Annotated in this window: 89 protein-coding genes, 4 tRNA genes and 1 CRISPR repeat array (2 of these 94 cut by a window edge); of the genes, 40 read left to right on the top strand and 53 right to left on the bottom strand. The window is 44.5% G+C overall.

Annotated features, from left to right (window positions below; translation table 11 throughout):
- The 5 genes from MSP8886_RS11490 to MSP8886_RS11470 form a co-directional block, all read left to right on the top strand.
- Positions 1 to 1,546 carry the 3' portion of an IucA/IucC family protein gene (locus tag MSP8886_RS11490; RefSeq protein ID WP_067016520.1) on the top strand. Its footprint begins 305 nt before the window's first position, so 1,546 of the gene's 1,851 nt are visible here — the last part of the coding sequence; its start codon lies beyond the left edge, outside the window; it ends in the stop codon at positions 1,544 to 1,546.
- Positions 1,540 to 2,319 carry an HpcH/HpaI aldolase family protein gene (locus MSP8886_RS11485; protein ID WP_067016518.1) on the top strand — a complete coding sequence of 260 codons (780 nt, stop codon included), beginning with the start codon at positions 1,540 to 1,542 and terminating at the stop codon, positions 2,317 to 2,319. The genes MSP8886_RS11490 and MSP8886_RS11485 overlap by 7 nt, the downstream gene beginning before the upstream one ends.
- Complete coding sequence (locus MSP8886_RS11480; RefSeq protein ID WP_067016516.1) at positions 2,316 to 4,187, top strand: IucA/IucC family protein; 1,872 nt, start codon at positions 2,316 to 2,318, stop codon at positions 4,185 to 4,187. The genes MSP8886_RS11485 and MSP8886_RS11480 overlap by 4 nt, the downstream gene beginning before the upstream one ends.
- A 70-nt stretch (positions 4,188 to 4,257) precedes the next feature.
- The gene (locus MSP8886_RS11475) at positions 4,258 to 4,860 is read left to right on the top strand and encodes an RraA family protein (RefSeq protein WP_175365301.1); all 603 of its coding nucleotides are present in this window, start codon (positions 4,258 to 4,260) and stop codon (positions 4,858 to 4,860) included.
- A gap of 90 nt (positions 4,861 to 4,950) precedes the next feature.
- The gene (locus MSP8886_RS11470; RefSeq protein ID WP_067016512.1) at positions 4,951 to 7,071 is read left to right on the top strand and encodes a TonB-dependent receptor; all 2,121 of its coding nucleotides are present in this window, start codon (positions 4,951 to 4,953) and stop codon (positions 7,069 to 7,071) included.
- Between the two features lie 120 nt (positions 7,072 to 7,191).
- Here MSP8886_RS11470 and MSP8886_RS11465 read toward each other — a convergent pair whose 3' ends face one another.
- From MSP8886_RS11465 to MSP8886_RS11440, 6 genes are all read right to left on the bottom strand, one after another.
- Complete coding sequence (locus tag MSP8886_RS11465; protein WP_067016509.1) at positions 7,192 to 7,971, bottom strand: IucA/IucC family C-terminal-domain containing protein; 780 nt, start codon at positions 7,969 to 7,971, stop codon at positions 7,192 to 7,194.
- Positions 7,964 to 8,809 (bottom strand): ABC transporter ATP-binding protein, encoded by an 846-nt coding sequence (locus MSP8886_RS11460; RefSeq protein WP_067016507.1) that lies wholly within the window; start codon positions 8,807 to 8,809, stop codon positions 7,964 to 7,966. Before MSP8886_RS11460 ends, MSP8886_RS11465 begins: the two co-directional genes overlap by 8 nt.
- 43 nt (positions 8,810 to 8,852) lie before the next feature.
- The gene (locus MSP8886_RS11455; protein WP_067016505.1) at positions 8,853 to 9,884 is read right to left on the bottom strand and encodes a FecCD family ABC transporter permease; all 1,032 of its coding nucleotides are present in this window, start codon (positions 9,882 to 9,884) and stop codon (positions 8,853 to 8,855) included.
- Complete coding sequence (locus MSP8886_RS11450) at positions 9,877 to 10,890, bottom strand: FecCD family ABC transporter permease (protein ID WP_067016503.1); 1,014 nt, start codon at positions 10,888 to 10,890, stop codon at positions 9,877 to 9,879. The genes MSP8886_RS11455 and MSP8886_RS11450 overlap by 8 nt, the downstream gene beginning before the upstream one ends.
- A gap of 8 nt (positions 10,891 to 10,898) precedes the next feature.
- Positions 10,899 to 11,828 (bottom strand): ABC transporter substrate-binding protein, encoded by a 930-nt coding sequence (locus MSP8886_RS11445; protein ID WP_067016501.1) that lies wholly within the window; start codon positions 11,826 to 11,828, stop codon positions 10,899 to 10,901.
- A gap of 212 nt (positions 11,829 to 12,040) precedes the next feature.
- Entirely contained in the window at positions 12,041 to 12,454 is a 414-nt protein-coding gene (locus MSP8886_RS11440; RefSeq protein WP_067016499.1) for an HPF/RaiA family ribosome-associated protein, read from the bottom strand.
- 125 nt (positions 12,455 to 12,579) lie between these two features.
- Here MSP8886_RS11440 and nhaR point away from each other — a divergent pair, with 125 nt between their 5' ends.
- The 16 genes from nhaR to MSP8886_RS11360 all read left to right on the top strand — a co-directional run bounded on the left by nhaR (position 12,580) and on the right by MSP8886_RS11360 (position 35,754).
- A complete protein-coding gene (nhaR, locus tag MSP8886_RS11435; RefSeq protein ID WP_067016497.1) occupies positions 12,580 to 13,470 on the top strand; it encodes a transcriptional activator NhaR in 891 nt (296 codons plus the stop codon).
- Between the two features lie 142 nt (positions 13,471 to 13,612).
- Entirely contained in the window at positions 13,613 to 14,200 is a 588-nt protein-coding gene (locus MSP8886_RS11430; RefSeq protein ID WP_067016496.1) for a Pvc16 family protein, read from the top strand.
- Entirely contained in the window at positions 14,197 to 15,003 is an 807-nt protein-coding gene (locus MSP8886_RS11425) for a hypothetical protein (RefSeq protein WP_139063133.1), read from the top strand. The genes MSP8886_RS11430 and MSP8886_RS11425 overlap by 4 nt, the downstream gene beginning before the upstream one ends.
- Positions 15,004 to 15,349: 346 nt before the next feature.
- Entirely contained in the window at positions 15,350 to 16,903 is a 1,554-nt protein-coding gene (locus tag MSP8886_RS11420) for a phage tail sheath family protein (RefSeq protein WP_067016492.1), read from the top strand.
- 60 nt (positions 16,904 to 16,963) lie between these two features.
- Positions 16,964 to 17,434 (top strand): phage tail protein, encoded by a 471-nt coding sequence (locus MSP8886_RS11415; RefSeq protein WP_067016490.1) that lies wholly within the window; start codon positions 16,964 to 16,966, stop codon positions 17,432 to 17,434.
- Between the two features lie 86 nt (positions 17,435 to 17,520).
- Positions 17,521 to 17,964, top strand: coding sequence for a phage tail protein (locus tag MSP8886_RS11410; RefSeq protein WP_067016488.1), 444 nt, complete (start codon positions 17,521 to 17,523; stop codon positions 17,962 to 17,964).
- A gap of 29 nt (positions 17,965 to 17,993) precedes the next feature.
- Positions 17,994 to 18,185 (top strand): hypothetical protein, encoded by a 192-nt coding sequence (locus MSP8886_RS11405; RefSeq protein ID WP_067016486.1) that lies wholly within the window; start codon positions 17,994 to 17,996, stop codon positions 18,183 to 18,185.
- A gap of 3 nt (positions 18,186 to 18,188) precedes the next feature.
- Positions 18,189 to 18,854 (top strand): CIS tube protein, encoded by a 666-nt coding sequence (locus MSP8886_RS11400; RefSeq protein ID WP_067016484.1) that lies wholly within the window; start codon positions 18,189 to 18,191, stop codon positions 18,852 to 18,854.
- Positions 18,855 to 18,867: 13 nt separating this feature from the next.
- Positions 18,868 to 20,661 (top strand): type VI secretion system tip protein VgrG, encoded by a 1,794-nt coding sequence (vgrG, locus tag MSP8886_RS11395; protein ID WP_067016482.1) that lies wholly within the window; start codon positions 18,868 to 18,870, stop codon positions 20,659 to 20,661.
- Between the two features lie 13 nt (positions 20,662 to 20,674).
- Positions 20,675 to 20,974, top strand: coding sequence for a PAAR domain-containing protein (locus MSP8886_RS11390; protein ID WP_067016480.1), 300 nt, complete (start codon positions 20,675 to 20,677; stop codon positions 20,972 to 20,974).
- 68 nt (positions 20,975 to 21,042) lie between these two features.
- Positions 21,043 to 21,489 carry a GPW/gp25 family protein gene (locus tag MSP8886_RS11385; RefSeq protein WP_067016478.1) on the top strand — a complete coding sequence of 149 codons (447 nt, stop codon included), beginning with the start codon at positions 21,043 to 21,045 and terminating at the stop codon, positions 21,487 to 21,489.
- Positions 21,490 to 21,492: 3 nt separating this feature from the next.
- The gene (locus MSP8886_RS11380; protein ID WP_067016476.1) at positions 21,493 to 25,512 is read left to right on the top strand and encodes a baseplate J/gp47 family protein; all 4,020 of its coding nucleotides are present in this window, start codon (positions 21,493 to 21,495) and stop codon (positions 25,510 to 25,512) included.
- A 2-nt stretch (positions 25,513 to 25,514) separates the two neighbouring features.
- Positions 25,515 to 26,342: a hypothetical protein gene (locus tag MSP8886_RS11375; protein ID WP_067016474.1), complete on the top strand. Its 828-nt coding sequence runs from the start codon at positions 25,515 to 25,517 to the stop codon at positions 26,340 to 26,342.
- Complete coding sequence (locus MSP8886_RS11370) at positions 26,339 to 28,720, top strand: hypothetical protein (RefSeq protein WP_067016472.1); 2,382 nt, start codon at positions 26,339 to 26,341, stop codon at positions 28,718 to 28,720. Before MSP8886_RS11375 ends, MSP8886_RS11370 begins: the two co-directional genes overlap by 4 nt.
- Positions 28,717 to 33,174: a contractile injection system tape measure protein gene (locus MSP8886_RS11365; protein ID WP_067016470.1), complete on the top strand. Its 4,458-nt coding sequence runs from the start codon at positions 28,717 to 28,719 to the stop codon at positions 33,172 to 33,174. The genes MSP8886_RS11370 and MSP8886_RS11365 overlap by 4 nt, the downstream gene beginning before the upstream one ends.
- Before the next feature lie 12 nt (positions 33,175 to 33,186).
- On the top strand, positions 33,187 to 35,754 hold the full coding sequence (locus MSP8886_RS11360; RefSeq protein ID WP_067016468.1) for a hypothetical protein: 2,568 nt from the start codon (positions 33,187 to 33,189) through the stop codon (positions 35,752 to 35,754).
- A gap of 378 nt (positions 35,755 to 36,132) precedes the next feature.
- Here MSP8886_RS11360 and MSP8886_RS11355 read toward each other — a convergent pair whose 3' ends face one another.
- The 14 genes from MSP8886_RS11355 to MSP8886_RS11295 form a co-directional block, all read right to left on the bottom strand.
- Positions 36,133 to 36,819, bottom strand: a complete 687-nt coding sequence (locus MSP8886_RS11355) for a transposase (RefSeq protein WP_245659087.1) — start codon at positions 36,817 to 36,819, stop codon at positions 36,133 to 36,135.
- A gap of 263 nt (positions 36,820 to 37,082) precedes the next feature.
- The gene (locus MSP8886_RS11350; RefSeq protein WP_067016466.1) at positions 37,083 to 37,916 is read right to left on the bottom strand and encodes a hypothetical protein; all 834 of its coding nucleotides are present in this window, start codon (positions 37,914 to 37,916) and stop codon (positions 37,083 to 37,085) included.
- Between the two features lie 209 nt (positions 37,917 to 38,125).
- A complete protein-coding gene (locus tag MSP8886_RS21915) occupies positions 38,126 to 38,284 on the bottom strand; it encodes a tyrosine-type recombinase/integrase (protein ID WP_370737026.1) in 159 nt (52 codons plus the stop codon).
- A gap of 38 nt (positions 38,285 to 38,322) precedes the next feature.
- Entirely contained in the window at positions 38,323 to 39,408 is a 1,086-nt protein-coding gene (locus MSP8886_RS11345; protein WP_067016464.1) for a reverse transcriptase/maturase family protein, read from the bottom strand.
- Positions 39,409 to 39,412: 4 nt separating this feature from the next.
- Complete coding sequence (locus MSP8886_RS11340) at positions 39,413 to 39,928, bottom strand: eCIS core domain-containing protein (RefSeq protein WP_245659086.1); 516 nt, start codon at positions 39,926 to 39,928, stop codon at positions 39,413 to 39,415.
- Between the two features lie 53 nt (positions 39,929 to 39,981).
- Entirely contained in the window at positions 39,982 to 41,370 is a 1,389-nt protein-coding gene (locus tag MSP8886_RS11335) for an ATP-binding protein (RefSeq protein ID WP_217491344.1), read from the bottom strand.
- A gap of 77 nt (positions 41,371 to 41,447) precedes the next feature.
- The gene (locus MSP8886_RS11330) at positions 41,448 to 42,617 is read right to left on the bottom strand and encodes a lipase family protein (RefSeq protein ID WP_067016460.1); all 1,170 of its coding nucleotides are present in this window, start codon (positions 42,615 to 42,617) and stop codon (positions 41,448 to 41,450) included.
- A 17-nt stretch (positions 42,618 to 42,634) separates the two neighbouring features.
- Complete coding sequence (locus MSP8886_RS11325) at positions 42,635 to 43,126, bottom strand: DUF6795 domain-containing protein (RefSeq protein WP_067016458.1); 492 nt, start codon at positions 43,124 to 43,126, stop codon at positions 42,635 to 42,637.
- Between the two features lie 132 nt (positions 43,127 to 43,258).
- A complete protein-coding gene (locus tag MSP8886_RS11320) occupies positions 43,259 to 44,425 on the bottom strand; it encodes a hypothetical protein (protein WP_067016456.1) in 1,167 nt (388 codons plus the stop codon).
- A 75-nt stretch (positions 44,426 to 44,500) separates the two neighbouring features.
- Positions 44,501 to 44,911, bottom strand: coding sequence for a GNAT family acetyltransferase (locus MSP8886_RS11315; protein WP_067016454.1), 411 nt, complete (start codon positions 44,909 to 44,911; stop codon positions 44,501 to 44,503).
- Positions 44,912 to 45,022: 111 nt separating this feature from the next.
- Positions 45,023 to 46,396, bottom strand: a complete 1,374-nt coding sequence (locus MSP8886_RS11310) for a short-chain fatty acid transporter (protein WP_067016452.1) — start codon at positions 46,394 to 46,396, stop codon at positions 45,023 to 45,025.
- Positions 46,397 to 46,521: 125 nt separating this feature from the next.
- A complete protein-coding gene (locus MSP8886_RS11305; RefSeq protein WP_067016449.1) occupies positions 46,522 to 47,697 on the bottom strand; it encodes an acetyl-CoA C-acetyltransferase in 1,176 nt (391 codons plus the stop codon).
- Positions 47,698 to 47,744: 47 nt separating this feature from the next.
- Entirely contained in the window at positions 47,745 to 48,413 is a 669-nt protein-coding gene (locus MSP8886_RS11300) for a CoA transferase subunit B (RefSeq protein WP_067016447.1), read from the bottom strand.
- Positions 48,414 to 48,424: 11 nt separating this feature from the next.
- Positions 48,425 to 49,123, bottom strand: a complete 699-nt coding sequence (locus MSP8886_RS11295) for a CoA transferase subunit A (protein ID WP_067016445.1) — start codon at positions 49,121 to 49,123, stop codon at positions 48,425 to 48,427.
- A gap of 118 nt (positions 49,124 to 49,241) precedes the next feature.
- Here MSP8886_RS11295 and MSP8886_RS11290 point away from each other — a divergent pair, with 118 nt between their 5' ends.
- The 3 genes from MSP8886_RS11290 to MSP8886_RS11280 all read left to right on the top strand — a co-directional run bounded on the left by MSP8886_RS11290 (position 49,242) and on the right by MSP8886_RS11280 (position 52,293).
- Positions 49,242 to 50,144, top strand: a complete 903-nt coding sequence (locus MSP8886_RS11290) for a LysR family transcriptional regulator (RefSeq protein ID WP_067016443.1) — start codon at positions 49,242 to 49,244, stop codon at positions 50,142 to 50,144.
- 140 nt (positions 50,145 to 50,284) lie between these two features.
- On the top strand, positions 50,285 to 51,475 hold the full coding sequence (locus tag MSP8886_RS11285) for a hypothetical protein (RefSeq protein ID WP_067016441.1): 1,191 nt from the start codon (positions 50,285 to 50,287) through the stop codon (positions 51,473 to 51,475).
- Positions 51,472 to 52,293 carry a hypothetical protein gene (locus tag MSP8886_RS11280; protein ID WP_067016439.1) on the top strand — a complete coding sequence of 274 codons (822 nt, stop codon included), beginning with the start codon at positions 51,472 to 51,474 and terminating at the stop codon, positions 52,291 to 52,293. The genes MSP8886_RS11285 and MSP8886_RS11280 overlap by 4 nt, the downstream gene beginning before the upstream one ends.
- Here the strand turns inward: MSP8886_RS11280 and MSP8886_RS22345 are convergent.
- Positions 52,235 to 52,438 carry a hypothetical protein gene (locus MSP8886_RS22345; protein WP_175365300.1) on the bottom strand — a complete coding sequence of 68 codons (204 nt, stop codon included), beginning with the start codon at positions 52,436 to 52,438 and terminating at the stop codon, positions 52,235 to 52,237. The genes MSP8886_RS11280 and MSP8886_RS22345 overlap by 59 nt on opposite strands.
- A 9-nt stretch (positions 52,439 to 52,447) precedes the next feature.
- Positions 52,448 to 53,495: a CRISPR direct-repeat array (repeat unit 28 nt; unit sequence TTTCTAAGCCGCCTGTTCGGCGGTGAAG).
- 352 nt (positions 53,496 to 53,847) lie between these two features.
- Between MSP8886_RS22345 and MSP8886_RS11275 the strand changes: the two genes are divergently transcribed.
- The 4 genes from MSP8886_RS11275 to argC all read left to right on the top strand — a co-directional run bounded on the left by MSP8886_RS11275 (position 53,848) and on the right by argC (position 59,602).
- Positions 53,848 to 55,623, top strand: a complete 1,776-nt coding sequence (locus MSP8886_RS11275) for an SLC13 family permease (protein ID WP_067016437.1) — start codon at positions 53,848 to 53,850, stop codon at positions 55,621 to 55,623.
- A gap of 175 nt (positions 55,624 to 55,798) precedes the next feature.
- Positions 55,799 to 56,992: a formaldehyde dehydrogenase, glutathione-independent gene (gene fdhA / locus MSP8886_RS11270; RefSeq protein ID WP_067016435.1), complete on the top strand. Its 1,194-nt coding sequence runs from the start codon at positions 55,799 to 55,801 to the stop codon at positions 56,990 to 56,992.
- A 276-nt stretch (positions 56,993 to 57,268) separates the two neighbouring features.
- Positions 57,269 to 58,531, top strand: a complete 1,263-nt coding sequence (locus tag MSP8886_RS11265) for a hypothetical protein (protein ID WP_067016433.1) — start codon at positions 57,269 to 57,271, stop codon at positions 58,529 to 58,531.
- A gap of 135 nt (positions 58,532 to 58,666) precedes the next feature.
- A complete protein-coding gene (gene argC, locus MSP8886_RS11260; RefSeq protein WP_067016431.1) occupies positions 58,667 to 59,602 on the top strand; it encodes an N-acetyl-gamma-glutamyl-phosphate reductase in 936 nt (311 codons plus the stop codon).
- Positions 59,603 to 59,741: 139 nt separating this feature from the next.
- Here the strand turns inward: argC and MSP8886_RS11255 are convergent, their stop codons facing one another.
- The 6 genes from MSP8886_RS11255 to MSP8886_RS11230 all read right to left on the bottom strand — a co-directional run bounded on the left by MSP8886_RS11255 (position 59,742) and on the right by MSP8886_RS11230 (position 62,381).
- Positions 59,742 to 60,356: a glutathione S-transferase family protein gene (locus MSP8886_RS11255; protein ID WP_067016429.1), complete on the bottom strand. Its 615-nt coding sequence runs from the start codon at positions 60,354 to 60,356 to the stop codon at positions 59,742 to 59,744.
- Between the two features lie 226 nt (positions 60,357 to 60,582).
- On the bottom strand, positions 60,583 to 61,323 hold the full coding sequence (locus tag MSP8886_RS11250; protein WP_245659085.1) for a GNAT family N-acetyltransferase: 741 nt from the start codon (positions 61,321 to 61,323) through the stop codon (positions 60,583 to 60,585).
- A gap of 507 nt (positions 61,324 to 61,830) precedes the next feature.
- Positions 61,831 to 61,907 (bottom strand) — tRNA-Met (locus MSP8886_RS11245).
- An 81-nt stretch (positions 61,908 to 61,988) separates the two neighbouring features.
- Positions 61,989 to 62,065: transfer RNA gene (locus tag MSP8886_RS11240), tRNA-Met, on the bottom strand.
- An 81-nt stretch (positions 62,066 to 62,146) separates the two neighbouring features.
- A tRNA-Met gene (locus MSP8886_RS11235) sits at positions 62,147 to 62,223 on the bottom strand.
- An 81-nt stretch (positions 62,224 to 62,304) separates the two neighbouring features.
- Positions 62,305 to 62,381 (bottom strand) — tRNA-Met (locus tag MSP8886_RS11230).
- A gap of 304 nt (positions 62,382 to 62,685) precedes the next feature.
- Here MSP8886_RS11230 and msrA point away from each other — a divergent pair.
- On the top strand, positions 62,686 to 63,348 hold the full coding sequence (gene msrA / locus MSP8886_RS11225) for a peptide-methionine (S)-S-oxide reductase MsrA (RefSeq protein ID WP_245659084.1): 663 nt from the start codon (positions 62,686 to 62,688) through the stop codon (positions 63,346 to 63,348).
- 115 nt (positions 63,349 to 63,463) lie between these two features.
- On the opposite strand, the gene MSP8886_RS11220 is transcribed toward msrA, so the two are convergent.
- Positions 63,464 to 74,959, bottom strand: coding sequence for a retention module-containing protein (locus MSP8886_RS11220; RefSeq protein WP_067016427.1), 11,496 nt, complete (start codon positions 74,957 to 74,959; stop codon positions 63,464 to 63,466).
- A 190-nt stretch (positions 74,960 to 75,149) separates the two neighbouring features.
- Positions 75,150 to 75,917, bottom strand: a complete 768-nt coding sequence (locus MSP8886_RS11215) for an undecaprenyl-diphosphate phosphatase (protein ID WP_067016425.1) — start codon at positions 75,915 to 75,917, stop codon at positions 75,150 to 75,152.
- 433 nt (positions 75,918 to 76,350) lie between these two features.
- Here MSP8886_RS11215 and MSP8886_RS11210 point away from each other — a divergent pair, with 433 nt between their 5' ends.
- The 6 genes from MSP8886_RS11210 (at position 76,351) to MSP8886_RS11185 (ending at position 82,598) form a co-directional block, all read left to right on the top strand.
- Entirely contained in the window at positions 76,351 to 77,841 is a 1,491-nt protein-coding gene (locus MSP8886_RS11210) for a SulP family inorganic anion transporter (protein WP_067016423.1), read from the top strand.
- A 22-nt stretch (positions 77,842 to 77,863) separates the two neighbouring features.
- The gene (locus MSP8886_RS11205; RefSeq protein WP_067016421.1) at positions 77,864 to 78,712 is read left to right on the top strand and encodes a universal stress protein; all 849 of its coding nucleotides are present in this window, start codon (positions 77,864 to 77,866) and stop codon (positions 78,710 to 78,712) included.
- Between the two features lie 203 nt (positions 78,713 to 78,915).
- A complete protein-coding gene (locus tag MSP8886_RS11200) occupies positions 78,916 to 79,275 on the top strand; it encodes a metalloregulator ArsR/SmtB family transcription factor (RefSeq protein ID WP_067016420.1) in 360 nt (119 codons plus the stop codon).
- 26 nt (positions 79,276 to 79,301) lie between these two features.
- A complete protein-coding gene (locus MSP8886_RS11195; RefSeq protein ID WP_067016418.1) occupies positions 79,302 to 80,318 on the top strand; it encodes an ArsJ-associated glyceraldehyde-3-phosphate dehydrogenase in 1,017 nt (338 codons plus the stop codon).
- A 63-nt stretch (positions 80,319 to 80,381) separates the two neighbouring features.
- Entirely contained in the window at positions 80,382 to 81,593 is a 1,212-nt protein-coding gene (gene arsJ, locus MSP8886_RS11190; RefSeq protein WP_067016416.1) for an organoarsenical effux MFS transporter ArsJ, read from the top strand.
- A 168-nt stretch (positions 81,594 to 81,761) separates the two neighbouring features.
- Positions 81,762 to 82,598: an AraC family transcriptional regulator gene (locus tag MSP8886_RS11185; protein ID WP_067016414.1), complete on the top strand. Its 837-nt coding sequence runs from the start codon at positions 81,762 to 81,764 to the stop codon at positions 82,596 to 82,598.
- Positions 82,599 to 82,619: 21 nt separating this feature from the next.
- Here MSP8886_RS11185 and MSP8886_RS11180 read toward each other — a convergent pair whose 3' ends face one another.
- From MSP8886_RS11180 to MSP8886_RS11150, 7 genes are all read right to left on the bottom strand, one after another.
- Positions 82,620 to 83,693 carry a threonine aldolase family protein gene (locus MSP8886_RS11180; protein WP_067016412.1) on the bottom strand — a complete coding sequence of 358 codons (1,074 nt, stop codon included), beginning with the start codon at positions 83,691 to 83,693 and terminating at the stop codon, positions 82,620 to 82,622.
- Positions 83,694 to 83,950: 257 nt separating this feature from the next.
- Positions 83,951 to 85,474: a glycerol kinase GlpK gene (gene glpK / locus MSP8886_RS11175; protein WP_067016410.1), complete on the bottom strand. Its 1,524-nt coding sequence runs from the start codon at positions 85,472 to 85,474 to the stop codon at positions 83,951 to 83,953.
- Positions 85,475 to 85,498: 24 nt separating this feature from the next.
- The gene (locus MSP8886_RS11170) at positions 85,499 to 86,350 is read right to left on the bottom strand and encodes an MIP/aquaporin family protein (RefSeq protein WP_067016408.1); all 852 of its coding nucleotides are present in this window, start codon (positions 86,348 to 86,350) and stop codon (positions 85,499 to 85,501) included.
- Between the two features lie 370 nt (positions 86,351 to 86,720).
- Positions 86,721 to 88,439: a putative bifunctional diguanylate cyclase/phosphodiesterase gene (locus MSP8886_RS11165; protein ID WP_067016406.1), complete on the bottom strand. Its 1,719-nt coding sequence runs from the start codon at positions 88,437 to 88,439 to the stop codon at positions 86,721 to 86,723.
- Positions 88,440 to 88,449: 10 nt separating this feature from the next.
- Positions 88,450 to 88,875, bottom strand: coding sequence for a response regulator (locus MSP8886_RS11160; RefSeq protein ID WP_067016404.1), 426 nt, complete (start codon positions 88,873 to 88,875; stop codon positions 88,450 to 88,452).
- Complete coding sequence (locus MSP8886_RS11155; RefSeq protein ID WP_067016402.1) at positions 88,868 to 90,361, bottom strand: PAS domain-containing sensor histidine kinase; 1,494 nt, start codon at positions 90,359 to 90,361, stop codon at positions 88,868 to 88,870. Before MSP8886_RS11155 ends, MSP8886_RS11160 begins: the two co-directional genes overlap by 8 nt.
- A gap of 128 nt (positions 90,362 to 90,489) precedes the next feature.
- A complete protein-coding gene (locus MSP8886_RS11150; RefSeq protein ID WP_067016401.1) occupies positions 90,490 to 91,650 on the bottom strand; it encodes a GNAT family N-acetyltransferase/peptidase C39 family protein in 1,161 nt (386 codons plus the stop codon).
- A 306-nt stretch (positions 91,651 to 91,956) separates the two neighbouring features.
- Between MSP8886_RS11150 and MSP8886_RS11145 the strand changes: the two genes are divergently transcribed.
- Positions 91,957 to 93,435 carry a RimK family ATP-grasp domain-containing protein gene (locus tag MSP8886_RS11145; protein WP_067016399.1) on the top strand — a complete coding sequence of 493 codons (1,479 nt, stop codon included), beginning with the start codon at positions 91,957 to 91,959 and terminating at the stop codon, positions 93,433 to 93,435.
- A 68-nt stretch (positions 93,436 to 93,503) separates the two neighbouring features.
- Here MSP8886_RS11145 and MSP8886_RS11140 read toward each other — a convergent pair whose 3' ends face one another.
- The 5 genes from MSP8886_RS11140 to MSP8886_RS11120 all read right to left on the bottom strand — a co-directional run bounded on the left by MSP8886_RS11140 (position 93,504) and on the right by MSP8886_RS11120 (position 99,063).
- Positions 93,504 to 94,724: a glycoside hydrolase family 30 beta sandwich domain-containing protein gene (locus MSP8886_RS11140; protein WP_217491343.1), complete on the bottom strand. Its 1,221-nt coding sequence runs from the start codon at positions 94,722 to 94,724 to the stop codon at positions 93,504 to 93,506.
- Positions 94,725 to 95,178: 454 nt separating this feature from the next.
- Entirely contained in the window at positions 95,179 to 95,898 is a 720-nt protein-coding gene (locus MSP8886_RS11135) for an SIR2 family NAD-dependent protein deacylase (protein WP_245659083.1), read from the bottom strand.
- Positions 95,899 to 96,023: 125 nt separating this feature from the next.
- On the bottom strand, positions 96,024 to 96,326 hold the full coding sequence (locus MSP8886_RS11130; protein ID WP_067016398.1) for an AtuA-related protein: 303 nt from the start codon (positions 96,324 to 96,326) through the stop codon (positions 96,024 to 96,026).
- Between the two features lie 3 nt (positions 96,327 to 96,329).
- Positions 96,330 to 97,667 (bottom strand): acyclic terpene utilization AtuA family protein, encoded by a 1,338-nt coding sequence (locus tag MSP8886_RS11125; RefSeq protein ID WP_067016396.1) that lies wholly within the window; start codon positions 97,665 to 97,667, stop codon positions 96,330 to 96,332.
- Between the two features lie 70 nt (positions 97,668 to 97,737).
- Entirely contained in the window at positions 97,738 to 99,063 is a 1,326-nt protein-coding gene (locus tag MSP8886_RS11120; protein WP_067016394.1) for a CitMHS family transporter, read from the bottom strand.
- 269 nt (positions 99,064 to 99,332) lie between these two features.
- On the opposite strand from MSP8886_RS11120, the gene MSP8886_RS11115 reads away from it, so the two are divergent.
- Positions 99,333 to 100,238, top strand: coding sequence for a LysR family transcriptional regulator (locus MSP8886_RS11115; RefSeq protein WP_067016392.1), 906 nt, complete (start codon positions 99,333 to 99,335; stop codon positions 100,236 to 100,238).
- 174 nt (positions 100,239 to 100,412) lie between these two features.
- On the opposite strand, the gene MSP8886_RS11110 is transcribed toward MSP8886_RS11115, so the two are convergent.
- The 4 genes from MSP8886_RS11110 to gbcB form a co-directional block, all read right to left on the bottom strand.
- Complete coding sequence (locus tag MSP8886_RS11110) at positions 100,413 to 100,754, bottom strand: carboxymuconolactone decarboxylase family protein (RefSeq protein ID WP_067016390.1); 342 nt, start codon at positions 100,752 to 100,754, stop codon at positions 100,413 to 100,415.
- Positions 100,755 to 100,864: 110 nt separating this feature from the next.
- Positions 100,865 to 101,428: a GNAT family N-acetyltransferase gene (locus MSP8886_RS11105; protein ID WP_067016388.1), complete on the bottom strand. Its 564-nt coding sequence runs from the start codon at positions 101,426 to 101,428 to the stop codon at positions 100,865 to 100,867.
- 157 nt (positions 101,429 to 101,585) lie between these two features.
- The gene (gene gbdR / locus MSP8886_RS11100; protein ID WP_067016386.1) at positions 101,586 to 102,713 is read right to left on the bottom strand and encodes a choline metabolism transcriptional regulator GbdR; all 1,128 of its coding nucleotides are present in this window, start codon (positions 102,711 to 102,713) and stop codon (positions 101,586 to 101,588) included.
- Between the two features lie 194 nt (positions 102,714 to 102,907).
- Entirely contained in the window at positions 102,908 to 104,035 is a 1,128-nt protein-coding gene (gbcB, locus tag MSP8886_RS11095) for a glycine betaine monooxygenase reductase subunit (RefSeq protein ID WP_067016384.1), read from the bottom strand.
- 256 nt (positions 104,036 to 104,291) lie between these two features.
- Here gbcB and gbca point away from each other — a divergent pair, with 256 nt between their 5' ends.
- Entirely contained in the window at positions 104,292 to 105,563 is a 1,272-nt protein-coding gene (gene gbca, locus MSP8886_RS11090) for a glycine betaine monooxygenase oxygenase subunit (RefSeq protein ID WP_067016382.1), read from the top strand.
- A gap of 325 nt (positions 105,564 to 105,888) precedes the next feature.
- On the opposite strand, the gene MSP8886_RS11085 is transcribed toward gbca, so the two are convergent.
- The 7 genes from MSP8886_RS11085 to MSP8886_RS11055 form a co-directional block, all read right to left on the bottom strand.
- On the bottom strand, positions 105,889 to 106,119 hold the full coding sequence (locus MSP8886_RS11085; RefSeq protein ID WP_067016380.1) for a hypothetical protein: 231 nt from the start codon (positions 106,117 to 106,119) through the stop codon (positions 105,889 to 105,891).
- A 35-nt stretch (positions 106,120 to 106,154) separates the two neighbouring features.
- Positions 106,155 to 106,925 (bottom strand): electron transfer flavoprotein subunit beta, encoded by a 771-nt coding sequence (gene etfB / locus MSP8886_RS11080; RefSeq protein WP_067016377.1) that lies wholly within the window; start codon positions 106,923 to 106,925, stop codon positions 106,155 to 106,157.
- On the bottom strand, positions 106,915 to 108,162 hold the full coding sequence (etfA, locus tag MSP8886_RS11075) for an electron transfer flavoprotein subunit alpha (protein ID WP_067016376.1): 1,248 nt from the start codon (positions 108,160 to 108,162) through the stop codon (positions 106,915 to 106,917). Before etfA ends, etfB begins: the two co-directional genes overlap by 11 nt.
- The gene (locus MSP8886_RS11070; RefSeq protein WP_067016374.1) at positions 108,162 to 110,099 is read right to left on the bottom strand and encodes a (Fe-S)-binding protein; all 1,938 of its coding nucleotides are present in this window, start codon (positions 110,097 to 110,099) and stop codon (positions 108,162 to 108,164) included. Before MSP8886_RS11070 ends, etfA begins: the two co-directional genes overlap by 1 nt.
- A gap of 86 nt (positions 110,100 to 110,185) precedes the next feature.
- On the bottom strand, positions 110,186 to 112,249 hold the full coding sequence (dgcA, locus tag MSP8886_RS11065; RefSeq protein ID WP_067016372.1) for a dimethylglycine demethylation protein DgcA: 2,064 nt from the start codon (positions 112,247 to 112,249) through the stop codon (positions 110,186 to 110,188).
- A 96-nt stretch (positions 112,250 to 112,345) separates the two neighbouring features.
- Positions 112,346 to 112,891 (bottom strand): DUF5943 domain-containing protein, encoded by a 546-nt coding sequence (locus MSP8886_RS11060; protein ID WP_067016370.1) that lies wholly within the window; start codon positions 112,889 to 112,891, stop codon positions 112,346 to 112,348.
- 71 nt (positions 112,892 to 112,962) lie between these two features.
- Entirely contained in the window at positions 112,963 to 113,940 is a 978-nt protein-coding gene (locus MSP8886_RS11055) for a dipeptidase (protein WP_067016368.1), read from the bottom strand.
- Positions 113,941 to 114,327: 387 nt separating this feature from the next.
- Here MSP8886_RS11055 and MSP8886_RS11050 point away from each other — a divergent pair, with 387 nt between their 5' ends.
- Together MSP8886_RS11050 and MSP8886_RS11045 are read left to right on the top strand one after the other, a co-directional pair.
- Complete coding sequence (locus MSP8886_RS11050) at positions 114,328 to 114,705, top strand: Tse2 family ADP-ribosyltransferase toxin (protein ID WP_067016366.1); 378 nt, start codon at positions 114,328 to 114,330, stop codon at positions 114,703 to 114,705.
- The gene (locus MSP8886_RS11045) at positions 114,702 to 114,944 is read left to right on the top strand and encodes a hypothetical protein (RefSeq protein WP_067016364.1); all 243 of its coding nucleotides are present in this window, start codon (positions 114,702 to 114,704) and stop codon (positions 114,942 to 114,944) included. The genes MSP8886_RS11050 and MSP8886_RS11045 overlap by 4 nt, the downstream gene beginning before the upstream one ends.
- 166 nt (positions 114,945 to 115,110) lie before the next feature.
- Here MSP8886_RS11045 and thrS read toward each other — a convergent pair whose 3' ends face one another.
- A protein-coding gene (thrS, locus tag MSP8886_RS11040) for a threonine--tRNA ligase (protein WP_067016362.1) crosses the window boundary here: on the bottom strand, positions 115,111 to 115,343 show its final stretch. 952 nt of this gene lie beyond the right edge of the window; 233 of the gene's 1,185 nt are visible here — the last part of the coding sequence; its start codon lies beyond the right edge, outside the window; it ends in the stop codon at positions 115,111 to 115,113.

Here is a 115,343-nt window from a genome sequence, read left to right as displayed (position 1 = left end):
ACCTGCATCCTTTTACCAAGTCATTGATGAGCTCCTCTACGATATCCCTAAAAGCGAACATTATGCTCGTTTTATTAACGAACTTGAACAGACCTTCATTAAAGATGTTCAGTCCCGTAGCCAAAATTATCAGCCCCCTAAACCTGCGGTTGAGCTTTCGCCCGAGGCGCTGGAACAGCACTTTATGGACGCCCACAGTTACCATCCATGCTACAAATCTCGGATTGGCTTCTCTTTAACGGATAATGCGCAATTTGGCCCCGAGTTTGGTGCCCCTATTTCTCTTGTTTGGCTGGCTATATCAAAATCATGCAGTACATTTGGCTTCTGCGGGGAACGTTCTGCCGAACATTTTTTGCAAGACGAATTAGGCGAGAAAAACTGGCTTAAATACCAACAGGAACTCAAGAAAAAAGGTAAAAATCCAGACGATTTTTGGCTTATCCCTGTTCACCCTTGGCAATGGGAACAGACTATTTTGTCGTCCTTTGCACAGGAGCTAATGGCCGAGGAGATTATTCCTTTAAGCAGCACCTCAACAGAATACCAAGCTCAACAGTCACTACGAACCCTGCAAAATATGACAGACGTTTCGCGCCCTTACGTAAAACTGTCTCTTAGTATGACGAATACCTCAAGCTCGCGAATTCTCGCCAAACATACGGTATTAAACGGTCCAATTATTACGGATTGGCTACAAACACTGATCCGTACGAATGAGACAGCCAAATCATTAGACTTTGTCATTCTCGGAGAAATGGCAGGAGTGAGCTTTGTGCAAGACCACTTACCTGAAAGCCGCAAACCACAAACCTATGGCGCGCTTGGGGCCATTTGGCGAGAGAGCATACATAGCTACCTTGAAGAAGGAGAAAGCGCTGTGCCCTTTAATGGCTTGAGCCATTTGGACAACCAATATTCAGAACTACCTGACTCCCCTTTTATCGATCCCTGGATTCAACAATATGGACTGGAGTCTTGGACAAAACGTCTCCTAGATATTACCGTCCCGCCGATTATACACATGCTTTATGCGGAAGGTGTGGGAATGGAATCCCACGGTCAAAACATTGTTCTGATCACTAAAAAAGGTTGGCCACAACGCATAGCCTTAAAAGACTTTCACGACGGTGTTCGATACTCGCCAACGCATCTTGCTCGACCAGAGCTGGCCCCAACCTTAGCCGAGGTACCTGAAAGCCATAAAAAACTGAACCGGAATTCTTTTATTGTCACCGATGATGTGGACGCCGTTCGTGATTTTTCATGTGATTGTTTTTTCTTTATCTGCCTATCTGATCTGTCCATCTTCCTTAAACAGAACTATCAATTATCAGAATCCCTGTTTTGGGAACATGTGTCACAAGTTGTGCTGGGCTACCAGCAGCAACACCCTCAACATGCATCACGCTACAAACTGTTTGATCTTTTTGCGCCTTATTATGAGGTAGAAGAACTGACCAAACGCCGATTACTTGGGGATGGAGAACGCCGCTTTAAAAAAGTCCCCAATCCACTACATCGTTTTGGACCTTCCGCATGTTAAGACAAAATCACCTTAAGCAGCAGATCAACTCTGGACAGCCAGTATACGGTCTATTCTGCTCAATCCCCTCACCTGCCATGATCGAGCTGATTGGAGAGGCTAACTATGACTTTGTCATCATCGATACTGAGCATGTGTTAATTAATCCTGAAACCATTGAGAACATGATTCGTACGGCTGAAAGCTATCAGCTCACGCCCTTAGTACGAGTCGCAGATTCTGACCCTAAAACCATGCTTCGGCTTCTTGATGGTGGCGCACAAGGCATTGTCTTACCCATGGTAGAAAACACCGATCAAGTCAAACAAGCCATTCAAGCATGTAAGTACTACCCCGAAGGCATTCGCAGTTTAAATGCGGGTCGACCTGGCGCATTCGGCAAGGCGCCTCTATCGGAATATGTCGCCCAAGCCAACAAGGAAATCATGCTGATTGCCATGATCGAAAGCCAACGTGGCGTAGAAAACATCGAAGACATCGTTGCAGTGCCTCACCTCGATATGATTCTGGAAGGTGCAGCGGACTTATCACAATCATTAGGTATGCCATGGCAGACCTCTCATAGCAATGTGCAAAATGCCCTGAACCACTGTCATCAAGCAGCCTGTCAAGCCAGTGTGCCTTATTGTGCCATCCCAAGAACACCTGATGACCATGGTAGTTGGTTAAGTAAAGGGGTGACGAGCTTTGTTTTAGGTGATGAACGAGGCACGGCATTTCGCGCTCTGCAATCCAAGATTAACTCTGTAAAGAAAGAAAGGAATGAACAATGAATACAAAGACCGCATCTGAGCAAGTCATACAGGATTTAATTGACTGCTTACTAGCCGAGGACTTTTTCGGTGACCTCAACTTAATGAATGTAAATGACTGGAACGTGCAGCAGAGTCCATCTTCCAAGCAAACGCTAAAGCCATACTTCCAAGATGCTCAGAGCAGCATGAGTAAAATCTGGCAGTGGCATTACGACCTTCCAGAACAAAGATCCATAGTGACATTGCTGCAACCAAGTATTACCCAAGCTTGGGAGCGCGTTCCCCATAACCCTGTTTTACTCTGTCAGTATGACCAATGTGTTGAGCTGACACCCAGTGACTTTCTTCGTTATGCATTAGAGGGTGTAAAAGATCGTTATCGTGGTAATGAAAAAGGCTTAGCCCTTTTTCAAGAAGTATTGGACATCAGTGTGCACCAAACACAACTATCGCAAGATCATCGCATTGAAAGTCGCCATTTACTGGAAAAAGACAATGCCGCTTTTTTTCTGGCAATGGAACAATGGGCCTCTCTGAGAGACCGACCCTACCACCCATTAGCTAAGGCTAAACATGGGTTGTCTGATCAAGAATACCGAGCCTATCAAGCGGAATTTAATCAGCCCGTTACACTAAATTGGGTCGCTATTCGAAAAGATTGGCTACAAACCGGTGACGGCATTGTACAGCTTGACCGTCAACAACCTTCACAGTACTTGTTACCTGATAAACAAGCTGAGACATTATTAAGAGAGCTGACTGAACTTGGGTTGCAAGAGAGTCATGTTGCCATCCCAGTGCACCCATGGCAATTTGATCATGTGCTGGAAAAACAACTTGATAAGCAATTCGCTGCTGGCCATTGCCAGCGCCTCACCTTTACTTGTGGTAATTTCTTTGCCTCATCGTCCCTAAGGTCTATGACACCTTGCTTTGATAGTAACGAGCACTTAAAGCTGCCAATGGCTATTTACTCTCTTGGGGCATCTCGTTACCTACCCGCCGTTAAAATGATCAACGGTGGCTACAGTGAAAAACTGTTACAGCAAAGCAAAACACTGGATCCTGTGCTTGAAGAAAAGTTATTCCTTTGTGAAGAAGATAAATGGTGGGCGTTTATGCCACCAGAAGCAACCCTATTTGATGAAGCACCACGGCATTTATCAGCGATGATCCGCACCTATCCTAACTCACTGCTAAAAAACCCAGACACTCGTATCATGCCAATGGCGGCATTGGGCACACCGCTACACGACTCAAAAGATCATTTCTTTGATGAGTGGTTATCCTATCGAAACCTTAGTCAAACAAAAGAATCGGTTCTCATGCTTTTCAAAGAACTGGCCTCCTGTTTCTTTGAGGTGAACCTACGTATGTTCCGAATTGGCATGCTTGGAGAAGCCCATGGACAGAACGCGGTGTTTGTCTGGAACAAAGGACAAGCACACGGCATGCTACTTCGTGACCATGACTCTTTAAGAATCTATGTACCATGGTTGGAAGCTAATGGCATGACGGACCCCAATTATTGTATCAAACCTGGACATGCCAATACTCTCTATCATGATCGACCAGAAGACCTGTTGTTCTGGCTACAAACACTCGCTATTCAAGTCAATATGCGCTCAATTATCGACACCTTGAGCCTTATCTATAACATTGAAAATAAACAGCTTTGGCAGGTCATGGGCGCAGAGATAAAACAGCTTATCAAATACATAAAGTTCTCTGATGAAGTCCGATCTATGTTAATTCATGAGTTATTTGAATGTGACAATTGGCCACAAAAACACCTGTTATCTCCCATGATTGATCGCGCTGGTGGACCTGGCAGCATGCCGTTTGGTAAAGGAACTGTCGTTAACCCATTTAAACAACTCTCTTAATCCCCTTCTATCGCTAAAGTGCGCCCTGATGCTAATCAAGAGGCGCACAATTTTCTTTTGGAACAAGCAGATGAAAGACCTATTTCACAACATTTCTACCTCAACATTAGGCCATTTAACCGATATAGGCTATTTGAGTAACATTCAATCACAAGTACCGAATCAAAAAATGGTAGGCCACATTGTGACCGTAAAAATATATCCTCCTGATGCTAGTATACTCAGGGAAGCACTCATCACCGCACAAGCTGGGGAGGTCCTTGCTATTGAGTGCGCAGTCAACGATCACTATGCCTGCTGGGGAGAGCTAAGGAACCTAGCGGCACAAATAAAAAAGCTAGCTGGCGTTATTATCGCGGGAAACATTACCGATATTAAAGCACTTAGGTCTCAACCCTTTCCCGTCTTTGCCCAAGGTGTAAGCGCTCTCACCACTCGGGCCACATCTGAACCTCAAAACGGGGAAATGAACATCCCTATTACTCTATCGGGCATCACCATCAATCCTGGCGATATTGCCATTGGCGATGACGATGGACTCTTCGTATTTTCTGAAGATTATGCACATAGCATCCACCAAGCAGCACAAGACAAAGAACAACAAGATAAAGCAATAAAAGAGGCCCTTCTAAGCAAATTCCTCTCACAAATTAACGAAATCGAGCCTATATAGTAAGAAATGTAAAAATCAGGTATTGATAATGATTATCAAAAACAATACCATTACTAACATATACATTACTTTACAAATAGAGGCGTTTTTATGTCAATTAGGACAAGCTATAAAGCAGCACTTTTATTGCCCATCAGTTTTAGTCTTTCCTCAATCGCGTTTGCGGATACAAAACAAGAACCAGCATACGTTCTAAATCCACTTGTTATCGAGACAAGCCGCAGTAACACAAAAAAAGAAGATAGCCCTCAAGTGGTGACTATCATCACCCACAAACAAATAGAGCAACAGCTTGCCATAACCTCTGATAGTTCACAGGCATTATCGAACTTATTACCAGCCTACTCGCTTAATACACAAAAATTAAACAACAGTAGTCAGACATTTCGTGGCCGCTCAGTGTTATATATGATTGATGGCGTTCCTCAATCTAACCCAATACGCGAAGGCAGCCGTTCAGCCCATACTATCGACCTTTCTATGGTACAGCGTATCGAAGTCATCCATGGTGCCACAGCCGTACACGGCTTAGGTGCAACCGGCGGCATCATTAACTTCATAACAAAATCTAATGATTCAAACACCCTTAAGCAGCATATTGATGTACAAACAACCATGCCGACAAAAAACATCAATAGCGACACCATGGCTTATAAAATTGGTTATCAAGCAGAAGGAGCAAAAGGCAATTTCGATTACCTCGTCGGTTTAACGAATGAAATCCGAGGCATGTATTTGGATGCCGACGGCAACTATGTTGGCTCGGCTACGGTTCGTGGCGACATCATGGACTCAAAAAGCTACGACGGTTTCATCAAACTGGGTTACTGGCTTAGCGATGAGCAACGACTGGAATTTGAATTCAATAAATACAAGCTTAAAGGAAGGATGGGCTTTACTGGTGTTCCGGGGGACAGAGACAAAGGTATCGCAACGGGGTCTGTAAAAGGAAGACCCAGAGGCCTTGCCCCTTTCAACGATGTTCAAACCACTAGCCTTAACTATACCAATAGCGACCTTGATGGTATGAATTTTAAAGCGCAACTCTTCCATCAAGACTTTAAAGGTCGTTATGGTGCAACGAATTCAAAAAGCTTTCAGGATACAAACATAGCCCCCCAAGGCACGCTTTATGACCAAAGCCAGAATCAATCTGAAAAAATCGGTGCGAAGTTCAGTTTGACAAAATCAGACTTAATGCAAAACAAACTCAGCATCACCACTGGTTTAGATTTATTGCAAGATAAGACAAGCCAAATATTAATACTGACCCATAGAACCTATGTCCCTAAAACCAAATACGTCAACTATGCTCCATTTGTACAGTTTGAATTCAAGCCAATTGAACGATTAGTCCTACAAGCGGGTGCGCGTAATGAGCATGCAAAATTAGATGTCAATACGTTTCATACAGTGGCCGCCAACAACAATGTTACGGTTGACGGAGGCTCACCAAGCTTTAGCAAAACTGTTTATAACGCGGGGGCTGTCTTCAAAATCACCCCTACCGTTAGTATCTTTGCAAACTACTCTCAGGGTTTTGGTATGCCTGATGTAGGACGTGTTCTTCGAGGTATCAAGGTCCCAGGCCAAGACGTTGACTCGCTGATTGATTTATCTCCCATTGTCACCGACAACTACGAAGCAGGCTTTCGTATAAATCGAAACGCTTATGACTTTGAAGCCAGCTACTACGAATCTAACTCAAAACTAGGTAGTCGTATTATTGCTACAAATGGTCTTTACACGGTAAAACGTGAGAAGAAAAAAATCAAAGGGGCAGAAGCATCATTCGGTATTCAGTTAAACAAAGACAATAAACTGCAAGCAAGTTACTCTTATATCCAAGGGAAATCAGACACGAATGGTGATGGAAAAGTGGACACAAAACTCACAGGGGCAGATATTCCACCCAATCGTTTAGTAGCATCATGGAACGCTCAATGGAATGAAAAACTCTCATCAATGCTACAAGTGAATCGTGCTTTCAGCCGCAGTTTTGATAGCACTAAATTTAATTTTAGTGGCTATACCCTAGTGGATGCCTCAATGGGCTATAAATTGCCTGTTGGCCATATGAGTGTTGCAGTAGCTAACTTATTTAACAAAGATTACTTTACTTACTACTCACAAGCAGCTTATGCCAACGACAATTTTTACTTTAAAGGCCGTGGTCGCACCGTTACTGTATCTTATGGCGTAAATTTTTAGCACACATCCTTAGAACCAAACACAAAGCCAAAAGGCACCTTATTACCTGAGTTTAGGTAATAAGGTGCCTTTTTTTCTACCCCCATAAACGACACTGTTTCGCTTTAGCAATGTTCTAACTTACCTATTGCCCTTCTTCAAAGGCAATGGACAGTTACTACAGTACTCGGAAGGATCCGTGGCTTGGTAGTAAAAACAACAGGTTCGTCGGACTCGCACTGGCTTCTCCGACAAGGCTGTTTGCTTTTTATCACGATAAAACACCACTAAGGGATTTTCATTCAACCCAAATAACGCTCTCGTATTTTTATCAAGCAAAAACGCAAAATCCAACTTAGCTTGTACACGCTTCTCCTCTGGGATGGTCATTAAAATACGCTGTTCATAGATGCTAAACACACGCACGGCAATGTTCTCCCAAAGAATGCGCTTAGACACTTTCGTTAATGCGTAAAACTGCTCAACTAATAAGGTTAAATTTTTTGCAAACACCCTAGTTAATAGGGTTTCTCGCCAAGAGTCTCTATCATCAGGTCCACTTGTGACAGACGTATCCTTTAGCGGCATTTTTGATAACCACAGTCTATTTTTTAATGGGTATTCAAATACACAGTTCGTTAATGAGCCATCCAACCCTTTATCAAAACCAGACATAGCGTACAGCACCGGTGCTAGCGTCAGAAAAGCTATGCGCTTCATCACTAGTGACGCCGTCACCCTAAGGTTCGGAGCACCAATCTCAGGCATGATTTTGTGTAAAGTTTCCAAACACAGGGCATCATCTAACAATTTTTGCGAATCGATAGCGAAGGGCTCATCCTCTGTATAAGATTTGAGGCCAAATGCGGCTAACTTCGACCACTCATCTTCCAAAAGCATTTGGTCCGGCGCATTAGACATGCTCTTGCCCCTTAGTATTCACCTTACGACCTTTGCCATAAGGAATACACATCGGCGAACCAAACAATGGGTCTTGGCTTATATGGCATTCCATATCAAAGACAGCTTTCACCATCTCATGATCAAGAATGTCCTCTGGCGCCCCTTGACAAAAAACAGCACCATTTTTAATGGCAATCATTTTATGGGCATAACGCGCCGCGAGGTTTAAATCATGCAATACCATCAAAATGGTCGTTTTATGAACAAGGTTCAACTCAAACAACAAGTCCAAGATTTCAATCTGATGGGTTAAATCCAAATAAGTCGTTGGCTCATCGAGCAACAAAATATCAGTATCTTGCGCTAAGGCCATTGCAATCCATGCCCGTTGCCGTTGACCTCCAGACAGAGCATCAATGGAACGAGACGCAAATTCTGTCATGTTAGTATCGGCCAGCGCCTTGTTAACCAAGCGCTCATCCTCTTCAGCCCAACTTTGTAGCCAATTTTGATGGGGATAACGTCCTTGACGAACTAATTGCTCTACCGTTAACCCTTCTGGCGCAATTGGCCCTTGAGGAAGAATCGCAAGCTTACGAGCTACCTCTTTGCCAGACAGTGTGTGAATATCCGTTCCATTCAGCAAAATCTTCCCTGCCGAGGGCTTTAACAAACGAGCAAAAGACTTCAGCAATGTCGATTTACCACACCCATTCCCACCAACTAACACGGTAATTTGGCTCGGTTCAATGGCCAAATCCAACGATTGGATAATGGTCTTTTGTTCATAACCAAGTGTTAGCTCAAGACTTTGTAATGGGCGACTTTCTAATAAATGACGGTCAGACAAACTCATCGTTAAATCCCAATCTCCACAACCAACTTTTCTCCTAAAACCTTTAGAAGCGCTGTCGATATAGCAAATAAATAAAAAATGGTGCACCAATGGCAGAAACAAATACTCCAGCAGGAATATCCAAAGGCTGGAATAGCAAGCGGCCGCAAAGATCAGCCAACATCACTAAACAGGCGCCAACCAGCGCAGAAACAGGCAGCAAAAGAGCAAAACTACGAGAAACAAATCGACGGGCAATATGTGGTGCAATCATGCCGACAAACCCTACCGCACCGGCATACGCAATGGCAGGTGCAGCCATCATCACACTCAAACAAAGCAACACAAGACGAAGCCGCTGAACAGAGATACCTAAGCCTGTCGCCAATTGATCTCCCAACTCTTGTACATTCACACGACGAGCGTAATACAAGGCTAGAGGCCAAGATACTAATAACCATGGTAGTAGCGCTTTCACTTCTGCCCACCCAGCACCGTATACGCTGCCCGTTAGCCAGATATAAGCCGTAATACTAGTAGACAATGGACTCGCGGCAATCACAAAGGTCGTAACAGCCCCCATGGCCGATGAAATACCAATGCCGACCAATACCAAACGCATCGGCGTCACACCACGATTCCAAGCCAACATATAAATCAACAACGCGGCGACCAAGGCTCCAGCGATCGCAAATACAGGCAACCAAACAAGCCCTAGCACTGTACTAAAGAAAGATAAGAAGCACACCGCTGCCGCTGATGCCCCCCCCGTAATACCAATAATATCAGGAGAGGCAAGCGGGTTACGTATCATAGATTGTAGGACTAGTCCTGACGACGCTAGCGCCGCACCAACCATCGCCGCCATCAACACTCGTGGTAAGCGCAAAGTCTCGATAACAAAATGCGCACTTTTATCTTTCTCCCCTAGGAGTACAGCAATGACTTTAAAAGGAGATATCCAATCGTCCCCTAAACATAACGACAACAAAATAATCGCTAAAAAAATGCCCACCGCAACAAAACACGCCCCGACAGAACGCACAGGCACAGAAAACGAGAAGAACCGGTTACGCACGGAAAAAGAGTTATCCACGCTTACCCCCTTTTCGAGCCAAATAAATAAAGAATGGCACACCTAAAATGGCGGTTGTCACACCAATAGGCACTTCTTCTGGCATGATCACAAAGCGACTGAGTAAGTCAGCACAAAGCAGTAAAACGGCGCCCCACAGAGCACTTAATGGAATCAGCCATTTATGATCGTGGCCAATCATGAATCGTGCCATATGCGGAACAATCAAACCAATAAAGCCAATGTTTCCTCCCAAGGCCACCGAGCCACCAGCCAAGCCGACAATTAACACACTCAACAGAACTTTAATAACAATCGTGTTTTGACCTAGGCCTTTAGCAACATCGTCCCCCGATAATAAAATATTAATGTGTGGCGCCGCCAAAATAGCCAACACAATACCCACTACAAAAAAAGGCACTAGAGGCGTAACCATATCCAAAGATCGACCCGAAACAGACCCCGCTACCCAGAATAAAACGCTGTCTAATCCTTCTTGACCAATAACCAACATACCTTGAGTAAAGGCCATAAAAAGTGCGGAAATCGCCGCGCCAGATAAAACAATCCGTACAGGAGAAAGACCATCGCGCCCCAAACTGCCCAGGCCATAAACAAGACTACCAGCTATCGCCGCCCCCAAAAAAGCTAACCAGAGAAAGGAATGCAACGACGTGACAGAAAAGAAAGTTGAAAACAATACGATAAAGAATATCGCTCCCGCATTGACGCCAAAAATAGAGGGAGACGCCAAAGAGTTGCGAGTTAATGCCTGCATCAATACACCCGAGACAGCCAGAGCAGAACCTACTAAACAAGCAACCATGGCTCGAGATAGGCGCGTTGTTCTGATAATCACGTCATCAATGGATTGGGGATCAAACGCCCAAAAAGCCGACCAAACATGTTTAAGCGGAATAGCGTATTGCCCAAAGGCAATACTCGCCGTAAAGGCGATAAGCAAACAAACCAACGACAGAGCAAGGACACTCCACCGAAACAACATACTGCTAGAAAAAAGGGTCATAAAATAGATCAATCAGTCGACATGGGTAAATGATAAATACGATACAATTGATCCAACATTAGGTTTGCCCCTAGAATCCCTCCAGATAACAACCAATCCACCCGATTAACTTCAAACACTTGCTTGTGTTTAGGTGCATTAAGCAGTTTCCACAGTGGATGTGATCGCCAAGCACGATAGTTTTGTTTAACCACTGGCTCATCAGACTGTAAAATAATAAAAAATACGTCTGCATTCACACTAGGTAGAGCCTCTTTGCTTTTAAGCTTTACCCCCCACCCCGTTTTATTAGGTAACGGAAAATTAAAGCCGATCTCTTTCAACACCCTGCCAGGAAAGCTTTGCTGTAGGTACAAACGCACATAGTCTGCTCGAAAGTTTAATATGGATGCCGTCTGCGGCCACTTCCCCGCATGCTTTTTGATACCACTACGAAAATTCTTGATGCGCTTTTGAAAAGCAGCCCATATCTGCTTCCCCTTGTTCACCTTACCAAGGGCTTTTGCGGTTAACTCCAATGTCGCTTTAAAGTCGTAAACATTGTCAGTCAACACAGTGGGCGCAATTTGAGACAACTCATTATAGATTTTTTCATGTCGAGATTTTGCGCCAATAATTAAATCTGGCTTCAATGCCAAAATGGCTTCTATATTAGGCTGCGTCTCTAGGCCCACATGGGCGACACCTTTTAACGCATGGCGTAAGTAATCATAGGTTGGTTGTTGCGCCCATGAATCCACCACACCGACAGGCGTCACACCTAACGCCACAGCTGAGTCCGTTGCCCCTTGAAACAAAGTCACAACACGTATTGGATGAGCTTTGTCATGGCCCCCTTCTCTCGTCACCTCACTCGCGATCGCGGACTGAATCGACAAAACAAACAACATAAACACTGACAACACAAAAAGGTATGAGCGAAATCGGCCGATTATCATCCTAAACAACATCCTTAAATCTACAACATGTCTCTGTATATTAAATAATAGTATTGCGATTATACACAATAATGATTCTCATTTTTGAGAATTTACATGCGTTTTAGGAGGCCAAGCTCAAAGAGAGAATTAAAAAAAGCGAACCGTTTTATTGGTTCGCCTAATGCGGGTGTTTCACTCACCTATTGCCATCGACAACTAGCTTGACTCAACTATGCATGCCGATAGTAGCCGTACTCATTTTCATATTCTTCGTATACATCACGGGGCATTTTCTTTGGCGCCCTCATCTTGTGAAAGGCCGCTTTCATTCGCGTTGCTTTCGCCTGCAAACGCTCAATACGTCTTGAAACGGTTCGACCAGTTCGAGTGGCAGCGCTGTCTATTGCATAATACATATCGGCTTGCCGCTCGTTTATTACCACTTCTTTTTGGCCATTAATTTTAACCAAGACTTGGCAGTGTTTGTCTTCACCGCCTTTAGGACCGTTAACATCCGTCAACATAACGGTCACTCGTTGAATATTGTCATAACGGGAATTCAATGCAAAATTCAGACGACGTTTTACATAAGCTTTCAAGCTTTTAGTAAGAGATAAACGACGTGCTTGCACTTTGATTTTCATCTTCTTCTCCTTTACCCAAGAATGGATAAGTTATGTTTGAAACTTTAAGTTAGCCGCAAAATTTCCTAAGATATAATCGTATTATTCAGAAAAATAATCAGTTTTTCTCGAACTATTGGTGAAATATGATCAATTTCAAACATTTGCATTATTTTTGGGTGGTCGCTAAGCAAGGTAGCATTGCCAAAGCCAGTGAGAAATTACATATCACTCCACAAACCATCAGTGGGCAAATCCAATTATTGGAAGATCAGATTGGCAAAGCGCTTTTCGCCAAGGTAGGACGTAATCTTAAGCTGACAGATACTGGCCGTATGGTACTCAGTTACGCAGACGAAATTTTTTCTCTGGGTAGCGAACTAGAACAATCCGTGCGCACGGCGTCGACCGATAGAACTCAATTGCTGAGAGTCGGCATTGCCGATTCCATCCCAAAATCCATAGCCTATCGCCTACTCGCCCCAGCCATGACGCTAGAAGACCCAGTCCGACTGATCTGTAAAGAAAACAGTCTAGAAGACTTACTTGGTGCTTTGGCACTACATAAACTGGACCTGATCATCGCCGATGGACAAATCCCCACACAACTGGGCATAAGAGGGTTTAACCACTTTTTAGGGGAATGTGGTACGGCTTTTATGGCCGCGCCAACACTTGCAGATAACTTTAAAACCGCCTTTCCAGAGTGCCTTATTGGTGCACCCTTTCTCATCCCAAGTGATCAATCGTTAATTCAGATACAACTCTTACAATGGCTGGAAAAATACAATATTCACCCCAGAATCACCGGCGAATTTGATGACCGCGCATTAATGAAAACCTTCGGACAAGCAGGTGCAGGGGTATTTATCGTCCCATTAGCCATTGCCGAAGAAGTCGCCGAGCAATTCAAAGTCGAGATTATCGGCAGCACAGAAGAAATTCGTGAACAATTTTATGCCATCTCGACAGATCAACGTCTCTCCAACCCTGCATTTATCGCGATAAATGACGCTGCAAAGGATTGGTTAGAATAATATTGGCTGGTCATTATGGCTATTCATGGTGTAATTTGATAAACCTTCGATAAATATTCTGTTATGTATCGATCATTACCACCATTATCTTCTTGTCAATCGGATTGATAAGATAACAGCAATCGGATGAAAAGAGAGCACGATGCTTGACGACTGTTTAAACTATCTCTGCCACAAAATGAATGAATCAATCAGAACATCCTTTGATCTAACAGAGGATATTGTTGTGGTCTCACCCCCTACGGATACGGACACCCATGGTATGACCAGTATTGAAAATAAAATATTAGTCTTTATCAGTAATTTAGAGAAGGATACTTTTTCTAAACCAGGCCCTCAGATGACAGCCTTTCAAGCTGGTCAACGCTCAGCAATAAGCAACAAGCCGTTGTACCTATCTATCTCTGTCGTCATTGCGGCTCATTTTTCAGGAATGAATTACACAGATGGCCTAAAAATATTGTCTCATCTATTCGCTTTCTGCCATCGAAATCCGGTTTTTAATCGTCAGAATGCACCTGATCTACCAGAAACGCTAGAGCAGTTGGTATTGGAAATGGAAACGATCCCTAGTGGTGAGCTAAGCCACATGTGGAGCATGTTAGGTTCGCGCTATCTCCCGTCTTGCGTGTATAAAGTTCGTGCTGTCATACCTAACAGTGAAACCATCCTAACGCAAGTGGGCCAATTAAGTCTGACTGATACAAACCTATTCAAAAAGGACGCATGATGGCTTCTTATCAACCGTATCTATCAATAACCATCACACATAGCTTTTTTACATCAAACTTAGCGCAGCAAATCCATTTAGTACCGACATCAGCGACTCAAAAGTGGCTTGAAAAAAACCAGATGTTCATCAAAAATACCGCTGGTGGAATAGGTATTTTTTTTCATCAAGATGCGCTAAAAGCAACGCCATCTATTCAAGGCTCGCAGCATTTACAATTCAAACTTTTTAGTGGCGATGCTTATTTCCGAAATTATACCAATATTCCTTTACCACACACTCTCTGCACCGCAGAGTTTGATATTATTGTTAATCATACTGAAAACTTAGAAGCCTCCCCAAAGCAATGGCTATCACCTGAACAACTACTTGATTATCCAAAAAATATCATCTCGCCTTATGACATAAGTCAAAACTTAGTCGGACTCATAAATCTTGAAATTTCTGCAGACCAATACTTCGAAGCAAACAAACATATCACCCTATCTTATGAACACTGCGAAACCTATTGGAAATACTATTTCTTCTCAATAAAATATTCAGACCAACTTCTGATTGATGACCCTAAAAAAACTTATTCATTTGAATTTCAAGAGCTTGAGCAAATGAACGGTCGTAATAATGTCATAACATTCCACTCCAACACACCAATTCCAATGCAGCAACGCCGCAACATTCCCTTTCAATTAAGGGATCAATATCAGCTCATTCTTCGAGCGCTCCCAATTGCGCACCCAAAAAATATCGAAATAATTACCCAAGAAAACACTTACCATCGTCTATGTCATATTTATGTCGCGTAGATCAAACAACAACTTAAAACAATGTCGCACTTTGTATAAAAGTGCAAATAAAAAGGAAATAATATGTACAAGTAGGTTCAAGACGATATTTTCTTGATTTAAAACCTCTTTAGATCTTCTATTAGACAAGCTTAAGCATAATATGATGCTTAAGAGTAATTGTTGAAGCGCTCAAATCTCGTTTTATTACTTTACTTAAAGACTAAAGTTACCTGATTGGTTTATGCATTGAATTCATAGTTAGCATTAGAGTACATTGTTGTTAACAAATTGAATTAGCCCTTCTTCTGCTTTACTTAGGGAAAAGTAATGATACATATCATACTATAAGGATAAGGATTTTATTATGGGTGTCATGAAAACACCGGGTGTGTACATAGTCGAAAACAATGCTTTTCCAAACTCAGTTGTCGAAGTGGCGACCGCAGTACCTGCCTTCATAGGCTATACGGAACAAGCAAGTAATGGTGGAAAATCCCTTCGAAATCAACCATGGCGCATTACTTCTATGTCGGAGTTTCGTCAATATTTTGGTGGCCCCTCTCTGCATACCTTTGAAATAAGTGAGGTCGGCGACGACAAAGAGGCCAGAGAAGTATTCCAACAAGGCGATGTCGCCTATCAAATCAAGCAAGACAATCCCCGCCATTTTTTATATTACAACATGTTGTTCTTTTTCCAGAACGGCGGAGGCCCCTGTTATATTGTATCCGTTGGCAGTTACAAAGATGATATATCAGGAAAAGCGCTGAAAGATGGCATTACACCTTTAATAAAAGAACAAGAACCAACCATGGTAGTTATTCCAGAAGCTGTGCAACTGGCAGAAGATGACTGCATAAACGTCCAACAAGCCGTACTTAGCCATTGCGGTGGGAAAATGAAAAACCGCGTTGCTATCTTGGATGTTTGGGATGGGTTTAAAGATCGCCAAGACCCAGATGGCGACTGTATAGAAAGCTTTCGTTCTAAATTAGGCACGAATTATCTCGACTATTCAGCCGCCTATTATCCTTGGCTCAACACCTCTATTGTACAAGATGATGAGCTCAGCTTTAATAACATTAGCAATCTGGACAAACTTACAGAACTGCTCACCGATGAAGTGAATCTTAGTTTTAAAGATTTAGAGGGTTTAACGGACGAAGAGCTCAATACGGGAGGAAACAAACTCAGAGCAACTAGAAAACAGCAAATGCTAGATGAGATTGCAAAACTCGCTAGTGGTCCTTCTGGTTCAGAGCAAATACAACTCAACAAAATCTTGTCTACCATCAGCCCACTTTACCAAACCATTTTGGCTGATATAAAGTTCCAGCAAAATATTCTACCACCCTCAGCAGCCATGGCGGGAGTCTATACCATGGTTGATAATGCCCGTGGCGTATGGAAAGCCCCAGCAAACGTCAGTCTAAATGCAGTTATCTCTCCAACCGTGAACATTAGTGATGATGAGCAAGAGGATTTGAACGTTACCACACAAGGTAAATCTATCAATGCGATTCGTCCATTTATCGGTGAAGGTACACTGGTATGGGGAGCCCGAACATTGGATGGCAACAGTCTGGATTGGCGCTATGTAAACGTGCGTCGAACCATGATTATGCTGGAAGAATCGATCCGCCTAGCGTCGAAAGCCTATGTATTTGAGCCGAACGTTGCCAACACATGGGTTTCCATGGAAAGCATGATTAGCAGCTTTTTATATGGAATTTGGAAGCGCGGTGGTTTAGCTGGAGCTGCGCCAGCAGACGCCTACAGTGTTAGTGTTGGATTGGGAAAAACCATGACGCCAGATGACATTTTAGAAGGAATTCTACGCATTACCGTACTGGTTGCGATTAGCCGTCCGGCTGAATTTATTGAAATCACCTTCCAGCAACAAATGCAGAAATCGTAAACCACTAACACGAACGCCTAGATCGCTAGGATGGTAAATACATTTAAATAGGAGAATCCCATGGCAGATGATGGATCAGCACAGTCAGAAACCGTATGGCCAATGCCAAAATTCCATTTTGAAGTGAAATGGGAAGGTGGTGCTGGAGCCAAAATGGTTGCTGCATTTCAGGAAATATCTGGGCTTGATACGGAAGCTCAACCCATTGAATACCGTGCGGGTAATAGCAAAGTATTCTCAACCATAAAAATGCCTGGCATTGTGAAAACCAGCAATGTCACCTTGAAAAAAGGCATATTTAAAAGTGACAATAAATTCTATGATTGGTATTCAAAAATCAAAATGAACACCATTGCAAGAACCCCTGTCACGATCAACTTACTAGATGAATCTGGTAGCCCAGTAATGACCTGGAAGTTGACAAATGCATGGCCAACGAAAGTCAGCGGCACGGATCTAAAATCAGATGGAAATGAAGTCGCCGTTGAGACCATTGAATTGGCTCATGAAGGCTTAGCGATCTCAGTCTAATTTACTTCGTAAAACCAGCCATCACACTTATGATGTGATGGCTGGGTCTCACATTCATCATGAATAATAATAGAGAAAAGGTATAAATGTCTGAACAATGGCCCCTCCCTGCATTTCATTTTAGTGTTGTGATTGACAACAACACGAAAGATGCTGCTTTTCAAGAGGTTTCTGGCATTGAATCTCAGGTGGAAACGGAAGAGTACAGAGAAGGAGGAAATAATTTAGTCTATTACCTTCCTAAAACTATCAAACATAGCAATCTATCCCTTAAAAGAGGGATAGCAGATTCTCGATCTACATTAGTTAAATGGTGCCAAAATACTATGGAATCACAATTGGCCAAGCCTATTCAGCCCAAAACCATTTCTGTGCGACTTCTGGATGAGAAAGGATCGCCGTGTCGCGTCTGGGTATTTTATAATGCCTACCCGACAAAATGGCGAGTGGATGGCTTTCAGAGCACTAAAAACGAAGTTGCCATTGAAGAGATTGAGGTTTGTTATAGTCAAATGGAAAGAACCCTGTAACGATTCCCTATAAAAGTAAAATAGTAATTATGCCTATTGAAGTAAAACAAATGACAATTCAGTCAAATATCAATACAAACTCAATTGAAAATTCACAAAAAGAAGAACAAAACAATCCTAATATTAGAAGTCAACAAAAACAATCTCCTCATGATGGGGAGCAATATCAAGCCATGAAGTTGGTATATTCTAGGTTAGGACAGAACAGGCGGGAGCGCTAAAAGATGGTGGACAAACTTAAAATTGAGTCTATATCACCTTCTGGAAAGGTATCAACAACCTTTAATACGACACTTAACCCTAACTCTATCAAACATGATTTAGGGATCGGATACACAAACGACCCATTGCTACATCCTCAAGCACAAGGAGATATAGCACCAAAGGTAGACTTTCAAGGATACCAAAGTGAGAAGCTTGATTTTGATATTATGATTGATGCGACAGGCGTCGTTGAGCAAAAGAAAGCGAAATCCGTACAAGACCAATTGGCGTTACTTAAAAAAGCAACATATGCCTATAATGGCAAACAGCATGAGCCCAACCCCGTCATAATCACTTGGGGAAAGACACTAAGTTTTAGAGGTCGGTTAACCTCAATGGGGATATCCTATGTGCTCTTTGATACCAATGGTGTCCCACTGCGAGCAACGGTAAGTTTAAAGTTTACAAAGTTTCTGACGGAAAAAGAAAAGCAAGCCATAGCAAAAAAATCGTCACCAGATCTCACTCATATTGTTGAATTTAAAATGGGCGATACTCTCCCTCAGCTTTGTCAGGAAATTTATAATGACAGTTCGTACTATATGGATGTTGCTCGAGCGAACCAACTCGTAAGCGTAAGACAAATAGCACCGGGCACCAAACTTTATTTTCCACCTCTGGTCTAATTAAGGAATTTTTATGGCTAACTCCCCTGCGACTAATCTCTCTGGTGTGACCACATTTACCATCAAAGCAAATGGCACCGCGATTAACAGCGAATTGGGTGTTATTGCAATCCATGTATTTTATCAAGTCAATCACATAGCCTCTGCGGAATTAGTATTAAGTGACGGTAATATTTCGACACAAGCCTTTAATGCCAGTGAAAGTGACACCTTTAAACCGGGTACCAAAATCAGTATTAGCGCAGGCTACTCAAGTGAAGAAGCCGTCATCTTTGAAGGTATCATTATCTCCCATGCCATCCGCATTACTAACAGCAACCAATCCACACTTAATATCACTTGTAAAGACCAAGCGATAACCATGACAATGGCTCGCAACAGTCAAAGTTTTTTAAAACAATCAGATAGCGACATAATTAGCACTCTGATTGGCAACTATTCTGGCCTTACTGCTGAAAAAATAGACAGCATTTCAGAGAAACACGCTGAATTGGTCCAATTTAATTGCTCTGACTGGGATTTTTTGCTAACACGAGCAGAAGCCAATGGTCTGGTGGTCAGTAACCAATCCAATAGCCTCTCTGTAACGGCTCCCACCATTGATAAAGCACCTGAACTGGTCGTTACCTATGGGACGGACCTGATTGATTTTTCTGCCGAAATTGATGCCCGCCATCAACTCAGTAAAGTAACTGGCATTGGCTGGGATCCTAGCCAGCAAAAAATACTCAAAGGGCAAGCCGCTGCAACGTCGATTTCCGATCAAGGCAATTTCAGTGACAGTGATCTCGCAAAAGTATTAGATATAAATGACTACCGTTTGCAAACCTCCGGCAGTCTTACGCAAGAGATGTTGGAAAGCTGGGCCAAAGGTCAACGGGTAAAATCCATGCTAGCCAAAGTCCGAGGTTCACTTACCTTTCAAGGTAATGCCAAAGCAAAAATCAATACCCTCATACAACTGGCGGGGGTGGGTGACCGATTCAATGGATCTCACTATATAGGCGGAGTGCATCATCAAATAGAAAACGGACAATGGCTCACCACAGTCGATTTAGGGCTCTCCCCTATGTGGTCCACTGAACACCGTGACCTTGGTGCACCACCAGCCGCTGGTTGGTTACCTCCTGTGGATGGATTGCAAATTGGACTTGTCACCAAACTGGACGAAGACCCGGAATCCCAATTCCGCATTCAAATAGAAATTCCTGCTCTGGGAGATGAAAACAATCTGGTTTGGGCAAGACTGGCCAGTTACTACGCTACCCAAAAAAGCGGTAATTTTTTCATCCCTGAAATAGGTGATGAAGTCATCATTGGTTACGTTAATAATGACCCTAGCCAACCCATTGTGCTAGGCAGTCTATACAGCAGTCAGCATACAACACCTTATGATTTAACCGCAGAGAACAACACCAAAGCAATTGTGACCAAAAACCAACTGAAAGTGGAATTTAATGACGAAGATAAAGTGATAACCATCATCACCCCTGGCAACAACAGCATTACTATCAGTGATAAAGGCAAATCCATTACCCTTTCAGACCAAAATAAAAACACCATTACCATGGATGATAGTGGTATCACCCTCGATAGCCCGAAAGACATCACCCTATCAGCGAAAGGAAAAATTAACTTAAAATCAACCAGCAACACGAGTATTGCTGCACAGGCAGATGTCAAAGTACAAGGACTTAACGTTAACTTAGAGGCGCAAACAGGATTCACAGCCAAAGGTTCCGCCACGGCAGAATTGTCCGCCTCAGGCATGACGACCATCAAAGGTGGTTTAGTTAAAATTAATTAAAGGAGAAGATTATATGACATTTGCAGCAAGACTGACGGACATGCATGTCTGCCCAATGGTCACACCAGGATTACCTCCCATTCCTCACGTGGGTGGGCCAGTGATTGGGCCAGGCGTCCCTACGGTTCTGATTGGTAATCTTCCGGCTGCGGTTGTTGGCGACATGTGTACTTGCGTCGGGCCACCATCCACCATTGTGAAAGGATCAACGACGGTTCTCATTGGTGGAAAACCTGCGGCGAGAATGGGAGACAGTACCGATCACGGAGGCTCCATAGTATTGGGTGACCCCACTGTCATGATTGGCGGATAATACGGCAACCGCTTGTAACCTAATAACGTGCTCTTAAGAAAAGGAATGTTAATGGAAAAGGAATTTAAATGAGCAAACGAAATGCTTTTCTTGGTTCAGGATGGGCTTTCCCGCCCACATTTGCGCCATCAAACCAACGCGCCACCTTAAGTCAGGACGAAGAAGATATTCAACAAAGCTTATCAATACTTCTGTCTACCTCTCCTGGTGAGCGAATCATGCGCCCTGACTATGGCTGTCGACTCAGTCGTTTTGTGTTTGCCGAACTCAACCAAACAACCCTTACCGAAATCGAATATGAAATTCGACAAGCCATTTTATTATTTGAGTCGCGCATAGATTTACAAGAAATCCATATCCAACCCAACTCAGAGAAAGGCCAATTACTCATTAGGATTGAATATTTGATTGTGACAACCAATACACGCAGTAATATGGTCTATCCATTTTATTTACAGGAAGGAACCTTAATCAACCCAAGCTTACTTCCAGCTCGTGATGGACAGGATGCATAGCCCATGACAACGCGGCAGCAACGCAACAACAAGGCACTTTCGCCGCATTTTTTTCAGCTTCAGGAACAAAGCTTTGAACAGCTATTAGTGTGGGCCAAACGATTTGCCCGACTAGTGCCTTATCGCGATCAAAACGATCAAGCAGCGGGGCATTGGGGAGGCATGTTCGAGCAAAGTGAACTGGTTGTTAGTGCGGCCGTACTCAGCATCAATCTGGACCAATACAAACTGCAATTTAAGCAGGCTAAGCAATTAGGCGAGGCGTCAACACAGCAATATCTGCTCCACTTATACCACCAACTCAATCAATGGTATGTGCACTTACCAAGTTCTCCAGATATTGCTTATCAACTAAAGTTCACCTTATTAAATCTTTTTCAGACGCATCTGGCTGCCCCTCTGAAACAACTCTTAGAAAATATCGCCCCTGGAGATCGCCCAGATATTAGCCAGTTCGATCCACTTTGGGGGCTAGATCAGCTCGCTTTGGTTCAGCGTTTATTGCCAAAACCTGTGGATCACTCACAATTCTGCTTTTCAAAAATTCACCTTGTCATCACTCGATTACAAAACACATGCCAAAGCATACTCACCGCCTCTCTAAAACAGGGCGAACACGCACCGCAGTTAGCGCTTTACATTAGCTTCTTAAAACTGTTTGAACGCGCACAACAAAAAATCAATACCTTTACCCATAGACATCTACTCTTTTACTACCAAGATGTTCTGCAACAAGATTATAAAAAAGTACCTGACGATCAAGTGTATCTAAAACTGTCGCAATCGACGACGAGCTCCATACCCGTTGAAATAAACAAAGGAGACGTCTTCAGTCCAGGTAGCAATGCACAGTTTCAACGTATCGACTACCAAGCAACGTATCCAATGGTAGTGACCGATGCAGAAGTGACGCACGCGTTTAATTTGACCTTACACAGGGATCCGCAAGCCTCACCGGAAAGAGAAATGGGATTCGTGTGCGGCATTAATACGCAAAAAATCATGATGACAGCAGATGCAAAAGAGCCAGACTTTCCCAAAACCCAACGTTTTCGAATGTTCGGCACACCCGTTGAAAAAAATGCTTCCCAAGAAAACTCACCAACACAAACCATGGGGCTGGTTATTTCAAACCCTATTTTAGCCATGGCGGAAGGACAGCGAGAACTCACCCTGCACTTTGAACTGCAAGAAATTCGCCAAGGGATGATAGAACAACAGCTTTATCTATTCAGCGAGTTCAAAGACCACCAAGGTCAAGAACCAGATATTCGAGCAGTATTAACCCAATTCTTTGAACACTTACTCGTTATACACCGCCATCTTCTTGACCATGTCGATAACAAGATTTCAGCCAGCCAACTGGTAGCAAAGCTGCAACCCGAGCAAATACAACAATTGACGGCACATTCTCCAGCACAGCAACTTCATGATATATATCGCTTATTTTTCCTAACCTTACTAAAACAAACAGCTCAGTCTAAAGACAACGATCAGCAAGCTGTATTTTTTGGTATTTTTGGCCAGTTAATTTGCCGGTACATTCTAAGTCCGAATGACTGGCTAACCAAAAGTGATCGAGCGGATATTTATGACAACGCCAAAATGCTCGCAGACAAACAAATTATCGACTCAGTTGCTCTGGAAACCATCGAAGGCTTATTATCTCACTCTAAAACAACGGCCTTTTATCAACTATTTAATGGCGTATTTCATGTAGAGATTACGACCACGGACGGCTGGAAAAGCATCCGCAATAGTCAAATACACCCGATTAATGAAACAGAGGATGACAACACAACATCCCAACGAATGGGCTTCATATTATCACTAAAAATGGACCCAGGGTTTTCAGCGACGGTACCAGCTACACCAGAACAACACGGACAACAATGGTCTTTACCTCATCCGGCATTACGGCTCACCCTCAAAAAGCAAACCAATTGCTACCCATACTCCATTTTTCAAGGGTTTGAATGGTCTAGTGTGTCCATCCATTGTCAAGTCACTGGCATGACGCGCTTCCAGCTATACAATAATGATGGACAAACAGACCCCAGCCAACCTTTTTTGCCGTTTGGTGCTCAACCAAGTGACGAGTCCTATCTAGTCATTGCCAATGAGGAGCTGGCTCGTAAAAACATAAAATCGCTCACTTTCCAAATGGATTGGGCCGATTTACCCAGAGGCAGTGATGGGTTTAGACAGCATTACGAAGGATACCCCCATCTTGTTAAAAACCACAGTTTTCAAGTCAGCACCGATGTTTTAAATAACGGCCAATGGACTACCCTCGGCCCTTTGAGTCAACCTTTGTTTCAGCCTGCCGTTGGGGTGTTAGAAAAGAGCAGCTCTCTTCGGATCAATGCGATGCAGCAAGCCTTCACCCCAGTAACACAAGGCTGGCCAACGACCCCCTTTAGTCCTCAATCTGGCATTCGAAATGGATTATTCAAGATCAAACTGAATGGACCACAAAACGCCTTTGGTCATCGTGATTATGGGCCACTCTTTAGCCAAGTACTCACTGCCAATGCGAAAACAAAAAAGCCTAAACCGCTGCCCAATTTACCCTATACCCCCATATTAAATCGCTTTTCGGTGGATTATGAGGCCGATAGTCATATAGACCTGACCCGCTTAGATTCAGACCATCAGGGGAAAATCATTCATTTACACCCATTTGGTGAATCACAAATCTATCCCCCTATTGAGGAAACCCGTCGTCGTCTCCCTAGACTCATGCCAGATTATCAACTCGATAGTCAGCTGTTTATTGGTTTATCTGCTTCTCAGTTATCGGGGTATCTCAATGTGTTTTTTCTTTTTGATGGTTCTTCAAAGCTATTAACGCCCTATCCATCAACCAGTTACCATTGGCATTACCTGGTCAATAACGAATGGATTGCCCTTTCTCCACAGAACATCATTCACGATACCACTCAAGGGTTCCTTACCACTGGCATCGTCACGCTGGATATACCGGACAACATCAATAGCACGCACCAGATAATGCCCAACGGCGTCTACTGGCTTAGAGTCAGTACCAATCATGGCGTAAACCGATACCCTAATTGTTTGCATGTCGCCACACATGTACTGCAGGTGAACGGACGATGCGACCCAACGCTTAGTGCCTCATTCAGTGAATGGAAAAACTACCCAAAACAGCCAAATCTCGGCAAGATTGCGCAATTGACGCCAATGAAACAAACGCAAGAACAAGAAACTCAGGAACAGTGGATCACTCGGATTAGCGAAACCTTACGTCACAAAGGACAAGCTATTACACCCTGGGACTATGAGCGCTTAGTGTTAGAAAAATTCACCGACATTGGCGCTGCCTATTGCTTTTCAAGTCGTCAATTTGATCGTCAAGAACCCTCTCCTGGAAGAGTATTACTGATCGTGACGCCCAGAAAAACAGAGTGTCAGCACTCACCTTGTCAGCCTAAAATGGTGGACGCTACAGCACTGCTGAGCATTCGCAACATGCTGCAATCCGTTGGCCGTCAAGGATTACAGATCGAAGTGCGTAACCCCGGCTATGAGAAAATCCAAGTCCGCTGTCGTGTATCATTTCATGCAGGTGTTCACCATGGCCTCGCTTTACGCCAATTAAATTACGCCATTCATTGCGCCCTGTGCCCATGGCAAGAAAACAGCATGAATCAGGGGCTTGGATGGCAATTGTCCTTAAACAAACTGGCTTCGTTTATTAACCAGCAACCCAATGTAGCCAACGTGAGTGGTATCTCGGTACTAAAAATCAGCCAACAACAAACCCGATATGCACTACAGGACAGCGCCAGTACACAGCAGCCAATTAAAGCACAATACCCTTGGTATCTTTTGATACCAAGGGAGCATCATTACATCCAGATCGAAAACGACAGCATAACCATGCTCCCTGAACCAACAGGCATTGGAGAGCTCATCATTGGCGAAGAATTTATCATCAACCCAGATAATGCAGCCATCACCAATATAACCGCCCCTGCATTAGACGATGGAACAACTTAATCATGGCAAAACGTAATCGAAGTACACTAAAAAATTATTTCCGCCAAGGCACCATGCCATCTGCCGAGCATTTTGCGGATTTGATTGACTCCTGCGTCAACCAAGTGGAAGAAGGCTTCGTGAAGCCGCCTGTAACGGGCCTACAACTAACGGCGTTGGATCAACAGCATCTTTTAAGCTTTTATCAACAAAGCGATCCTAATCTGCCACTTTGGCAAATGCGCTTTGCAAAACAACAAACAGATCTTCAATTCAGAGCTTACCCCCCTATTACGCAAGAGGGACAAGAGACAACGCACACTCCGAACCTAACACTTACTATTGATGGAAAAGCTGGTATTCAGACAGACACCCCCAAGCACACCTTGGATGTTCACGGTGTCATTGGCTCCCAAGGTCGTATTGGTAGTCAATTAGTTGATACGCCCATTCCTGCAAATGGGCAGTGGCATGATATTACACCGGAGTTAGAAGGGTGCAATATGCTTGAAGTGGTGGCGGGAATTGGCATTCGACACAGTGGTCGCTATGCCCTATTACACGCCATCGCTACGAACACTTGTGCCCCCAATAGCTGGTGGTGGCAATGGCGAAAAAAAAATCCGATCAAAACTCAACACGCTTTTTTTCATTCGGCAGCCGATAAGCTGAAATTACGTTGGAAACAAACCACCCGCGACGGATCGAATCGTCCCTATGTACTGCAAATCCGGACGAATACAAACTATGGAGAACACCTGTTTATCCGTTATCACATAACACAACTCTGGCATGACCCATTTATGACCCAATGTGAAAGCCGCCAAGCGGATGAACAGGCGTCATCATGACATTGTCGATTTCCAAACAGAATCACCAAGAAAATCCAGATAGCTTTGAGCAACTGTTTCAATTGGGGTTAACCTATATTCAGCAGCTTAGCGGCAAGGTCTGGACGGATTACAATACCCATGACCCTGGGGTCACGATTTTAGAGCAACTGTGCTATGCCCTTACTGACCTCATTTATCGCAGTGACTTTGACGTCAGTGACTACCTCACCGAGTCAAACGGCCAAATTGATTATCGTCAGTATGGTCTGACACCCCCAGAGGAGATTCTTCAACCTCCGCCACAACAACCCAGCGACTATCAGTCATGGTTACTATCGGTTATCCCTGACTTGGATCAAGTATGGGTAGCATTAAACCAACAGGCACCACATTGTGGACTGTATCAAATTGATGGCCTATTGCCTGTGGTGTCCCAACAGGAGCAAAGTGACACCTCACCGTCTATTCTGCAAACCATACGCGCCATCAGCCAAGCCTATCATAGCGTTCGCGGATTGGGAGAAGACTTAGATCAGGTCAGGATAATCGGCGAGACAAGCCTATCGCTCCACGCCATTATTGATATCAGCAATGAAGTGGACGATATCAATAAACTGGCGGCAAGTATTTATGACCAAAGCAACCAATGGATTCGACAAGAAGCCGTCAAACCAACCTTAACGGAACTAAAAGAGCACCTGCTGGCTAATAACGCCATCCAACACATTCATGACCTATACTTCCAAAGCACAGACGCTTCCAATCTCAATAAACGACTCGAAACACTGCCCGAACACGCAAAGTTGATGCTCCCCGAACAGGAATCAGACATTACGCTAGCCTTGTTCCAAAACAATCACGCAGTGACACTAGATGTCAGCGAAATAGGCCTTAATTTTCACTTGTACCAACAGCACAGACACATACAACAGACCGCTGGCTCTTCAGCGAAACCAGCTCTCCCTGCTGGAAGATTGTACAATTTTGCTCAATATGAGTCGGTGCAGACGTTATTCCCCCGCAACTACCACCTAGCGCCGGGGCGATCAAGCCACTATAACCCGCAACAACAAGCGGAACGTCATCAACTACGTAGCTATTTACTATTGTTTGATCAACTGATGGCAAACTTCTGCCGAGATTTAGATGGCATCCGTGAGCTATTTTCACTCTCACTGGATACCCCTTACAGCTACCAAATACAAGCCTTGAGCCATGAGCAGTTTTACGATATTGACCAACATTATCCAGCGCAAGCAGAACAGCAACTCAGAGAGCTACAAGCGCAATTTGACGATTTCCCAGAACGCAAAGGACGCCTCTTTGATTACATACTGGCGCTTTACGGCGAACAATACCCAAACGATTTCCATCGACAGTTTAATCCATACCTGTCGTTTAAAGAACTGAATTGGCAATTACTAAAAAACAAACAAGCGTTTCTTCACGACATTATCACAGTGACGAACGAGCGTGGTCTTGGTCCTAACTTGTTCCAAGCCGATCATCAAAGCGGTTACGAAAAAAGAATTTCTTTACTATTAGGAATACAAAAAACAGATAAAACAAGCTATACCCGCACTCTCACCCGACACTTACTCAATGTGGTCAGCGATGCGCATTTTGCCCATAGCCCGACAGGTCAAAAAACCCTATTCAACATTCGCAAACCAATACGCTCGTTGCTCGAATCAGTGAGTGAACGCCCAGAAAACATAACCCTAAGCGATCGAAAAATTCGTCGTATACGCTCATCCATTATTGCCTTCACAGGCCAAACAATTCCCGAATCTTTATTCTTATTAGGGATCGATCACCACTGTTTTAAAGTGTTACACCACACACGCAAAGACGAATACCAGCTTTTTTTCAATTTTTCTGGTAAGCCCTCTGAAGATGACGACAAACGATGGCTCTACATTGGACGCCATACCAATAAAAACAAGCTACTCAATTTCTGTCATTACTTGCAGCAGTGGCTTACTCAGCTAAACCATGAGATCGAAAGCCTTCACCTAGTGGAACATATCACCCTTCGCCCTCAAGGGGAATCGGACGACCTTGCTCCCTATGCGCATCAAATCAGCGTCGTTTTGCCTGGGTTTACTGCCCGCCATCATAACGAACACTTTCGTCAACAAGCCGAGGCACTCATTCGCAACAACAGTCCAGCTCATTTGCTTGCGCATATTCATTGGCTTTCTTTTCATGACTTCTGTGAATTTGAAACCTTGTATTTTGCATGGCGCGAGCAAAAAGCCAAAGTGCTTAACCTAAGTCATTCTACGTCGGGTTATGAGCGTCAAAATGAGCAACAAGACTGTGATCAATTAGCGGACAAACTTCATACGTTTTTACAGCAGCCCAGCACCCAGGATGACGAGTTGATATTATGACAAGAAGCCATAACATCCAAAACGCTGAATTAAAACTCAACTTTGACTCTCCTCTTGAAGCTGAAAGTTTTGAGCAAAACGCCCATCACTGGGTGATAAATGAACTACTGCCACATATCGAACAGATCTTTAATCGTTATTGTTCCGCCAATGAGGTCATCACCATTGAGCATCTTTCTCTTGATCTTGGCAACCTCAACACCAACAGTCTATTTAGCGATCTACTGAGCGCCATTGAAGCACAACTGTGCGAACAATTAGCTCAATACGCCCGTTCTGAGTCTAAAAATACTCAAGCAGTGTCGCAGGCCCCCTCATCCAAAAGCCCTCCAGAAGATGTTAACTCTAACGTAACTCGCTATAGCAACGAGGACTATTCTTGGCATCAAGCACTGCAATTTCTGCAAACGGGGCGGCTGCACTGGACGTTTGATAACCGGCAAACCATCGAGCAAACAGGCATCATAGAAGCATTATTGGATCATCCCCATCAGTTGAATAACGCGCTCACTCAATCCACGAACCATGAACGTTTGTTAGCACGTTTGATTGGCCAACTGTCTGCTGAACAACTGATCAAACTACTGGAGGACCTGTCCCCCATATATTGTCAAAACGCCGTCATACAATTGTTAAAGAGCCCTAAACGGCATCACCCAAGCTTAAAAAGCTGGCTTGCTCACTACTGGAAATCGCGTATTCAAGAGGCCTTGAGCCATCACCAACTCACAGAGTTAGTTGCGTTATGGCCAGTATTAATACAGGACTATCGCCAACCACTGCTTGCCGCCCTACATACTCAGGCACAGAATGGACAATTGCCCTCCACCCTAATGACTTCACTTAATGAAGCGCAACGTTTCGCTTTACTTAAATGCATCGAACCCACTGAATACCCATTTCTTTATGTTTTATTAAACACGCCACAACTTTGGCAAGCACAGGCCTCTTCCACCACGACAGACTCTTCAAGCGCTGCAGTAAAGGTGGCAAACGATTCTCTCTCTGCTGAACCGTTACCCGTCGTACCAGAAACAACCATCAACCAGCAGCTTTGGTTATTTACCTTGCATTACCTGCTAATTGAACGGGGCAGCCGATTTAATAAACAACAATATATGATGGCGCTTATTACACAAATGGCAGCGGCACACAATCAAACACAAGCGCAATTGATTAACACACTGCAAACCTCATTGGCGTCTTTTAGTCTTGATAGCACACTGAAACAACAAATGACGTCACTATTAGCCGCTATAACCCCAACATTCACCAGCACAATGTCCGCACGAAACACACCGTTTAATATGGATCTTACCAAAGCAGAAGATAGCCACCGTCTTATACACGCCCTACTCTATGGTGAGATAAACAAAGAAATCGTGCCTTACATAGATCAGCTAATACGTCAGCCTAAATCCTTTAAGGCGATCTTGACTTTTCTTGCCTCTACGCCCGAGCTGAAAGATAAACTTTGGAAACGGTTACCACAGGCAACCATAGTGAACATTGTCAAGCAATTGGGACAACCGCCTATTAGTGACTTAAACGACACCCAACAGATCAAACAAGCTTGGCAGCAGCTATTGACCCCAACTCTTAGCCAAGCTGCCGCCAAAACAGAAAACAAAACCGCGCCAGCACTGAACAAAGCATTTAATGATTTACTAATTACCTTGCAACAAGGCAATGAAGCCAGCCTTAAGCGTGATTGGCCCAAGGACAATTCGGCCTTCAGGTCACTATTATTATGGATTGGGCAATTAGCGGCGGTACGCCAACATTGGGCGGAACACTATTCTGACCCGACACTGCTTGATCTGACCCGCGTCATTGAACCCAAGGCCCGCGACGCCGTTCGCGCGGTGATGCAAGAAAAAACACTCTTTTTAGCAGACCTTGAATCCTCCCAGTCAACGAGAAGCATAAATGATGCCTCGCTTCGCATCAGCCTCTGGCAATTCACTTTCAGTTTCTTATTAGTGGAATCCGCCAGTGAGTTTAATCGTCATCGCTATTTACTCTCCCTAACGCGTCAGATGGCGGCAAGACGAAATTTAGGACAAGAGCAATTAATTCAGGCCATGCTTGTGGTATTAAGCCCCTACCCACAACACGCACTGCTCAACACATTAAGCGCACTGTTAGAGGATTTTCACAAAGAGTCAGCAACGGTTCCCCCCCACTCATTGCCGTATGATCCGGTGCTTTTTCATTCAGAGAAACATGGGCTATTCACCTCCATACTGACAGGCAACCATAGCGAGATCACTTTTGGGCTGATGGCCATCTTACAACAGCCAAACTCAACTCTGTGGCAACAACAAGCCCCACAATGGCTGCGCTCACACCGCCCGCTAGCACAATCACTCATTGTCGAACTGGGTAAAACGGACATCATTCGACAACGATGGGCAACGGGCTTTAACGACGCCATTCTCCTCACCTTAGTGGAATTGATTGATGCATCCGCCGCCGCAACGATAGAGAAGGTGATAACCAGCCATCAACTCATTAGTAGAGTGTTAAGTACACCACCAACGCCGTCTGGCACACAACCCATACAAGCCACATCCATTCCACCAACGCCCCTACGAAACAGTCTGTGGGAATTGAGTCTGACTTATTTACTGGTCGAACGTGGCAGCCAGTTTAACCGCCGCAGTTATCTTGCCTCAGTCACCAGCAAACTCGCCGCTCGGTATAACCTAGATCATCACCAATTGATTCATGCACTATTAGAAATCAGCGATGGCCAACACACTTGGCGCAATGATTTACAGCAACTATTCCCTCAGGGCCACCACACTACGCAGTTAACAGAACCGGAGTTACTCAACCAACTACAGCAAGACAACGAGACCTTGGTATTAACCAAAGAACAACACCAACAATTACGGACATTCCTAAGTGCACCCTCACTGTCGTCTCGTTGGGCTATTCAGCAATGGTCAAGGGAAGCACAGAAAGGGCTAATTAACACCCTTGTGCCCCATTTATGGCCCTCACTGGAACCTTTGCTCGCTGGACTCAGCCACCTATTCAACAAGCTAAGGATAAACGCCCACTGGTTTTATCGCATGCTACTGAGCCAACCACCACCAAGAACCATGGGCGACTGGCTGAATCGCTTATATGAGGAAATCAAAAGACAGCAGCCAAGCAAAACATCTGCACAAGTGTTTAGCGAACTACGCGACATTATCAAAGTCGCCCCCACGCAAATAACACAGACACAAGAACAAGCTTGGCTGACCGCATTAACAGACCCAGCTGAACAAATTGACCTAGTAGTAGAATGGCTCAAAGGCAATGGTGGTCGACCAGAATCAACAACACTCTCGTATTTAATCCAACAACATTCTTCTCGCCTATGGTCACAACTGACCCACCAACTGCAATCACCTCAATTAATGTTACATTGGATAAATGATCTTGACGATGCCAGCCATTTCCAGCTTATCGCCACTCGTTACTCGTACATACTGAGTGACTTAATAGCGATTCATCAAGCCTTAAAAGACTGGCTAAAAGATGAGAGAGAACACAAACAACTGTTTTGGCAGGTACTCTACCACCGCCTACTGCTGCAAGGCAGACAAGGAATAAGCAGCGTATTATTACGGCAAATACTCAATGATCTGACTGCAAAGCCAGCGATCAAAGCCAAATTGAATCTGGAGTCCAGTATTCCACTGGTCAACCAGCTTTCACAAGTGCTAGCAAAGACAAAAGCCCTATCAGCAAAAGACGCTCTAGTGCGCGCTATCCAATTGCCTGAGAACGATGCGCCATCGATAAAACCGAGTGTGCCAAAGTCACTTAATATTGAGCAAAAAGCCATTCGTCGAATATATGAGGCCATTGAGCAAGCATCACCACAAGGTTTGAAAACTCGCACCAGCGACTCAACCCCTTGGCAAGACCCCAATGCCGAGCCAATGGAAACATCCGACCCTATTCCTGTTCATAATGCCGGTTTGGTACTGGCGTCAACCTATATCCCCATGCTGTTCCAACGACTCAAACTCACAGACGGTCAGCAATTTGTTAGCCTTGAAGCACGTCATCAAGCGTTGTTTTGTTTGCAATGGATGGCGGATGGCCGCCAAGAAGCGCCCGAGTATCAACTGATGCTCAATAAAGTCTTATGTGGAATAGCCATTCAGGACCCTATACCCAATACCGCCCCATTACCGGACGGCGCCACCGCCCTAATAGAAGGCCTGCTCAATGCTCTTATTAGCCACTGGAAAGCCTTGGGCTCAACCTCCATTCAAGGCCTACAGTCCACTTTTATACAGCGTGGCGGACAGCTCATTGCTCAAGACAAACAATGGCAGTTAGAAGTTTTCCCTGGCACCTTCGACATGCTGCTGGACCAATTGCCCTGGAGCTTTCAAACCATTAAATACCCATGGATGGACAAACCCTTGTTTGTCACTTGGCGTTAAAGGACCTTCATCATGATAAAACCGTTTATTCACTTGACCATAAAAATGATGAGAGAACACTCACCATTCTTTTTGGCGCTTATACTATTGGTGATGCCATTATGGGCATCCTCAAGCCAAGCAATAGCTGAAACCGCGCCAACTAAATTATGGGATAGCCCCCAATTCAAAACGTGTTATCGACAACTGCCCGAGCAAAATGATCGCTACCTTGGCCAGATCATCCAACAACAGCTCAGTGTGCTATATCAAGAGAATAAAGATTATCAACAAGCATCAAAAAAACGACCCAATGCACTCAGTGATGGTCATTTTGGCCCTAAGACTCATCAATGGCTCGCGTATTTTTGCAGTGAATTCGGGTTGTCAACAACAGGCGATTCGCAGGCCAGACAAAATACTGCCTTTGTGGAATCTATTCTGATTGACCTCAACAAAGCAAGTCAACTGAATGACCGTTTTCCAGCATGGCGACAAAGCATCAAACCAACACAACTACTCATCCTCACATCAGCCCAAATAGCCGCAAAACTACCCCCCAAACCTAGCACAAAAACGACTGTTGAATCTCAACAAGTAATGACATCAGAAAGCTCAACAGAGAACTCTGTAAAAAAATCGACAATCCGTCCTTATTACTACCAGCTTACAGCAGAAGATTTAGCACAACTTAAACGTCGTAAAGAAACATTAGACAGCCTAACAAAACTCAGTGCTCAACAATTTGATCAACGAACTAAGCTCTATAACGCATTACACGAAATCCTATCACAATCGGATATTTTGGCCGCTAATTCGTCATTAAATATTAATACATTGATTCAGCGCCACACCATTGACTCAACCAATCCGCAATCTACCGCTAGTGAAACAAAGAGTACCAGTTCAACTCAAGTCACTCAGGCGCCTACGCTCAACAGTACAAATGGTGTAGAGCAACAACCTACCTCTCAAATGATCGAAACCAGCACTAAAAGTACAACGCAAACCAATACACCTCAAAACGTTTGGCAAATTAACCCAGATGCTCTAAAAAGCATGTTAGCCAAAATGAATATGACGGAGATTCCTAAAACACTACTTAAAAAACTCAAACCTTTAGAGGATGAAGTATTCCCCAGTTTGTATCTCATGGCGTTAGCCATGAAACTATCAGGAGTACCTCCTACAGCGGCTAATATGAGAAGCATTATTAGGATCGCAAAAAAATCCGGAATAGAACCTGAACAAGATATACCAATGATCTGGAAAGCGCCGGATAATTGTGGTTGCGAAGACAGCCTATCGTCCATTTTTAGTGTCGGCACCTTTTATGGTTTATATCCCTATTGGGATCACCCGAAAACGGGTCAAACCATCAATTTCAGCCAACTCGACCGAATTGGTTTTGTTGGTGCTGTTATAAAGCCCGACCAAAATGGCAGCAAACTCATCTTGCCACCTAACTGGAAACCTCAACCCAAAAACAGCCAATTTATTCAAATGGCCCATAGATACCGTAGCTACGTGGATCTCGTCGTCACAGCCCAAAAGCCCACCGAGAAACGACTCACCGAGCAATATAACGAGCAATTAATCCACCAAATTGTCGCCTCGATTGCACAACCTCTCGATCAATACATTATCAACAGAATGGAACCTATCGTATCGTTTGGTATCACACCCATTCCCACAATGGGAGACGGCATCACACTAGATATCAATTTATCCAACCTTAAAACACCGCAAAGCCAAAAACAGTTTTTAGAGTTTGTACGTAACCTAAAAAAAGCCCTACTCGCCCAAGCCAATAGTAAACGAGCTAATGCCGAAGTAATTACGGCACAACCCAATGACAGATATTTCCTCAATATCATTATTCCAATAAAAGACGTGATCGATCCCACTAATAAAGGCTTTTACCAATTTGAAAACCTCAAAAAACTGGCTCAGGTTACCAACTTAATGATCATGCGTCCAAGCACCCCGAACAGCAGCGATGAATCCCAAGACGAGCTAACTCAAATACAGGAACTGTACTATTGGCTCAGCCACCAAAATAATCAACTTGCCGCAGCACAACTATTTAATCGCATAACCCCCATGCTGGTGACAGAAGGCAACCGTAACCAAAAACACAAATTGGCCCAACTTGTTCATTTGTCTGGCTGGTCCTTCTTAGGTGCTGCCTACTGGCCAGTTCCACTCAATGCCTCAAGTCAAACACTGATTGATGAAACATTCTTCCCAACGACCTCCTCTTACCCACCCGCACTAAATACAGTCATATCAGTGATCGATAAAGTATTTAATTGGGTATGTCCGAATCGATGGGAGCTAAGGCTGATATTATTTATTACCTTCACCGTCATCATAAGCCTACTCATTATCAGCATTTGGTACTATCCACTGCGACCTTACCTCAGCAAACTACCGTTCGTTGCCATCAGTGCCGCCGCCATTATTGGATTAATGTTGGTCTTTATCGCCGACCCGTATTTTAAAGATTATCAAGGCCCAATACTTTTACTCTTCATGCTAGTAATTGGTTTGATATTGTTCGCCGTTCGTTTAGCTAACAAAGAAGGGGATAAACCGTAATAAGTCTGAAAAGAGCGGTTTTCACGATTTTAAAACAAGGAGTGGCCGCTAGTCGTTTTTTAGCGAGTGGTTTTGGCTAGGTTTTTGTCTTTTTTAGGCGAGCAGCTTTCGACTCTGCTGAGGTGGTTCACGTCGTCTATGGTTAGACTCACAATAGTGTTTAATCGAATGTTCATTACCGTCCACATCGCCCGTTCTAACCTCAAATTATGTGGCAATACATCGCCAATTTTCTGAGGAAATATTAAGCCGTTGGAGTATCGGCAATAATGAAGCGTCTATCGCACTGCGTATGTCTTCACGGATGATTCGCCTTGCCATATCGACAGGATCAATATAATTAATCAATTTAAATGGTAACCCATCAGGCATGTCTTTTCAGTGATTTCCAACAAAAGGATAAAGCTGCTTTGCCTGTTTTTGATGCGTTGTGGCAAAGAATCGTTTTTTAACGCTGGTGAAATCTGAGGTTTCAGGTGTTGGATTGATTTTTGCTCTCAATGGGTTAAGTACGACGTACGCCATACAAGCAGCTAATGCGGCTTCATCCAGCAAAGATTGGGACTTAAAACGTCCTTCCCAGAACCGACCTGTACATTGGTCTTCAAAATCCGCTTTTCGGGCGATAGGTTCATCCAGTTCTTTCACAAACCAACTAACGTCCATTAGTCGATTTCTAAAGGTTTCAGCAGACGATTCTACCAACGTCATAGCATAATCAGGTAATGACTCACCTCGCACGTATTGCCGAGTAAAAAGTGTCTCTTTGTGGAGCTTATGCCAACGTTTCAAGACGTCTAAAGTAGACCATTTTGCCGCTTTTTCTGCGTTAATATATAATACCACATGTAAATGGTTATTCATTTCCCCATAACCATAAATACCAATGGCAAAGACACTGGCTAGAAATAGCAAACGCCGCTCGTCCCACGCACGGCGGTGCTCAATGCTTGCACCTGATCCTGGATCTTCACCACTCAAAAACGCCCCACGAACACAGCGTGAAACACAGTGATAGTAAGGCGTATCTCGTAAACTAATTTGCTGACCTCTGGTTCTTGGCATGACAAACCTCTCCTCCATGAGAAATAAATGATACTGGTTAAATATACAGTATACTTTTTGATCGTCAAGATTTTTATGGCTTTTTTATCTTTCATTTAAGAGCCAAACCATCATGACGATTGGCTTCTAAGGGTGGGTGTCTTGGTAGCCACTTATTTGCAATGGCTTTTAGGTTTTGTTATGGGCTTAATCTTTGTAAAAAGTCCTGTTAATAATAGTATTTTTCTTTAGAAAATATATAGGTTAGTGTCAAATTGTGCTTTTTATTCACGGTCAGGTGATACGGATTTGTATGACGACTTTTTTGTTGAGGGAGCTAAGTCTAGATGTTTACGCATTTTTTCTTTCCCACCTTTACCTGCATATCTCATATCAGTAATAGCCGCTTTAATATGCTTTGTTAAACTTATTTTCTCAGCCGCTTTTTCCTTCAGAGTTGTTACCTTTTTCTTAGTTCTTTTTATTTTTTTTGTCACACGTTGGTATGCGTCCAAGCTCCCCTTATTACGTCGTTCTTCTGCCATCGCTACTATAGGTTCTACTCGAGTTTTAAGTGATGACGCGATACTTGTCATTGGATCTACACCCTTATCTATATCTTCATTCATTTTTCTAATGATTTCAGATTCTATGTCGTTGTATTTTTCTGCATGTCCGTCACTAGTTAAAACTTTAAGATCAGGAGGTGTATCCAGCTTCTGACTAAGGGTTGTAATTGGCATAATTGTAAATTCTCGCCCATTTTTTTTAACTTTTTGCGTACGCAAATATTCTATGTTTTGATTAATGGCCTCTTTATTTCCATCATAATCGGTGGCAGGTATCTCTGTGCTCTTGCGTTTTATATTGATATTATCTTGAGTATCGTCTAGCTCAATTATATCCACTTTACTTGTTAGATAAGGGTTACCATCTTTGTTTGAATATGGAGTGAATGTATATGGCTGTTTCTTTATACTAATCTTTCTTTGCACTATTGTGTCAGGTCGATTATCCACAAAACCAAAACTTTGCGTCGCACTCCTTTTTCGCTGAGTAACAGCATTAGCAACAGCCTTACTTTTATTTTCTTTCGGTTTTTCTATTTGTTCATACATATCTCAAACCTTTTTTATTTTTCTTTAGCGGATGTTACAGGCATTCTTCCCACCGCCCTGAGCATTTCCTCGAAGGGTTGCCTATAACATGCTCGGAAAGTACATAGTGACTTTAGTTACACTATCTTTTTATCAAAACTGGTCTTTTAACGCCCTCTTAGTTTGTTAAAGAGCAACTTCTTATAAATCCGCTTTTTTATTCATTGATGTTATCCAAAGCAGAGCGAATTCCTGCAAAGCCTTTTGTTGCTTCTCGTATTGTTCAGGACCGTATGTGTGTATACCTCCGTAGTATTGGAGCTAGAATGTCCCAACAATGTTTGTATATATTTAAGATCTTTCCCGCGCTCTAAAAGATGCGTAGCAATAGTAGGCTTAGGACAAATCAGAATAAAACGGGTCAGAGTTAAATTAACTCAACCTCACCCAGCGCCCGACCATAAATCTCAGCCAGCCACTCAGACCCATTGATCCCCTTTGCCATGTCACTGGCCATGCCCTCTCGGATGACCTTAATTAAATCGATTTCCACCCCGCCGCGTACCCAGGTTAACCAACGCGTCACATACTCCGCGATACGCGCTTTAGGCGTACCTTGTTCATAAAGCTGCTGAAGTTTGGTGAGGTGGTTCGCCCACGTCTTCCACGCTAGGCTTAATTTCTTTTTCTGTTGGACAATTCTATAGCCTAAAAAATCAAAGCCGTTCTCTTTAATTTTTCCAATGTACGTCTTGAAGGGATGCTTGGTTTGTTTTACATCATTCAAGGATTGGTTCATCAGCTTTACGGCGGTTCTTAGCTGATGTCTGGTTTTGCATAAAATAACCCAGTCATCCATGTATCGGTAATAGCGTAAATCGTGTTTTGCGCAGTAATCCCCCAGCGCTTTATCCATTTTTAATAAATAGATAGCACCCAGTAGCGGCGACAGTGGGCTGCCTTTGTTGATGCCCGTGGCAACGCTATAGAGTTCACCATTCACATCGTCTAGGCGAGCCAATAGCTGTTCGAGCAATGCCAGTAGCGCTGAGTCTGGGATCAGCTCCCTAAGCTGTGCCATCAGAATGTCGTGGTTGATGGTCGCATAGTAAGAATTCACGTCACTGCGGCACACATGCTTGTAGTCACTCACCTCTTTTTTGATCTGCTTCACGCAGGCTTTTAGCCCTTTTCCCGCAAGGTGATAACAATGGTGACTTAGCTTCTGGGAAAGCTGTTCAGTTAACATCAGACTGATGGCTTTGAGCACAAGCGCATCTTGCGCGCACCATACGCCGATAGACCCCGCACTGGTCGACAAAGCACGACAAGGAGAAAAACGATAGGTCCCCATACGCATGGCTTCTCGTAGGGAGGGAACAATAGACGACCAATGGAAACGCAGATGCCATACATCGTTGTTTGAATGGCTCTCTTTACGCCGCTGGCAAATCCAATGAAACGCGTTTAATAGGTTGCGTTCACTGGTGATGCTTGCCATTAAATCGTACATGGCCTCAGTCGCCGTAAGTCTGTGTTGGCTTCATTTGCAATGCCTTATTGCCTAATGAGGTTGCTTCACTCTCCAGCGATTGACTATCGTTCACCGCCATGCCGCCCACGGAGGTGGTTGGTTGAACCCGCCCTTGGGCTTGTTGCACCACGTGACCTAGTTCATGGGGAAGGTGTTTTTCTTGGCCAGAGGCAAGGTGAATGTCGCTGCCTTGGGCATAGGCATGGGCTTGTACAGCAGCAGGTTTGGGGGAGTTGTAATGGACTTTAACATGATCAAGACTCATGCCACTGAGGTTTTCCATGCCGCTTTTAAGATTGTCGGGTAAACCTGTGCGATTAGGCTGGCGCTGAACAGGGGCGTGTTCTCGGTTATCTTCCAGTGATTTGCCTGTATGGCTGGCTTTACGCTGCACAGGGGTCTGTAACAACCGAGTCGATTTGTCTTTACGTTTTGAATACATGCGCTCAATGCCCTCTGAGTTTTCAATGTACCTTGGTACCTTTGCTCGCGACGTCACGCAAAGGCCTTTCTGATCATTTTATACACAATCTACCTTTTTTCTATTGAATTTCACAGAATAATTTTATTTCCTTTCTGAAACTCTTGCCGAATACTCTGTATTAAGTCGGCTTTATACACGGTACGCTCATTACGGCGCACTGCGTTCAGGGCACATTGGCGCAAGATGTTAATCACATGTCCACCGGCTACTTCGTAATCCTTGGCGATTTGCGGCAAATCCACGTCGTCTGCAAGGTCACAAACACCACGAAAGGCGTTTTGCCAAAGCTGTAGACGCTCTTCGACACCTGGCATGGTGAATTGCACCATGCTCTGGAAGCGACGGGTAAAGGCGTCGTCCATATTACTTTTCAAGTTGGTAGCGATGATAACGGTGCCAGGGAAGTCTTCAATTTTTTGCAGCAAGTATCCCGTTAGTTGATTGGCATGGCGGTCATTGGAAGAGCTACCTTCGCTGCGCTTGCCAAACAGGGCGTCCCCTTCGTCGAAAAACAGAATCCAGTCTTTATAACTTGCTGCATCGAAAACACGGGAGAGGTTTTTCTCGGTTTCCCCTATGTATTTGGATACCACCATGGACAAATCCACTCGATACACTTCTCTGCCTGTGGACTTACCCAGTAAGGCCGCTGTGAGGGTTTTCCCAGTCCCTGGAGGACCAAAAAACACCGCCCGATAGCCCGCTTTGACTTTTTTATCAAGCTGCCAATCTTGCATTAAGGTTTTACCATGAGACAACCAAGCGCGTATGTCATCGAGTTTACTCATCACACTGTAGTCGAGGACTAGGTCATCCCAAGTCATCGGTGTATCTAATGGGTGCGCAGGAAAGCTCGTACTGAGTTCAGGACGTAAATGCTCCCCTGTGACAAAATAATGAAGCCAATGCTCACTCATGCGGTACACACCCGCCCAAGCGGGCAGACCAGAATCCACCGACATCAACTCTGTCACCTGTTCCGCCATTAAACGATGATTGTGTGACAAAATAGCCATACAATGCTCGCGCCATTCAGGGTTGTTGGCACTAATCAGAAAATTCAGGGTTTGACCAGTGGGCAAAAAGCCACTGAACGCTTTATCCGACACGCCACCAAATTCGGTAAACGGTCGGTCAATCAAACCATTTAAGCCAAAGAAAAAATCCAGAGCATCTGGCTTGATGGAAGGCGCCATAGCAAGCGCCAATGCCAAGCGCTCAAATACATTAAGCTCCCAATCAATCAGTAAATCCGCATAGAGACTAGAGCCAGGTGCTATCGGCGGCTGGGGAATCTCCAACCAATGATTCTCATGCCCTTCTTGCTTGAGGTAGCTGCAAATCACCTGATTGATCACCAAGCTCAACCATTCCATTTCCTGATAAAGCGCAAGCAAATTCTCTTGCTGATAAGTAAATTGTCGGCCCATTAGAGGCGCTTGTGATGACTCTGCCATGTACCTTCCTTGATATTGAGGCCTATTAAGGAACCATGATGAAAGGCGTATTATTTCACATCATGCTTATAATATTTTTAACTCATTCCAATATATGGTGCTATTGTAATGGCTGATTTAACAAGCTTATTTAGCTTTTCCAACATCCAGTACAAAGCGTCTTTTGCCAGCCTATAAGTTACATCAACCACTTTAACACCGGGCTTACCGACAAAATTCAAAATATGCCCTATTAGCCCTTTACTATCCTCAGCATATTCCGAAGATATTTCTGATATTTCAACAAGAGCACGAGCAATCACATCGTATAAAGTTAATGTTCCGCTGATGGCCCCTTGGGCTAGAACACTTGATATTTTTCCACTTTCACGCAATAAAGTCAGCAAAGCACTCGTAATTCGCTCTGCCCAAAATGCATTAAAATAGGCATGATGACGATTAACATACTTCAGTCGAGTAATAGAAAAATTAACTAGAGAACCTTTTTCCATACTTGTATAATCGGGATAAAGTGAAGCTGTTTTAATATATCCTGGCGAATCCCCTAACATTTTATGAGCGGCACCAGTTAAGGATACGCTTGTACTAAGACGGTATTCGTTACCTGCATGTACAAACGGCCAAACCGGTACCATTGGTACGGGATCGCTTCTATTCACAGCTCGATACACGCCGTTCAGACTAGTCTCAGCTTGTACTGCAAATGGACTATGACCGACTCGTGGAGAACCAAATGTATAAAGCTTCACTGGTATTTTATATTTTTCTTTAATCCAACTAGCGGCTAATGTTGCCAAAGCGCCACCTAGGCTATGACCAACACAATGAACTGGACGACTTCCTATTTTACTTAACAATACAGCCAACTGAGGCTTAATTGAGTCAAAAGTTCTATTAAACCCTGCATGCACTGCTTTATTATTTGGGCCGACTGTTAAACCACAGTGTAAATCAGTGAGTGTGTCTGCTATACCCGCAGTACCTCTTATAGCAATGACAACCTCTCCCGCATGATCTCCTTCGTTTCTACCAATACCAAAAAATCCAAAACCAGTAGAGTGTTTTAAGACATGTTCCGCAACAGTACCAGTTACCCCTACTAGAGATGATTTTTGTGAATCAAAGGCAAAATGCTGACTTATTACTCTGTTAGGCTCAATAACCATAGGTCTTTGAGCAGTCCCGCCTAAACTCTCATAAGCAAATTCTGCTAATTGAACCGCAACACGAGGCGATAACGTTTTCATATAAATCCTTTTATCCTTTATAAGTCTTTAAAATAGTCAGTATCATCATTTATTTGATAGACTTCGAAATCATTTTCCCATCGACAGATACTCGAAGCAGAGAACTCTAAGTTTTCATCTGTATCATTTTGAAAAGCAAAATTGACTTTTTCTGATGATAAATCGCCATTCAGACAAGATAGCTTCTTTTTGTATTCACTTAGTTCAACAAGACCAGGAAATTTAGAACGCCACAATTCATACGATTTATCAGAATAGTTAACCGTTATTAGTTGGAAAGTCGATTCCTGCGAAAACATATCTCCAGGTATCTTTGACTGTATTTTCACTTCAGGCAGATAAAAGGAACCGTCTTGATTCGTAATAGTTTGATCTTCTTTTTCTAACTTATAAGCAAATTTCAGATAGCGATTTACAACGATCCCACCTAAGGGGCTGCCATCTAACGTTAAGACTCCTTTAACCTCCGAGCACATGTGCACATCGTACGTTTTAAATAAACCAAACATAGTGGTCTTGAACCTCCTTTCCAATAACCCAGATCATAAAAAGAAAGAAATTATACATAAATAGGTATATTTAGTGGAGATAAGGAAATTGATACTCGAGTCCTCTTACCAATTTCCAGTAATATAACAATATCAATCAAGCATCCCCTTTTCTCTTGCTCGCTCGACCAATCCAGACGGTTTAATCTGCCAAATCAGTTTGAAGCCTTTTGTGCCTAAATACAGAAACAAAATGGGAATGAATACGGTGTTGAAAGCAAACAAGGCTAATAAGGTGAGAAAGTCGTTAACTAGGCCATTAAGTGTTTCTACATAGTGGCTGATTTTGTCTTTAAAATGGCTCAAACCAACAACATTTTGTTTTAAGTTGCTCAACAAACCATCATTTGAGTTATCTGAACTCAGCTTTTGGATGGACTCTTGTATGGCACGAATCTGACGTTGTGTGGTTTTCATGCTCTGCTCTGTTTGCAAACGCTCGTCGTTAAGGGCGCTTTGTTTGTCTTCTAGGTCAGACAATGCCTTATCGTTATTAAACAAAATATCTAACGTAGATAACGCTTTTTTGCGCTCGGTAATTTGTTGATTCAACGCCTCATTTTGCAGAATCAATTGTCTTAAATGGACACTCTCATCAGCCAGCACTTGCTGCTGTGCGTTGCGTTTTTCTTCGAGTGTTTGTTTGTCTTTATCAAGGGACTGTTTTAAATCCGCAGCAACCCCCAACCCTGTTGTGACCTCGTCCATATCGGCGGAATGTGCTTGGATTTTGTCTATGGTTTGGGTCTTCTCATGACTCAAAAAAGACACGTCCACCAGCGCGGACAATAACACCACCAACACCAATAGAAACTTGGCCCCCAACGCGCTCACAAATATTTTATAAGCGAATTCCGTAAAGCGACTTTTGATCCAGTATAAATAGCCAAACAGTAAGGCCGATAGGGTTAAAAACCCTTTGAAATAGACCGTGGAAATAATTTTAAGCAGAATGCTTTGAAAAATCAGTGACGTGACCGCGATTTTCATCACACCGGAAAAATCTTCGATCATGTCGTTAAATGGATCTAATAACTCGCCAATGGTCACCGAGCTGACAAACACACTGATCTGCACACTTTGCAGCACAGACACCGTGGCATTGAATAATTTAGCAAGCCCAAAAGCACTCAACGCCTGTACCAGTGACGACGAAATGTATTCCGACGCTTTGCTGTCCAACAAGCCCCACCAAGAAAAGACAATCGCCACAATAATCGCGATGTAGTAACCGTTTATAGTGCGTTTTGGCTTGATCACTCATTTCCCCTCGCTATGATATAGGCCAGATTACCGCATCTGATGGGAATAAACGAGTAGTAAGGACAGGCTGAACTAATCCAGTAACAACCCCATACTGACTCGGGGCTCCACAGAAAAACCAAGGGCTTCATAAAACTGCACAACTTGTTTGTTGTCCTCTCGCACCTGTAAATTGACCTTAATGCAACCTATTTCTCGCAAGGCTTCTAGTGCATGAGCCACCAAAGCTCTACCAATGCCTTCGCCTTGATGGTCAGGCCTTACAGACACAGCATATAGCCATCCACGGTGGCCGTCATATCCTGCCATGCAGGCTCCTACCAATTCCCCACCCTCCTTGGCAACAAAAATCAAGTCATCCACCTCGCGCTTCGCCGCCAACATGAAAGCAGGTTCATTATGAGCACCGTTATTGGGAAACAATTGCTGCCATAACTCAATCAAGTCATGCTGATCATTGGGGTGATAGGTTTCAATCGCCATATTCTGCTTCCTTCCATTGCATTTAATACTGGGTTAAAACAACAATACGGCCTAATAGACCGTATTGTTCGTTGAAAATGTGCTAATCGTTTATCCTACTAGAAAGTCCTCCTAAAACAGAAGAAAGCCGGCTGAAATAATCACCCCGGAGCCTAGTAGCGCCATAATGCAATAGCCCATCACGTCTTTTGCCCCAAGCCCCGCAATGGCCAAGGCAGGCAAGGCCCAAAAAGGTTGGATCATATTCGTCCACGCATCGCCCCAGGCAATGGCCATGGCCGTTTTTGCCGCATTCACACCCAGCGCCGCGCCAGCTGGCATCATGATAGGTGCTTGTACCGCCCACTGACCACCGCCAGAGGGCACAAAAAAGTTCACCACACCCGCACTTAAAAAGGTAAACAATGGAAACGTCGTCTCATTCGAAATAGAGACAAACAGTTGCGAAATCACACCCGCTAACGACTCACCGCCAGATCCCACTGCCGTCATCATTCCCATGATGCCCGCGTAGAAAGGGAACTGGAGCAGAATGCCCGCACAATTCCGCGCCCCTTGTGAGACAGAATTCAACAGGCTCTTAGGGGTACCATGGAGCAAAATCGCCGTGAACAAAAAGGTAAAGTTCACGATATTCAAATTCAAAGCAAAACCCTTGGTCACAAAATAATAAATAATGTAAGCAAAGCCCATGATGCCCAATAACCAAGACAGTAAACGGCTGTTCTCTAAACGCTCAGCTGGCGTCATATTCGCGCGCGCTGGCTTAGCCTCTTCTGGCTCATCTAGTAAAGCCGCATCAATCGTCATGGTATCTTGAGGGGCGGGATGCATTAGGCGATTCAGCAACGGAATGGTGACAAACATCACGGCAAGAATGGTGAGGTTCATTGCTGAGAAGATGGTCTCTGAGGTTGGAATCGGAGCCGTTACCGCCCCATTGGTCACCACTGCAATATCCTTACCCCCCGCGATGGCAAGCGGAATCGACCCAGATAACCCACCGTGCCAGAATAAAAAACCACTGTAAGCCGAGGCGATCAACAAGCGATAATCCACACCCTTCACTCGTGTGGCAATCTCGCGGGCAAAGATGGCGCCAACGACGAGCCCAAATCCCCAGTTAATCCAACAAGCCAACGCACTAATAGCGGTCACCAACACAATCGCTTGGCCTGGCGTTTTCGCTACACCAGCCAACATAGCCAGTTTGCGTTTAAAAGCAGGCGCACTCGCCATGGCATGACCCGTCACTACCACCATTGCCATTTTCATGGAAAAGGAAAGTAAGTTCCAGAAACCTCCCGCCCAAGCATTTACCACTTGCATTGGCCCTTGTCCGGTGATGGGCATCACCAGTAGAAACACAACAAGAGTGAGTACGATGGCAAAAATAAAGGGATCAGGAAGAAAGCGTTGCAGTAAAATCACAAAGAATTGACTAATTTTTTGCAGCGCGGTTTGTTTTTGTTCGAGAGTATTCATCTATTTATTCCTGTTTTTATATTTTTTATAGGATAAAAAAACGGCTATCTTCGAGGATCTCTCTAAATAGCCGCTTATGTGTTTCATTCGAGTCGCAATACCTTTTCGCTTTAATTTCTTCCCTATTAACGAGATACCAACATGGCGACGCCCATACCACCACCAATGCATAAAGTTGCCAAGCCTTTATGGGCATCTTGCTTGTGCATTTCATTCAACAAAGTCACTAAAATACGACAGCCCGATGCGCCAATAGGATGCCCCAGTGCCACCGCCCCCCCATTCACATTCACTTTACTGGTATCCAAACCAAGGTCTTTATTGACACACATGGCTTGTACAGCAAAAGCCTCATTTGCTTCGATAAGATCCAAATCCGCCACCGACCAATTCGCCTTCCCTAAGACTTTTTGCGTCGCTGAGATCGGGCCTGTTCCCATGATGCTGGGATCAACCCCCGCACTACTGCAAGCTTCAATGGTGGCCAATACCGTTAAGCCTAAACGCTTCGCTTCGTCGTCGGTCGTCACCACAACCATGGCGGCACCGTCATTCAATGATGAGGCATTACCCGCCGTAACGGTGCCTTCTTTATTAAAAGCGGGACGCAACTTAGCTAATGGGGCTTCACTGGTATCCGCACGGATTTGTTCGTCTTCTGAAACAATAATCGGCTCCCCTTTTCGTTGCGCAATGGAGATCGGAAAAATTTCATCAACAAAGCGCCCTGCTTCTCTGGCTTTAGCGGCTTTTTGCTGAGATTGAACAGCAAACGCATCCTGTTCATGGCGACTAATATCCCAACGGGTCGCAATATTCTCAGCGGTTTGACCCATATGATAGTCATTGAACGCATCCCACAGACCATCTTTGACCATGGAGTCCACCAACTCCCAGTTGCCCAATTTCTTACCACTGCGACTGCCCGGCAACACATGGGCCGCTTGGCTCATGCTTTCCTGCCCGCCTGCCACCACCATTTTGGCATCTCCGTTCAATACGGATTGTGCCGCTAGTTGCACCGCTTTTAAACCAGAGCCACAGACTTTATTGATCGTCATGGCAGACACGGTATTAGCCAGGCCTGCATGGATCGCCGTCTGACGAGCTGGGTTTTGCCCACAACCCGCCGTTAATACCTGACCTAAAATGACTTCGTCTATTTGCTCTTTTAACTCAGGCTGTTTGGCTAATAAGCCTGATAACAATTGCGTTCCCAATTGAACCGCACTCAATGAGGACAATGCCCCATTAAATGACCCTATGGGCGTTCTACCCGCAGCAACAATAACAGCTTTCATATCGGCTCCTTTGACGGTCTCTTATCTTTATTTGCGTTAGAGGCATTTTACGACGCCTGCGCAAACTGCATCTCTGGTACATTGTCCGGCACGATTAATTTGCCCTGAGTTTTGGATTGAATTTCTTCCACGGTCACGCCAGGGGCACGCTCTTTCAAAATAAACGCACCATCTTCTATTTCTAACCATGCTAAATCGGTCAGCACTTTTTTGATACAGCCTTTGCCCGTTAAAGGCAAGCTACAGGTATCAAGTAGCTTGGATTCACCATTTTTGGAAGCATGGGTCATGGTGACAATGATATTGTCCGCTCCTGCGACCAAATCCATCGCGCCGCCCATGCCTTTCACCAATTTGTTCGGAATCATCCAAGAAGCAATACTGCCCTGAACATCTACCTCAAATGCCCCCAATACGGTTAAATCCACGTGCCCGCCACGAATCATCGCAAAGGATTCAGCCGAAGAAAAAATCGATGCGCCCTTTACCGCCGTGACTGTCTGTTTGCCCGCATTGATCATATCCGCGTCAATGGTCTCTCCAGTAGGAAACTCTCCCATACCCAATAAACCATTTTCGGATTGCAGCATCACCGCCATATCTTGTGGAATGTAATTGGCCACCAAGGTTGGAATACCAATCCCCAAATTGACATAGAAACCATCTTTTAGCTCTTGGGCGACGCGCTGCGCCATTTGTTCTCTTGTTAAAGCCATCTGACACCTCGTTATTCTTTTATTGTGCGTTTTTCGATGCGTTTCTCAAAGGTACCGAGAACCACCCGATCCACATAGATACCTGGCGTATGAATTTGCGAAGGCTCTAACTCACCGACGTCAACAATTTCTTCCACTTCCACCACTGTGATTTTCCCTGCTGTGGCGGCAAGGGGGTTGAAGTTTTGCGCGGTATGACGATAAATAACATTGCCATAGCGATCCGCTTTCCAGCCTTTAACAATAGCAAACTCACCGGTGATGGCTTCTTCTAATAGATATTCACGCCCTGCAAAGACACGAACCTCCTTACCTTCTGCAACGGGTGTACCCACCCCTGTTGCGGTGTAGAATGCTGGAATGCCTGCGCCGCCCGCCCGCATTTTTTCAGCGAGGGTTCCTTGGGGCGTGAGCTCTACCTCCAGCTCACCATCAAGAAGCTGTTTTTCAAATAGCGCATTCTCGCCAACGTAGGAAGAGATCATTTTTTTGACTTGTTTCTTTTCTAACAAGAGACCAAGGCCAAACCCATCGACCCCACAATTATTGGAAACAATCGTGAGCCCTGTGGTGCCTTTGCGTTGAATTTCGGCAATCAGATTTTCTGGAATACCGCATAGACCAAAGCCGCCAGCAAGGATGGTCATACCATCTTCTAACCCCTGCATGGCTTCTTCATAAGTGGAAACCACCTTATCAAACCCCGCCATTATTATTCTCCTTATGAATCGGTGTTTAAAACAGATAAGTTCAGTTTGACGGATCGCAACAAATAAATTAATTTTAATTTTTATATTTATTAATAAGTTTTACAAAACAAGGGCAGCAATGAATATCAAGCAACTACGGGCCTTCCTATGTGTTGCACAAAGCATGAGCTTTGCCAACGCGGCCAACCAGCTACACCTATCGCAACCGGCATTGAGCTTATCAATCAAAAGCTTAGAAACGAGCCTCGGTGGAAAGCTACTGACTCGCTCCACCAGAACGGTATCATTAACGCCCGAAGGCGAAGCCCTGTTGCCCATAGCCAAACGCTTATTAACCCAATGGGAAAACGCCGAAGATGAAATGAAACAACGCTTTGCCTTACAGCTAGGTAAAATCAGCATTGCGGCCATGCCATCCTTCGCGGCCTCCTTACTGCCCCAAGCCATTCGTCAATATCACCAGCGTTTTCCCAACGTCCAAGTGACCATTGATGATGTACTATCCGATGCAGTGGTCGACATGGTCGCCAACAATCAAGTGGAGCTCGGCATTTCCTTTGAACCAGATACACTCAATGACCTCACCTTCCACCCTCTTTACGAAGATTGCTTTATTGCTATATTGCCAAAAGACCATCCACTCACAGAGCAAAACAGCATCACTTGGCAAGCGCTCCTTGCCTACGACTTTATTACCCTACAACGTCCCTCCAGCGTACGCGCCTTAATAGAAAGCGCCCTAGCTAATGCGGGCATTCCACTCCATGTCGCCTTCGATGCCCACCAACTCGCCACCGTGGGGCGCATGGTCAGCGAAGGCATGGGCGTCGCCGTCGTGCCCGCTCTTTGTCGAAAACAAGCCAATGAACAAGGGGCCATCTGTCGCCCTATCACCACCCCCGACATACGCTGGCAAGTGGGCGTCGTCTGCAAACCCAGATCCCACCTCTCCGTTGCCGCCGCTGCTATGCTGGATGTACTGATCGACTCTTATCGATCACTGGATTTAGAGAGTCATTAACCCACTTTATAAAAGGTAAAAAAATCACAAGTAAAAAGAAAAAATCACAATGAGCAAATCGTTTATTGAATGATTTTTGATAAACTAAAAGATTACAGGACAAAACACAGCCATTATTGTATTTATTAAGGACAGCTCAAATGACATGGAGTAAAATCTCGCACAGCGCCAGCGCCCAAGACACCATCACACTCAACAGCAAGTCAGTAGCCGATTATAATGTCAATTTGCCCAGTGGCTTTCCTTTTCGAAAAGTGCAATTTACCATTCAGGCGCTCGCCATGCTGTCTCAGCTTAATGACTTTGACGCCATGATGGTCGCAAAAGAAATTATCGAAATCAGCCAGCATCCTAATTCCCCCAGCTCCATCAAACACAGCCTTAACCCCTTTCGGCGTATCCGCCGTACCAAATACCCATTTCGTAATTATCATTATTTGATTGAATACCTTATAAAAGGCCAGTTCTTAGTTATCCATGATATTTTGTTCGACGAGCAATTGCATGGTGCAAAAGACAGGCACTCGACAGAGCGGACAATGCTGTATGAAGTCCCTCGCATAAGTTCAGCGAAATACCAAAAAGCCGAGGATGAAGAGGGACTTCGGGATATTCAAAATGCTTGGTCACGTGATCCAAAACCTACAACACAAGTCAATACAGAACATGCCGCTGTCAATGGTATGCAAAATGAACTCACTAAAGCCACTTGGCTAATGGGCACCCATCTTGATACCGCCTATCAAAGCGATACTATTCAAGCCTATACCCTATTCCATAACCCAACGGATGAGTTTGCGCTGGATGCCATAGAGTGCGCTTTTGACCGCAAAAAAGGCAACACCTCCCACAATGCACAACATTTAGCAGCGGTGTTAGCGCAAAATCAACAACAAGGTAAAAAGGTCAAGTGGCTTGTCCATAGCCAAGGAGCAATTATTTTTTGCTCGGCATTACAGCATTTTCGTCGTCAATACAGCGGCCAACTCACCACCCAGCAGGTGGCGATCCATGGCACTGGTGCGGAGCTGGCCTTATTACAAAGTATGGCAAAAGGGGTGGGAATAAAAGTTCACTCGGTACGTAATAACCCCTTTGACCCCGTGCCCAATATTGCTGGCAAAGTCGAACATTCAAGAAGCAGCTTTATTCGCGCTTGGCGCTTTTTGGATAACGTGAAAGGTGGTGATATTGGAGCCAGCCCGCACACACTTCCCTTTCTGGGATTAAAAACCTATGCCAAGCAATTGGAGCTATTAGGCTATAGAGACAAAGCAGCCGAAGTACTAAAATTTATGCGCACTTTGCCGAAAGGAGACCCTCGCTTATGATCAATAAGTTAACAGCCCTCTATCGTGGCTTTCTAGCAGGGCCAGATTTTAATCATTCTCGCAATTATCGTTTTATACTTGAAGATAAACTTCTCACTGCTGAGGTTCCGGAAAGTAATGTGTCTGTCAAATCTAGCGCTGTTGATCTTCATTATCCCTACCACTCAAAAAGCTGGTTTAATGAAAATAGAAAATCCTTCGAGCAGCATGAATATGTTCATATGCTAACAAGAATGTGGGGGTATTTACCTTTAGTCAATCTTATTCCAGATAACGAACTTGGTGTTCTCACTTTTCAGCTTAGAATTAAACGAACAGAAAAAATCGATGTTCTCGACACCCATGCATTAGCTAACCATGTCATTCAAGAATATGATAACTTCTATAATGGCCCAGAGGGACAAAATACAAAAGTCAGACAAGAAATTAAAGAGCGATTTGACCGTAGCCGAAATGCTATTATCGAAGGGAAAGAAAAGGAATTTGAGAACTATGAAGCAGAACAGTTAGGGTATGCACTAGCCAACAGGGGCTACCCCCCCCTTGATCCCGCCAAACAAATAGAGATAAACAATCGAACCTGGGTGTTTTATCATGAATGGCGCTATAACCGCCGCTCATTTCAAGATTATTACTGCCTTCCATTAAGTGAGCATTGTTTTCTAGAAGCAGAATTTGATCACCGTGTAGATCGTTCTGATAAACATAACAAATGGAAAAAGCATGCCCTACAAGCGCAAGAACGCATTATGCAAAGCATCACACTGGAAGATATTCCCGAGGAAGAAGGCCGTTTGATAGAAGGACAAGTAGAGTAATGCCGCCTTCGACGCGCACCACCTCACCACCGTGGGACGCATAGTCAGCAAAGGCGTCGCCGTCGTGCCCGCCCTGTGCCGCCAACAAGCCAACGAACAAGGCGCCATCTGTCGCCCTATCACCACCCCCGATATCCGCTGGCAAGTTGGGGCTTTTCTAAGCCGCGTGCTCGGCGGTGAAGCTCACAATAAGAAATGATTTTACTTTCATGATTTTCTAAGCCGCCTGTTCGGCGGTGAAGGCTTCAATACCAGCAAAGAGCTTTTTGCAGCTTTTCTAAGCCGCCTGTTCGGCGGTGAAGAGTGACCCCATGAAAAACGCGTCTTTTAGTGCTTTCTAAGCCGCCTGTTCGGCGGTGAAGATCACGTCACTGGATGCGGCGCAAGTGCGTCATTTCTAAGCCGCCTGTTCGGCGGTGAAGGTTCTTTTAGTGGTTCCGTTAAAGTTTTATTTTTTCTAAGCCGCCTGTTCGGCGGTGAAGTTGTCATTGATGATTTAATCGTAGCTTTCAAATTTCTAAGCCGCCTGTTCGGCGGTGAAGGAGTGGGAGCCTACACACCCTATTGTCGGGCTTTTCTAAGCCGCCTGTTCGGCGGTGAAGGTTTATCAACTGGTACTGACTTTAATGCCTCATTTCTAAGCCGCCTGTTCGGCGGTGAAGATGAAAGTTAATTTTAAAGATGGGTTACAACATTTCTAAGCCGCCTGTTCGGCGGTGAAGTCTAAGCGTCCCTAACTCCTTACCCTGCTATTTTTCTAAGCCGCCTGTTCGGCGGTGAAGAATATATGCCACAACTAACACAACTATTCAATTTTCTAAGCCGCCTGTTCGGCGGTGAAGCAACATTAACTTGTTTTGTTGCTAGTGTCTCGTTTCTAAGCCGCCTGTTCGGCGGTGAAGTGCATTCTAGATCAATGAGTGTAAGCTACTAATTTCTAAGCCGCCTGTTCGGCGGTGAAGAATCAGACTTGTCCCAATGAATGAATAGTTTATTTCTAAGCCGCCTGTTCGGCGGTGAAGGTCGTATTGACGTATCAACACCTAACGGCATGTTTCTAAGCCGCCTGTTCGGCGGTGAAGTCATTAGAGCATTTAGCTTATGTTAAGAAGCTTTTCTAAGCCGCCTGTTCGGCGGTGAAGTCAATATGGATAGATCCTCTTACAATCCATTTTTTCTAAGCCGCCTGTTCGGCGGTGAAGTATGCCAAAATACCATTAAGTGTTTGATTGTAAAAGAGCTTTATGGTTTTTCGATAAAAATACCCTTTTTTTAATGAGCTTTGCGAAGCCCCTATTTCTCTGGACTTAGCGTTGAGGTTCAAAAAAAGGGTCAAGCGATATAATTAAGGTTAATCCAATTGGGGAAGAGTTAGCCAGTCTTTCTTTGCTGTTTTTGAGTGGGATAATAAATGTTCACACTTTTTTTATATAATTCAAACCTATATTCAATATAAGAATATACAAATCATTTTTTATTTCTTTTAATTCTTAAAACACCCTCTAGAATGCCTTTTATCCGATTCTTTTCTTTGCCATCAAACTAGGAGCTTATATGGGTTGGGACGGTTGGTTTTCGTTAACTCTTACCATTATTGTTTTAAGTACGTTGATCGTCTCACGCATTGGCCCTCACATTGTGATGATGGGAGCGCTGACCTTGCTCAGTTTATTTGGCATTTTATCTCCTAAGGAAGCCGTTGCAGGATTTAGCAATACGGGATTGATTACGGTCGCGGCGATGTTTGTGGTGGCGGCAGGCATTCATTCCTCAGGTGGTGTCGATTTGTTGGTCAATAAGCTCTTAGGCTCACCGAAGTCTGAGCGTTCAGCCTTGCTTCGCATATTTTTCCCTGTTGCTTTTCTGAGTGCTTTTTTAAACAACACCCCAGTGGTTGCCACTATGATTCCAGCCATTCATTCATGGTGTAAAAAGATCAATATACCGGCCTCAAAATTAATGATCCCATTGAGTTATACGGCCATTTTGGGCGGTACGGTAACGTTAATCGGCACCAGTACAAATTTGATTGTTAATGGGCAATATAAAGCCTTAACGGGTCATGCAGGTTTTAGCTTGTTCGATATCACTGCCCTAGGTTTGCCAGTGGCCATTCTTGGCGGGCTATTTATGTTTGTTTTCTTTCCTAAGCTGTTACCTAATAAAAAAGACAATCAAGCGTTTTCAAATGTTAGAGAGTTCACCTTAGAAGTAATGGTGACAGAACATGGTCCCTTAGTGGGTCGATCCGTTGAAGAAGCTGGCCTACGTGATATCAAGCGCATTTATTTGGTCGAGATTGAACGCAACGGTGCCAGTATTTCTGCCGCGTCGTCAGATGAAATCTTATTTGCTAACGATCGTCTTGTATTTGCTGGCGATACAGAGGCGATTTCAGACTTGCTAAAAATTCATGGGTTAAGTGCCCCACAAAATGACGGTCATCTGGATAGACTCAAAGAACCAAAAGCAGGACGACGCCTTGTTGAAGCGGTTGTTTCTCCTCACTGTGATGTCATTGGCAGCAATATTCGCAGCGCTCAGTTTCGTAATCGTTACGGTGCAGCGGTATTGGCCGTAGCCAGAGCGGGCGAACGAGTAAAAGGCAATTTAGGGAACATTACCCTGCGCGCAGGTGATACGCTTTTATTAGAAGCGCGTCCGGCCTTTGTCACTCGTCAACAATATAACAAAGACTTTTTGCTGGTTAACGAGCTTGATCACGATACGCCACGCCATGAAAAGGCCTATTTAGCGTGGGCGATTCTCACATCGGTTGTGGTTGCTGCAGGATTTGGAGCAATATCTATGCTCAATGCCGCTCTGTTAGGGGCGGGGCTAATGCTGTTAACGGGCTGTTTAAGTATTTCTCAAGCAGAAAAAAGCATTGATTTAACGGTAGTCATCACCATTGCTGCCTCGTTTGCTCTTGGTGCTGCATTGCAAAAAACGGGGGTAGCCGAGTTTATTGCGACCAACATAGTAGCGTTAAGTGCTGGCAACGCCGTACTTTTGTTGATCCTCACGTACATCACCATCTCCCTATTAACCGAAATGATCACCAATAATGCCGCTGCACTCCTGATGCTGCCGATCGTATTAGAAATCACCAATAAAGCGGGTTTAAACCAAGAGCCCTTTATCTTCGCCATTATGATGGCTGCGTCGGCCAGTTTCGCTACGCCACTTGGCTATCAAACCAACCTAATGGTGTACGGTCCGGGGAACTATCGCTTTGGGGACTTCCTAAAAGTTGGCCTTCCCATGAATATTTTTGTCGGCATCATTACCCTTACCTTGCTGATCAATTTTTGGCCTTTGCACCAATAGTTAGCCATCTATTTTCCTTAGTTAATACAATTACGGATAAAATAAGAAAGGATAAAAGCGACTTCTAGGAAGTCGCTTTTGGCGTGTTTTTGGGTCGTAAAAAGGACTATCCTAATAATGATTGGTGACAATATGACCAGTCATTCCATACATAAAATAAAAAAGGATGTCGTATATGAACAATCATGCAAATCGCGGTGTCGTCTATCAAGGTAATGGGACAGTCAAAGTCAATGCGATTCCCTTCCCTGAATTGTCTTTAGGAAAACGTCAGTGTCATCATGGGGTTATCCTGAAAGTCGTCACCACTAACATATGCGGTAGCGATCAGCACATGGTTCGTGGTCGAACCACCGCCCCAACAGGATTAGTACTCGGGCATGAAATCACAGGTGAAGTCATCGAGTGTGGACGAGATGTTGAGTTCATCAAAGTGGGTGATTTGGTGTCTGTGCCATTTAACATTGCCTGCGGCCGTTGCCGTAATTGTAAGGAAGGCAAAACAGGTATCTGTTTGAATGTTAACCCTGCTCGACCAGGAGCGGCCTATGGTTATGTCGATATGGGCGGCTGGGTTGGTGGACAAGCCGACTACGTCATGGTGCCTTACGCTGATTTTAACCTACTTAAATTCCCTGATGCGGATCAAGCCCGCGAAAAAATCCAAAGCCTCACCCTATTATCTGATATTTTCCCAACAGGCTACCACGGCTGTGTAACGGCTGGCGTTGGTCCTGGTTCTACCGTCTACATTGCAGGGGCAGGTCCGGTTGGTTTAGCGGCGGCGGCCTCGGCTCATCTTCTGGGAGCAGCCTGTGTCATCGTTGGTGACATGATCGAAGATCGTCTGAATCAAGCCCGTTCATTTGGTTGTGAAACTATTGATCTAAAAGAAGATGGCGATATTCAAGATAAGATTGAAGCCATTCTTGGTGATCGCGAAGTGGATGCGTTCGTGGACTGTGTCGGTTTTGAAGCTCATGCTTGTGGCTGCAACCATCATCAAGAAGCCCCTGCTGTGGTATTGAACTCTGCGATGCAAATGACCCGCGCTGGCGGTCAGATTGGTATTCCAGGGCTATATGTAACAGAAGACCCAGGCGCCCAAGATGATGCAGCAAAACATGGTAGCTTAAGCATGCGCTTTGGGCTTGGATGGGCAAAATCTCATTCTCTACATACGGGTCAATGCCCTGTGATGAAGTATCATAGAGCACTGATGCAAGCCATCTTGTTTGATAAAATTGACATTGCCAAAGCTGTGAACGTGCAAATGATCTCCCTAGACGAAGCACCACAAGGCTATGCTGATTTTGATGGCGGCGCGGCGAAGAAATTCGTCATCGACCCTCATAAAATGGTGAGTTAAGCCCTATACAACCAGAGTTAATCACTCCGTAATGGATCGTAAAAAGAGAAGACTGGTAGAGAGCCGTCTTCTCTTTTTTATTCAATCCAATGACGATGGCTCAATCGAGCCTATAATCCTATCTTCCAGCATAAAATTCCTATTTTGTATTGATATGGCAACTTGCTGACAGCAGCAAGATATCGCATTATGATCGTATCGAATGCGATACACTCGCCCTCTCTTTTTACCGTTCTTACATAACACGATGCCGAGCTTAAGGATACGCTGCATATTATGCCTGCTTTAAACAAATTCACCGGATGGCTGGTGTTAGGGACACTCGTTTTTTATCTTTTATCGGTCGCAGGCTGGGTAAATACCGCGTTGCCAACCTTATGTGCTTGGGGCGCTAATGCGGCAATGTGGAAAACGCTGCCCAAAGGCGCGAAACGTCAGGTGCTGATTTTAATGGGCATCGGCGTGCTTGCTCTGATCTTTGCGGCAACACAAGGCATTTGGATGACATGGCGAGAAGTACTGGCCATCAATTTACCCATGCTTGCCATGTTCGTTGCGGTATCTTTTTTGGATTTAACCAGCTCAAGAGATACCAGCCGCCCTTTGCCAAAAGGACTAAAAGCCATTGTGAATACGGCTTTTGGGGTTCAATTATTGGGGGCGGTGATTAACATGTCGGTCATTATGGTCTTTGCTGATCGTATGAAAGGCATCGGGCGCTTAAGCTCAACACAACAATTTGTCATCACTCGCAGCTTTTCCGCCGCCGCTTGGTGGTCGCCATTTTTTGTCGCAACCGGGGTCGCCTTGACCTATTCCCCTGGGATGAAATGGCAACACACGGTAATCCCCGGCATTTTCATGGGGTTAATGTCTGTGGCTTTTTCTACGATTCAAGCCTATCGACGCACCAAAGGCGATTTTGAAGGCTACCCCATCCGGCGTGAAAGCCTGTTTGTACCCTTGCTTTTGTCCATTGCAGTCATCATCTGCCATTTTACCTGGCAAAACATCAGTATCTTGGTGCTTATTTGTCTGATCGCGCCAATAGCAACCATGTTACTCATGAAAGCTCGACCTAGAAAACAAGCGCTGCTGAGCTTTGTGGATGATAAGTTACCCCGCATTGGCAGCCAATTTGCGCTGTTTCTCGCCGCTGGCCTGTTTTCAAACGGTATCAAGGCGATTATTTTGTGCTACCCACAGGTTTTTGATGTCACTTCCTCTCATTTCAGTGTCTTTATCTTCGCCGTGACCTTAGCCGGAATGATACTGGTCAGTTTTGTCGGGGTTCACCCCATCATCAGCATTGCGGTTGTCAGCCCAATTTTGTTGCCTTTGCATCCTGAGCCGACCCAACTGGGCTTTCTCTTTTTTAGTGCTTGGGCCATCTCCACGGGGAGCAGTGCCTTAACAGGCCTCGGTTTATTGATGACTGGCCGTTATCAGGTGCCCGCTAGCGTTATTGTCAACAATAACTGGCGATACGCCCTATGCATGTGGTTTCTTGCCTCGTTCGTGAACGCGGCCTTTTTATAATGGCGGTTTTTCCAAACAAGCATTGAGGACAAATCTTTTATTAAGTGATAATACGTAGGAAGAAGGGGCGAGCATTGGCAAAAAAATCCACGTATAATCTGGGATAATTGCAGCAACAAACACAGGAACAAGGTTGTGAAAAAAGTATTTATCGATGGCGAAACAGGTACCACAGGCCTTCAAGTTAGAGATCGTTTAATCAAGCATCCGAACATTGAAATCATCAGTATTGATCCTGAGAAAAAGCGCGATGTCGAAGAAAAGCGTCGTTTGATGAAAGAAGCCGATGTCACCGTCTTGTGTTTACCTGACGATGCCGCAAAAGACAGTGTTGCGCTGGCGAAAGAAGAAGGCAGCCGCATTCTCGATGCCAGTTCAGTACATCGAGTGGCTGAGGGTTGGGTGTATGGCTTACCTGAATTGGATGTTACCCAACGCGAAAAAATTCAACAGGCGCAGTTTGTTTCTAACCCAGGCTGTTACCCTACCGGTGCGATTTTACTGCTTAAGCCACTAGTAGAGGCAGGGTTGTTACCCGCTTCGGGGGATTACAGTGTCAACGCAGTATCCGGCTACAGTGGTGGCGGGAATGCCTTGATTGATCGCTATGAAAGCACTCATAACGCTCCGGCATTCGCGGCTTACGGCTTGAACTTTAGCCATAAACACCTTCCTGAAATGCAAGTGTGGGCTGGCTTAGACAAAGCGCCGATTTTTGTGCCCAGTGTTGGGCATTTTCGCCAAGGGATGCTGACCTTTTTGCCGATTCAGTTAAAAGATGGGGTCACCATGGCGCAGTTGCACACCAAGCTGGCGGAGGTATACGCTAAGGATACGTTCGTGACAGTAAACGATCTTAATGTGGTGAAAGACAACTCGGCACCTTTCCTAACCCCCCATGGTTTGGAAAATACCAATCAAATCGAGCTGTCTGTTTTAAGCGCACCAGACAACCAATCTGGCGTTCTCGTTGCGAAGTTAGACAACCTTGGTAAAGGGGCATCTGGTGCGGCGGTGCAAAACCTCAACATCATGTTAGGCTTTGCGGAAGATATAGCGGTTAATCTATAAGCTCCCTAGCCGCGACAGAACCTCATTAAAAGTCATCAAAACAAGCCCCTCTTTGGACGGTTACAAAGAGGCGCATTTTTTTACACGTTGTCTTTTTAAAGTTGATTTGATCCCTGTTGCCTGGCTCCACAAGACAATTTCAGAAAGGGGTTACACTAGGTTCTGCCGCTTGGATCCTGGCGTGTTGGCGCAACCATAATAAATGCTGCTGATAAAATGGCAGCTCCTCCATGCCATGTTGGCGTGCTTTTTTATAAATGCTGGCCACAAAAATATCGGCAATGGAAAAATGCTTTCCTATAGCAAATGGTGAGTCTGCACACAACTGCCCCATTAACTGATTTAGACAAGTAGCGATCCAATGCCCTCTAAGCTCACGTTTAGACTGCTCCGTCAGTTCTGGCCGAAACGCCTTGAGTACTGTTCTATTTTGAGGCGAATGAATACTTGCATTAACGTATTCACACACACTTCGAACCGCCGCTCTTTCCAGAGCAGAGCCCCCTATCAGCTTATCCTTGGGGAAGGTTTCTTCTATGTATTCAATAATGGCCATGGATTCTACAAGCGTATGACCCGAAACCGCTAAACAAGGCACATAGCCAAAAGGATTAATTTCACGGTAGGTGGTATGCAACGCCTCGTTGGTCACTTCGATTCGCGTATAAGGAATACGCTTATAATCCAGAACCCACTCCACTCGTTCGGAACTGTTGGAACCTTGCGCGCTGTATAAGATGAGCTCTTGCAACATAAACACCTCTTGTTTCTATCTAACCCGTTACTAATCTTATAAGGCAATTTTGGCGTAAACCACTGTGTTACTGACTTTGCCATTTGGGCTGGTGCGCCATTGATGGTGCCACTAATTTGAGGCGTTTACTTTCCACTATTGAATCCTTCTCCCTTCGCTCATTATCATTAGGTTTTCATAACCATATGAATCACCTCATAGATAAACAGTAGTAAGCCTAAACTCGCTAGTGGAATTGGCTCCACTCACTACGCAAGATAGCCAACACCACCGTATCCCACCATTGACCTTTGAAAAATCGATGTTCGCGAAAAATAGCCTCCTGCCTCATTCCTAACGATTGACACAAGCGCACTGCGGCGACATTTTCTCGAATCGTTTCAGCATAAAGCCGATGAATACCAAGTTCCGCAAAGCCAAAACTCACTAATGCTTTTGCAGCTTCCCGAGTTAGTCCTTTTCCCTGGTACAGCCTAGAGACTCCACACCCTATCGAAGCTTGATGGTCTGATTCTAAACGTAGGCAAACCGTACCAATAAATTTTCCGCTACTTTTATGCTCAATCGCTAATTGAAAAGCTTTTCGGGGCACCTCATGCGACTGATTAATAAATAATTTAGTTAATTGTCTGTATTTGTCAGGATCGCAATCATCCTCATTATAAAATCGCTGATATTTATCATTCTGAGATATCGCAACAAAAGAGGCCTCATCATCAAACTGCATATCACGAAGTAGCAATCTTGGCGTATCAAGCTTAAACATTTTATACCTATGCCTTTGTTGAACAATAAAGTTTAGATTCCCAACATAACATTCATAATCGTTACCCAGACCATCAATATAAAAACCAACCCTTAATATAAACAGCTTAACCCCAAAATCTACAACACTTTTCCATTGATTCCAGACAATGGTGTATTTTGGGGGGAATACAAAAGACCACTGCCAATTATTTAAACTCAAGCACGAAGGAACCAACGACCTTCGAACAGCTGTGCCGAATAGGTAAAAAGCTGAGCCCGAGAGCCACTGCTCCGCGATAGACTAATTTTTACGATGTGTTTCTGAAAGAATTGTGGCAGCCCTTTTCTAGTAAAAAGAGTACCAACGATCTTACAGTAGATTGGTTGCGGGAGCCGCTGTTTATAGCATAAGAAAGGAACCAACGACCTTCAATGGCTGTGCCGAATGGGTAAAAAGCTGAGCCCGAGAGCCACTGCTCCATCCCGCGTCAGATTTGTGATCTTGTCACAAGCAAATTTGCATTTCATTGAAGTGGTTGCGGGAGCCGCTGTTTATAGCATAAGAAAGGAACCAACGATCTTCAATGGCTGTGCCGAATGGGTAAAAAGCTGAGCCCGACGAGCTACCAGACTGCTCCATCCCGCGACTAACTTTTACGATGTGTTTCTGAAAGGATTGTGGGAGCCCTTTTCTAGTAAAAAGAGTACCAACGATCTTACAGTAGATTGGTTGCGGGAGCCGGATTCGAACCAACGACCTTCGGGTTATGAGCCCGACGAGCTACCAGACTGCTCCATCCCGCGACTAATTTTTACGATGTGTTTCTGAAAGGATTGTGGGAGCCCTTTTCTAGTAAAAAGAGTACCAACGATCTTACAGTAGATTGGTTGCGGGAGCCGGATTCGAACCAACGACCTTCGGGTTATGAGCCCGACGAGCTACCAGACTGCTCCATCCCGCGACTAATTTTTACGATGTGTTTCTGAAAGGATTGTGGGAGCCCTTTTCTAGTAAAAAGAGTACCAACGATCTTACAGTAGATTGGTTGCGGGAGCCGGATTCGAACCAACGACCTTCGGGTTATGAGCCCGACGAGCTACCAGACTGCTCCATCCCGCGACTAATTTTTACGATGTGTTTCTGAAAGGATTGTGGGAGCCCTTTTCTAGTAAAAAGAGTACCAACGATCTTACAGTAGATTGGTTGCGGGAGCCGGATTCGAACCAACGACCTTCGGGTTATGAGCCCGACGAGCTACCAGACTGCTCCATCCCGCGACTAATTCTTTTTTCACAAAGTGATACGTTAAGATAGGTGTTAACTTAAAAGCAACGGTTTATTTTGCTTTCCCCGTCTCAACGAGGTGCGTATTATAGGTAAGTTATAAAAATAGTCAACAGGGAATTATCCATTTTGCCGTTTTTATTTTAAAAAAGAAAAACTTAGCGCGAAATAATGCAAATAAAACGCAATAACGATGTTCGATCATTTATGTATTGTATTTTATGATTACAACACTATTAACATCCTCAACAACCATTCATTATGCTTGAGCCGAGCATGCGCTATTGGAGAAGAATCGTGTCAAATAGTATTGAAAAAATTCTTAAAAAGTCTTCCTTACCCGCGAATAAAGACGCAGCCTTACCGGGCAGGCCGGAACCGCTTTCTATCTCTGGCATCCATGCCGTCAATTCAGAATCCATGACACGTCAACCAAGCACCGATGAAAGTGAAGTTGTACTAGGAATGGGCTGTTTTTGGGGAGCAGAACGCCAGCTCTGGAATACACCTGGTGTTGTAGCCACGTCAGTTGGTTACGCAGGAGGATTCACGCCTAACCCAACCTATGAGGAAGTCTGTTCAGGTCAAACGGGTCATACTGAAGTAGTAAAAGTCTTATTTAATAAAAAAGAAACGTCATTAGAAGCCATTTTGAAAGTCTTTTGGGAAAATCACGATCCAACACAGGGAATGCGTCAAGGCAATGATATTGGTAGTCAATATCGTTCTGCTATCTATGTCATGAGTGATGACGATATTGCCATCGCAGAAGCTAGCAAAGCGGCCTATCAAAAGCAGCTTTTAGAAGCAGGCTACGCGATGATCACCACCGAAATAGAACCTCTCGAGACTTACTATTTCGCGGAGGAATATCATCAGCAGTACTTACACAAAAATCCAAATGGCTATTGTGGACTCGCAGGCACTGGCGTCAGTTGCCCCATTGGCTTAGGCGTATAAACACGGAGTCTATCCACAAAACAGTCCGTTTTGTTCATTACATTGAAGACGTAAAAAAGCCCGAGTTACAAAGTAATTCGGGCTTTTTTCATCCATCTATCGGTAAAGAAAAGACTTAACCGTCTAGGTTGATATTGTACTCGTGATCGTTGTAAACAACTTTGATCGAGTCGGTGCTGTTTACATGACCATCACCGTTAGAGTCAAATGATGTATGATCCGTTGCGCCAGAACTACCACTGCCAAAAGTAGCCACATCGTGACCATTAACCTTGACATGTTTATCAGTAACCGATACATGGGCTGATAAGAAACTTTCAATCGCATCAGTGGATGCATCCTTACCAGGGTCACCTGTCGCACCAGACAATAAATCCGTTATGTCTAACGCATCATCTTTGGCATTAAAGTCGGTAATGGTATTGGTAGCGCCTTTATCTAAAATAAATAAATCATCACCAGATCCACCAGTGAGGACATTATGACCAGATCCACCGTCCAAGACATCATTACCAGCGCCACCAAATAGCATATCATCGCCACTACCACCTAATAAGTAGTCATTACCGTCTCCACCATGTAGTTCATCATTACCATCATCACCGGTAAGCAAATCGTTTCCGCCCAAACCATAGATAGTATCGTCTCCGCCGTTACCATAAATCGTATCGTTTCCACTCCGCCAGTTATTAGGATTATTACCCTGAAGAGAATTACCCCAATCAGAGTCAGAATAAGCATAATAAGGATTACCAGCTGCATTCTCTATAGCTGATGCACCAGACTCAAAAGTGGTACCACTCGATTCAGTAACCGTACTTCCTGTACCATGAACGGTAATATTGATGCTATTGGTGACCGAATCACCGTCCTTATCAACCACGGTATACTCGTAATTCACGTCTTGTGAATGACCTTTACTTAATGATCCCATGAGGCTATCACTGGCTGTATAGGTGTAGTGGCCATCAGCGCTTACACTAAATACGCCCTGATCATTAGTAATGGTACTGACACCATCAACAGTAGAAAGTACATCTCCAGGCTGACTCACGCTAGCGACAACATGATCTACTGGATCATCAGCAGTCGCTTCTGTATGCAATATACCTGTTATCGAGTTTAGTGAATCCGAATTAACTGGCTCTACATGAGCCACAACCGAGTAAGTATTCGTTTGGTTTTCAGGAGTCGTTACAGTCGTCACAACTTGATTATTGCTGTCTAAGAATCCATCTAAAGACACACTATAACGAACACCATTCACCTCAACTGGTATACTAGATGCCGTCAAAGTCAGCGAATCGCCCGTTTGAGACCCTGAGTTCAGTGTATCATCCGCTGTAATCAAAGACGATAAATCCACGTTTACCACCGTTCCATTAATCGTCAAAGCGGCGGTAATGGCTAAGTTCGTTGAGACTAAACTGTCTTTATCTACGCTTGTCTCCTGATTTACGTGAGTCAGTTTAGCAACAACGAATTCATCTCCTGTGTTAACGTTGCTCGATGAAGCAACATTTTCAACACTCAATGCACTTCTACCATAGGTGCTATCAGCTCCCCAAGTTAATTGACTATCGGTTGCACTGGAACTATCTCTCGTCAAATCATTAAATTTGTCATCGGTAAACTGAACAGATGACTCTACCGACGATATAGCACTCGCTAAATTTAGCTCTGCGTGCTGAGCTGACATATGAGCGGACTCACTGTCACCGCCAACACTTTCTGATGAGGTTGCTGTCGCTGTAATAGCATATGCATCTGAACCATTCGGTACGGAAATAGTTAACCCTAGATCCTTTAGATCCTTACCCGTAGGATTATCAATATACCAGTTACCATTTTCTAGTTTACTAACACCATCTCCATGTATGACCGCTCCTGTTGGTACTCCAGAAAGAGTAATGCCACTTAACGTCTCACTACCATCGGTATCAGTCAGCGCTGCTGATAGATTAAGATTATGGGTTTCGCTGCCTTCAGATTGTGTCGTCGTCAGTAAATTTTTATAGGATGTTCCGTCGCCAAAGACAACACCAACAATATTATTCACAACAACAGTCGATCCACTTGTGTCAGTAACACTCAAGCTGATCAATCCATTATTATTGGTATAATTACTGTATGTATAATCGCTTTGTGATCCTGTCAGATACAGATAATCATGACCCCCACCATCAATCCCTTTCAAAGTTTGTCCATTATTCACAATACTTGAAAATAGCCCCTTAACCACGATGACATCAGCATGGGCAGAATTATTATCGTTAATATTGCCTGAAGAATTGTAGGTACCATCGTTCGCACTAATGACAATACCGCCGCCACTGAGAGAAACATTTTCACCTTGAATCGTAAAGACAGGTGTTGTGCCATTTTTAACAACAACCTCAGAATCACTGCTATCCACTAGTCCGCCAATCGAAATAGCTAGATCCGGCATATCAGCAACCGGCTTAATATCAACCGTTAATGTAGCTTCATCTCCCACTAGCCCGTGGCTATCGACAGGTTTAAAGCTAATATGAGCGTAATCAGCTTGCTGATTGCCTACCCCTGTACCGCCGTAACCATCTACACCCGACTCATTTGTACCGGGAACAAAACGAACATGCCCCCCATCAAATTGTGCCTTAGTCAACTCACTTCCAACTGCTACTACCAACCAACGTCCAGTATTGTCTTGAACCTGCAGTTCACCACCACCGGAAATTTGAGTTACTTTGATACCTAACAACGAGTCACTATTCGAATCACTAATGTGAAGCTCATTCCAGCTAAGTGATAAAACAGTATCCTCAACGCCCTCTACGGAAATAGGAGTATGATCGACCGTTACATTGATCTCTTTTGTCGCACTCGCCGTATCGTGATTACTTGCTTCAGTCGATGTCGCTGTAAATGCTAAAGAGAAGCTACCAGAATAATCACCCGGAGCCTTGATAGACATATTATTAAAATCTGTCGTCGTACCAAGATCAATCACTTGATTTTCCGATTCGAAGGTGTAGGAAACAGGGTGGCCTTGCGAATCAGTAATAGTTAACGTCGTACCAACTGGTGCTCCCGTCACGGTTGTACCCAAGGTTTCCGAACCATCTGTATCAGGGGTAGCAACGGTAAATCCATCTATTGGTATAGAAGTGTCTTCTGCACCTTCGTTATTTGGATAAGCGACTAAGACATCACCATATTGAGCAGAATATTCAAGGTGTAATCTCTCTCCTGAAGCCTCAATTGAAGATTCATTTTTAAATAGCTGATAGTATTCTGTACTCAAATCATGAGTAACACCTCCATCAACACTAATACCAACAGAATAACTACCGCCCCCATATTGATTTTGATGGGCAAACTCAACAGAGTAAAAACCAGATGTCTCAACTGTGAAACCGCCCCCTTCAATTGCTCCTTGGTTCACTCCCCAGTTTGCATGGGCAACGATGCTATCACCAACTTTTACATATAAACTATCATCACCTGAACCAGTAAATTGATAGGTTTTACCAGCTTCAAGATAAATATAACCCGAAACAACCGTTAGCGTTCCAGGTGCAATAGTTGTATCTGCCTTAAGATCAGTTGTGCTCGTAGTTTCACTAACTACTGCGGAGCTATAGACCCCATCAACAACGTTTTGAACAATTGTTTGCAAGGTATCAGCCGATACTCCATTCCCACCGGTTTCGCCATCAGTTCGAGTACCGGGAGTCAAATCAGGGTTGTTGGATACTCCGATCCATTGTTGTAAAACCAGTCCATCACCAACAGTATGGTTCGATTCATGATCTGTAAACACAGGTGTATCGGCAACGCCCGACACTGTAATATTAAGGTCCGATGTTTCACCATTAGCGGTAATGTAAGAAATAGTAGGAACATCACCAGACCAATTGGTATTTGGCACAAAGCTATAAGAACCATCAGCATTAACCGTTAGAGTCCCATCATCAAGAGTAACACTTTTACCAGTTTGCAGAGCCCCGCTAACCCCTTCTACACTATAAGTCGAGATAGAATCACCAGAATCTAAAGTCACGCTTCCGGTAACAGGTTTGTCTTCCAGACCCATTACAGCATGAGCTGTAAACGAATTACCCGCTGAATCCTTACCAGCAACACTCACCTCAGGATTATGATCTGCTTTCAAATCAACTGCGGCAACCGCAATACTGTAAGTGGATCCGTCTTCTGACACAGCACCAATGTAAGTGTGTCCATTTACAGTCAGAGTAATCACATCTTTTTCTTTAGCATCACCACTTACTGTACCAGTAACGTCTATCATTGAATTCGCTTGAGCAGCCAGATCAATCTTATTCTCAGAGACTTGATTAACCGTTATTGTAGCGCTTGCGGTGGTATCCACCTCAGCGCTGACAAAACCATGATCACTGGTATAACCATATTGGTCTTTTAACACTGCATCAAATGTGATTTCCTTACCATCGCCTGGACTTGCAAAGGTCGCTGTGACGAACCCAGCTATTAATGCAGAGGCCGTTATGGTAATGCTTTGTGACATCTGACCATCAGCGGTCACCGTGATGATGTTGCCCACCACCGCGCCCGCTGGTAAATTCACCTTGACGTCGATGTTACCACTGTGGCTACTCAGTTCAGATTTGTTAATTACCCCGTCATTGTTCGAATCATCAACTATATCAACCGTTGGTGCTGCACTCGACACGCCAGCTAACTCCAATTTAACCGTCGTTGCTGAACTGTCTCCATCATTATCAACAGCGGCTATCTTAAACTGGATATCATTCGGAACAGCCTGATACTGCAATAGATCCCAAGTACCGGTATTTTCACTTAACTTAATTTCAAATACTTTATGACCATCTCCGTCTTTTGCGACAAGCGTGTGGTTATCATCGCTAAGCGTGACTTGATAGCCAAAATTGTCGACTAATCCCGTCAACGTATACCCTTTTATGCCATCTGCTGAGTGCGCTTCTGCTTGCCCAGTTGCACTAGCGATAGGCTGATCTGAGTCGGCACCAATAAAGGAAATAGACTGAATAGCAAAATCACTATTTGATGCATTATCAGAGTTTGTACCATTATCAACGGCGACGAAACGCACCTCATCAAAGCCGCCTGGAATGGATTCTAAATTTGTGGTTAAGTGCCCACCGGAAGAATCGGCAGTAAAGTTACTGGTAGAGCCAACTTCTACGCCATCGCGATAAAAGATTGCTTTCGCGATTTCATTAGCCGCATCACCTTGAACGCCATCAATATAAAGAGAGCTGAGCTGAGCATTAATACCAAATGCTAAATGACCAGGCTCAAGTTTAAAGATAATCTCCTCAGAACGACCATCGCGAACGGAGATTTCCCCTGGTAACTCCTGAATATCTGAAGGTGCATCAGGGCTGTAAACAGATAAACCACGATATGCTGTTTCGAATACATCTGCTTTCTCTAATCCTCCTTGACTATTAAAACCGATCGCTTCGATAGTAAATCCATGATCCTGATATTGTGAACTATCCACAATATGCCCAGAACTTGTCGAGTCAGAAGGGCTCCACAATGCATCTGGTGTGGCAAAGGTGTAAGTTCCTGTGACAACCTGTGTAATACCTTGAGTTGAAACATGGTAACCATCTGACGAATTCTGCGAAATATGAACCGTACCATCTACGATGTCGATATTCACATTACTCGCACTTTCGTTACCTGCACTGTCCTTCACATCCACCTTAAATGCGACATTAGCATTATTTGTAGGATCACCATTCGATGCTCTGTCATCAAGTGGCTCTAACAATGTGGTTTGATAAGACCAATTACCATCACTGCCTTGCGTCAAGCCAACAGTCAGAACCGGGCTATAATCACTGCCACCTTTTGTTCCAGTATAGCCAGTTAGGGTTTGAGTAGTATCATCCCAAGACCATTGGATTGTCTTACCTCCAGACGTTAAGTTCTGAGTCGACAGGCTAACATCGAAACTTAACGACACAGCCAAACTACTATCATTATCTGTAACACTGAAAGAGCCTGTGCCCGTTACAGCACCGTTACCATCGCCTCCAGGTAGCCCCTCCTCAGACACAGAAACTTTTCCATCGTTGTCCAACGTCAAAGTCGGTGGCGTGGAGTCAACGGTGTAACCACCGTCGCTGCTGGCACTGGTCGCGGTAAAGGGGTTGCCCGCCGCATCGGTGCCACTCACGCTCGCCACTATCGTGTGGTTCCCAGCGGCCGCCAAGTCGCTGCCTTTGACATCAATGCTGTAGGTACCGTCGGCTTTGACGATACCAGTGTAATCGGTGGCCTTGCCGTTCACGGTTAAGGTGACGGTATCCCCCTCTGTTGCATCGCCGCCCACGGCGCCGGTGATGGTCACGCTACTCGCCGCTTCTGTCGCGTTGACGATGTCGTCATCCGCAATGGTATCGATCGTAATCGTGGCACTGGCACTCGTGTCTAAGGTGACATCAAGCGCCGTGGAGCTCGCGCTATTGCCTGCCTTATCCGTCACTTTGACCGATAAGTCATTGCTGCCTTCAGACAACTGACCCACACTGGCGGTGTAGCTCCAGCTGCCATCGGCGGCTTGGGTCGCATTGCCTAATAAGGTGGTGCCATTAAAGACTTGCACCGTGCTCACGTCACTGTCGATGTTGCCCAAGCTAAAGGTCGGGGTGGTGTCGTTGGTCAGGTTGTCCGTCGACGAGTCACCACTGTCGCTGCTGGCGTTCAGGTCGATCGTGGGTTGGCTGATCGTGGTGTCGACGGTGTAACCACCGTCGCTGCTGGCACTGGTCGCGGTAAAGGGGTTGCCCGCCGCATCGGTGCCACTCACGCTCGCCACTATCGTGTGGTTCCCAGCGGCCGCCAAGTCGCTGCCTTTGACATCAATGCTGTAGGTACCGTCGGCTTTGACGATACCAGTGTAATCGGTGGCCTTGCCGTTCACGGTTAAGGTGACGGTATCCCCCTCTGTTGCATCGCCGCCCACGGCGCCGGTGATGGTCACGCTACTCGCCGCTTCTGTCGCGTTGACGATGTCGTCATCCGCAATGGTATCGATCGTAATCGTGGCACTGGCACTCGTGTCTAAGGTGACATCAAGCGCCGTGGAGCTCGCGCTATTGCCTGCCTTATCCGTCACTTTGACCGATAAGTCATTGCTGCCTTCAGACAACTGACCCACACTGGCGGTGTAGCTCCAGCTGCCATCGGCGGCTTGGGTCGCATTGCCTAATAAGGTGGTGCCATTAAAGACTTGCACCGTGCTCACGTCACTGTCGATGTTGCCCAAGCTAAAGGTCGGGGTGGTGTCATTCGTTAAGTTATCTGTATCTGATACGCCCGAATCACTTGCATCGTTAAGATCAAGGGTTGGTGTGCTGATATGAGTATCAATAACCGCACTATCTGTCGCGTTTGCAGACTTATTGCCAAAGATATCAGTCAACGTCGCAGTAACCGTAATCGTTTTGCCTTCTCCAGGACTCGCGAACGAGCTAGTCACGAAACCTGCGCTAATTTCTGCCGCGTGTAATGTGATATCATCAGTTGTTGTACCATCAGTAACAACTATTGTCTGGCCTTCAAGAACGCCCTTAGGCAAACCTATTTTTACATCAATATCACCTGATAACTCACTCTGATCAATAAAGCCATCGTTATTCTTATCTTCAGTAATCGTTACCGTTGGCGTTGGAAGATCATTATCGATAATAGTGGTGGTTGCTGAATCTTCATTAGAAGAAACACCTGATACCCCTTCCACTTTTACGCCGAATGTCTCATAGCCTTCAACAATAGAATCATCAATCGTCGGAACATTGAGTATTACTTTAGTGACTCCAGCTGGAACATCGATAATGCCATCTGAGCTAATAGCTAAAGTGTGCACAACCTTATTTTCATCAATATAACTGGCTGTCATCACTCCAATATCAGCAGAGGTAGCCGTATCAAATACCGTTGAGACCTTAATTTTCACATCATCAGAAGAAGGCTGACTCAAAGAGACAGTGAAAACTGCATTATCGCCCTCAATCGCAAAACCATTATCGTCAATAGAAGCGTAAACGGTTGAATGATCTTGATAACGCCCATCCGAAGTGTCCGATTTTGCTTCAAAACCATTACCCGCGGCATCTGTTCCAGTAACAATGGCCTGCACATTATTACTACCCACCAAGTCTTTACCATCAACAGTAATACTGTAGATCAGCTCTCCAGTACTTGACTTTATAACAGTCCCAGTTCCGATCTCAGTAATAGCATTCGCTTTAAGCGTTACTTGATCTCCCACTGCCGCATCGCCACCGACTGTGCCAGTTATAGTAATAGGCCCTCCAGCTTCAGCGGCTGTAAGCACATCATCACCCGCAATGGTATCGATCGTAATCGTTGCACTTGCACTCGTGTCTAAGGTGACATCAAGCGCATCGGAGGTCGCGCTATTGCCTGCCTTATCCGTCACTTTGACCGATAAGTCATTGCTGCCCTCGGACAACTGACCCGCGCTCGCCGTATAGGTCCAGACCCCGCCAACCAAGCTGGCATTGCCTAATAGGGTCGTGCCATTAAAGACTTGCACCGTGCTCGCGTCACTGTCGATATTGCCCAACGTAAACGTCGGGGTCGTGTCATTGGTCAGGTTGTCGCTGTCGCTGTCGCCACTGTCACTGCCCGCGTTCAGGTCGATCGTTGGTTTGCTGATCGTGGTGTCGACCGTGTAGCCACCGTCGCTGCTGGCACTGGTCGCGGTAAAGGCGTTGCCCGCCGCATCGCTGCCTTTGACGCTCGCCACTATCGTGTGGTTCGCATCCGCCACCAAGTCGCTGCCTTTGACATCAATGCTGTAAGTGCCGTCCGCTTTCACGGTGCCGGTGTAATCGGTTGAGTTGCCGTTCACCGTCAAGGTGACGGTATCCCCCTCTTTCGCATCGCCGCCCACCGCGCCCGTGATGGTCACTGTGCCCGCCGCTTCCGCCGCGTTGACGATGTCGTCGCCCGCAATCGTATCAATCGTAATCGTTGCACTTGCACTCGTGTCTAAGGTGACATCAAGCGCATCGGAGGTCGCGCTATTGCCTGCCTTATCCGTCACTTTGACCGATAAGTCATTGCTGCCCTCGGACAACTGACCCGCGCTCGCCGTATAGGTCCAGACCCCGCCAACCAAGCTGGCATTGCCTAATAGGGTCGTGCCATTAAAGACTTGCACCGTGCTCGCGTCACTGTCGATATTGCCCAACGTAAACGTCGGGGTCGTGTCATTGGTCAGGTTGTCGCTGTCGCTGTCGCCACTGTCACTGCTGGCGTTCAGGTCGATGGTAGGCGCTAAAACATCATTATCAATGATGGTTGCGACCCCAGATTGACCTCCTACGTTTAACGTAAAGGTCTCATTTGTTTCATGGACTGTATCATCAATTGTTTGAACTGTTGCGGTAAACGTAGTCACCCCCGCAGGAACAGTGAGACTCTTGCCATCAGTACTCAAGCTGACGCCATTGCTAAATGCAACACTGTTACTGTAGTCCGTTCCTTTTGTGGCACTATCACCACTGCCACCTAAGCTAAATGAGTATGTTTGAGCTGTGCTACTCGCATTGCTTAAGCTTACGGTGAACGTAGCTGTATCACCTTCTTCAACCGCACCGCCATTAGCATTAACAGCAGAACTGATACTACTAATCTTAGGTTCACCGTCATTATCCATAATAGTGGTGGTAGCGGTGTCATTTGCTGTCACACCTGTTACACCGTCAACGTGCACACTGAATTTTTCATTTCCTTCCGAAATTGAGTCATCAATGGTTGGAACAGTTAAGGCAACATTTGTCACACCTGCTGGAATGGTTAACGTACCATCTGCATTGATAACAAGTGACTGAGTTTGCCCCTTACCATCAACATAGCTCGCTGTCATCGTGCCAATATCATTGGCACCGGCAGTAATAAAATTCGTCGTCAACTTAACAGTAACATCGTCTGAAGCGACTTGATTTAGAGAAAGAGTAAAAACAGCATTATCGCCTTCTGGCGTAAAACCCTTGCCATCATCCAAGCTGGCAATAACCTGACTTTTATCTTGGTAAATACCATCGCTTGGTGACGATGTCACATTAAATGTATTTCCTGCGGCATCGCTACCTGACACACTGGCTTGTACACGACTATTACCCACTAAGTCTTTGCCATCAACATTGATACTATAGATCAAGCTGCCATTAGCCGCTGCGGAGACGAGACCTGAATATTGTGAATTGTTACCATTGATGGATAAAGTAACGGTATCACCTACCGCCGCATCGCCAGACACAGTACCACTAATTACGACAGTACCAGCTGCTTCTACAGCATCTAGCACATCATCACCAGCAATCGGATTAACCGTTATACTAGCACTCGCTACCGTATCTAACGTCACAGTAAGCGGATTTGATGTGGCTGTATTTCCTCCCGTTTCGGTTACTTTTACAGTAAGAGAGTTGGCCCCTTCTGTTAACTGACCGTTACTCGCAGTAAAGGTCCAGTTGCCATTAGCGTCTTGAGTAGCATTTCCAAGTTTGGTTGTCCCTTTGAATACTTCAACGGTTGATGCATCACTATCCACATTGGTTAAGTTAAAGGTAGAGGTAGTATCGTTCGTTAAATCGTCTGTGGAAGAATTACCCGTATCACTGGATGGCGCCAATGTTATAACTGGCCTAGAAACATCATTGTCAATGATTGTGCCTGTCCCACTGATACCACCAATCGCCAACGTGAAAGTTTCATTCGACTCATTAGCAGTATCGTTAACAGTAGGGACATTAGCGGTAAAATTCGTTACCCCTGCGGGCACGGTAATCGTGCCGTTATTATTGTTCACTACACCATTTGTAAATGTAATGCCAGAGGCACTTAAATCAGCCGAACTCGTTGTTATATTGGATAGGGTTAAGGTAAATGTTTGTACTGTGGCAGTGGCAGCTGAAAGTGTTACCCCAAAGGACACATTTTGCCCTTCTGTCGCACTTGAATCAGCAACCCGTGCAACATTAACAACAGTAGAGCTTGCATCTCCTGTCGTCGTGCCCGCCACACTAATAACGGAGGCCGCGCGGTCCCTTGACGGTGTCGATGTTGTGTCATTACCACCTGTACTCGAAGTAAAGCTGTTATTTGTATCGTAGCCGTAGGTTGGCGTAGCAGTCTCATTAAGACGTTCTACTGTGACAATATCAGCACTTTGTTCGCTAACAATAACTTCGTTACCTGCCGCTGGTGCGTCTTGAATTAGCGTTGGATCTTGCCCCGCTAAGATAGCTTGTTGAAGCGAGTTAGCATCTGTTGATGAGTCTTGAGCTAAGGTAGAGGTATCACCCGGTGTATACACTTCATCGTTCATTTCGACGATGGATTCACCGCCTATAACCACTTGAGTTCCATCGACAAAACTAATGGTAGCGCTATCACTTGATCCGGTAATAACCGTCTCACCGTAATAAATAGGGTCACCGACGTGCACTACGCGCTCTTTTCCATCTAACGATCGAACAATGACAGTTCCACTGACTTGAGAGAAAAAGCCAATTGGGCTACCCAGTGTTGCAAACGAAGTCTGATTGTCGCTCATTATGTGGTTTCCTAAATAAGACGATTAAATTTCTAATTAACGTCAGAATAGAGCACCTACAAAAATGCCGCTATTGTACCTTGGTACAATAGCGGCATTTTTTTTACACAATTCTTACCTTAACTCATGGGCGAGACCAAATTAATACTTCCATCTAAGATAAAAATCTTAATAAACTGTTTTTCATCAGTTAATGAGCTGTAATCAATATCAACACACCAAATAGGATTCGATACCAGCCAAATGCGACAAACGTAAATCGCTGTAAGAAACTCATAAACAACCTCATCACAACATAAGCACTAATGAAAGCCACCACAAAACCGACAAGAAGTGGCACCCACTGTTCGTTAGCAAAATCTTTATAGCTGGACAAGAGATCATAACCGGAAGCGGCGACCATCACAGGCAAGGCCAATAAGAAAGAAAACTCCGCACTCGCCTTACGGCTCAAACCAACAAACAAAGCACCCACGATTGTTGCACCAGCACGGCTTGTTCCTGGAATCAATGCAAATACTTGAGCAATGCCAATCCATAAAGCTTGTTTAAAGCTAAGATCATCAAGCTCTACCACCTTAGGGGTTTTATCTTTTATCACTCTTTCGGTAATCAAGAAGATTACACCACCAACAATAAACATAGTCGCCACAACAGTAACCGAAAACATGTCTTTGATTTGATGTCTAAATAAGAAGCCGATGATGGCGACAGGTAAAAAGGCGACGAACAACTGGATCCATAAACGAGTGTGTTTAAGAGTAAAGCGTTCTTTATAGTTAGCTACAACGGCCAAGATAGCTGCCAATTGAATGATAACTTCAAATGCTTTCGTCCCACTTGTTTGCTGCATCCCCAACCATTGACTAACAACGATCATATGTCCCGTTGAAGAAATGGGAAGAAACTCTGTCACCCCCTCAACTAACCCTAAAATGATACTTTGAATAAGATCCACAATACGATTCCAACTAGGTGATTAATATGAATAAAAAAAGCATAGGAACTATAAAGAAATATCTCTAAAATAAAAATGAAAAAAACGAGATAACAACGTAATTTTGCTCTTACTATTTCAATAGCCTTTTTAGAATGAGCTTGTCCTAGACGAGTTACAGTAAAGTAAAATCCCTCTCGTCATTAATTGCTATCAATTCGTCAAAACTCTATAATTCGCGCATGTTTAATTTTCACTGTATAAGTGTGATGTGACGCATTACCAGATCACAGCGCATAAGTACCTCCCCATCGCATGTCACCAAACGGTCATCATGCAGACGTCATAGTCTTATGACGATAAATTTCCGTTCATGCTGAGAAAATAGAAACCTATCCCTTTATGTGTGGTAATGCATGATTTTAGTTAAGAATAGCGATTTAGAAGGTAGTAAATGATTGAATCAATAAAACGAGACTGGTTCTCAAACATAAAAAACGACACCCTCTCCGGGACAGTAGTCGCCCTCGCCCTCATTCCCGAGGCCATCGCTTTTTCCATTATTGCCGGTGTTGACCCCAAAGTGGGTCTTTACGCCTCATTCTGTATCGCTGTTGTCATCTCTTTCTTTGGCGGACGCTCCGCCATGATTTCAGCCGCAACAGGCGCTATGGCACTGGTAATGGTTAGCCTTGTCAAAGAACACGGTCTTCAATATATGCTTGCGGCCACCATACTTACGGGTGTTTTTCAAATTATCGCAGGGTATTTAAAACTGGGCAATCTTATGCGCTTTGTCTCCAAATCCGTTGTGACGGGTTTTGTGAACTCGCTGGCGATTTTGATTTTTATGGCACAGCTTCCCGAGCTAACTAACGTGACATGGGTGGTGTATGCCATGACTGCCGCAGGACTGGGGATTATTTACCTATTCCCCTACGTCCCTGTAATAGGAAAATCATTACCGTCCCCATTGGTCTGTATTGTTGTTCTGACTATCTTCTCTATTTATAACGGACTAGACATTCACACAGTCAGCGATATGGGAGCACTACCCGACTCATTACCAACTTTTTTGATACCAGACATTCCATTTAACTTAGATACGTTGTTAATCATCCTACCCTATTCTCTTAGCTTAGCGGTTGTTGGTCTACTCGAATCCATGATGACCGCAACCATCGTCGACGAACTCACTGATACTGGCAGTAATAAGAACCGTGAATGTAAAGGTCAAGGTGTTGCCAATATCTTCACTGGCTTTATCGGAGGTATGGCTGGATGCGGCATGATTGGCCAAACGGTCATTAATGTAAAATCTGGTGGTCGTGGCCGTTTATCCACCTTTATTGCAGGTTTATTCTTATTGATCATGGTGGTGTTTCTTGGTAAATGGATCGGGCAAATTCCAATGGCAGCATTGGTTGCTGTCATGATCATGGTATCCATCGGGACCTTTTCTTGGGACTCCATCATCAACTTAAAAAAACACCCTATGTCGACCAACATAGTAATGATTGTCACCGTCTGTGTTGTTGTCGCTACCCATAACCTATCGATTGGCGTACTCGTCGGCGTATTATTGGCTTCTCTTTTCTTTGCCAACAAAATTGGGCGTTTCATGGTCGTCAAAAGCGACATTGATGAAGAAGCAGCTCATCGAACTTATAAAGTTGTTGGGCAAGTGTTTTTTGCCTCCTCAGATCAATTTAATTCGTCTTTTGACTTTAAAGAAGCCCTTGATACCGTCACTATTGATCTATCTGACGCACACTTTTGGGATATCACATCCGTCGCTGCTTTGGATAAGGTGGTCATCAAATTCCGTCGTGAAGGTGCCGAAGTCAAAGTAATCGGCCTGAATGAAGCCAGTGCTACGGTGGTGGACAAATTTGGGGTGCACAACAAACCAGAAGAAGCAGACAAACTGTTGAACGGCCACTAAGACGCGCCCAAGGAGAACAAAAATGACAAATGTAATTGCCTGTATTGATGGTTCTTTTCTGTCAGAATACGTAACAGACGCTGCAGTATGGGCGGCAAACAATATTGAGTCACCATTAACATTATTGCATTCGCTAGAAAAAAGCATCATGTCTAACAGTGACTTATCAGGCTCTATTGGTTTGGGAAGCCGAGAGCATCTTCTTGCTGAACTGACAGAACTGGATGAGAAACGCGCTAAGCTCGCTTTAGAACATGGCAAAGACATGCTTCATAAAGCAAAAATCCATGCCGAAGACCAAGGGGCTCAAAATGTCAGCATTATGCAACGCCACGGCGATTTGGTGGACACGCTAATCAGTCTAGAATCCTCTACAAAGTTAGTCATCCTTGGACGTAATGGTAACGAACACGCCATGTCAGCCAACACAATCGGCTCTCATATTGAACGGGCGGCACGGGCGTTACATCATCCACTATTGATCACCGTTGGGGAATTCAAAGCACCGAGCAATTTTATGATTGCCTATGATGGCCGTGAAGCCGCTGACAATGCCATTGCTCGTATCGCGCAAAGCTCTTTATTGAAAGGACTGACCTGTCACATGGTCATGGCAGGAGAAGACACCCCAGCTAGAAAAGAAAAGTTCGCCAGAGCTCAGGCTATTCTGGAAGCAGAAAACTTCAAGGTAAATGCATCTTTGATCGCAGGTGATATTTATCCGGTTTTGACTCAATATCGAAATGAAAACAACATTGAACTCATGGTGATGGGAGCCTATGCGCACTCAAAGGTGCGTCAATTTTTTGTTGGCAGCAACACCAGTAAAATGATCATCGAAAGCGATATTCCATTGCTCATCTTGCGCTAGTATAGACAAGTAGCCATCCTCCCATATAACAATGGGCAGCATGTTATCGTCACGCTGCCCATTGTTAATGTTTACGCCCACTCCCTTTTGACATGATATAAATTGTCATCAAAACGTCACGCTTCCCATTGATAAAATCTGCTATATTCGATTTTCCATATATATGAAATTTCACATATAAACTAAAAACCGTGCCAAATACTATGTTTGAAAAGACGCACCTTGATCCAACGATTTTTTTTAAGGCCATTGCCGACGAGACCCGTTTGCGTTGTTTATTACTCATTGCTCATTATGAAGAACTCTGCGTGTGTGAGCTGATGGCCGCCCTGGGAGAAACACAGCCCAAAGTGTCGCGTCATCTTGCGCAACTGCGAAAAGCTGGCCTACTAACAGACAGAAAACAGAGTCAATGGGTATTTTATTCCCTTAACTCACTCCCTCAATGGGCACATGACGTCATTACCGTCACCCTTGAACACCAACAACACTGGTTAAAGGGTAATTTTCTTCAACTTGAACAGATGGGTAGCCGACCAGAGCGACTCGTTACCTGTTGCTAACCACACCATAATATTAGGAGATAACAATGGCTATAAAAGTAGGCATAAACGGTTTTGGCCGTATGGGACGACTTTCTTTTCGTGCCGCATTTGACTGGGACGACATTGAGTTTGTACAAATCAATGACCTCCAAGGCAATGCGGCTACTTTAGCGCATCTCGTCAACTTTGACTCCGTTCATGGGCGTTGGCACCATGAAGCTAGCAGCGATGGTAACAATCTCATCATTAATGACAAGATTATTCCGTGCACACAACACAGCACTATTGGGGCAACAGACTGGTCACAATGCGATGTTGTCATTGAAGCCACAGGCGTTATGAAGACAAAATCAGCCCTACAAGCCTACTTAGACCAAGGCGTAAAACGTGTGGTCGTGACGGCCCCAGTCAAAGAAGAAGGCGTGCTGAATATCGTTATGGGCGTGAATGATGGCGATTACGACCCTCATTTACATCCAATCGTGACAGCCGCTTCATGTACCACCAACTCACTTGCGCCTATTGTCAAAGTGTTACAGGAAGCCATTGGCATCAAACACGGCTCCATGACCACCATTCACAACATAACCAACACCCAAACCATTATTGATGCACCACACAAAGACCTACGCAGAGCACGCGCTTGCGGTAGCAGCTTGATTCCCACCACAACGGGGTCTGCAACGGCCATTACCCATATTTTCCCAGAGCTAAAAGGTAAATTAAACGGTCATGCTGTGCGTGTACCGCTGACCAATGCTTCGTTAACCGACTGTGTGTTCGAAATGGAGCGCCCCACCAGCGTAGAAGAAATTAACCAACTATTAAAGATGTCTAGCGAACAAGGGCCTCTTAAAAATATTCTGGGTTATGAAGAGCGCCCTCTAGTCTCTATTGATTACCAAACCGACCCTCGCTCAAGCATTGTCGATGCACTAAGCACACTCGTCATCAATCACACTCAAGTGAAGCTCTATGTTTGGTATGACAATGAATGGGGCTACGCCAACCGAACCGCCGAGCTGATGAGAAAAGTTGGCCAATTAGACCAAACACTTTAAGTCTAGGCTCACTGAGCAAATGACCTATCGTTTCGAATAGTCAGAGAAGAAAGTAAAACAACCATGCTATCACAATTACCAAAAAGCGTTCGTCAGTACCTGATCGTCACGGGAAATTACTGGAGTTTCACCCTAACCGACGGCGCATTGCGCATGCTGGTTGTCCTCTACTTTTATCAACTGGGTTACGGCGCCCTGGACATTGCCCTGCTCTTCCTCTTTTACGAGTTCTTTGGGGTGCTAACCAATCTATTTGGTGGCTGGCTTGGAGCAAAATGGGGACTCAACCGCACCATGAACATTGGCCTTTTCATGCAGGTTGTCGCCCTTAGTATGCTCTTATTGCCAACAAGCTATTTATCCATTCCTTGGGTCATGACTGCACAAGCGTTATCTGGCATCGCAAAAGACCTCAACAAAATGAGCGCGAAAAGTGCCATAAAAACACTTGTTCCTAAAAACGCCAATAGCACTTTATACAAATGGGTTGCGCTATTAACAGGTTCAAAAAATGCACTTAAGGGGGTGGGCTTTTTTCTAGGGGGGTTCTTACTCAGTGTCATTGGTTTTCATCATGCTATTTTAAGCATGGTGATTGGTCTTGGCATCGTGTGGCTTGCCAGTTTGTACCTACTCAAAGAGGATTTAGGCAAAGCGAAAAACAAGCCCAAGTTCTCGCAAATGTTCTCCAAAAGCAGAGAAATCAATATTTTATCGGCTGCCCGACTGTTTTTGTTCGGCGCTAGAGATGTCTGGTTCGTCGTTGCCATCCCCGTCTATTTAACCAGTCAGTTCCATTGGGATCACTGGCGTGTCGGCAGCTTTCTTGCTCTGTGGGTAATCGGTTATGGCCTCGTACAAGGCCTTGCCCCTCATCTCACAGGCAAAAAGCAGAACCACACGCCAAGTGGCAGTCAAGCCAGATTTTGGGCGATATTATTAACCCTAACGCCTGCCGCAATTGCCATCGGCATGCAAAACTTTGATCAGACACTAGAGATATTATTAGGTGGGCTCATCTTATTTGGTGTTATATTCGCGATTAATTCGTCATTACACAGCTACTTAATCGTTCACTACGCCAGTGAAGATGGCATATCATTAGATGTGGGCTTCTATTACATGGCCAATGCGATGGGAAGACTCATTGGAACCGTTTTATCCGGTTGGGTGTACCAATATGATGGCATTATTCCTTGTCTTTGGGTGTCCTTTGGTTTTCTCGCCCTTACCAGCCTTATCTCGTTCTGGTTACCTAAAAACCAACTACATTAGAGACAGCAACCCAAAGAACAGTGCACAAAAATACAAGCAAAATGTCCCATTCATCGTTACCATAGTAGGCCTGTTTTATAAGCAAAGTCATTAATAAAAGCATATTTAACAGTAAAACGATGACTGCTATATGAATACACGATGTTCAGACAACAAAAGAGCCTCTTTATGACCTCTAAGAGTTCGATCCGATATCAACATATTGAAGATTTTCAGGGCTTAGTCATCAGCGAAGCTTCCCTTAGCTTGTTGGATTTCCAGCCCCACTTCCATCTTGATTTTCATATTGGCTTAATAACAAATGGCGTGTTTCGCCAAACGCATAAAGGTCAGTCGATGGATTTTTCACAACAGCACATTTGCTTTATGCCACCGGGAGAAGTTCACGATGGACGCGGTGTTGGCAATGAGTTACATCAGCTTACTACCTTTCGAGTTCCGCCCACTTTATTGAAAACGGCCTTGTTAGACAGACACCCAGATTCATTAACACCGAGTATTGAAAGCTTTGCTCCTGCCGTTATTCATCATAGGACGCTTGCTCAGGCTTTTAGTAAGCTCAGTCACGAACTAAAGCCCGATAGTCAAGCAAGCCAACTATACAAAGATAGCTTGTGGACCAACGTATTAGCAGAACTCTTCACATTGCTCGATAAAACACCCAAACAGGAGTCGCACTGGGGATTAAGCGATCAGCAACTAGGTCAATTACGGGACTACTGCGACAGTCATCTCGAACAAAAAATCACTTTGGATGAACTAGCCCATTTAACGGGTCTCACTCGTTTCCAATTTATAAGGCACTTTCAGAAACGAACAGGTCTAGCACCACATGCTTGGCTACTAAGACTAAGACTGGAACGTGCTTGCACTCAGTTAAAAGACACGAAAAACAGCCTGACCGACATTGCTGCCAATGTCGGCTTTTATGATCAAAGTCACTTTCACCGTGCCTTTAAAAAGGCTTATCAAATTGCGCCATCGCGTTATCGCTACGGCGCATAAACAATGGTTAACAAACAATGATTATACTGTGCGCTCAGCAAAGGACTTGGCAGCATGAATGAACGCGTCAACACCTTCTTTTGGGGTTCTAAAAGACGTCACTAAGCGAACCACACCTTCTTCCCAACGCCCACCATAAAAAGCAAAACCTTCAGAATGCAAGTGATCAATCATGGGCAAAGGCAAGGTGCAAAACAACATATTCGCCTGAGCAGGCGTGTTTATTTTTACACCCGGTATGGATTTTAGCCCTTCTTGCAAATGCGCCATCATCGCATTCGCGTGAGAGGCATTGGTTAGCCATAAATCGTCTGTCAGATAGGCAATCATCTGGGCCGATAATAAGCGCATTTTCGAATGCAAATGTCCACCGCGCTTACGACGAAAAGCCAATTCCTTCACAACCCTATCAAAAGACAACCCTTTCTCTTCAAGGGGTTGCTTAAATACCACAATAGCTTCCGACGCCATGGTGCCATTCTTCGTCGCGCCAAACGAGACAATATCCACTCCCGCTTTCCATGTCATTTGCGCGGGAGTACAGCCCAATGACACCAGCGCATTAGCAAACCGTGCACCATCCATGTGAACTGGTAACCCTGCCTCTTTTGCTACACTGGTTACAGCGCGAATCTCTTCTAATGAATAAACACTCCCCACCTCAGTCACTTGGGAAATACTCACTGCTGCAGGCTGGCAAGAATGCACATCGCCGATCTTCTGAGTCACCGCCTTTTTTAACCACTCTGGATCAATTTTAGCGTTTTCACCCTCAATACCAACAAAGCGCGCACCACCAGCATAAAACTCCGGAGCGGTATTTTCATCTTGCAATAGATGGCTTTCTTTATGGCACAAGACACTCCCCCAAGGTGGCGTCAACGCACTGATACTCAACACATTTGCCGCCGTACCAGTAGACACTAAAAAAACCTCAACCTCACACTCAAACAATTCAGACAACTTATGAGTCACCAGCGCAGTACTCTCATCATTCCCGTAAGGCATAGCATCCCCTTGAGAAGCCTCTATAATGGCTTGAAAAACCGACTCAGAGGCACCGGCAATATTATCACTGGTAAACGCGACCTTCATTGAACTACTCCTTGATTGATTCTTTGAGAGCATTATCATGCCAGCTAATAGCAAGAATGACTTGGATTTTTGTGCAGGCATTTCATTTCGTAGCGATTAACGCCGTAAACAGCCTTTCTCCCAATACGTTAGGATAAAAGAGAAAGAAAGTACTTTACCTAACGTCGTTAACTAACCAAAAACAACCAATAAAAAAGCGAGTATGCATTAACACACTCGCTTTGAGATTTCTTGGTAAATCGGGATAAGAGCTAAACTTATTCCTCGTCTTCTTCAGCCCATTTTAGTGAGCGAGAGACCGCTTTTTGCCAACCTTTGTAGCGCTTAGCACGCTCTTCTTCCGCCATGGCAGGCTCAAAGGTATGATCAATTTCGTAATTTTCTTGAATTTCGTCAATGGACTCCCAGAACCCCACTGCTAGGCCTGCCAATAACGCAGCACCAAGAGCCGTTGTTTCCGTCAATTTAGGACGTTCCACTTTGGTGCCAACAATGTCCGCTTGGAATTGCATTAAGAAATCGTTTGCAACCGCGCCACCATCGACTTTCAATGTGGCCAGTTCCATACCTGAATCCTGTTTCATTGCATCCACTAAATCACGACTTTGGAACGCTACTGACTCAAGAGCAGCACGAATAATATGGTTGCGGTTTGCTCCACGAGTTAAGCCTACCATGATGCCTCGCGCATGGGGATCCCAATACGGAGCTCCCATACCGACAAAAGCTGGTACTAGGTATACTCCATTACTGTCTTCCACTTTTGCTGCGAAATAATCGGTATCTTGCGCATCACGAATAATACCCAGCTCATCACGCAGCCATTGAATCGTCGCGCCGCCCATGAAGACCGAGCCTTCTAACGCGTAATTCACTTCGCCTTTGGCACCAACCGCCAAGGTGGTGATCAAGCCATGTCGAGATAGTACGGGCTTGGTTCCCGTGTTCATCAACAAGAAACAGCCAGTGCCATAAGTATTTTTCGCCATGCCTTCTTTGATACAAAGCTGACCAAACAAGGCAGATTGCTGATCCCCTGCAATCCCTGCAATTGGCACACGAGTGCCATCTTTACCGCCAATATTTGTATCGCCATAAATTTCGCTGGAACCTTTCACTTCTGGCAACATGGATTCAGGAATGCCCAACTCTTCTAGCATTCGCTTATCCCACTCCAACGTTTTGATATTGAATAACATGGTACGAGAGGCGTTGGTATAGTCTGTTACATGTACTTTTCCTCGCGTCATATTCCAAATCAGCCAAGAATCCACGGTACCAAACAATAATTCTCCGTTCTCAGCTTTTTCGCGAGCACCATCAACGTTATCGAGAATCCATTTTACTTTCGTACCAGAAAAATAAGCATCTATGACCAATCCGGTGTTTTCACGAACGTAGTCTTCCAAGCCGCGAGCTCTGAGATCGTCACAAATATCAGCGGTACGACGGCATTGCCACACAATCGCATTATAAACAGGGCGTCCGGTATTTTTATCCCACACTACCGTCGTTTCACGCTGGTTAGTAATACCAATCGCAGAAAGTTGATCAGGCTGAATACCGCTTTTTGCCAATACTTCCGCTAGTACAGAACTTTGGCTAGACCAGATTTCCATTGGATCGTGCTCGACCCAACCAGATTGAGGGAAATATTGACTAAACTCCCGTTGCGATACCGCCACAATATGAGCATGTTGATCGAAAATAATAGCACGGGAAGAGGTGGTCCCCTGATCTAGGGCGACAATGTAGTTTTTATTTTTTGCTTGCTCTGACATTATTATTCTCCTTATTGTTATGTTTTATTTTCTTGCTGATGACGCCACTGAAACAGTCTGTTCTAATTCGATTTTCTCTTCTATATTCGCTGGCAACGAAGGGCTCACGAATCTTGTATAAATAAACGCGCCCAATTGTGCACCTAGAATAGGGCCAACAATCGGTACCCATGCGTATAACATGTGACGACCGCCTGTCATCACCACATTCCCCCACCCCAGCATATCAATCATAAGACGCGGAGCGAAGTCACGAGCTGGGTTCATAGCAAACCCTGTTAACGGTCCAACAGATGCACCAATAATGGCGACAACGATACCAATGAAAAGCCCTGCTAGGATACCCTTAGACCCGCCATTTTTATCATCGGTAAGAGCCAAAACGCAGTACATTAATAACGCGGTAATACTCATTTCGACTAGCATGGCATGAAAATAACTGATATTTGCATTGGCGAATGTGGTAAATATGCCAGCAGTTTGCAAACCCGAGGCCGTCCCTCGTACTACATGGTGGGCCAGCTCCCATTCAGCAATCACTGGACCATAAAGGAAATACGTTAAACTTGCCCCAAGCGCGGAACCGATAAACTGAGCAATGATAAAGAAAGGTACTTTACGCCACTCAAATCCCATAAAGGTTGCAAGCGCTAAAGTAACAGCTGGGTTAATGTGCGCACCAGATACACCGCCAACGGCGTAGATGGCAATGGCCACCGCAAGCCCCCAGATAATACTAATCTCCCACTGCCCAAATTGGGCTCCCGTCGTGACCAAAGCGGCCACACAGGCCGTACCGATAAACATAAATAAACCAGTACCTATTACCTCCGCAATACACTCCCCCATCAAGGTAGGCTTAGCTAACTCTCTCATCTTAGTTATCCCCTGTATTTTATTATTATTTTGACTGCCGCGAGTCATTCACTGTCTTTTCTTGTTTCGATATTTAATGATTTATTTTCGTTATACAACGAATTTTCGATTTTTTACAATATTATTTTCGAAATACAACAAAACGGTTTCGTTATCTCACCAATTTCTTCGTGAGTCAAGCGTTGCAAATAGCTTTTTTACATCTTATCTATAATTTAAGACTATCAAGAGTTAAGATTTATAAGGCTGTAGAAATATGCCATCGTTAGAAAAATAAGAGGCGTAAACAGGGGACAAACACAGCCCCTTACCGAACACGGGGCGAGGTAACTTTATCGAAGTAGGAAAAATACTTTTAGAAAACGAATCGTTATTGCAGCTTAGGGCCTTTATTGTATTCATCAATCCATTGCGTCATTTTATCAGCGGACATAGGCCTAGCAATATAATACCCTTGCCCTAAGTGACAACCTATCTCAATCAGCGATTGCATATGATCAAATGACTCAACGCCTTCCGCGATTAAATCGTATTTGAATGCTTGGCTAAGCTCAGCAACGCAAGCAACAATCGCCCTATCATCCTGATTGGATAGTATGTTCTGGATAAAGCTTTTATCAATTTTTAATGTATTCAGAGGTAGTTTTTTCAGATAATTAAGGGAAGAGTACCCTGTTCCAAAATCGTCTAATGCGACTCGAACCCCCAGTTCACAACAGGCTTTTACCACCTCAACAGCTCTGTGTATATCCGCCATTGAAACGGTTTCTAAAATTTCAATCTCTAATAACTTTGGGCTAATGTTGGGCATATTTTGCAGCAGCTGATCAAGCTGCTGAACAAACCCGCTACTAAGTAAATGGGCTGGGGCAATATTGACACTGACAACAAGGTCATCTCTGCCCCAAATAGCGAGCTGTCGCAATGCTTCTTCCAATACCCACCCCCCTATGACAATCCCTGTAGTTGGATGCTCCAAAGCTTCTGCGAAGTCTCCAGGGTACAAAAGACCATTGTTTGGATGATTCCAACGAATAAGTGCTTCAACGCCTTTTAGACGGTGATTTACCATATCAACCTGTGGTTGGTAATGAAGTTCAAATTCATGACGAACAATACCACGCTCAGCCGCCTGTAAAATGGCCCTTCGCTCATGTAAACGACGCTCTTCTTCCGGATCAAAAAAGACAATATTATTTCTGCCTAAGTTTTTCGCTTGATACATGGTTTGATCTGCTCGACGAACAACCGTATCGGCATCTAAACTGTCATTGGCAACTAAGGTAACACCAATACTTGCCGACACCTGCACAAAGCTTTCAAATTCTGCAAGCTCAATAGGCTTGTTCACAACCTCAAGTAGCAGGTTAAGAAATTCAATACACTGCTCTTCACTCGCCACACCACGTAATAACAGCACAAATTCATCACCACCAATACGCGACAAGGTGTCATTTTTTCTTACTATTTGCTTCAGTCGATCGGCAATCGTAATGAGAACGAAGTCGCCAGTATCATGGCCGTAGTTATCATTCACTGGTTTAAAATTATCTAAGTCGAGAAAGGCTACTGCGGAGGGTTCTTCGTCAACAATTGCCGTTTGTAACTGCTTAAGTAGGAGTGGTCGGCTCGCTAATCCCGTTAAACTATCATAATGCGCCATATCATGAAGTTTCTTTTCCAACTCTGCTCGATGCACAGAACTAATGACAGCACGTATCAGTTGAGGGCTTTGCAATTGGCTCTTCAATAAATAATCACTCGCCCCTAAACGCATGGCTTCTGCCGCAACTTCTTCATCACCCAACCCAGTAACCATAATAACCGCACATCGATTTTCCAATGTGGTACGGATACTATTAAGCAAAGTGAGCCCTGAATTTATCCCTAAGCGGTAATCAACAATGACACAGTCAAACTCACCGCCTTTCAAAAAATTCATGGAGTCTTCTAAAGAAGACGCCTCAGAGACAAGCGTTTCGATGTCAGATTTGGCCAGCATCCTACGTAAGCGCTCACGGTCTACATCATCGTCATCAACAATCAGCAGCCTTAGCATATCAGCCTCAGGAGGGATTGAAACATCCATGCGCCCTTCCTCAACTATTCAGTTCAACAGCGCTTCGATACGCACTTAACAAAGTGGTCAATTTCGCAAATTGCGGGCCAACTTCAGACTTAACCATATACCCAGCAACATTGTTTGCATAAGCTCGAGAACGGTCAGTGTCATCATTCGATGTCGTCAAAATAAAAATGACAGTGTCTTGCAAGTTTTTACTATCACGAATGTACTCTAAAAACTCAAAGCCATTCATAACCGGCATATTTAAATCCAACAACACCAAAAAAGGTGACTTTATGACCTTATCTGGGTGTGTTTTTTCAAGTATTTCTATGGCTGTTTTACCCTCTTCCGCATGAATAATCTCGATGTCCGGTGCAACTTTTCTCAGACTACGGGTGATCGACTCTGCTGACACATCATCATCTTCGACAATAAGAACACTTAATTTTTTACTCATGGGTATCTTTCCTTAAAAATCGCGGCCACCAAACATGGAAGGTGACACCGCGTTGATGTTCGTTTTTCTCAACACTAATACGTCCACCGTGTGTTTCAACCAAGCGTCGACTAACAGAAAGGCCGATGCCCGTTCCACTGCGCTCACTGGATGTCACCGTTTGGAATAATCGAAAAATACGTTGGTACGCCGCCTCTGGCACACCAGGTCCATCATCACAAACACTAAAATGACAAAAACTATTTTCAACCGTGCAACACACGACAATCGTGCCCGACTCCCGGTCATGATGTTTAATGGCGTTACTGATTAAATTACGCATCACCGTTTCCAGCGGAGTCCATACCGACGTAAAACGCTCAAACTGGACATCTCGTATTACTTTAATTCCTTCAGGCACCTCTAATAACTCGACGATATTATCAAGCAGTGTATTTATTTCGATTTCTTGGACATTAGACTCAACTTTTCCAGCTCGTGCGTAGGTCAATAAATTGTCGATGAGTTGTTCCATCCGCTTAATGCGAATATCGATTCGGTTGAGGTTATGGGTGACATCTGGAAGTGCATCAGGACCAAGATCTTCTTTAATCCACTCTAATAAATCCGCAATCCCCCGCAACGGCGAACGCAAGTCATGGGACGCAACATAGGTAAACTCTTCTAAATTGGTATTGGTTTCCCGCAGCTTTTGCTCCATACGTTTACGCTGTGTGATATCCAATAGAGACACTAACACCATGTCATTATTATCTTCGTCTTTAAAGGGACTGAGCCCTATTTCCACAGGAAACTCACGGCCATCTTTATGTAAAGCCGTCAAATCTCGTCCCACCCCCATCATTCGAGGCATGGGGTTTTGATGAAAGGACCGACGCAAATGATCATGATTTTTTCGATAGCGACTTGGCAGCAACATCGCCAAAGGTTGATCCAACAACTCATCCGAGGTATAGCCAAAACATTGACACAATATGCTATTGGTTAAACGAATCCTCCCATCAGAATCCACAACCAGCACACCGTGAGGCGCATCTTCAATGGATCGTTGAAACATATTTCTCGCACGATCTCGCATGGAAAGATCGATCAAAGTCGCTAAAACAAAGGTTTGGCCTTTCTGTTCGATCGGATTTAAACCAATTTCTATTGGAATGTGCTTGCCGTCTTTACAGCGTGCAAAAAGAGCTTGCCCTTTGCCCATTTTGCGTTTGTGAGGATACTTGAAAAAGCCTTGCATAAGCTTTTTATGATTGGACTGAAAATGACTAGGTAGTAACAAATCAACATCCATACCAACAAGCTCATCTATTGAATAGCCTAATATGTCAGATAAAGTCTCATTGGCTAAGAGAATAACAGAATCTGTATTCACTACCATGCCGCCCATCGGCAGATAGGTTAGCAATTGCGAAAAAAAAGGTTCGTCATCTAAGTCATTATTCTTTATGATTTTTGATTCTTCTTTGACGTCACTTTTTGTCATCACCCATTCCATATAATAATTTTTTATAGATTAATGCAGGGACGATAAATCAGCAATTAGTAAATTTACAAAATATTCCTATACAACTTGTTACTCTTCACCTACGAACGCAATTTTTTCTATCGAGATTAAATTCTTTTCGTCAACACAACTGTCGCCTGTAATCGACTCCGACCAAAACGAGACATCTTTTCAAACTCATCCCGAGCAATGGGTACATATTGACAATCCAATGGGCTTGGCGGATCGTCTGATAATTTTTTATCATCCTCTAAGTCTGGGTCATGCACGAGAACACAGTGCTCATCGTAACCAGACATCACCACCCAATGGGGCGATTTTTTGCCATCCATGCGAAAAGTACTAATCAGGATGATTGCAAGCGCTCCTGAATCAAACGCTTCAATCAACTGAGCTAACGGCATCACAACATAATGTATTGGTACACTCGCCTCATCGCATTGCTTTACAAAACCTTGATGCACTCGCGTGATGACACTTTTCTTAAGCTCATCCCGTACACTGTCAACAAATAGCGGCCCGTCTTCACTCAACCAAATATTGGCAGTCAAGCCTCGTTTCTCGGCTGCTAGCGCCAATCCCATAGGATGACACCCGCCATGACCCGATGTCATAAATATCGTTGTCGCTTCTCGCCAGATTTCCAACTCATCATCTGGCGTCGCTTGATAACTTGGATGCAAAGCAGACAACACCATCTGCAACGAGGCTGGACCACAAGTAAAGGGCGTGCCTTGCGCTAGCCAAGGAATCGCCCGTGTCGTTTGCTCATCTCCCGCATGGCGAAGACGCTTTTGCATACGAATCGCATCTGTCTGATCTTCATAGTACGCATCGTAATGACCAAATTCTCGGTACCCCATTTTTTGATATAAACCAATCGCATTATGATTCACATCGCTCACTTCTAAGCGTAGCAGCAATTTTCCCTTTTTGACGGCCTTCTTCTCACAAGCTTGTATCAATAGCTTGCCCACCCCAAGACCTCGCGCCTCTGGTGATACAGCCAAAGAGTACAAACGCGCCAAATGCGTACCTTGTCGAAGATGTAATAAGGCATACCCTAATAACGTCTGATCAGATACGGCAACTAGTAGTGCAGATCCTGAACCTGTCATAGCACGACGAAAGCTACGTCGACTCAAACGGTCCCCAGAGAAAGAGCGCTCCTCAAGTAGCAAAAGTGATTTCAGGTCATCCAAGGTTGCTAAACGAATATCGTCCGAAGTGATAGCAAAGGAATGAGTCAATGTCGTGATGTTTGTCATGTGTCGCCTTAGAAAAGACAAAAGGTGGTGGGCTCGTTTCTCTAGTGTTTTCACCAAAACAAAGGCGGTGAGACACACAAAAACACGAGAAAGATTTGCGCGAATTCTAGGGCCAAATCTATTTAAAAGATAGCTTAAAAACTTGCAAAAAAAACATTTTATTCTTCATTTTAGTCTATTGTTAAAACCGAAAATAAAGCGCACTATCCGCACAAATTCAGAATATTTTTCAACCCTTTTTTAAACAATGACATCCAAGCAGCGTAATGCACACTACCGATGCCACCATAAGGAAAAGCAGAACATATGTCACAGACATACATTGTTGTTGATCAGGCCAAAGATTGGTCCGCGTTTTTACCCAGTGATCGAGTGATCACCTTCACTCAATACCTAAACTTGGCCAACAACAAAAGCCAAGGTCGCACGCGCATTATCAACCTATGTAAAAGCAGTAAATATCTATCAGATGGCTATTACTGCTCCTTATTGGCAGAAAGCCGTGGTCATCACGTAATGCCATCTGTCCGTGTACTAAATGACCTGAGTAAAAAAGATCTCTATGAGTTAGAGATTTCTCAATGGTTGCCCTTGTTAGCGAAAAAACTCGCCAAGCCAGACGCCCCAATGGATATGAAGCTCCACTGTGTGTTTGGCCGCACTATTCATCCAGAAATGAAAGAGTTTGCTCGTAAACTGTTCGAAAGTTTCCCAAGCCCTGTACTCGAAGTCACCTTAAAATTTCGTAAAGAGTGGCAAGTCACCGCACTGCAAACCACCTCACAAAGTAAATTAAACGACGAGGAAGAAACCCTATTCGCTGAATCTCTAGAAGCCTTCAGCAATAAAGTATGGAGCAAGGGTCGCATTCAACGTGCCGCTAAATTTGATATGGCGATTTTGCTGAACCCAGAAGAAAAACTTCCACCGAGCGACGGCCAAGCGATTAAAAAATTCATCCAAGCGGGTAAGCAATTGGGAATCCACGTGGATACTATTGGTCCAAAAGACATTATGCGCCTGCCTGAATACGATGGTTTATTCATTCGCGAAACCACCAACATCGACCACCACACCTACCGCTTTGCGAAAAAAGCCGAGGGGTTGGGCTTGGTCGTTATGGACGACCCACAATCTATCATGCGTTGTACCAACAAAGTCTACTTGGCTGACTTGTTCAACACCCATAAAGTACCATGCCCAAAAACACGCATTGTACATAAGGGAGAGAGCAATGTAGAGGACGCATTGGAAGCCGTGATCAGTTACCCAATGGTGGTAAAAATCCCAGATGGTGCCTTTTCTAAAGGCGTAATCAAAACAGAAAACCGCAAAGCCTTGACCGAAAGCCTGAATACTTTATTCAAAAAATCGTCTTTGTTATTGGTACAAGAATACCTATATACTGAATTCGACTGGCGTATTGGTGTACTCAACAACAAACCAATCTTTGCCTGTCGTTACTACATGGTGAAAGACCACTGGCAGATTTACCAACACAGTGACAGTGCCAGCGAAAGCGGTGGTTTCGACACCCTGCCGACATTTGAAGTGCCGCGCCGCGTATTACAAGCTGCTATTGCTGCGACTAAACCTATTGGTGATGGCCTATACGGCGTGGACGTAAAAGAAATAAACGGCCGAGGCTACGTCATTGAAGTCAACGACAACCCAAGCATCGACCGTGGGGTAGAAGATAAATACCTTGGTAATGAACTGTACATGCACATCATGTCGGAGTTTTTACGTCGTATGCAAGTAAAACGCGGTGACACACCAACGTAAATACGTGAGTAATTTGATTGTTAAAAGGCGACCAAGGAGTCGCCTTTATAAACCTAAGTATCCCAATATTATTCAGACACGAACGTCATGACCGACCATGCATCGGCATAAGCAGTAAAGCGGTTATTATTTACCTGGTACTTACCACCATAAGTAACATTTTTAGATGAGGAACTCACATACTTAGTCATCGAGCCTACTGAGCCGTTTTGTAACGTAAAGTCTAGACGTTTTTGAGAACCTGAGCGGTTAACAACAGCAACAACCAATTTCCCAGAATTATTCTTATACGCGGTAACATACACATTGCTCTCTGGCATTTCCGTCGCACCAATACGAACAAAGCCTGGACGAATAAATTTGGAATACTGAGACATCACATAACCACGCTTACTAACATTACCATCTTCAGTTAATAAGCCATAACTACGGCGGACATACCACCAAATATAGGCACTGTAGTTCGCCACCATACTCTGGTGCAGTTCAAGACCCACATCCATGGCTTTGTTCCAGTCATTCGCATTATCGGTATCAGTATAGTGCTCCGTCATCCAAAGCTTTTTGCCTTTTTGCAATGCTAGCGGATAGTTTTTCGGCTTCACTCCGTATAAGTGACCACCAATAATATCCACATGTCTGCTTGCGGTTGGGTTGTTTAAAATGGCATCGGAAAGTGAAAAATTAAAGCCCAATGATTCAGGCGCTACAATCTTTAGCGATGGATCCAGTCGCGAGCCTTGGCTATTTAAGTAATTGACAAAGTCTGAGCCAGACCAGTCGCAAGACTCATAGTTAGGATGCCAGTCAGGCTCATTTTGGATAGATAATGCATAAATAGGCGCATTATTCTGTCGCATATATTTGGTAAAATCCATCAGGTGATCGGTATACCCCCAATAATGTTGGGGTTCCAGTTTACCTCCATTGTTTACATTGTTATTGGTTTTCATGTAAGCCGGTGGGGACCAAGGTGTTGCCAATAATTTGACCCCATTCGAATAAGCAATTTTGGCTATAGGTACTTGCTTGTACCACTGATTAGAATCAGGAGCAATTCGCATACGCATGATGGATAAACCAATTTGCCCGTTACCGTTACCAAATGCCTTGTTCGCCTGTGCCGTCGTTAAATCGTTAACCCACCCAGGGGCATTCATTCCTCCAAAACCGTCAATTTCTTGATATTTGGTATTAAAGTTCACGTATACAGAACTAGCATAGGTATTAAAACTCATACTTGAGAGTATTAAAACCGTTGAAAACCCTAGCAATTTTTTAATATTCATATTAACTCATCCTTGTCCGTATATTATTAAAATTGTTTGGCAATTGATGCTGCTAACATTGCTAAACTAGAGTCATATTCCTTTGACCCGTCTACAACTTAATCAAACTCATGTTCAAGCTAGAGTGTCAAATAAACGACCCTTTAAACTTTTAGTCTAACATCCTCATTTTATCGATCCGCATCACTTTATGAATTTTTAATCTACTATTCTTTTTTTTTGTAGCGTCAGCTTGATCTCGTAGAATTACCTATTTAATCAACTCTTTATGAAATACTAGAAAATCGAATGTTCAACTCAATTAGGTACTGGAAACCACAAATGAGAAATAACATTGTCCTTTTGAAGGGCTATCACTTTTCCCAAGTAACACCTAAAATCCTGAACTATGTGATTTTTATGATCGTTGTGTCAATAAAATTCGATGGTTGATGGGGGTAAAGGAAGAAGAAACTTAGCTAACTGAACGACCATGGAGCCAATCGTCAACAATGGAAGGAATCAGTGAGCTAGCGTTTCCCCTCAACAGTTTAAAGCCCGCTGGTCTTTTATCAATTTGCTTGGTCACAATGATTTTCTCAGCGTTGTATCGTGCTTTTTTCAGGATATCCGCAGCGGGGAAGACGGACAGAGAGGTTCCCACTACAAGCACTTTTCCCGCCGCAACAAGTTGCTTTCTCGCTGTTTCATAATGGTGAATTTGTTCTCCGAACCAAACAATATCCGGTCTAAGTTGACTCCCCTCTTCGCATAGATCACCCATTTGTATGGGCTTGCCTTGGTCATAAAGATAGAGCAAGGCATCATTGACGCTGCTTCGAGCGTTTTTAAGTAATCCATGAACATGGATTACTTTACTAGAGCCAGCGCGTTCGTGGAGATCGTCGACATTTTGAGTAATCACAACGACCTCATATTTTTCTTCAAGCTTTGCCACGGCATAATGGGCAGGATTGGGCGAGGCCTCAAAAGCTTCCTTTCTTCTTGTGTTGTAAAAGTCTAATACAAATTGCGGATTCGCCTCCCACGCCTCGGGCGTTGCAACATCAGCAACGTCAACGTTATTCCAAAGCCCATTTGAATCACGAAAGGTTTGCAAGCCACTTTCCGCGCTTATTCCTGCACCAGTAAAGACAACAATTTTATTAGGGTTGATCTCGGGTTTCACACTCACCTCTACCTCTTAACGCCACACAAATAAAAAGACAAGATGACAGTAAGCGCTCTACTAGCAATACTCTTGTTACAATCAGAATACTACAACACGACAAGCAAGAGCTATCAAGTCGCAATTCAACATTACTCGATATCCAGATCTAATAAGGCAGAACTGAGGCTTTTGCCATGTATGTCCAGAGCAAGAGAACGAGTAACGCCTCCACCAAGGGCCTGATACATCACAAAATTAAGGGCACCAATAGAGGGTAATTCATAACGAACAACGTCTCCCTCTACAATCCCCGAAAAACAATGTTTGACCCGCTCAGCTGTGACAGATTGTTTTATTTGATGATAGTTTTCCATATCGTAAGCGATCACAGAGATATTAGAAATGTTGCCTTTATCGCCAGTACGAGAGTGCGCAATTTCATGTAATTTCATAGTTTAATCCTCCAAAACCGTCACGACGACTTGTATTTGGTCACGCGGGATCAATGTCGAATCCATTGCTAATACCTCTTTCACGCTTTTCATAACACCACCGCCACCCGCAGGCCCATTGGTATAGAGTGTCTCTACTTCGTCACCAACGGTTAAAGCCTCTTCACGGGTTGTACACCGCACAGCCACGCGAGCCCGCACTTCATAAGGATTATTCTCCGTCGAATGTTTAGCACCATGTAAAGCATTCACACCGATGAGATCATAACGGGCTTCAAGGGGCTTAAAGCCACATATAGCAAAACGCTCTTTCACTATATCCAAAGCAAGCTGTCCACGAACAGCCGAATTGACCCCAGCATAAGAAATTTCACCTTCGCCAATAAAGCCATCTGTGTAGCCCACAGACACTTTTAGAGAATCGGTTCGAGCCGTTCCCATTGCTCCTTTTACCGCTACTCTATCAATGTCCATTTGCTGAAATGTCACCTGACTAAAATCCGCCACAACATCTGGAGTTATATATTGATCAGGACGATGAATTTCATAAAGCAATTGTTCTTTACACGTCGCTTCACGGACGGTTCCGCCAGAGCCTTCCACCTTAGTAATGATGGCATTTCCTTCTTCGTCTACTTCGGCAATTGGAAATCCTAAACGCGCCAAATTCGCCACATCTTTCACACCAGGATCCGAAAAGTAGCCACCGGTAATTTGCCCTGCACATTCAAGTAAATGACCAATACAAGTACCACGCCCCATTTTTGTCCAATCATCAAGCGACCAACCGAACTCATGTATCATTGGAGCAAGAAATAAAGAAGGATCCGCGACTCGTCCTGCTATCACCATATTGGCACCACTTTCTAGTGCTTTCACCAAACCTTCGACACCAATGTAAGCATTGGAAGATACAATGTCTTTATCAAATTTTGAAATGGGTAGACGCGCTTCATCGAGTGTTAAATCAAGCGCTTGTAACTTGCTCAGTACGTCATCCCCCGTTACTACTGCGACTTTAAACGAATGCAGACCAAACTCTTTTGCAATACGCTGAACAGCTCGTCCAGCTGAAAGCGGATTAGCTGCCCCCATGTTGGTGAGAATGCGAATATCATTTTGATAACAGTTCATCAATACGGCCCGCATTCGTTTTTCTAATAGCTCGTTATAGCCTTTTTCTGAGTTTTGTCTTTTTTGTTTTTGCCCAATCGCAATAGTGCGCTCGGCAAGGCATTCAAATACCAAATAGTCCAACCCACCTTTTTGAGCCAACTCGACCGCAGGCTCAATTCGGTCGCCTGCATAACCTGCACCGGAACCTATTCTGATTTTCTTCATGACACACTCTTCTGTTATCCAATAATAATGAGAAAGCTTTTCCGTGGAAATTAGACATTCTTATTCAGAGCTACAGGGTTAATGCCCCTGTCAGTACTGCAACGAACGTCATAACCAAAGTCACTAAAAATGCTAATGGAATTGTTTTCTTTTGATGATCAGCAAGATCAACACCAGCCAAGCCAATTAACAAAAAGGTGGATGCCGTTAAAGGGCTCACTGGAAAGCCGGTTGTCATTTGACCCAGCAATGCACCTCGCGCGACTTCAATACCACTCCCACCTAAGGCTTCAGAGGCATGAGCTAATACAGGCAATACACCAAAGTAATAAGAGTCCGGATCAAATAACAAGCTTGCAGGCATGGCGGTAAGCGCGGTTAACACAGGAAAATGCGCACCTAAACTTTCGGGGACAAAAGACACTAATGAAGTTGCTAGCGCCTTGATCATGCCAGACCCTTTCAAAATACCGGTAAATACCCCAGCCGAAAAAATGATCGATACCATCAAGATCGCTGCGTGTCCATGAGCGGTAATGCGTGCTTGCTGCAACTTAACATTGGGATAATTCACCAAAAGCGCGATTGGTAACGCAATGACAAACACAATAGGCAGCGGCAAACTCTTTGTCACAAGCACCACCAAAACCACTACCGTCAAAAGTAGGTTAAATAGAAATAATTTAGGGCGCTTTAGTCTGGCCTTTTCCTCATCTTCTTGATCATCAATCCCCTCATATTGGGTATTGTCCACTAAGTCGCCTCCTGCCATCGTCTCTGCTGCAGACAAGCGAGCTTTTTCTTTTTTACCCAACCAAAAAGCCAGCACAATCACAGTTAATATCCCCGCGCCAAGCGCCGGAATAAGAGGGTTAAATAATGTTGAAATATCGACATTTAGAGACGTCGCTGCTCGCAATGTTGGGCCACCCCACGGCATAATATTCATGGTGCCAGCCCCTAAAGCCGCAATACAAGCAAGAATTTTTCGGTCCATACCAAGACGATCATAAATGGGAATCATCGCAGGAATACATATCAGAAAGGTCGATGCACCGGAGCCATCCAGATGGGCCAACATAGCAATCAATGCCGTGCCGACCGCAACCTTTGTTGGATCTTGCCCCCCAAACTTAATAATGCCTTTGATCATAGGATCGAACATCCCAGCATCATTCATCACAGAAAAGTATAAAATGGCAAAGGTCAGCATGATTCCGGTGGGCGCAACACTCTTGAGGCCAGCATAAATATAGCCCCCAAGCTCCGGTCCCAAACCAGCTAACAAGCCAAATACGATAGGTACCAATACCAATGCCACCACAACTGACATGCGTTTTGTCATGATTAGCGCTAACAACACCAGAATGGTGCATCCACCCCAAAAAGCCAACATTTTGCTACTCCTTATTATTGTATTTGAGCAATATGGAGCCTTTAGAGTAAAGGCACACATAAATAGCCTTTATTTTTTAACACCAACAACATTTAAATGACCAATCGAAAAAACAAGTAAGTTTAGTGGTAAAGCAAATAAAACACACAACAAAAAGGCTTTCCTTAGATAAAACTCGTTATTTGACTAGTATTTTTAATATCGCTAGTATCAGCTAAGTTTATTAAAAATAGAAAAATTCACCTTGTTACTAAAAGATAAGAAGAATAATGAATCTATCCATCAAACAATTAAGAGCATTTTTAGTGTTAAGTGAAAACATCACATTTACACAGGCAGCTCAACGCTTTAATCTTTCTCAGCCCGCATTCAGTGCTCTCATTGCTAATTTAGAAGAGGAAATTGGGTATCGCCTGTTCGACAGAGATACTCGAAAAGTAGAACTAAACGCCAATGGCATTCATTTTATTGAAATTGCCCGACGGCTCATTTTAAATTATGACGAAGCTATCAACGAAATAACTGCACACGCAGCAGGAAGAAACGGCTCTCTTACTTTAAGTGTCTTGCCATCATTAGCTGTAGAATGGTTACCCGAGATATTAGCAACCTATAGCAAGACCCACCCACAAACCCAAATAAAACTCAATGATACTCAATGGAATCAATGCCTTAGCTCTCTAGTAAATGGGCAAGCTGATTTGGCTTTAGCCGCCAGTCAACCTACAACGAATATTTTCGACTCCACCTATTTATTTTCCGATAAGTTCTATCTACTTTGTCATGCAGACCACCTACTGGCGAACCGTGATAAAGTCTCACTAGAAGAGGTATACCAGTACCCGTTTATTGGCTTTAGCCCTCGCACCAGCATACGACAGTACACGGACAAGCTGTTTGAAAATAAAGGGATACAGCTAAATTACCGTCTAGAAGTGCAACAGCTAACGACCATGATGGGGCTTATCTCTGCTAACTACGGAATTAGCATCACAACGGGATTAACACTATTTCAATTCAAACATAAAAACATTGCCATTATTCCATTTGAAGACATCGATATTGAAAGAGATATTTATCTAATTCAGTTAAAAAACCACACTCAGCCAAATCATATCAAAACATTTTCAGACTTCATCATTAATCAATCTGAAATATTCAGTAAAAACACTTAATCTATTTAAAATAGAATTTTAAAAATGGCAAATAGAATCCAATCTATTCGCCATTTTACATCACCAACCAGAGATATGAAAAAAAATGATATCAATATTTTTATAATATACTTAATAAAAACTCAGGAAAGGTAAAAATAATACGGCTAGTTTAAACACAGTTTATTCTCAATCTTAATCCGCCAAAAATTCATCGACCGCAGCGAGTGCTTGCGTACCATAAATAACAGAGGGCCCACCACCCATCATAATGGCCACATCAATGGTTTCGACCAACTCTTCCCTTGTTGCCCCTGCATGAATTGAAGCTTTAGCATGAGAGGCAATACAGCCATCGCAACGCGCAGCAATGCCGATACCTAACGCCATTAGCTCTTTTACTTTGTTAGATAAGGCTCCTTCGCTCATAGAAGCCTTATACATGGTCATGAAGCCATCCAAGATGGCAGGAGATGACTTACGATACTCCCTCGCAAAGGCATTTTGCTCTTTATTGATCTCTTTATAACTTTTCATCCACTCACCTCATATTAGATTGTTTACGACTAATTCCAATAAAGAATAAGCTTATAATAAATAAAGAAGATAAAAGCGTTTTGATTTAGAGCAATACTTGGTGACTCAACCTACCCATTTCTGAGCAACCACTCTTTTTTTAGGATAGCGTATTGAAGTGTATTCTCGTACTTGGGTGTTCCATCTGGGTGGTTGATAAATGAGACAAACTCCACAAAGCATCCCTCTTTACGCATGCCTAGTCGTTCGCTTAATGCTTGTGATTTAATATTATCATCTTCTACAAAGGCATAGAGTCGTCTGGCATTTTTATCCATAAACAAATAATCAAACAGTGCATGCGCACTTTCGCTAGCGTAACCCTTACCTTCAAACCGCCCATTAAAATTCCACCCGACATTATAGGTATCTACCTTTTGTCCATTTTGGATGTAGCGTTCTTCTGGATGAAAAAAAAGCTCACCGATTAGCTCACCAGTGTCTCTTAAGGTGACAGCAGCACAGCATTCATCTTGACAACGCTCTTGCGTTTTTTGCTTTGCTTCCTCAAGTGTTGTGACTTTATCGTCCAGAAAACAGTTCACACGTGGCGCTGACAAGTATTCGAATAAACCGTCGCTATCTGTCTCGCGAAAAGATCGGATTATTAATCGGTTTGTCGCTATGTCTGTCATGAGACCCCCTAAATAGAATGAGGCTCTAACTGTGAATAACATCCTAGAATAAAGCAACACTATTGGCGACAAAATGACAGAAAGAGGAGAATGAGAAAGGTAGTCAGTAACGACGTCTATTTAAGGAAAACGCCGTCACTGATTCTTTAATTATGCATTAGGTCAACGTAACCGACCCATAGCTTGGCTCTGAATGCGCTTTTGATAAAGCCGATGAGGCATGAGGCATAAGTAAGTGGGCAACGGGCTCAGAGAAAGCGGAATCCTCTAACAAAGGAGTGATAACGGCTTGAGACCAAGCCATTTTTCTATCATCTCGTGGTGAGACTCCTAAATGCTTACGATAACAACGACTAAAATGTGGCGTGGAAATAAACCCGCAAGCAGTTGAAATTTCGACAATGGACATGCTGGATTGCTTCAACAGTTGACGCGCCCGATCCAACCGTAGTCGTAAGTAATAACGCGATGGAGAGCAATCCAAATATTTATGGAACATGCGCTCTATTTGACGACGAGACACTCCGACAAAAACCGCCATCTCATCCAACTCAATTGGTTCTTCAAGATTATTTTCCATCAATTGGATGACGTCCAATAACTTGGGAGTGCAACTTACGCCATTATTTACCTGACGCAGTGGCATACGCTGTATATCGGACTCACCACGAATACGCTCACAGATAAACATATCAGACACTGCATTCGACAATTTAGCGCCATGTTGACGAGTAATCATCGTTAAAAACATGTCCATTGGGGCGCTGCCACCTGATGAGGTTAAGCGGTTACGATCAATAGTGAACAACTGATTATTACTTTTCACCTTGGGATAATTCTCTTGCAACGCCGTTAAACACTCCCAGTGAATGCTACATTGATAACCATTCAGTAACCCAGCATGAGCCAATACATAAGCACCAGTGCAAATGCCGCCAAGGCAAACATTTTGTCTTGCCTTTTGTTGTAACCAAGAAACCTGTTTAGAAGTATAGGAACGTGTAATATCTAACCCACCAGCGACAAAAATAAAATCAAAGTGGGGGACATCTTGCATTGAAAAATCCGCACTTAAACTCAATCCATCACTGGCGGTCACCGGTTGTCCGGTTTCCGAAATAAGCTGCCAGCTATACAACTCCTCAGCAGACAATTGATTAGCCATACGCAGAGACTCTATCGAAGAGGCTAGCGCGATCATGGTAAAATGATCTAAGAGAAGAAAACCAATTTTAGTCACTTTTTTATTGGACTTATGAGCGGTTTCTGCCGTTCCTATCAACATAACTTATTCCCTCCTAAATAATGCTTTGGTTAACACAGCAAAATATAGACCAATTAGTGGAAATCTGTCAGCTATTCGGAAATAACCCGCTCATGCAGCCATAACGATACCATTTAAAAATATTCGCGCCAAAACGCACCGATTAAGCACATCTCCGCCCATTAATTGAACAACTATTGATCACCACCCCAAGATTAAAAGTCAATCACAACATCCGTTTTCGCAACAGTACAGCAAGACAACACATAACCCGCTTCCACATCATCATCTGTAATACCGCCGTTGTGTTCCATCTGCGTTTCTCCGTTTGTCACCATTACCTTACAGGTACCGCAAATCCCCATGCCACAAGCTTTAGGAATCATCAAATCCAACCTCGCTGCCGCGTTATGAAGGGTTTCACCCTGAGGTACCTGAATACTCTTACCTTGTTTAGCAAACGAGATGGTCATCAAATCCGTTTCTATTATGGATTCAGCCTCTGCTAAAGCCACTTCTGCTAGTTCAATAGCATCTTCAACGACTTCCACAGGTGTCGCACCAAACGACTCCTCATGGTAGTGAGACATATCAAACCCTTTCTCCATTAGCAGGGTTTTTATTGCTCGCATATAAGGTGCCGGTCCACAACAAAAGATTTCTCGCTCCATAAAATCAGGCGCAATCATATTCAGTTTTTCGACATCTAAAAAGCCTCGATAACCATGCCATGCCAAGCCGTTTTCCATGCGCTCAACAATCATATGTAGACTGAAATTATCCACTCGCGACGCCATGTGATCGAGCTCACGAGCAAAAATAACGTCCCTAGGTGATCGAGCACTGTGAATAAAAGTAACATCGACCTCTGCATTGGTATCAAAGTACCAGCGCGCCATCGACATAACAGGTGTGATGCCGACACCACCAGATAACAGTAAAACTTTTTCAGCAGGAAAATCAATGCAGTTAAATTGACCAGCAGGCCCATGCACGGCGAGCTCTGTCCCAACCGTCATGTTCTCATACAGCCAATTAGACACTTCTCCACCAGGCACCCGCTTTACGGTGATCGAGAAGCTATAAGGCACAGAAGGCGAACTGGAAATGGTATATGAGCGCATCACCTGCTTACCGTTGATTTCTAATTCCAACGTAACAAATTGACCTGGCTTAAAAAAGAACATCACAGGCTGTTGAGCCATAAAACAGTAGGTACGAACATCCCAAGTTTCGTGAATCATCTTCACACAACGTACATTATGTCGACCATTAACCCATGTTTGGGTGTGGACGGGAGCAAAATAATCAGTGTTGACCGCCGAAGTATTTGAATCACTCATAAAGGCTTCCTAACTAAAAGATGATGACATATCGGCCATTCTCGTTTGAGTTGCTCAATGCAAATTAACCATTAACGACACGAAGTTGCTCAATGCAGTCACTCCCCCAAACAAAGACGATTACCATCATTTTATAGCGTCGATTTAGATACTTTGCCATGTCGTGAATAGACATATTTATTCAAACCATTTAAGAGAAGATAGCCTTTCACAATCCTCTTCCATCTATTCTTTTTGTTATGAAGGATCCAGAAAGATGAAGCAAATAGATTTAATAAACATACGGCATAATTCGCTTGATGAAGCTCGTGCTTCAGTAGCAAGCTCACTTGAACAACGCCAACAGAACTATTCCCTTAGTGCTGAACTTTATAATGATCCACATACATTTCGTATCGACATGGAAGAGATTTTTCACAAAGAATGGCTATTTGTAGGCATGACCAGTGAGATCCCTAAAAAAGGCGATTACTTCACCGTCGAGATTGGTCAAAATCCCGTTTTCCTCGTACGCGATGGCGACGGCAATGTGAATGCTTTCCACAATACCTGCCGCCACCGTGGCTCTGTCATTTGCACCGAACATCGAGGCAAAGTGGCAAACTTGGTGTGCCCTTATCATCAGTGGACCTATGATTTAAAAGGCAACCTCTTGTTCGCTGGTACAGAAATGGGCAAAGACTTCGATATGAAAAAACATGGCCTCAAACCCGCTCATTGTAAAACGGCTGGTGGGTTCATCTTTGTTTGTTTAGGAAAAGACGCCCCTGATGATGGTTTCAGCGACTTTTTAGCCACGTTAGAAGAATACATGGCGCCTTACGATGTAGAAAATACCAAACTGGCTGTTGAATCCAATATGCACGAACAAGCCAATTGGAAACTCGTCCTCGAGAACAACCGTGAATGCTACCATTGTGCCAACAACCATCCTGAATTGCTTAATACCTTACTGGAATGGGATGACACTAACGATCCACGGGCTCCTCAGGACTTTCTCGACCACTATCAATCTCAAGCTGACAAATGGGACGCCGAAGGCATTCCTCACAAACATCAAAGCTTTGGGAGCCGACAACGCAACCGCATCGTGCGCATGCCGCTTAAGAAAAACACCAAAGTGATGACTATCGATGGCGGTGCAGGCTGTCAAAAAATGTTGGGGCGCATTAAAAACCCAGAACTGGGCTCCATGCGGATATTGCACCTACCTAATTCTTGGAACCACATGCAATCCGATCATTTTATTGTCTTTCGAGTCTTGCCCATTTCCCCGCAAGAAACCATGGTGACCACAAAGTGGTTTGTCCATAAAGACGCCGTCGAAGGTGTGGATTACGACCCTGAACGACTACGCCAAGTTTGGGATGCCACCAACGACCAAGATAGAATACTCGGCGAGCGCAACCAGCAAGGCATCAACTCCATCGGCTACGAACCTGGCCCCTATTCCGAAACCTTTGAATATGGAGTGATTAACTTCTTGGATTGGTATTCAGACACGATTCTCAAACATCTGAAAGGCTAAATGCATAACGTACGTGTAGAGTCATTGCGCTCCACACGTACGACTTCTCTTAAACACCTACCTCGCAATAGGCGCCATCGCCATCATCAATCAAAAAACACACTCATTATTTTTTTGATCTAAATACACTCAGTCAAAAAATGTCTTTTGCAACACCTATCATTTAGAGCTCTAGATGAGCTAGAGCGCAAATCAATTGTGGGAAAACGTTTTTTGCTAGCGACTTCCTGCTGAAATATCCAATAGAAATAAAGGCACATGACGCCCATAAAAAAACGCCTTAACTCGAATCAAGTTAAAGCGTTTTTTTAATGACTTTATTAGATTAGAGATATGCCTGCATGATGGTTTTGACTTCAGGGAGGATGGTGGCATTACTTTCGATGATTTCTTGGCAAACCAGTTTGACGAAATACGTTTGCTCTGGGCATTCATTTAGCCAAGACACAAGGCAAGTATCAACTTCTTTTAAGTCTTTAGCGGTGTCCACTGGCGCGCCAATACCGATGAGCTTCTCTTTAAAATCCACTTCATCGATTAAATCTACGATCATCATTTCGTCTACTCCCTTCCCCAACGAATAGCATATATCTAACGAATAACATTTTCTTCAATTAATAGGTCAAAAATGGCTTTAGCTTTCTCAGCGGCACTTTCATTTTTCATGACTTTACCGGATCCACCTTGTGGTTTCGCAGTAGCCGCTTTAAAGCGATCTGCCGCTGTCTTAGCCTTCACGGTTTTCAAACGTTTAGGACGAGGTTTCGCTGGAGCCTCTTGCCAATCTACACGAATTTGGTCCACTTCACCATGCGTGTTTACACTTTCCATACGTACACGCTGCCCTGGCCCAAACGCACTTTGGCGAGCTGGCGCTGCCGCATTATCAACACTGGCAATAAAGGGTAACTTAACCGTTACAGAACGGCGTTGACCACGAGGCAATGCTAGCAACACCTCAGCAACACCGTCTTTAATGGAAACAATATCCGCCACCCGAGCCACGACTGGCCAACCAAGCTTTTCCGCCAACAGATAAGGCACCATACCTGAAGATTCACCACTTTCTGAGCGAACGCCTGTGAGCACAATGTCAATCTTTTCTTGTTGCAAATAATCACTTAGTGCAGGAACGGCATCCGCTGTCTCATCTTGCTTCAAGACGGTCATAGCAGGTAATCCCATACCGGCATATTGACGAAGCACGGGCTCTTCTGGATTACCAACATGCAACACAGAAAGCTTTTCACCAGCAAGTTTCAAGCCAAGCTCAACGCCTCGACCATCTTGCTCAGCACGACGAGCGCGACCCGATTGAGGATGGCGACCAATTGATATCAAGGAAACAACGTTAGGCTGCATCGCTTTGCTCCTCTTGTGAACCTTTCTTACGAGCTTGTGCCAACAACATTAACTCAGCCAAAATGTCTTCGCTGTCCCCAATGACACTCAAGGCTGCGCGTTTCACCATATCACAACCCGCGTCTGTGTTGATGGCAACCACTTTGTCACATTGACCAATCCCCTGCATATGCTGAATCGCACCCGAGATGCCCACAGCAAGATACACTCGAGCCGTCACCCAAGTACCCGTCGCACCAACCTGACGGAAACGTGGCATAAAACCATCATCCACTGCAACTCGGCTGGCCCCTTCGGTAGCACCAAGAACCGTTGCCACTTTGTGGAATTGATCCCAATTATGAATGCCGTTACCCGCCGAAAGAATAAACTCGGCTTCGGCAAGCGGAATGGCACTAGGATCAACGTCCATCAAACCTTTGTCTTGCAACGCAGGCTCACTCACCGAGATACCATCCACCTCAATGGCAAGGGCTTCATGACGCGTTTCGTCAATGGCTTCACCACATTCTTCTAACAACATCAGAATACGTGGCGTTTGACGAGAAATATCAAGGCTACCACCGCCACCACGACAGACCGTTTGCTCCCCAGACACTTGCCAAGCCTGAGCAGCTGGGCGCTCACCTAAACGCGCCGCCAAGCGCGAGCCTAAATCACTACCGCCATGAATACTGTCTGGGAACAACCAGTGCTTAGGTGCCAATTGAGCTTCAATATGCGTCAGCGCGGTTAATCTTGCCTCGGGCGCAAAGCCTTCGTACTCGCTAGCGGATAAATGAATCAAGCGATCCACACCAGCCAAATCATAATGAGTTTCTTTGCTCTCGCCAAAGCACACCGCCACCACTGCGCCATTACCTTCAATCGTTGAGACCATGGTATGTGCTAGACCGAGAATATCCTTATCGTGACCGGATAAGCGACCTCCGACCATATCCGGCACCACCACAATGTAGAAATCGGGATTGTCCACTTTATGAAGTGGCAATACCGCCTCTTGGTTCGCCGCAGAACGCTTGTTGCCCACGCCCACTACAGCGTTGCCTTTTAAGCGATCAATACGTTTGAGGCCATTCGGACCAATGAACCCAACTTGGTGAGGGTTCTTACGGAGAAGACCACTTGGCCCTCTCACCTCTCCTTGTACAGCATTAGCCACTGAATCATGGAGTGGATGCAGCCTGTTACGGGCAATCCACTCTCTGCGAGGATCGCGTCGAATGATGTCGCTCATTAATGCACCTCTTCAATCAATTGTCCGGCGAGAATTTCGGCAATGTCTTTTACTTCCGGACGCGGTTCAACCACCCCTTCCAGCATAGCAGTACATTGCTGACAACCAACGGCAACCAATTCTGCGCCGGTTGCTGTCACATCCTCCATACGCATATCCGCAATACGACGTTCACCGGGGATATCGGTAATGGGCGCACCGCCACCACCGCCACAACAACGTGAACGGAATCTAGAGCGCTCCATTTCAGCAACCTCAATACCAAGGGAACGCAGCAAGTCTCGTGGAGCGTCGTACTCACCATTGTAACGGCCTAAATAACATGGATCATGGTAGGTCACTTTGCCACCTTTAAACGTATCCAGTTTCAAAGCACCCGCTTGAACCAATTGATTCAAGAACGTCGTATGATGAAGCACTTCAACACCCTTTAACGCCCCCTCGGTATCAAAGTCCGCGTACTCATTGCGTAAACAGTGGTAAGCATGGGGATCCGTGGTAACAATTTTCTTGAAAGAGTATTGAGATAAGGTAGCAAGGTTGCGTTTTGCTAAACTTTGGAACGTAGCATCATCCCCAAGACGACGCGCCAAATCACCGCTATCACGCTCTTCATCCCCTAGGATAGCAACATCGACATTCGCTGCTTTCATCAATTTTACGAAGGAACGCAAGATGCGCTGGCTACGCATATCAAATGCACCGTCAGACACCCAGAACAAAACATCCGCCTGTTTTTTCTCTTTCATCACGGGCAAGTTTTGATCTGCCGACCAGTTAGTGCGACTGCTCGGTGCGTAACCATTTGGGTTGTCCGTCGCGATAATGTTTTCAAGAACTTCCGACCCTTTATTAGGTGTATCGCCCTTTTCCATGGTTAGGAAGCGGCGCATATCGACGATCGCATCGACATGCTCGATCATCATCGGACATTCTTCAACGCAGGCACGACAAGTCGTACAAGACCATAATGTATCCGCTTCGATCAAACCCGCTGTAATAATATTGTTCGCACCACCTTTGGCATGACCAACTTCTTTACCTGGCTCTTTACCCGTCTTCCTAACAGGATGGGGGCTACCTGCGTATTTCGCATCCGTACCACCTGCAAGACCCACCACCATATCTTGAATCAATTTTTTCGGGTTAAGGGGCTGACCCGCTGCAAAGGCAGGACACATAGCCTCGCATTTACCACACTGTACACAAGCATCAAAGCCAAGCAATTGGTTCCATTTGAAATCACTTGGCTTAGCAACACCGTGTGACTCGCCCCCTAGTTGTGCCGGTTTTAGCCCGGTGGATCGACCACCACCAAAGCGCTCAGGACGACGGTGAAACGCAAGATGCAAGGCTCCAGCAAAAGCGTGCTTCATGGGACCACCCCAGCCCATGCCGAAGAGCAACTCTCCTAAACCAACGATGACGCCTACACTCAGAATCAATGTCAGTAGTACACCGCCAAACCCTTCTGGTAGCACACCTGCCACAGGCAGAGTTAACACAATAAAGGTGAGCGCAAAGGTAATCAGGCTCTTAGGCAAACGCATCCAAGGGCCTTTGGATAAACGCGAAGGCGGATTCAAACGACGCTTGAAAACAAAAAATGCACCGCAAAGCATAAGCACCAAAGCGCCCAACAGTAGCCATGTGACAATTTTTTGCTCTACGTGAAAAACATACACCGCAATGACAAGCACCATAGACAACACAAAACCGCCCGCTGTCGCAACGTGCGTTCTAGACATGTATTTGTCACGTTCAACAACGTGGTGCAAATCGTTAAGGTAACGCCCTGGCATCGCCATCAGGCCAGCAATGAGATTCACTTTTTCAGGCTGCCCTGCGCGCCATAGGCTGATACGGCGCAAGGCACCGATGACGCCAAGAGCCAGAAGCACAACAATCAGAATAGAAGGTAACCAGTCGATAACCATCTTTCACCCTCATCTAGTAAAAGCGGGGGCAGCTTAGCTGCCCCTTGGGTTCAGTTTAAGTTGGTTTAGTTGAGTACGGCTAAACGTTAAAGGTCTTTGCACAAGCGCAGCGCATCATACATGGCGGCGTGTGTGTTGCGTTGAGATACGCAATCCCCCAAACGCCACAAGATCATGCCATCGACTTGTTCAGACAACACAGGCTGAGGTTTAATATCAAACAATGCTTCAACATCAATCTGCCCCTTGTTGTAAGACGCTTCTTTCAGGGCATAATACAGCTCTTCATTAGGACGAGTACCGTTCTCAATCACAATTTGATCTACCACGCGCTCTTCTCGCTGACCGGTATATTCGTTCTCAAGTACCGCCACCAAGCTGCCGCCTTCGCGATACACTTTTTCAAGAATCATGTCAGATGTCATGATCACTTCTTTCTCGTATAGCGAGCGGTAGTAAGTTGGGAAGGTCGTACCACCGATACCCACACCGGGCTTGATATCATCAGTGACCAGCTCAACCAAAGACCCTTTAGACGCCAGATAATCCGCCGCAGACATACCTGAGAATTCACAGATAGTGTCGTAGATCAAAACGTTTTTACCGGGTTCGACTTTGCCACTTAGAATGTCCCAAGAAGACACACATAAGCCTTCATCAGCTCCCCACTCTGGGTTTTGCTCAACGAATGGACGACCGCCTGTTGCAAGGATACAGACATCTGGTTTGAACTCTTTAATCAGCTCTTCGTCGGCCGAAGTACCAAGACGCACATCTACACCTAGACGATCCAGCTCCATCACCAACCAACGCGTAATACCTGCAATCTGGTCACGCTGTGGTGCTTTAGAAGCCAAGGTGATTTGACCACCTAACTCTTCAGCACGCTCAAGTAATGTCACCTTGTGACCACGTTCTGCCGCAACACGTGCTGCTTCCATACCGCCAGGGCCACCACCGACAACAACGATGTTACGAACTGGACCCGTTGTTTTCTCGATAATATGAGGCAACCCCATGTACTCTCGAGAGGTCGCCGCGTTTTGGATACACAGAACATCGAGACCTTGGTATTGACGATCGATGCAGTAGTTTGCCCCCACACATTGACGAATTTGGTCAACCTGATCCATTTTGATCTTCGCGATAAAGTGAGGGTCAGCAATGTGAGCACGTGTCATACCGACAAAATCCACATAACCCGCTTCGATAATACGCTTCGCTTGGTTAGGGTCTTTAATGTTTTGCGCGTGAATAACAGGCACACTCACGACTTCTTTAATGCCCGCTGCCAAATGTAAGAATGGCTCGGGAGGATAGCTCATGTTGGGAATAACGTTTGCCAAGGTGTTGTGCGTATCACAACCAGACCCCACCACACCGAAGTAATCGATAAGACCCGTGTCGTCGTAGTACTTAGCAATTTGCTTCATGTCTTCGTGATTTAGACCATCTGGATGGAACTCATCCCCCGTGATACGCATACCCACAACAAAATCTGGGCCGACTTCGGCACGAACCGCTTTCGCCACCTCAAGACCAAATTTCATACGACCCTCAAATGTGCCGCCCCATTCGTCAGTACGCTTATTCACACGAGGCGACCAGAATTGGTCAACTAAATGCTGGTGAACGGCAGATAATTCAACACCGTCCAAACCACCTTCTTTAGCACGACGTGCCGCTTGTACAAAGTCACCCACAATGCGCCAGATTTCTTCCACTTCGATGGTTTTACAGGTTGCACGGTGAACGGGCTCACGAATACCGGATGGCGACATTAGGTTCGGCCAGTTTTCGCCGTCCCAACGGGAACGCCGTCCCATGTGGGTAATCTGAATCATAATCTTGCCGCCATGCTTGTGCACCGCATCCGCAAGATTTTGGAAATGAGGAATAATACGATCCGTCGATAAGTTGACGGAGCTCCACCAACTTTGAGGGCTATCAATAGACACCACACTGGAACCACCACAAATACACAAGCCACAACCGCCTTTGGCTTTTTCTTCGTAATACTTCACATAACGGTCTGTCGTCATGCCGCCATCAGTCGCATATACCTCCGCGTGAGCCGTACTGACAATACGGTTACGTATGGTCAATTTGTTGATGTTTAATGGCTCAAATAACGCATCATACTGGGACATAACAAGACCCCCGTCCTTATAAAAAATACCAAACTAAAAATCTAAAAAACACAAGAAAGCGCTCCCTGGTTTTGCGAGCGCATTGGCTGTGAAAATCTACAGGGGAGACACTTCAAAATACCCTACATCGCAACCTTCTTCTGCGGCACTTTGTGTTTGAATCGCTTGAGTACGAATCGACAAACCCTGGCTTTTAGCCACTTGATCTAACGCACCGGCAAACCAGCCAGTAAACATGTAATCCACCTTGCGGTTGACCTTTTTACCGTGGATTTTTTCGTAGTGATAAACAAAAGCGGAATTTTCTAAACGCACTTTTGCGGTACCTTTTTCAACGTCTAACGCCTCAGTGATAAAAAAGCCCCAGCCACGTTGAGATAAGCGTTTCAAATAGTGATGCCACACTTCATCGCCCGTAAAACCATGGCACTCGGCTTCTTGTTCACACCAAAAATAGGCGGATTTGTAACCAGCTTTATAGAGGATCTCAGCGTAACGCTCAGCACCAATCTCATCCTCTATTCCCATATGGTTATTAACAAAAAAGTGACGTGGTACATACAGCATAGGCAAAGCGTCTGTTGTCCAAACACCGGTTTCATCGTCTACTTGGATGGGCATTTCAGGGGCATGTGAACTCATTTTACTTCCTCATTAAACGGTCTATTTTTTGTAACTTGTCATATCTAACTGAGTTTCGGCGGATAGCGTGACTATTCGCCCCAGACTTCGCGCAGCAAGTTCACCCAGTTCTCACCCATAATTTTGCAAACTTGGCGCTCACTAAAACCATGTTTTAACAAGGCTTCCGTCAAATTTGGAAACTCACCAACCGTACGAATGCCTTTTGGATTAATAATCTCACCAAAACGTGTCAACCGACGGGCATAGCCCTTGTCATGGGTAAGGTATTCAAAAAAGTCTTCGCCATGGCCTTGAGTAAAATCTGTACCAATGCCAATCGCATCTTCCCCGACGATGTTGTAGATGTATTGAATGGCTTCGACATAATCGTCAACCGTGGCATTCACCCCCGCTTTTAAAAACGGTGTAAACATCGTCACGCCAACAAAGCCACCATTATCGGCAATAAACTTAAGCTCTTCGTCGGAGCGATTGCGTGGGTGTTCTTTCAGACCAGAAGGTAAGCAATGAGAGTAAGCAACCGGCTTTTTAGACTCGATAATGACTTCTTTAGCAGTGTTTGGACCAACATGTGATAAATCGCACAGCATGCCGACACGATTCATCTCAGCTACGATTTCGCGACCAAAGCCAGAGAGCCCCCCATCACGCTCGTAGCAGCCAGTACCTACTAGGTTTTGCGTGTTGTAGCACATCTGCACAATGCCCACGCCAAGATCTTTAAAGATCTGCACGTAGCCGATTTGGTCCTCAAAAGCGTTAGCATTTTGAAACCCCATCATCACGCCCGTTTTACCCTCTTCTTTAGCGCGGTAAATGTCTTTGGTTGTGTAAACCTTGGTCAGCAAATCACTGTTGGTTTCGATCAACTGATTCATCTGGGCAATATTGCGTACCGTACCCTCAAAGTTTTCCCAAAAGCACACAGTGCAGTTAGCGGCCGTCAACTTGCCTTTAGCCATATCTTCGAACAACTCACGATTCCACTTCGCACAAATCAAGCCATCGATCACAATAGCGTTATCATGTAATTCTGCTGCGTTCATTGTTATTCCTTACCTCTCGGTGTGGGGCTTTTAATCTAGTTATAAGCAATGAACTCAGTGTAATTTCTCGATTGGTGGGATAGATGGCTGGAAACGACTATAGGTAGACTAAAAGCGACGAATCGCGACAGCCCCCCTTTCACCCCAATGGGCATCACACATTCCCTCCCTTTATCTTTTTTAAGAGGAAGGTTATGCTTTTTTCTAGGCTACAATCTATGTCTTTTGAAATAAGAGCGTTGCTGCTGAACCCGCAAAATGCGTAAATTTTATGCTATCGCGCTTTTATTTTTACTAAAACATTCTTAGGATAAGCATTCGTTGAAGTAAGATGCTAGGGCATTTCTTGAAATGCATTAAAAATCAGCTACAGACAAGGAGAAAGGAATGAATGTCGAAGACTTATTCATGGCACCAGAAGATTTATTTAGATTAGGCAATGCAACAGGCCCAAGGCTAGATAATATTCGACGGCCAAAGGATGTAGATACAACTGAAATCAACGGTATTCTTGTTGTTATTGCAAATGGTAAAGGTATTTCCCTGTCGACTAAAGACCGTATTGAATCAACACCAATGTCTGGATGGGTTTGGAAAATACCTAAAGGAACATCTGTTCCTGTTGGCCTTAAACTTCTAAATGACCGACCAGGACATTACAGCATAGCCCCAACATCTAATATTCCCTTAGACGAATTCAAAGGACTACTATCAAAATTGGCCCTAAAATGCCAAAAAGTATTTAAAAAGCAGATTGTATTATGACATATATTAAAGAACTTACTATTTCCCTATGCGACTGGGAAACAAGAATTATTCTTGAGTCTATTAACCAAGAAGCCTCGCGCCTAAAGTATATTTGTGAACACTCGGAAGACGAAGATGAAGCAGCAGACGCCGGAAATGATTATTTAGAGGTTATTGGGTTCAAAGAAAGGCTAGAAAAACAAGCAGTAGAGCTGTTTGGCCAACAAATAAAAGATTTTAGCAGAGAAGTTTTATGATTATTCACTCATAGAAACTCCATCTCCATCGACAGACCTCTATAACAAAATACCGTATGTTAGCGTTCTGCCTAAGTAGTACAAAACTAATAGGCTCATGCTACTAAATAAAGGCCGCCAATTGCTTGGCGGCCTATCTGGTTTCGCTGGTCATAATACGCCCCTTTTATCTACCTTGTTTGGCTTTCAAAAACGACACCAGTTCGTTTTCCTTGATGACCTCTATCTGCTTACCCCGCCGGATAGAGAGGCTCGCTGTTTTGGCTTCTTGCGCGCCAATGATAATGATATTGGGGATTTTCAGCTCAAAGCCGCGTTTAATTTTACGACCAACAGAATGGTCACCAAACTCACACAGCACATTGATGTCTTCTTGCTCTAGGTTGACGCGTATTTGAT

Origin of the sequence: Marinomonas spartinae, from assembly GCF_900089775.1 — a bacterium.
GTDB classification, from domain to species: domain Bacteria; phylum Pseudomonadota; class Gammaproteobacteria; order Pseudomonadales; family Marinomonadaceae; genus Marinomonas; species Marinomonas spartinae.
Note: the sequence above shows the minus strand (reverse complement) of the source record. Positions and strands in the feature narration are given on the sequence as shown.

What these genes read in the sequence shown, in the direction of transcription:
- MSP8886_RS11485 (WP_067016518.1), top strand. Translation starts at nt 1,540, where the DNA reads ATGTTAAGACAAAATCACCTTAAGCAGCAGATCAACTCTGGACAGCCA.
- MSP8886_RS11480 (WP_067016516.1), top strand. Translation starts at nt 2,316, where the DNA reads ATGAATACAAAGACCGCATCTGAGCAAGTCATACAGGATTTAATTGAC.
- MSP8886_RS11475 (WP_175365301.1), top strand. Translation starts at nt 4,258, where the DNA reads ATGAAAGACCTATTTCACAACATTTCTACCTCAACATTAGGCCATTTA.
- MSP8886_RS11470 (WP_067016512.1), top strand. Translation starts at nt 4,951, where the DNA reads ATGTCAATTAGGACAAGCTATAAAGCAGCACTTTTATTGCCCATCAGT.
- MSP8886_RS11465 (WP_067016509.1), bottom strand. Translation starts at nt 7,971, where the DNA reads ATGTCTAATGCGCCGGACCAAATGCTTTTGGAAGATGAGTGGTCGAAG.
- MSP8886_RS11460 (WP_067016507.1), bottom strand. Translation starts at nt 8,809, where the DNA reads ATGAGTTTGTCTGACCGTCATTTATTAGAAAGTCGCCCATTACAAAGT.
- MSP8886_RS11450 (WP_067016503.1), bottom strand. Translation starts at nt 10,890, where the DNA reads ATGACCCTTTTTTCTAGCAGTATGTTGTTTCGGTGGAGTGTCCTTGCT.
- MSP8886_RS11445 (WP_067016501.1), bottom strand. Translation starts at nt 11,828, where the DNA reads ATGATAATCGGCCGATTTCGCTCATACCTTTTTGTGTTGTCAGTGTTT.
- MSP8886_RS11440 (WP_067016499.1), bottom strand. Translation starts at nt 12,454, where the DNA reads ATGAAAATCAAAGTGCAAGCACGTCGTTTATCTCTTACTAAAAGCTTG.
- nhaR (WP_067016497.1), top strand. Translation starts at nt 12,580, where the DNA reads ATGATCAATTTCAAACATTTGCATTATTTTTGGGTGGTCGCTAAGCAA.
- MSP8886_RS11430 (WP_067016496.1), top strand. Translation starts at nt 13,613, where the DNA reads ATGCTTGACGACTGTTTAAACTATCTCTGCCACAAAATGAATGAATCA.
- MSP8886_RS11425 (WP_139063133.1), top strand. Translation starts at nt 14,197, where the DNA reads ATGATGGCTTCTTATCAACCGTATCTATCAATAACCATCACACATAGC.
- MSP8886_RS11420 (WP_067016492.1), top strand. Translation starts at nt 15,350, where the DNA reads ATGGGTGTCATGAAAACACCGGGTGTGTACATAGTCGAAAACAATGCT.
- MSP8886_RS11415 (WP_067016490.1), top strand. Translation starts at nt 16,964, where the DNA reads ATGGCAGATGATGGATCAGCACAGTCAGAAACCGTATGGCCAATGCCA.
- MSP8886_RS11410 (WP_067016488.1), top strand. Translation starts at nt 17,521, where the DNA reads ATGTCTGAACAATGGCCCCTCCCTGCATTTCATTTTAGTGTTGTGATT.
- MSP8886_RS11405 (WP_067016486.1), top strand. Translation starts at nt 17,994, where the DNA reads ATGCCTATTGAAGTAAAACAAATGACAATTCAGTCAAATATCAATACA.
- MSP8886_RS11400 (WP_067016484.1), top strand. Translation starts at nt 18,189, where the DNA reads ATGGTGGACAAACTTAAAATTGAGTCTATATCACCTTCTGGAAAGGTA.
- vgrG (WP_067016482.1), top strand. Translation starts at nt 18,868, where the DNA reads ATGGCTAACTCCCCTGCGACTAATCTCTCTGGTGTGACCACATTTACC.
- MSP8886_RS11390 (WP_067016480.1), top strand. Translation starts at nt 20,675, where the DNA reads ATGACATTTGCAGCAAGACTGACGGACATGCATGTCTGCCCAATGGTC.
- MSP8886_RS11385 (WP_067016478.1), top strand. Translation starts at nt 21,043, where the DNA reads ATGAGCAAACGAAATGCTTTTCTTGGTTCAGGATGGGCTTTCCCGCCC.
- MSP8886_RS11380 (WP_067016476.1), top strand. Translation starts at nt 21,493, where the DNA reads ATGACAACGCGGCAGCAACGCAACAACAAGGCACTTTCGCCGCATTTT.
- MSP8886_RS11375 (WP_067016474.1), top strand. Translation starts at nt 25,515, where the DNA reads ATGGCAAAACGTAATCGAAGTACACTAAAAAATTATTTCCGCCAAGGC.
- MSP8886_RS11370 (WP_067016472.1), top strand. Translation starts at nt 26,339, where the DNA reads ATGACATTGTCGATTTCCAAACAGAATCACCAAGAAAATCCAGATAGC.
- MSP8886_RS11365 (WP_067016470.1), top strand. Translation starts at nt 28,717, where the DNA reads ATGACAAGAAGCCATAACATCCAAAACGCTGAATTAAAACTCAACTTT.
- MSP8886_RS11360 (WP_067016468.1), top strand. Translation starts at nt 33,187, where the DNA reads ATGATAAAACCGTTTATTCACTTGACCATAAAAATGATGAGAGAACAC.
- MSP8886_RS11355 (WP_245659087.1), bottom strand. Translation starts at nt 36,819, where the DNA reads ATGCCAAGAACCAGAGGTCAGCAAATTAGTTTACGAGATACGCCTTAC.
- MSP8886_RS11350 (WP_067016466.1), bottom strand. Translation starts at nt 37,916, where the DNA reads ATGTATGAACAAATAGAAAAACCGAAAGAAAATAAAAGTAAGGCTGTT.
- MSP8886_RS11345 (WP_067016464.1), bottom strand. Translation starts at nt 39,408, where the DNA reads ATGTACGATTTAATGGCAAGCATCACCAGTGAACGCAACCTATTAAAC.
- MSP8886_RS11335 (WP_217491344.1), bottom strand. Translation starts at nt 41,370, where the DNA reads ATGGCAGAGTCATCACAAGCGCCTCTAATGGGCCGACAATTTACTTAT.
- MSP8886_RS11330 (WP_067016460.1), bottom strand. Translation starts at nt 42,617, where the DNA reads ATGAAAACGTTATCGCCTCGTGTTGCGGTTCAATTAGCAGAATTTGCT.
- MSP8886_RS11325 (WP_067016458.1), bottom strand. Translation starts at nt 43,126, where the DNA reads ATGTTTGGTTTATTTAAAACGTACGATGTGCACATGTGCTCGGAGGTT.
- MSP8886_RS11315 (WP_067016454.1), bottom strand. Translation starts at nt 44,911, where the DNA reads ATGGCGATTGAAACCTATCACCCCAATGATCAGCATGACTTGATTGAG.
- MSP8886_RS11310 (WP_067016452.1), bottom strand. Translation starts at nt 46,396, where the DNA reads ATGAATACTCTCGAACAAAAACAAACCGCGCTGCAAAAAATTAGTCAA.
- MSP8886_RS11305 (WP_067016449.1), bottom strand. Translation starts at nt 47,697, where the DNA reads ATGAAAGCTGTTATTGTTGCTGCGGGTAGAACGCCCATAGGGTCATTT.
- MSP8886_RS11300 (WP_067016447.1), bottom strand. Translation starts at nt 48,413, where the DNA reads ATGGCTTTAACAAGAGAACAAATGGCGCAGCGCGTCGCCCAAGAGCTA.
- MSP8886_RS11295 (WP_067016445.1), bottom strand. Translation starts at nt 49,123, where the DNA reads ATGGCGGGGTTTGATAAGGTGGTTTCCACTTATGAAGAAGCCATGCAG.
- MSP8886_RS11290 (WP_067016443.1), top strand. Translation starts at nt 49,242, where the DNA reads ATGAATATCAAGCAACTACGGGCCTTCCTATGTGTTGCACAAAGCATG.
- MSP8886_RS11285 (WP_067016441.1), top strand. Translation starts at nt 50,285, where the DNA reads ATGACATGGAGTAAAATCTCGCACAGCGCCAGCGCCCAAGACACCATC.
- MSP8886_RS11280 (WP_067016439.1), top strand. Translation starts at nt 51,472, where the DNA reads ATGATCAATAAGTTAACAGCCCTCTATCGTGGCTTTCTAGCAGGGCCA.
- MSP8886_RS11275 (WP_067016437.1), top strand. Translation starts at nt 53,848, where the DNA reads ATGGGTTGGGACGGTTGGTTTTCGTTAACTCTTACCATTATTGTTTTA.
- fdhA (WP_067016435.1), top strand. Translation starts at nt 55,799, where the DNA reads ATGAACAATCATGCAAATCGCGGTGTCGTCTATCAAGGTAATGGGACA.
- MSP8886_RS11265 (WP_067016433.1), top strand. Translation starts at nt 57,269, where the DNA reads ATGCCTGCTTTAAACAAATTCACCGGATGGCTGGTGTTAGGGACACTC.
- MSP8886_RS11255 (WP_067016429.1), bottom strand. Translation starts at nt 60,356, where the DNA reads ATGTTGCAAGAGCTCATCTTATACAGCGCGCAAGGTTCCAACAGTTCC.
- MSP8886_RS11220 (WP_067016427.1), bottom strand. Translation starts at nt 74,959, where the DNA reads ATGAGCGACAATCAGACTTCGTTTGCAACACTGGGTAGCCCAATTGGC.
- MSP8886_RS11210 (WP_067016423.1), top strand. Translation starts at nt 76,351, where the DNA reads ATGATTGAATCAATAAAACGAGACTGGTTCTCAAACATAAAAAACGAC.
- MSP8886_RS11205 (WP_067016421.1), top strand. Translation starts at nt 77,864, where the DNA reads ATGACAAATGTAATTGCCTGTATTGATGGTTCTTTTCTGTCAGAATAC.
- MSP8886_RS11200 (WP_067016420.1), top strand. Translation starts at nt 78,916, where the DNA reads ATGTTTGAAAAGACGCACCTTGATCCAACGATTTTTTTTAAGGCCATT.
- MSP8886_RS11195 (WP_067016418.1), top strand. Translation starts at nt 79,302, where the DNA reads ATGGCTATAAAAGTAGGCATAAACGGTTTTGGCCGTATGGGACGACTT.
- arsJ (WP_067016416.1), top strand. Translation starts at nt 80,382, where the DNA reads ATGCTATCACAATTACCAAAAAGCGTTCGTCAGTACCTGATCGTCACG.
- MSP8886_RS11185 (WP_067016414.1), top strand. Translation starts at nt 81,762, where the DNA reads ATGACCTCTAAGAGTTCGATCCGATATCAACATATTGAAGATTTTCAG.
- MSP8886_RS11180 (WP_067016412.1), bottom strand. Translation starts at nt 83,693, where the DNA reads ATGAAGGTCGCGTTTACCAGTGATAATATTGCCGGTGCCTCTGAGTCG.
- glpK (WP_067016410.1), bottom strand. Translation starts at nt 85,474, where the DNA reads ATGTCAGAGCAAGCAAAAAATAAAAACTACATTGTCGCCCTAGATCAG.
- MSP8886_RS11170 (WP_067016408.1), bottom strand. Translation starts at nt 86,350, where the DNA reads ATGAGAGAGTTAGCTAAGCCTACCTTGATGGGGGAGTGTATTGCGGAG.
- MSP8886_RS11165 (WP_067016406.1), bottom strand. Translation starts at nt 88,439, where the DNA reads ATGGATGTTTCAATCCCTCCTGAGGCTGATATGCTAAGGCTGCTGATT.
- MSP8886_RS11160 (WP_067016404.1), bottom strand. Translation starts at nt 88,875, where the DNA reads ATGAGTAAAAAATTAAGTGTTCTTATTGTCGAAGATGATGATGTGTCA.
- MSP8886_RS11155 (WP_067016402.1), bottom strand. Translation starts at nt 90,361, where the DNA reads ATGACAAAAAGTGACGTCAAAGAAGAATCAAAAATCATAAAGAATAAT.
- MSP8886_RS11150 (WP_067016401.1), bottom strand. Translation starts at nt 91,650, where the DNA reads ATGACAAACATCACGACATTGACTCATTCCTTTGCTATCACTTCGGAC.
- MSP8886_RS11145 (WP_067016399.1), top strand. Translation starts at nt 91,957, where the DNA reads ATGTCACAGACATACATTGTTGTTGATCAGGCCAAAGATTGGTCCGCG.
- MSP8886_RS11140 (WP_217491343.1), bottom strand. Translation starts at nt 94,724, where the DNA reads ATGAATATTAAAAAATTGCTAGGGTTTTCAACGGTTTTAATACTCTCA.
- MSP8886_RS11130 (WP_067016398.1), bottom strand. Translation starts at nt 96,326, where the DNA reads ATGAAATTACATGAAATTGCGCACTCTCGTACTGGCGATAAAGGCAAC.
- MSP8886_RS11125 (WP_067016396.1), bottom strand. Translation starts at nt 97,667, where the DNA reads ATGAAGAAAATCAGAATAGGTTCCGGTGCAGGTTATGCAGGCGACCGA.
- MSP8886_RS11120 (WP_067016394.1), bottom strand. Translation starts at nt 99,063, where the DNA reads ATGTTGGCTTTTTGGGGTGGATGCACCATTCTGGTGTTGTTAGCGCTA.
- MSP8886_RS11115 (WP_067016392.1), top strand. Translation starts at nt 99,333, where the DNA reads ATGAATCTATCCATCAAACAATTAAGAGCATTTTTAGTGTTAAGTGAA.
- MSP8886_RS11110 (WP_067016390.1), bottom strand. Translation starts at nt 100,754, where the DNA reads ATGAAAAGTTATAAAGAGATCAATAAAGAGCAAAATGCCTTTGCGAGG.
- MSP8886_RS11105 (WP_067016388.1), bottom strand. Translation starts at nt 101,428, where the DNA reads ATGACAGACATAGCGACAAACCGATTAATAATCCGATCTTTTCGCGAG.
- gbdR (WP_067016386.1), bottom strand. Translation starts at nt 102,713, where the DNA reads ATGTTGATAGGAACGGCAGAAACCGCTCATAAGTCCAATAAAAAAGTG.
- gbcB (WP_067016384.1), bottom strand. Translation starts at nt 104,035, where the DNA reads ATGAGTGATTCAAATACTTCGGCGGTCAACACTGATTATTTTGCTCCC.
- gbca (WP_067016382.1), top strand. Translation starts at nt 104,292, where the DNA reads ATGAAGCAAATAGATTTAATAAACATACGGCATAATTCGCTTGATGAA.
- MSP8886_RS11085 (WP_067016380.1), bottom strand. Translation starts at nt 106,119, where the DNA reads ATGATGATCGTAGATTTAATCGATGAAGTGGATTTTAAAGAGAAGCTC.
- etfB (WP_067016377.1), bottom strand. Translation starts at nt 106,925, where the DNA reads ATGCAGCCTAACGTTGTTTCCTTGATATCAATTGGTCGCCATCCTCAA.
- etfA (WP_067016376.1), bottom strand. Translation starts at nt 108,162, where the DNA reads ATGAGCGACATCATTCGACGCGATCCTCGCAGAGAGTGGATTGCCCGT.
- MSP8886_RS11070 (WP_067016374.1), bottom strand. Translation starts at nt 110,099, where the DNA reads ATGGTTATCGACTGGTTACCTTCTATTCTGATTGTTGTGCTTCTGGCT.
- dgcA (WP_067016372.1), bottom strand. Translation starts at nt 112,249, where the DNA reads ATGTCCCAGTATGATGCGTTATTTGAGCCATTAAACATCAACAAATTG.
- MSP8886_RS11060 (WP_067016370.1), bottom strand. Translation starts at nt 112,891, where the DNA reads ATGAGTTCACATGCCCCTGAAATGCCCATCCAAGTAGACGATGAAACC.
- MSP8886_RS11055 (WP_067016368.1), bottom strand. Translation starts at nt 113,940, where the DNA reads ATGAACGCAGCAGAATTACATGATAACGCTATTGTGATCGATGGCTTG.
- MSP8886_RS11050 (WP_067016366.1), top strand. Translation starts at nt 114,328, where the DNA reads ATGAATGTCGAAGACTTATTCATGGCACCAGAAGATTTATTTAGATTA.
- MSP8886_RS11045 (WP_067016364.1), top strand. Translation starts at nt 114,702, where the DNA reads ATGACATATATTAAAGAACTTACTATTTCCCTATGCGACTGGGAAACA.